Source organism: Plantactinospora sp. B5E13 (genome assembly GCF_039871775.1).
Classification (GTDB): domain Bacteria; phylum Actinomycetota; class Actinomycetes; order Mycobacteriales; family Micromonosporaceae; genus Plantactinospora.
Genome location: NZ_JBDPLT010000016.1, coordinates 1 through 115,343 on the forward strand (window position 1 = coordinate 1; position 115,343 = coordinate 115,343).

At 72.3% G+C, this 115,343-nt stretch carries 102 protein-coding genes, 3 tRNA genes and 3 pseudogenes (1 of these 108 running past the window's edge); 48 read left to right on the top strand and 60 right to left on the bottom strand.

The features are described 5' to 3' along the window. The coding region (locus ABGB05_RS16595; RefSeq protein ID WP_347654306.1) for a hypothetical protein at positions 1-195 on the bottom strand (195 nt) is incomplete at its 3' end. Between the two features lie 335 nt (positions 196-530). Between ABGB05_RS16595 and ABGB05_RS16600 the strand changes: the two genes are divergently transcribed. The 3 genes from ABGB05_RS16600 (at position 531) to ABGB05_RS16610 (ending at position 2,490) form a co-directional block, all read left to right on the top strand. After that, positions 531-1,307: an SDR family oxidoreductase gene (locus ABGB05_RS16600; RefSeq protein WP_347654454.1), complete on the top strand. Its 777-nt coding sequence runs from the start codon at positions 531-533 to the stop codon at positions 1,305-1,307. Between the two features lie 209 nt (positions 1,308-1,516). After that, the gene (gene pyrE / locus ABGB05_RS16605) at positions 1,517-2,056 is read left to right on the top strand and encodes an orotate phosphoribosyltransferase (RefSeq protein ID WP_347654307.1); all 540 of its coding nucleotides are present in this window, start codon (positions 1,517-1,519) and stop codon (positions 2,054-2,056) included. Positions 2,057-2,112: 56 nt separating this feature from the next. Next, positions 2,113-2,490 (top strand): metalloregulator ArsR/SmtB family transcription factor, encoded by a 378-nt coding sequence (locus ABGB05_RS16610; protein ID WP_007073957.1) that lies wholly within the window; start codon positions 2,113-2,115, stop codon positions 2,488-2,490. Positions 2,491-2,919: 429 nt separating this feature from the next. Here the strand turns inward: ABGB05_RS16610 and ABGB05_RS16615 are convergent, their stop codons facing one another. From ABGB05_RS16615 to ABGB05_RS16630, 4 genes are all read right to left on the bottom strand, one after another. Beyond that, positions 2,920-3,639 carry a VTT domain-containing protein gene (locus ABGB05_RS16615; RefSeq protein ID WP_347654308.1) on the bottom strand — a complete coding sequence of 240 codons (720 nt, stop codon included), beginning with the start codon at positions 3,637-3,639 and terminating at the stop codon, positions 2,920-2,922. Between the two features lie 200 nt (positions 3,640-3,839). Then, positions 3,840-6,434, bottom strand: a complete 2,595-nt coding sequence (locus ABGB05_RS16620) for a polynucleotide kinase-phosphatase (protein WP_347654309.1) — start codon at positions 6,432-6,434, stop codon at positions 3,840-3,842. Beyond that, entirely contained in the window at positions 6,431-7,927 is a 1,497-nt protein-coding gene (locus tag ABGB05_RS16625; RefSeq protein WP_347654310.1) for a 3' terminal RNA ribose 2'-O-methyltransferase Hen1, read from the bottom strand. Before ABGB05_RS16625 ends, ABGB05_RS16620 begins: the two co-directional genes overlap by 4 nt. Positions 7,928-8,085: 158 nt before the next feature. Continuing rightward, positions 8,086-9,612 (bottom strand): LPXTG cell wall anchor domain-containing protein, encoded by a 1,527-nt coding sequence (locus ABGB05_RS16630; protein WP_347654311.1) that lies wholly within the window; start codon positions 9,610-9,612, stop codon positions 8,086-8,088. A 197-nt stretch (positions 9,613-9,809) separates the two neighbouring features. Between ABGB05_RS16630 and ABGB05_RS16635 the strand changes: the two genes are divergently transcribed. Continuing rightward, positions 9,810-10,289: a SigE family RNA polymerase sigma factor gene (locus ABGB05_RS16635; RefSeq protein ID WP_347654312.1), complete on the top strand. Its 480-nt coding sequence runs from the start codon at positions 9,810-9,812 to the stop codon at positions 10,287-10,289. A gap of 2 nt (positions 10,290-10,291) precedes the next feature. Further along, positions 10,292-11,383, top strand: a complete 1,092-nt coding sequence (locus ABGB05_RS16640; RefSeq protein WP_347654313.1) for an LCP family protein — start codon at positions 10,292-10,294, stop codon at positions 11,381-11,383. Between the two features lie 57 nt (positions 11,384-11,440). Here ABGB05_RS16640 and ABGB05_RS16645 read toward each other — a convergent pair whose 3' ends face one another. Continuing rightward, positions 11,441-11,656, bottom strand: a complete 216-nt coding sequence (locus ABGB05_RS16645) for a hypothetical protein (protein ID WP_347654455.1) — start codon at positions 11,654-11,656, stop codon at positions 11,441-11,443. 216 nt (positions 11,657-11,872) lie between these two features. On the opposite strand from ABGB05_RS16645, the gene ABGB05_RS16650 reads away from it, so the two are divergent. Both ABGB05_RS16650 and fbaA read left to right on the top strand, forming a co-directional pair. After that, entirely contained in the window at positions 11,873-12,253 is a 381-nt protein-coding gene (locus tag ABGB05_RS16650; RefSeq protein ID WP_347654314.1) for a phage holin family protein, read from the top strand. Positions 12,254-12,475: 222 nt separating this feature from the next. Next, a complete protein-coding gene (gene fbaA / locus ABGB05_RS16655) occupies positions 12,476-13,504 on the top strand; it encodes a class II fructose-bisphosphate aldolase (RefSeq protein WP_347654315.1) in 1,029 nt (342 codons plus the stop codon). A gap of 75 nt (positions 13,505-13,579) precedes the next feature. On the opposite strand, the gene ABGB05_RS16660 is transcribed toward fbaA, so the two are convergent. Next, positions 13,580-14,845: a hypothetical protein gene (locus ABGB05_RS16660; RefSeq protein ID WP_347654316.1), complete on the bottom strand. Its 1,266-nt coding sequence runs from the start codon at positions 14,843-14,845 to the stop codon at positions 13,580-13,582. A gap of 235 nt (positions 14,846-15,080) precedes the next feature. On the opposite strand from ABGB05_RS16660, the gene ABGB05_RS16665 reads away from it, so the two are divergent. Then, the gene (locus ABGB05_RS16665) at positions 15,081-15,509 is read left to right on the top strand and encodes a DUF3151 domain-containing protein (RefSeq protein WP_347654317.1); all 429 of its coding nucleotides are present in this window, start codon (positions 15,081-15,083) and stop codon (positions 15,507-15,509) included. A gap of 151 nt (positions 15,510-15,660) precedes the next feature. Here the strand turns inward: ABGB05_RS16665 and ABGB05_RS16670 are convergent, their stop codons facing one another. Next, the gene (locus tag ABGB05_RS16670; RefSeq protein WP_347654318.1) at positions 15,661-17,958 is read right to left on the bottom strand and encodes a chromosome partitioning protein; all 2,298 of its coding nucleotides are present in this window, start codon (positions 17,956-17,958) and stop codon (positions 15,661-15,663) included. 103 nt (positions 17,959-18,061) lie between these two features. Here ABGB05_RS16670 and ABGB05_RS16675 point away from each other — a divergent pair, with 103 nt between their 5' ends. Beyond that, positions 18,062-18,562, top strand: a complete 501-nt coding sequence (locus ABGB05_RS16675; RefSeq protein WP_347654319.1) for a hypothetical protein — start codon at positions 18,062-18,064, stop codon at positions 18,560-18,562. A 242-nt stretch (positions 18,563-18,804) separates the two neighbouring features. Here ABGB05_RS16675 and ABGB05_RS16680 read toward each other — a convergent pair whose 3' ends face one another. Next, positions 18,805-19,809: a hypothetical protein gene (locus tag ABGB05_RS16680; RefSeq protein WP_347654320.1), complete on the bottom strand. Its 1,005-nt coding sequence runs from the start codon at positions 19,807-19,809 to the stop codon at positions 18,805-18,807. 128 nt (positions 19,810-19,937) lie between these two features. On the opposite strand from ABGB05_RS16680, the gene ABGB05_RS16685 reads away from it, so the two are divergent. The 3 genes from ABGB05_RS16685 to ABGB05_RS16695 all read left to right on the top strand — a co-directional run bounded on the left by ABGB05_RS16685 (position 19,938) and on the right by ABGB05_RS16695 (position 23,343). After that, entirely contained in the window at positions 19,938-21,233 is a 1,296-nt protein-coding gene (locus ABGB05_RS16685; RefSeq protein WP_347654321.1) for an adenylosuccinate synthase, read from the top strand. 28 nt (positions 21,234-21,261) lie between these two features. Next, complete coding sequence (gene purD, locus ABGB05_RS16690; RefSeq protein WP_347654322.1) at positions 21,262-22,530, top strand: phosphoribosylamine--glycine ligase; 1,269 nt, start codon at positions 21,262-21,264, stop codon at positions 22,528-22,530. Positions 22,531-22,707: 177 nt separating this feature from the next. Beyond that, a complete protein-coding gene (locus ABGB05_RS16695) occupies positions 22,708-23,343 on the top strand; it encodes a hypothetical protein (RefSeq protein ID WP_347654323.1) in 636 nt (211 codons plus the stop codon). A 55-nt stretch (positions 23,344-23,398) separates the two neighbouring features. Here the strand turns inward: ABGB05_RS16695 and ABGB05_RS16700 are convergent, their stop codons facing one another. Continuing rightward, entirely contained in the window at positions 23,399-24,613 is a 1,215-nt protein-coding gene (locus ABGB05_RS16700) for an acyl-CoA dehydrogenase family protein (protein WP_347654324.1), read from the bottom strand. A gap of 28 nt (positions 24,614-24,641) precedes the next feature. Then, positions 24,642-25,094, bottom strand: coding sequence for an SCP2 sterol-binding domain-containing protein (locus ABGB05_RS16705; protein ID WP_347654325.1), 453 nt, complete (start codon positions 25,092-25,094; stop codon positions 24,642-24,644). Positions 25,095-25,168: 74 nt separating this feature from the next. Here ABGB05_RS16705 and ABGB05_RS16710 point away from each other — a divergent pair, with 74 nt between their 5' ends. From ABGB05_RS16710 to ABGB05_RS16725, 4 genes are all read left to right on the top strand, one after another. Further along, a complete protein-coding gene (locus ABGB05_RS16710; RefSeq protein WP_347654326.1) occupies positions 25,169-25,840 on the top strand; it encodes a TetR/AcrR family transcriptional regulator in 672 nt (223 codons plus the stop codon). Between the two features lie 244 nt (positions 25,841-26,084). After that, positions 26,085-26,420, top strand: a complete 336-nt coding sequence (locus tag ABGB05_RS16715; protein ID WP_347654327.1) for a winged helix-turn-helix domain-containing protein — start codon at positions 26,085-26,087, stop codon at positions 26,418-26,420. Next, positions 26,421-26,777, top strand: coding sequence for a hypothetical protein (locus tag ABGB05_RS16720; protein ID WP_347654328.1), 357 nt, complete (start codon positions 26,421-26,423; stop codon positions 26,775-26,777). Between the two features lie 118 nt (positions 26,778-26,895). After that, positions 26,896-28,476: a serine hydrolase domain-containing protein gene (locus ABGB05_RS16725; protein ID WP_347654329.1), complete on the top strand. Its 1,581-nt coding sequence runs from the start codon at positions 26,896-26,898 to the stop codon at positions 28,474-28,476. Between the two features lie 52 nt (positions 28,477-28,528). Here the strand turns inward: ABGB05_RS16725 and ABGB05_RS16730 are convergent, their stop codons facing one another. Next, positions 28,529-29,512, bottom strand: a complete 984-nt coding sequence (locus tag ABGB05_RS16730) for a pectate lyase (RefSeq protein WP_347654330.1) — start codon at positions 29,510-29,512, stop codon at positions 28,529-28,531. A gap of 474 nt (positions 29,513-29,986) precedes the next feature. Between ABGB05_RS16730 and ABGB05_RS16735 the strand changes: the two genes are divergently transcribed. Next, the gene (locus ABGB05_RS16735; RefSeq protein WP_347654331.1) at positions 29,987-31,627 is read left to right on the top strand and encodes a glycoside hydrolase family 43 protein; all 1,641 of its coding nucleotides are present in this window, start codon (positions 29,987-29,989) and stop codon (positions 31,625-31,627) included. Positions 31,628-31,659: 32 nt separating this feature from the next. Here the strand turns inward: ABGB05_RS16735 and ABGB05_RS16740 are convergent, their stop codons facing one another. Then, positions 31,660-32,544: a MaoC/PaaZ C-terminal domain-containing protein gene (locus ABGB05_RS16740; protein WP_347654332.1), complete on the bottom strand. Its 885-nt coding sequence runs from the start codon at positions 32,542-32,544 to the stop codon at positions 31,660-31,662. Beyond that, a complete protein-coding gene (locus ABGB05_RS16745) occupies positions 32,544-33,902 on the bottom strand; it encodes a 3-oxoacyl-ACP reductase (RefSeq protein ID WP_347654333.1) in 1,359 nt (452 codons plus the stop codon). The genes ABGB05_RS16740 and ABGB05_RS16745 overlap by 1 nt, the downstream gene beginning before the upstream one ends. A 58-nt stretch (positions 33,903-33,960) precedes the next feature. On the opposite strand from ABGB05_RS16745, the gene ABGB05_RS16750 reads away from it, so the two are divergent. Beyond that, the gene (locus ABGB05_RS16750; protein ID WP_347654334.1) at positions 33,961-35,253 is read left to right on the top strand and encodes an acetyl-CoA C-acetyltransferase; all 1,293 of its coding nucleotides are present in this window, start codon (positions 33,961-33,963) and stop codon (positions 35,251-35,253) included. Between the two features lie 35 nt (positions 35,254-35,288). Here the strand turns inward: ABGB05_RS16750 and ABGB05_RS16755 are convergent, their stop codons facing one another. Then, entirely contained in the window at positions 35,289-35,999 is a 711-nt protein-coding gene (locus ABGB05_RS16755) for a hypothetical protein (RefSeq protein ID WP_347654335.1), read from the bottom strand. 119 nt (positions 36,000-36,118) lie between these two features. Between ABGB05_RS16755 and ABGB05_RS16760 the strand changes: the two genes are divergently transcribed. The 3 genes from ABGB05_RS16760 to ABGB05_RS16770 all read left to right on the top strand — a co-directional run bounded on the left by ABGB05_RS16760 (position 36,119) and on the right by ABGB05_RS16770 (position 40,084). Continuing rightward, positions 36,119-36,688, top strand: coding sequence for a helix-turn-helix domain-containing protein (locus tag ABGB05_RS16760; RefSeq protein ID WP_347654336.1), 570 nt, complete (start codon positions 36,119-36,121; stop codon positions 36,686-36,688). 2 nt (positions 36,689-36,690) lie between these two features. Further along, entirely contained in the window at positions 36,691-38,016 is a 1,326-nt protein-coding gene (locus ABGB05_RS16765; protein ID WP_347654337.1) for an MFS transporter, read from the top strand. 292 nt (positions 38,017-38,308) lie between these two features. After that, entirely contained in the window at positions 38,309-40,084 is a 1,776-nt protein-coding gene (locus ABGB05_RS16770) for a sugar ABC transporter permease (protein WP_347654338.1), read from the top strand. A 47-nt stretch (positions 40,085-40,131) separates the two neighbouring features. Here the strand turns inward: ABGB05_RS16770 and ABGB05_RS16775 are convergent, their stop codons facing one another. Continuing rightward, positions 40,132-42,714, bottom strand: coding sequence for a sigma-70 family RNA polymerase sigma factor (locus tag ABGB05_RS16775; RefSeq protein ID WP_347654339.1), 2,583 nt, complete (start codon positions 42,712-42,714; stop codon positions 40,132-40,134). 212 nt (positions 42,715-42,926) lie between these two features. Here ABGB05_RS16775 and ABGB05_RS16780 point away from each other — a divergent pair, with 212 nt between their 5' ends. The 3 genes from ABGB05_RS16780 (at position 42,927) to ABGB05_RS16790 (ending at position 46,428) form a co-directional block, all read left to right on the top strand. Next, on the top strand, positions 42,927-43,703 hold the full coding sequence (locus ABGB05_RS16780) for a hypothetical protein (protein ID WP_347654340.1): 777 nt from the start codon (positions 42,927-42,929) through the stop codon (positions 43,701-43,703). 102 nt (positions 43,704-43,805) lie between these two features. Beyond that, positions 43,806-45,230, top strand: a complete 1,425-nt coding sequence (gene purB, locus ABGB05_RS16785; RefSeq protein ID WP_347654341.1) for an adenylosuccinate lyase — start codon at positions 43,806-43,808, stop codon at positions 45,228-45,230. 289 nt (positions 45,231-45,519) lie between these two features. Continuing rightward, entirely contained in the window at positions 45,520-46,428 is a 909-nt protein-coding gene (locus ABGB05_RS16790) for a MerR family transcriptional regulator (protein ID WP_347654342.1), read from the top strand. 22 nt (positions 46,429-46,450) lie between these two features. On the opposite strand, the gene ABGB05_RS16795 is transcribed toward ABGB05_RS16790, so the two are convergent. Continuing rightward, positions 46,451-46,909, bottom strand: coding sequence for a heavy metal-binding domain-containing protein (locus ABGB05_RS16795; RefSeq protein ID WP_347654343.1), 459 nt, complete (start codon positions 46,907-46,909; stop codon positions 46,451-46,453). A gap of 366 nt (positions 46,910-47,275) precedes the next feature. Beyond that, positions 47,276-47,968, bottom strand: a complete 693-nt coding sequence (locus ABGB05_RS16800; protein ID WP_347654344.1) for a DUF1986 domain-containing protein — start codon at positions 47,966-47,968, stop codon at positions 47,276-47,278. A 380-nt stretch (positions 47,969-48,348) separates the two neighbouring features. Here ABGB05_RS16800 and purS point away from each other — a divergent pair, with 380 nt between their 5' ends. The 4 genes and pseudogenes from purS (at position 48,349) to ABGB05_RS16820 (ending at position 52,752) form a co-directional block, all read left to right on the top strand. Next, entirely contained in the window at positions 48,349-48,603 is a 255-nt protein-coding gene (gene purS / locus ABGB05_RS16805; RefSeq protein WP_347654345.1) for a phosphoribosylformylglycinamidine synthase subunit PurS, read from the top strand. Further along, on the top strand, positions 48,600-49,283 hold the full coding sequence (purQ, locus tag ABGB05_RS16810; protein WP_347654346.1) for a phosphoribosylformylglycinamidine synthase subunit PurQ: 684 nt from the start codon (positions 48,600-48,602) through the stop codon (positions 49,281-49,283). Before purS ends, purQ begins: the two co-directional genes overlap by 4 nt. Positions 49,284-49,357: 74 nt before the next feature. Then, positions 49,358-51,979: pseudogene (gene purL, locus ABGB05_RS16815) on the top strand (phosphoribosylformylglycinamidine synthase subunit PurL); the annotation flags it as partial. After that, positions 51,979-52,752 (top strand): 2-phosphosulfolactate phosphatase, encoded by a 774-nt coding sequence (locus ABGB05_RS16820; RefSeq protein WP_347654347.1) that lies wholly within the window; start codon positions 51,979-51,981, stop codon positions 52,750-52,752. The pseudogene purL and the gene ABGB05_RS16820, both read left to right, overlap by 1 nt. A gap of 83 nt (positions 52,753-52,835) precedes the next feature. On the opposite strand, the gene ABGB05_RS16825 is transcribed toward ABGB05_RS16820, so the two are convergent. Beyond that, positions 52,836-54,878: a carboxypeptidase regulatory-like domain-containing protein gene (locus ABGB05_RS16825; RefSeq protein WP_347654348.1), complete on the bottom strand. Its 2,043-nt coding sequence runs from the start codon at positions 54,876-54,878 to the stop codon at positions 52,836-52,838. A 151-nt stretch (positions 54,879-55,029) separates the two neighbouring features. On the opposite strand from ABGB05_RS16825, the gene ABGB05_RS16830 reads away from it, so the two are divergent. The 5 genes from ABGB05_RS16830 (at position 55,030) to amcA (ending at position 59,951) form a co-directional block, all read left to right on the top strand. Next, complete coding sequence (locus ABGB05_RS16830; protein WP_347654349.1) at positions 55,030-55,383, top strand: sterol carrier family protein; 354 nt, start codon at positions 55,030-55,032, stop codon at positions 55,381-55,383. A gap of 150 nt (positions 55,384-55,533) precedes the next feature. After that, positions 55,534-57,108, top strand: a complete 1,575-nt coding sequence (purF, locus tag ABGB05_RS16835; protein WP_347654350.1) for an amidophosphoribosyltransferase — start codon at positions 55,534-55,536, stop codon at positions 57,106-57,108. A gap of 144 nt (positions 57,109-57,252) precedes the next feature. Next, entirely contained in the window at positions 57,253-58,398 is a 1,146-nt protein-coding gene (purM, locus tag ABGB05_RS16840) for a phosphoribosylformylglycinamidine cyclo-ligase (protein ID WP_347654351.1), read from the top strand. Between the two features lie 238 nt (positions 58,399-58,636). Further along, positions 58,637-59,740 (top strand): cyclophane-forming radical SAM peptide maturase AmcB, encoded by a 1,104-nt coding sequence (amcB, locus tag ABGB05_RS16845; protein WP_347654456.1) that lies wholly within the window; start codon positions 58,637-58,639, stop codon positions 59,738-59,740. Further along, the gene (gene amcA / locus ABGB05_RS16850; RefSeq protein ID WP_347654352.1) at positions 59,709-59,951 is read left to right on the top strand and encodes a multiple cyclophane-containing RiPP AmcA; all 243 of its coding nucleotides are present in this window, start codon (positions 59,709-59,711) and stop codon (positions 59,949-59,951) included. The genes amcB and amcA overlap by 32 nt, the downstream gene beginning before the upstream one ends. 228 nt (positions 59,952-60,179) lie before the next feature. Here the strand turns inward: amcA and ABGB05_RS16855 are convergent, their stop codons facing one another. Then, complete coding sequence (locus tag ABGB05_RS16855; RefSeq protein WP_347654353.1) at positions 60,180-60,395, bottom strand: DUF3073 domain-containing protein; 216 nt, start codon at positions 60,393-60,395, stop codon at positions 60,180-60,182. A gap of 352 nt (positions 60,396-60,747) precedes the next feature. After that, the gene (locus tag ABGB05_RS16860; protein ID WP_347654354.1) at positions 60,748-61,830 is read right to left on the bottom strand and encodes a Glu/Leu/Phe/Val dehydrogenase dimerization domain-containing protein; all 1,083 of its coding nucleotides are present in this window, start codon (positions 61,828-61,830) and stop codon (positions 60,748-60,750) included. A 250-nt stretch (positions 61,831-62,080) separates the two neighbouring features. Here ABGB05_RS16860 and ABGB05_RS16865 point away from each other — a divergent pair, with 250 nt between their 5' ends. Further along, positions 62,081-62,920 (top strand): hypothetical protein, encoded by an 840-nt coding sequence (locus ABGB05_RS16865; protein ID WP_347654355.1) that lies wholly within the window; start codon positions 62,081-62,083, stop codon positions 62,918-62,920. Between the two features lie 265 nt (positions 62,921-63,185). Then, positions 63,186-63,395, top strand: a complete 210-nt coding sequence (locus tag ABGB05_RS16870; RefSeq protein WP_007073996.1) for a BldC family transcriptional regulator — start codon at positions 63,186-63,188, stop codon at positions 63,393-63,395. Positions 63,396-63,588: 193 nt separating this feature from the next. Here ABGB05_RS16870 and ABGB05_RS16875 read toward each other — a convergent pair whose 3' ends face one another. From ABGB05_RS16875 to ABGB05_RS16905, 7 genes are all read right to left on the bottom strand, one after another. Then, positions 63,589-64,305 carry an ABC transporter ATP-binding protein gene (locus tag ABGB05_RS16875; protein ID WP_347654457.1) on the bottom strand — a complete coding sequence of 239 codons (717 nt, stop codon included), beginning with the start codon at positions 64,303-64,305 and terminating at the stop codon, positions 63,589-63,591. 53 nt (positions 64,306-64,358) lie between these two features. After that, the gene (locus tag ABGB05_RS16880; RefSeq protein WP_347654356.1) at positions 64,359-65,396 is read right to left on the bottom strand and encodes an ABC transporter ATP-binding protein; all 1,038 of its coding nucleotides are present in this window, start codon (positions 65,394-65,396) and stop codon (positions 64,359-64,361) included. Further along, positions 65,396-68,155 (bottom strand): FtsX-like permease family protein, encoded by a 2,760-nt coding sequence (locus tag ABGB05_RS16885; RefSeq protein WP_347654357.1) that lies wholly within the window; start codon positions 68,153-68,155, stop codon positions 65,396-65,398. Before ABGB05_RS16885 ends, ABGB05_RS16880 begins: the two co-directional genes overlap by 1 nt. A gap of 50 nt (positions 68,156-68,205) precedes the next feature. Further along, a complete protein-coding gene (locus ABGB05_RS16890) occupies positions 68,206-71,481 on the bottom strand; it encodes an FtsX-like permease family protein (RefSeq protein WP_347654358.1) in 3,276 nt (1,091 codons plus the stop codon). Between the two features lie 228 nt (positions 71,482-71,709). Further along, positions 71,710-71,958 (bottom strand): hypothetical protein, encoded by a 249-nt coding sequence (locus ABGB05_RS16895; RefSeq protein WP_347654359.1) that lies wholly within the window; start codon positions 71,956-71,958, stop codon positions 71,710-71,712. A 183-nt stretch (positions 71,959-72,141) separates the two neighbouring features. Further along, on the bottom strand, positions 72,142-72,825 hold the full coding sequence (locus ABGB05_RS16900) for a hypothetical protein (protein WP_347654360.1): 684 nt from the start codon (positions 72,823-72,825) through the stop codon (positions 72,142-72,144). A 145-nt stretch (positions 72,826-72,970) separates the two neighbouring features. Then, on the bottom strand, positions 72,971-74,332 hold the full coding sequence (locus tag ABGB05_RS16905; protein WP_347654361.1) for an ABC transporter substrate-binding protein: 1,362 nt from the start codon (positions 74,330-74,332) through the stop codon (positions 72,971-72,973). A 169-nt stretch (positions 74,333-74,501) separates the two neighbouring features. Here ABGB05_RS16905 and ABGB05_RS16910 point away from each other — a divergent pair, with 169 nt between their 5' ends. The 3 genes from ABGB05_RS16910 (at position 74,502) to ABGB05_RS16920 (ending at position 78,115) form a co-directional block, all read left to right on the top strand. Beyond that, positions 74,502-74,891, top strand: a complete 390-nt coding sequence (locus tag ABGB05_RS16910) for a hypothetical protein (RefSeq protein WP_347654362.1) — start codon at positions 74,502-74,504, stop codon at positions 74,889-74,891. 163 nt (positions 74,892-75,054) lie between these two features. Further along, positions 75,055-75,801: a DUF2786 domain-containing protein gene (locus tag ABGB05_RS16915; protein ID WP_347654363.1), complete on the top strand. Its 747-nt coding sequence runs from the start codon at positions 75,055-75,057 to the stop codon at positions 75,799-75,801. Positions 75,802-75,907: 106 nt separating this feature from the next. After that, positions 75,908-78,115, top strand: a complete 2,208-nt coding sequence (locus ABGB05_RS16920) for an FUSC family protein (protein WP_347654364.1) — start codon at positions 75,908-75,910, stop codon at positions 78,113-78,115. Positions 78,116-78,124: 9 nt separating this feature from the next. Here ABGB05_RS16920 and ABGB05_RS16925 read toward each other — a convergent pair whose 3' ends face one another. The 4 genes and pseudogenes from ABGB05_RS16925 to ABGB05_RS16940 all read right to left on the bottom strand — a co-directional run bounded on the left by ABGB05_RS16925 (position 78,125) and on the right by ABGB05_RS16940 (position 80,555). Then, complete coding sequence (locus tag ABGB05_RS16925) at positions 78,125-78,643, bottom strand: SRPBCC family protein (RefSeq protein WP_347654365.1); 519 nt, start codon at positions 78,641-78,643, stop codon at positions 78,125-78,127. 121 nt (positions 78,644-78,764) lie between these two features. Next, positions 78,765-79,622 (bottom strand): SPFH domain-containing protein, encoded by an 858-nt coding sequence (locus ABGB05_RS16930; protein ID WP_347654366.1) that lies wholly within the window; start codon positions 79,620-79,622, stop codon positions 78,765-78,767. A 241-nt stretch (positions 79,623-79,863) separates the two neighbouring features. Then, positions 79,864-80,052: pseudogene (locus tag ABGB05_RS16935) on the bottom strand (hypothetical protein); the annotation flags it as partial. Positions 80,053-80,081: 29 nt separating this feature from the next. After that, on the bottom strand, positions 80,082-80,555 hold the full coding sequence (locus ABGB05_RS16940; protein WP_347654367.1) for a MarR family winged helix-turn-helix transcriptional regulator: 474 nt from the start codon (positions 80,553-80,555) through the stop codon (positions 80,082-80,084). Positions 80,556-80,623: 68 nt separating this feature from the next. Between ABGB05_RS16940 and ABGB05_RS16945 the strand changes: the two genes are divergently transcribed. Continuing rightward, positions 80,624-81,010 (top strand): hypothetical protein, encoded by a 387-nt coding sequence (locus tag ABGB05_RS16945; RefSeq protein ID WP_347654368.1) that lies wholly within the window; start codon positions 80,624-80,626, stop codon positions 81,008-81,010. A 289-nt stretch (positions 81,011-81,299) separates the two neighbouring features. Here ABGB05_RS16945 and ABGB05_RS16950 read toward each other — a convergent pair. From ABGB05_RS16950 to crtI, 6 genes are all read right to left on the bottom strand, one after another. Continuing rightward, a tRNA-Phe gene (locus ABGB05_RS16950) sits at positions 81,300-81,373 on the bottom strand. Positions 81,374-81,476: 103 nt separating this feature from the next. Next, positions 81,477-81,553 (bottom strand) — tRNA-Asp (locus ABGB05_RS16955). Positions 81,554-81,592: 39 nt separating this feature from the next. Next, positions 81,593-81,665 (bottom strand) — tRNA-Glu (locus ABGB05_RS16960). 172 nt (positions 81,666-81,837) lie between these two features. Beyond that, positions 81,838-82,878 (bottom strand): MerR family transcriptional regulator, encoded by a 1,041-nt coding sequence (locus ABGB05_RS16965; protein ID WP_347654458.1) that lies wholly within the window; start codon positions 82,876-82,878, stop codon positions 81,838-81,840. Then, positions 82,844-83,497 (bottom strand): isopentenyl-diphosphate Delta-isomerase, encoded by a 654-nt coding sequence (idi, locus tag ABGB05_RS16970; RefSeq protein ID WP_347654369.1) that lies wholly within the window; start codon positions 83,495-83,497, stop codon positions 82,844-82,846. Before idi ends, ABGB05_RS16965 begins: the two co-directional genes overlap by 35 nt. Beyond that, the gene (crtI, locus tag ABGB05_RS16975; protein ID WP_347654370.1) at positions 83,494-84,987 is read right to left on the bottom strand and encodes a phytoene desaturase family protein; all 1,494 of its coding nucleotides are present in this window, start codon (positions 84,985-84,987) and stop codon (positions 83,494-83,496) included. Before crtI ends, idi begins: the two co-directional genes overlap by 4 nt. 129 nt (positions 84,988-85,116) lie before the next feature. On the opposite strand from crtI, the gene ABGB05_RS16980 reads away from it, so the two are divergent. Next, complete coding sequence (locus ABGB05_RS16980; protein ID WP_347654371.1) at positions 85,117-86,088, top strand: phytoene/squalene synthase family protein; 972 nt, start codon at positions 85,117-85,119, stop codon at positions 86,086-86,088. Positions 86,089-86,100: 12 nt separating this feature from the next. Here ABGB05_RS16980 and ABGB05_RS16985 read toward each other — a convergent pair whose 3' ends face one another. From ABGB05_RS16985 to ABGB05_RS16995, 3 genes are all read right to left on the bottom strand, one after another. Further along, positions 86,101-86,988, bottom strand: a complete 888-nt coding sequence (locus tag ABGB05_RS16985) for a carbohydrate ABC transporter permease (protein WP_347654372.1) — start codon at positions 86,986-86,988, stop codon at positions 86,101-86,103. Between the two features lie 12 nt (positions 86,989-87,000). Then, positions 87,001-87,957, bottom strand: a complete 957-nt coding sequence (locus tag ABGB05_RS16990) for a sugar ABC transporter permease (RefSeq protein ID WP_347654373.1) — start codon at positions 87,955-87,957, stop codon at positions 87,001-87,003. 86 nt (positions 87,958-88,043) lie between these two features. Next, positions 88,044-89,423, bottom strand: a complete 1,380-nt coding sequence (locus ABGB05_RS16995; protein ID WP_347654374.1) for an extracellular solute-binding protein — start codon at positions 89,421-89,423, stop codon at positions 88,044-88,046. Between the two features lie 439 nt (positions 89,424-89,862). Between ABGB05_RS16995 and ABGB05_RS17000 the strand changes: the two genes are divergently transcribed. From ABGB05_RS17000 to ABGB05_RS17015, 4 genes are all read left to right on the top strand, one after another. After that, positions 89,863-91,284 (top strand): NAD(P)/FAD-dependent oxidoreductase, encoded by a 1,422-nt coding sequence (locus ABGB05_RS17000; RefSeq protein ID WP_347654375.1) that lies wholly within the window; start codon positions 89,863-89,865, stop codon positions 91,282-91,284. A gap of 52 nt (positions 91,285-91,336) precedes the next feature. Beyond that, positions 91,337-92,338, top strand: a complete 1,002-nt coding sequence (locus tag ABGB05_RS17005) for a LacI family DNA-binding transcriptional regulator (RefSeq protein ID WP_347654376.1) — start codon at positions 91,337-91,339, stop codon at positions 92,336-92,338. A gap of 435 nt (positions 92,339-92,773) precedes the next feature. Beyond that, a complete protein-coding gene (locus tag ABGB05_RS17010) occupies positions 92,774-94,396 on the top strand; it encodes a glycoside hydrolase family 13 protein (RefSeq protein ID WP_347654377.1) in 1,623 nt (540 codons plus the stop codon). A 138-nt stretch (positions 94,397-94,534) separates the two neighbouring features. Beyond that, on the top strand, positions 94,535-95,125 hold the full coding sequence (locus tag ABGB05_RS17015) for a pyridoxamine 5'-phosphate oxidase family protein (protein ID WP_347654378.1): 591 nt from the start codon (positions 94,535-94,537) through the stop codon (positions 95,123-95,125). 217 nt (positions 95,126-95,342) lie between these two features. On the opposite strand, the pseudogene ABGB05_RS17020 reads toward ABGB05_RS17015, so the two are convergent. From ABGB05_RS17020 to ABGB05_RS17035, 4 genes and pseudogenes are all read right to left on the bottom strand, one after another. After that, positions 95,343-96,092, bottom strand: a pseudogene (locus tag ABGB05_RS17020) (crotonase/enoyl-CoA hydratase family protein); the annotation flags it as partial. 176 nt (positions 96,093-96,268) lie between these two features. Further along, positions 96,269-96,784 carry a DUF402 domain-containing protein gene (locus ABGB05_RS17025; protein WP_347654379.1) on the bottom strand — a complete coding sequence of 172 codons (516 nt, stop codon included), beginning with the start codon at positions 96,782-96,784 and terminating at the stop codon, positions 96,269-96,271. 76 nt (positions 96,785-96,860) lie between these two features. Further along, on the bottom strand, positions 96,861-97,310 hold the full coding sequence (locus tag ABGB05_RS17030; protein WP_347654380.1) for a nuclear transport factor 2 family protein: 450 nt from the start codon (positions 97,308-97,310) through the stop codon (positions 96,861-96,863). A 7-nt stretch (positions 97,311-97,317) separates the two neighbouring features. Then, positions 97,318-98,343: an NAD-dependent epimerase/dehydratase family protein gene (locus tag ABGB05_RS17035; RefSeq protein ID WP_347654381.1), complete on the bottom strand. Its 1,026-nt coding sequence runs from the start codon at positions 98,341-98,343 to the stop codon at positions 97,318-97,320. 124 nt (positions 98,344-98,467) lie between these two features. On the opposite strand from ABGB05_RS17035, the gene ABGB05_RS17040 reads away from it, so the two are divergent. Beyond that, a complete protein-coding gene (locus ABGB05_RS17040; protein WP_347654382.1) occupies positions 98,468-99,319 on the top strand; it encodes a Rieske (2Fe-2S) protein in 852 nt (283 codons plus the stop codon). Positions 99,320-99,380: 61 nt separating this feature from the next. Here ABGB05_RS17040 and ABGB05_RS17045 read toward each other — a convergent pair whose 3' ends face one another. The 12 genes from ABGB05_RS17045 to ABGB05_RS17100 all read right to left on the bottom strand — a co-directional run bounded on the left by ABGB05_RS17045 (position 99,381) and on the right by ABGB05_RS17100 (position 108,827). Beyond that, positions 99,381-100,625 carry a LysM domain-containing protein gene (locus tag ABGB05_RS17045; RefSeq protein ID WP_347654383.1) on the bottom strand — a complete coding sequence of 415 codons (1,245 nt, stop codon included), beginning with the start codon at positions 100,623-100,625 and terminating at the stop codon, positions 99,381-99,383. 15 nt (positions 100,626-100,640) lie between these two features. After that, entirely contained in the window at positions 100,641-101,087 is a 447-nt protein-coding gene (locus ABGB05_RS17050; protein ID WP_347654384.1) for a hypothetical protein, read from the bottom strand. Continuing rightward, entirely contained in the window at positions 101,084-101,551 is a 468-nt protein-coding gene (locus ABGB05_RS17055) for a TadE/TadG family type IV pilus assembly protein (RefSeq protein WP_347654385.1), read from the bottom strand. The genes ABGB05_RS17050 and ABGB05_RS17055 overlap by 4 nt, the downstream gene beginning before the upstream one ends. 149 nt (positions 101,552-101,700) lie before the next feature. Further along, entirely contained in the window at positions 101,701-102,111 is a 411-nt protein-coding gene (locus ABGB05_RS17060; protein ID WP_347654386.1) for a TadE family protein, read from the bottom strand. Beyond that, entirely contained in the window at positions 102,098-102,334 is a 237-nt protein-coding gene (locus tag ABGB05_RS17065) for a hypothetical protein (RefSeq protein WP_347654387.1), read from the bottom strand. Before ABGB05_RS17065 ends, ABGB05_RS17060 begins: the two co-directional genes overlap by 14 nt. A 36-nt stretch (positions 102,335-102,370) precedes the next feature. Continuing rightward, complete coding sequence (locus ABGB05_RS17070; RefSeq protein ID WP_347654388.1) at positions 102,371-103,243, bottom strand: type II secretion system F family protein; 873 nt, start codon at positions 103,241-103,243, stop codon at positions 102,371-102,373. Further along, a complete protein-coding gene (locus ABGB05_RS17075; protein ID WP_347654389.1) occupies positions 103,243-104,145 on the bottom strand; it encodes a type II secretion system F family protein in 903 nt (300 codons plus the stop codon). The genes ABGB05_RS17070 and ABGB05_RS17075 overlap by 1 nt, the downstream gene beginning before the upstream one ends. 196 nt (positions 104,146-104,341) lie before the next feature. Next, positions 104,342-105,913 (bottom strand): ATPase, T2SS/T4P/T4SS family, encoded by a 1,572-nt coding sequence (locus tag ABGB05_RS17080; RefSeq protein ID WP_347654390.1) that lies wholly within the window; start codon positions 105,911-105,913, stop codon positions 104,342-104,344. Further along, positions 105,903-106,703: a ParA family protein gene (locus ABGB05_RS17085; RefSeq protein ID WP_347654391.1), complete on the bottom strand. Its 801-nt coding sequence runs from the start codon at positions 106,701-106,703 to the stop codon at positions 105,903-105,905. The genes ABGB05_RS17080 and ABGB05_RS17085 overlap by 11 nt, the downstream gene beginning before the upstream one ends. Before the next feature lie 2 nt (positions 106,704-106,705). Continuing rightward, positions 106,706-107,365 carry an SAF domain-containing protein gene (locus tag ABGB05_RS17090; RefSeq protein WP_347654392.1) on the bottom strand — a complete coding sequence of 220 codons (660 nt, stop codon included), beginning with the start codon at positions 107,363-107,365 and terminating at the stop codon, positions 106,706-106,708. Further along, positions 107,362-108,276, bottom strand: a complete 915-nt coding sequence (locus ABGB05_RS17095) for a hypothetical protein (protein ID WP_347654393.1) — start codon at positions 108,274-108,276, stop codon at positions 107,362-107,364. Before ABGB05_RS17095 ends, ABGB05_RS17090 begins: the two co-directional genes overlap by 4 nt. Then, entirely contained in the window at positions 108,270-108,827 is a 558-nt protein-coding gene (locus ABGB05_RS17100) for a hypothetical protein (RefSeq protein ID WP_347654394.1), read from the bottom strand. The genes ABGB05_RS17095 and ABGB05_RS17100 overlap by 7 nt, the downstream gene beginning before the upstream one ends. Before the next feature lie 664 nt (positions 108,828-109,491). On the opposite strand from ABGB05_RS17100, the gene ABGB05_RS17105 reads away from it, so the two are divergent. Next, positions 109,492-110,202, top strand: coding sequence for an A24 family peptidase (locus ABGB05_RS17105; protein WP_347654395.1), 711 nt, complete (start codon positions 109,492-109,494; stop codon positions 110,200-110,202). Positions 110,203-110,498: 296 nt separating this feature from the next. Continuing rightward, entirely contained in the window at positions 110,499-111,698 is a 1,200-nt protein-coding gene (locus ABGB05_RS17110) for an LPXTG cell wall anchor domain-containing protein (protein ID WP_347654396.1), read from the top strand. 21 nt (positions 111,699-111,719) lie between these two features. Here ABGB05_RS17110 and ABGB05_RS17115 read toward each other — a convergent pair whose 3' ends face one another. Together ABGB05_RS17115 and ABGB05_RS17120 are read right to left on the bottom strand one after the other, a co-directional pair. Beyond that, a complete protein-coding gene (locus tag ABGB05_RS17115; protein WP_347654397.1) occupies positions 111,720-112,274 on the bottom strand; it encodes a CGNR zinc finger domain-containing protein in 555 nt (184 codons plus the stop codon). Between the two features lie 114 nt (positions 112,275-112,388). After that, positions 112,389-114,617 (bottom strand): ATP-dependent RecD-like DNA helicase, encoded by a 2,229-nt coding sequence (locus tag ABGB05_RS17120; protein WP_347654459.1) that lies wholly within the window; start codon positions 114,615-114,617, stop codon positions 112,389-112,391. A gap of 130 nt (positions 114,618-114,747) precedes the next feature. On the opposite strand from ABGB05_RS17120, the gene ABGB05_RS17125 reads away from it, so the two are divergent. Further along, positions 114,748-115,059 (top strand): hypothetical protein, encoded by a 312-nt coding sequence (locus ABGB05_RS17125; protein WP_347654398.1) that lies wholly within the window; start codon positions 114,748-114,750, stop codon positions 115,057-115,059. Here ABGB05_RS17125 and ABGB05_RS17130 read toward each other — a convergent pair. Continuing rightward, positions 115,056-115,343, bottom strand: partial view of a hypothetical protein gene (locus tag ABGB05_RS17130; protein WP_347654399.1) — the 3' portion only. It continues 39 nt past the right edge of the window; 288 of the gene's 327 nt are visible here — the last part of the coding sequence; the start codon falls outside the window, past its right edge; its stop codon occupies positions 115,056-115,058. The genes ABGB05_RS17125 and ABGB05_RS17130 overlap by 4 nt on opposite strands.

The window sequence follows — 115,343 nt, forward strand, 5'->3', positions numbered from 1 at the left end:
CCGGGCCAGCCGTATCCGGGTCAGCCGTACCCGGGCCAGCAGCAGCCGCAGCCGGGCCAGCCGTATCCGGGTCAGCCGTACCCGGGCCAGCAGCAGCCGCAGCCGGGCCAGCCGTATCCGGGTCAGCAGCAGCCGCAGTCGGGTGGTCAGCAGCCGGGGCAGTCCGAGCCGCCGGTCAGCTGACCGGCGGTGCAACGGCCTCCGGGGAACGACCCGTTCCCCGGAGGCCGTTTCGGGTCTTCCGGCCCCTGCGCCGGCCCGGCCGGCTCGCTGTCGGGCTTCCGCTGGCCGGGCCGGTCGGTTACCTTGGCTCGGCGGTGCCCACGGCGGGACGCGCGGAACCGGTGTCGTGCCGGACGAACCGGTCCGCGCCGAGCCCGCCGCTGCGGCTGCGCTCCTGTCGTACGTCAGAGCAGCCGTCGAGAGGGACCTCAGTGGTGTCAGCCTTCACCCGACGTGGGCGGGTCCCGCGTACCGTCACGGCCCCGGACGCGCCGGAGGCGGCCGCTCAGGCCGGCCGACCCCGCGCCCTGGTCACCGGGGCAACCGCCGGCATCGGTGCCGCCTTCGCCCGGCGACTCGCCGCCGACGGTCACGATCTTGTCCTGGTCGCCCGGGACGGCCGGCGACTCGCGGATCTCGCCGCCGAGCTGACCGACCGGCACGGTGTCGCGGTCCGGGTGCTGGCCGCCGATCTCTCCACTGACGAGGGTTGTGATGCGGTCGAGGTGCGGTTGCGCGACCCGGCCGAGCCGGTCGACCTGCTGGTCAACAACGCCGGGTTCAGCCTCAACCGGCCGTTCCTGTTGTCGACCGCCGACGACGAGGTACGCCTGCTCCGGGTGAACGTGCACGCGGTACTGCGGTTGACCCTCGCCGCCCTGCCGGGAATGGCCGAACGTGGACACGGGGCAGTGATAAATGTCTCTTCGGTTGCCGGATTCGGCCCGGTGATGCCCGGGTCGACGTACTCGGCGAGCAAGGCGTGGGTGACGAACTTCAGTGAGTCGATCGCCCAGTCGGTGCACCCGTACGGCGTACGGGTGATGGCGCTCTGTCCCGGCTACACCCGTACCGAGTTCCACGACCGGGCCGGGATCGACATGTCGAAGACTCCGGAGTGGATGTGGCTGCGCGCCGACGACGTGGTCCGGCACGCCCTTCGTGACCTGCGGCGGAACCGGATGGTGAGTGTGCCGGACTGGCGTTACCGGGCGGTGGTCTTCGGACTGCGGCACGCGCCGGGCCGGCTGTGGCGGGCGGTGGCCCGGGACACCCGGGGGCGGATCGGTCGCGAGGAGAGCTGATCCGGCGCGGGTCGACCGGGGCGTCGGCCGGGCTCGGTGGGTCGACCGGAACGTGGTCGCTCCGACCGGATGTGACCCGAAAGCAGGCAGGATTCAGTGCGGAGAGTAGCCGATTTTGTGGCTGCTCGGCCACCGTGGAAGCCGTACCCACGGCCGCCGTGCCGGGTCGGCCGTTCGGCTTTCATCTCGGCGCAGTACCCTTACCGGCCATGGGGGACCACGACGACCTGCGTAAATTCATCACTGACCTCGCCGTAGTCCATGGACGGGTAGTCCTGTCCTCCGGGCGTGAGGCGGACTGGTACGTCGACTTGCGGCGCGTGACCCTGCATCACGCGGCGGCACCGTTGGTCGGCCGGACCATGCTCGATCTCACGGCCGACTGGGACTTCGACGCGGTCGGCGGTCTGACGTTGGGTGCGGACCCGATCGCCCTCTCGATGCTGCACGCCGCCTCGGCGCGGCAGCGTCGGTTGGACGCTTTTGTGGTTCGCAAGACTGGGAAGACGCATGGTCTGCAGCGCCGGATCGAAGGTCCGGACGTGCGTGGTCGCCAGGTAGTGGCCGTAGAGGACACCTCCACGACGGGCAGCAGTGTGCTGACCGCAGTGGAGGCGTTGCGGGAGGCCGGGGCCGTGGTCGTGGGCGTGGCGGTTATTGTTGATCGAGGTGCGGGCGACGCCGTGCGAGCCGCCGGACTGCCATACCGGGCAGCCTATACGTTGGCTGACCTCGGCCTAGTGGCCTAAAAGTTTGCCGATTCGGTCTGCTGATATGCAGGCGGGTCGATGCTGCTGGTGGAAGGATGGAATACGTGGGAACTGCGTTGGCCGAAATGACTATGCCTCAGATCTCGCCGCTTGCCGGCGAGCCGATCGAGCGCGCCGATGCTGAGCGGCTTGCGGGGGTCCTCAAGGCCCTTGCTGACCCCGCCCGGCTGCGGCTGCTCAGCCTCATCCAGTCGGCGCCGGAGGGCGAAGCGTGCGTGTGTGACCTCACCGCGCCGCTCGGCCTCTCGCAGCCGACGGTGAGTCACCACCTCCGGATCCTCACCGAAGCCGGCTTGCTGGAGCGGGAGAAGCGGGGCGTGTGGGCTTACTACCGCCTGGTGCCGACGGCGATCGCGACGATCGCTGATCTGCTGACCCCGCCGCGGAAGCGGGCCACCAAGAAGGCTCGCTGAATCAGTGACGGTCCGTCTGGTGTCCGCCCTACCCGGGACGGCGCCAGACGGCCCGACCGCTGACGACGCGGTGGGTTCGCCCCGACCGACAACGTGAACCGTCCCGAGGAGTGGCTGCGGGACCGGTCCAGGTACGTCGGGCGATGAGTGGTGGGCTCATCCGGTGGGCCGGGGTCGCCGGCACGGCGCCGGGCAGGCTGGGCGGGGATGATGTGTCGCCCCCGCCCGATTTTCTGCTGCCCACGCCAGGGTGCTCCACGCCAGGGTGCCCATGCCACGGGTCGTGCCGCCCCGTGGCATGGCCGGGCGCCCGCCGACCACGGCGACCACGGTGAGAACCGCGACTGTGGCGAACCCGCAGGACTACGGCGGAGGCCAGCCTGGACGCGGGCCGGGGCGCCGCCCCGCGTCACGCGGTGACCGGTCCGCTCAGTAGCGGTGGTGCTGCCGGCGCTGCTGGGCCTCCTGGGCGGCGTGCTCCAGCTCGGCGGCCTCCGCCGGGGTGGTGCCCCGCTTCGCGGCGAGCCGGGCCCGGAGCAGTTCCACGGCGATCGGAATCACCGAGATGACCACGATCGCGATCAGGATCAGCTCGATGTTGGTCTTGACGAACGGGATCTGACCGAGGAAGTAACCGAGGACGGTGACCCCGGTTCCCCAGAGGATGCCGCCGACCACGTTGTAGACGACAAAGGTGCGGTACCGCATTCCGCTGACCCCGGCAACGATCGGCGTGAAGGTCCGGACGATCGGTACGAACCGGGCCAGGACCACCGAGCGTGGGCCGTACTTGTCGAAGAACTCGTTCGCCTTGATCAGGTTTTCCTGCTTGAACAGCTTGGAGTTCGGCCGCCGGAACAGGGCCGGGCCGACCTTCTTGCCGAACGCGTACCCGACCTGGTCACCGGCGATCGCCGCGATGGTGATGAGCAGGCAGACCAGCCAGAGCGGGTAGGTGATGTACTCGCCGTTCGCGGTGAGCAGGCCGGCGGTGAAGAGCAGCGAGTCGCCCGGCAGGAAGAACCCGATCAGCAGGCCCGACTCGGCGAAGACGATGGCCAGAATGCCGAGCAGCCCAAAGGCGGAGATCAACCGCTCCGGGTCCAGGAAATCCGGCCCCAGGGCCAGCGTGGTGGTGGGCGTCGGCACGAGTGGACCTCCGGAACGGGGCGGCGGGCGTGACGAGGGGACCGCCGGATCGGTGGCGGCCACCACAGCAGTCTAGGCGGCGTCCACGTCCCGCCGCCGTCGCGGTTTCGGATGGGAGCCGGGTGACCCGCTCCGGGCGGTCGGATCTGAACCCCCCGTCGGGCACCCGGCCCCCACCGCTGCGCTGTGCACCGGACCGGTCACAGCCGCGGGTCGACCGGCTCCGACTCGCTGGCCAGGATGGCGAAGACCAGTTCGTGCCGCCGCCACAGCGGAGCCCGCTCGGCCAGCAGGTCGAGCGCGGCCAGGCCGAGCCCGTGTTCCCGCAGCGCCAGCCCGCGCTTGCGCCCCAGTGACCGGTGCCGGAGCGCGGCGAGCTGCTCCGGCCCGGCGTACTCCGGGCCGTAGATGATCCGCAGGTACTCCCGGCCGCGGCACTTGATGCCCGGCTGCAGCAGCCGTCCCCGGTCGTCCCGGGCGGCCGGCCCGGCGTACGGCTTGACCACCATGCCCTCACCACCGGCGGCGGTCAGCTCCAGCCACCAGTCGGTCGCCTCCGCGACCGACGCCTCGTCACCGAGATCCACGACCAGTCGCCGGGTCGGGGTGAAGAACCCGGGATCGGCGGCGTGCAGCCGGTCGGCCAGGGCCAGATGCCAACCGTGGTCCCGGCCGGCGTGCGACGCGCCCTCGCTGGCGAGCACCGCGAACGGGGCCAGGGTCACCCCGTCGAGACCGTCGGTCGGGCGTACGTAGGCCCGGTAGGCGTCGGCGTACCGGGCCAGGTCGGCCGCCCGGCGGCTCATCCGGTCCCGGAGCTCGGCCACCGGCAGACCCCGGGCACCCGCCCGGTCCAGCGTCTCCAACACGGCAGGCAGGGCAGCCCGGCCGGCGGCGCCCACGGCCGCGTACTGCTCCCGGATCAGGCCGCCGGCCTTCGCCGACCAGGGCAGCAGTTCGCAGTCGAGCAGCAACCAGTCGGTCTCCAGTTCGGCCCAGAGTCCGGCCGAGGTGGCGGCGGCGCGTACCCGGTCCAGCAGGGCCCGGTCCAGCGGGTCGCCGAAGAACGGCCGACCGGTCCGGGTGTAGACCACTCCGTCACCCGGGCCGAACCGGGTCGTGCCGTCGGCACCCCGGTCGGCGGTGTCACCCCGGTGGACCAGCACCACGGCCCGGGAGCCCATGTGCTTCTCCTCGCAGACGACCCGGTCCACCCCGGCGGACCGGTAGTCGGCGAACGCCTGCGTCGGATGCTCCAGAAAGCCCTCTCGCGTCGAGGTCGAGCAGGGCGCCATCGTCGGCGGCAGCCAGGGCAGCCAGCGCGGGTCGACGGAGAACCGGCTGATCACCTCCAGCGCCGCCGCCGCGTTCTCGGCCGGCACGGTCACCGTGCCGTAGCCGTAGTCGACGTGTCGCCGGCCGGTGACGTCCCGCAGGTCGAGGCCATGGTCGTCGGCGGCCGCCCGGTCGCTCGCCCCGGCGCCGTCGCCGGCGCCGCCCGACCCGTCGGGTACGGCGTGCAGTGGCCGGGCCGGTGCGTAGTACTCCTTCGCCGCCGGCACCGAGACCAGCTCCCGGCTCGGGTAACGCAGGGCGGTCAAGGCCCCGCCGAAGACGCAGCCGGTGTCGATGCAGATGGTGTTGTTGACCCAGTCGGGGGTCGGCGTCGGGGTGTGCCCGTAGACGACCATCGCCGAACCCCGGTAGTCGCGGGCCCACGGGTAGCGCACCGGCAGGCCGTACTCGTCGGTTTCGCCGGTGGTCTCGCCGAACAGCGCGAAGGCGCGGACCCGGCCCGAGGCGCGGCCCTGGTACTCCTCCTTCAACCCGGCGTGCGCGACCACCAGTCGGCCGTCGTCCAGCACGTAGTGGCTGACCAGGCCGTCGATGAACGCCGACACCTCGCCGACGAAGGCCGGGTCCTCGGCCTCCAGTTGCGTCAGGGTCTCGGCCAGGCCGTGCGAGACGGTCACGTTGCGGCCCCGCAGCTTCCGGAGCAGCTTCTGCTCGTGGTTGCCCGGCACGCAGAGCGCGGTGCCGGCGGCGACCATCCCCATCACCAGCCGGAGTACGCCGGGCGAGTCCGGCCCCCGGTCGACCAGGTCACCGACGAAGATCGCGGTACGGCCCTCCGGATGCTCGGCGCCGATCGGCCGCCCGTCTGCGTCCCGGTGCAGGGTCCAGCCGAGCCGCTCCAGCAGCAGCTCCAGCTCGGCCCGGCAGCCGTGTACGTCGCCGACGATGTCGAACGGCCCGGTCAGCTCCTTCCGGTTGTTGAACAGCTTCTCGTAGCGGATCCCGGCGGCCTCGATCTCCTCGACGCCGCGCAGTACGTGCACCTTGCGGAAGCCCTCGCGCTCCAGCCGCCCGATGCTGCGCCGCAGGTCACGCTGCATCCGGGTGATGACCTGTCGGCCGAAGGTCCGGTCGGGCCGGGCCTGGGTCCGCTCCCAGCAGACTGCCTCGGGCACGTCCAGCACGATCGCCACCGGCAGTACGTCGTGCTCCCGGGCCACCGTCACCAGCCCGGCCCGGGCGTGCTGCTGCAGGTTGGTGGCGTCGACCACGGTCAGCCGTCCCGCCCGCAGCCGCTTGCCGGCCACGTAGTGCAGCGCGTCGAAGGCGTCGGAGGAGGCGGACTGGTCGTTCTCGTCGTCGGCGACCAGGGCCCGGAACGCGTCGGAGGAGAGGACCTGCGTCGGCGCGAAGTGTCGCCGGGCGAAGGTCGACTTGCCGGACCCGGAGACGCCGACCAGGGCCACCAGGGCCAGTTCGGGAATGTCCAGGGTGGTCACGCGGTCTCCTCGGGCTGTTCGGGGGCGGACGGGGTGGCGCTGCTGAAGACGGCGAGCTGGGTCGGGGCGCCGACCTCGGGGTCCTCGTCCCCGACCCCGCTGATCGCGACCGTGTAGCCGTACGTCGTGCCGACCCGCCCGGCCCACGCGGCGAACTCCGCCCGGCTCCACTCGAACCGGTGGTCGGCGTGCCGCAGGGTGCCGGCGGCCAGCCCCGGGTAGCGCACGTTGTACTCGACGTTCGGGGTGGTGACCACCACCGTCCCGGGGCGGGCGTGACCGAACACCGTCGCCTCCAGCGCCGGCAGTCGCGGCGGATCGAGGTGCTCGACGACCTCCATCAGTACGGCCGCGTCGAAGCCGCGCAGCCGGTCGTCCCGGTAGGTCAGCGCCGACTGCCACAGCTTGATCCGCTGCTGCTGCCGGGCCGGTAGCCGATCCAGGCGCAGCCGGCGTTCCGCCATCGCCAGCGCCCGGGACGAGACGTCGGTTCCGACGATCTCCGTGTAGCGGCGGTTGCGGACCAGGTCGGTGAGGAGCGCGCCACCGCCGCAGCCGAGGTCCAGCACCCGGGTCGCGCCGGACGCCTCCAGCGCCGCCAGGACCGCCGCCCGACGTCGGGCGGCGAGCGGCTGCCGGTCGACCGTGGCCGGCAGCCCGGCCTCCTCGTCGGCGCCGGTGTCGACGGCCTCCACCACGCTGTCCTGGTCGGCGGGGTCGTCGGCGAGCCGGAGTTCCGCCAGTCGGGCCAGGGCGGTGCCGGCCAGCGCCCGCCGGTGCGCCAGGTAGCGCCGGGTGATCAGACCCCGCTCCGGATGGTCGGCCAGCCAGCCGGCACCGGCCCGGAGCAGCTTGTCGATCTCGTCCGGTGCCACCCAGTAGTGCTTGGCGTCGTCCAGCACCGGCAGCAGGACATAGAGGTGGTTGAGTGCGTCGGCGAGCCGGAGTGTCCCGGTGAGGGTGAGGTCGACGTACCGGCTGTCACCCCAGTCGGGAAACCGTGGGTCGAGTGGCACCGGCACCGCCGCCACCGTCCAGCCGAGCGGGGCGAAGAGCCGCTCGGCCAGGTCGGCACCGCCCCGGCAGCGCAGCGCCGGCACCCGCAACTCCAGCGGAATCGGCGTCGCGGCCAGTTCGGGGCGGTCCTTCGAGTCGCCGCGCAGCGCCGAGCGGAACACCGTGGAGAGCGCGGAGGAGAGCAGGCTGGAAGCCGCGTACGGCCGGTCGTTGACGTACTGGCCGAGGGTGAAGCCCTCCGGTGTGCCGGTCGTACCCCGGCCCGACCGACCGCCCCGGTTCCGGGTCCCGGTCAGGGCCGCCGGATCCGTGTCGAGCAGCAGCGCGGCGGTGCACCGCTCCACCGTGGCCTCCGGGAACAGCACGTGTGCCGTACCGGTGGGGACGGAGAACGAGTGCGCCCGGTCCGGATGCTTGACCAGCAGGTAGCCCAGGTCGGTGGCGGGCCGGTGGGTGGTGGTCACGGTGATCAGCACGGTGACCATGCTGACAGGCGGCCGCGTCGTCGTCGCCCTGATTATCGGCGGGAACGGCGGCACCCCGTCGCCCCGGAAGCGGGGCGACGGGGTGCCGTCAGCCGTGGTGCGGGTGGTGCGGGACCGGCCGGGTCCAGGCCACCGGACGCTGGCCCGGGTCAGGCCACGAAGCGGGTCCGACGGCGCCGGGCGAGCACGAAGCCGACCACGCCGGCCGCGAGCAGCACCGCACCGGCACCGGCGATCAGCCCGGTCGCGGTTCCGGTGACCGGCAGGCCACCGCCGGCACCGCCGCCACCCTCGGCCGCGTTCACCAGGATCTTCGCGGTGTCGTTGGACTTGTCGGCGTCGCTCTGCCGACCCGAGCAGTTGCACGGGAAGTTGATCTCGACCTTGCCGGCGGCGTTCGGGATCACCGTGTCGATCCGCAGGGTGAACTCGACCGTCTGCCGGTCGCCGGGCGCCATCAGCAGCGGGGTGTCGCATTCGTAGACCGTGCCGAACGGCTTACCGCTCTGGCCCCAGTCGTTGCCCTTCCGCCCCACGCAGTCCTGCGGGACGCCCACCGCGCTGGTCCCGCTCGGCAGCGTGACCCGCAGGTTGGTGACCCCGTCGCCGGTGCGGATGGCGTCGGCGGTGGCCGACCCCGGGTTGTCCAGGCCGACCGTCACGGTGACCTCGTCACCCTGCTCGCCGGCGGCGCTGTCACCGATCGCGGCCAGGTCGACCGGGTTGTTGCCGGTGACCGTCACCTCGACCCCCGCGTAGTTGTTGTACGGGTCGGGGTCGGTCTGGGCGCTCCGGGCACTCACCCGGGAGACCTCGCGCAGGGCCAGCTTGGCGCCGGTACCGGCAGTCCGCTTCGCCCGGGTCTCGTTCATCAGATCGGCGAAGTCGTCCTTCGTGTACCAGGTCATGTTGCTGTGCTCCCGCCCCGGCGCCTCGGCGGCGGGGCTGAGGGTGTAGGCGAAGTCGACCCCGTACGTCGCGCCCGCTTCCAGCGCCTCGTCAAAAACGCAGGCCTGCAGGGCGTCGCCGTCGTAGAAGCAGTTCGAGTACCGCTCCCGCGGAAGGATCCCGTGGTCGTTGTCGAACAGCAGGGCAGCACCGTTGAGCACCGTGGTGCTGGCGTTCGTGACCCCCGCCGTCGCGGTGAAGTCGTCCCCGGGGCGGGCGGTGACCCCTGCGCCCTCGAGGGCGACGAGGTCGACACCCTCGCCGACCCGGATGGTCGCCTCGTGGCTGACGGCCGCGCTCCCCTCCGCCTCGAAGGTGACCTTCAGCGTGCCCTCGTCGCCGAGGGTGGCACCGTCAGCCACCTCGAAGAGCAACTTGTGGTCGTAGTAGCTGCCCCACGGGTCCACCATGATCGAGCCCTGCGGGGTGCAGACCAGCTTCGTCCCCGCCGCCTCGCACCAGTCGGCGGAACCGGTTTCGGTGACGGTCACCTTGCCGGCCAGGTCGGCGAGGTCGTACGTGAGCTTGGCCTCGTACACCGAGTCCTCTTCGGAGCCGTACAGGATCGGCGCCGCGACCGTGCCGGGCTGGCCGAGTACGACGGTGGTGTCCGGAAAGTAGACACCGAGCTCGATGGCGGCGGCCTGGGCCGGCGTCGGGGCCACGGCGACAAGCGCGCCGGCCACACCGAGCCCGGCCAGCGCACGCCGGGTGTTTGTGATTCGCATCGAGGGGGTTCCTCCCGTGAAGATCAGATGCGGCCCCCGGAGCGTACAAACCGGAATCCGGTCCTGCTGTCCCGAAAACCAAGCAGGTCCGTTCGGTGGATGGGCGCCTGTCGTTCAGCCCGAATGTCTTTCCGGTATCCCGCAATCATTCGGTCCGTCCGATCCGTCGAGATAGCAGAAGACGCCCGGAGGTGTGCGTGACGTACGAGGAGTTCGCCGACTCCCGGCTCACCGCGTTGCTGCGCTACGCGGTGATGCTGACCGGCGACCCCCATCTCGCCCAGGATCTTGTGCAGGAGACGATGGTGCGGGTCCAGCTCAACTGGCGACGGGTGGTCCGGGCCGACGTGCCCGAACGGTACGTGCGCCGAATGCTGACCAACCAGTACCTCGACTGGCAGCGCGGGTCCTGGATGCGGCGGGTGTGGCTGCGCGCGGAACCCGACGAGGGGCTGCCCGCGCCGGTGGACCACGCCGAGGCGACCGCCGACCGGGACCAGATCTGGAGCTGGCTGGCCCGGCTGCCCCGCCGCCAGCGCGCCGCGCTGGTGCTGCGCTACTACGAGGATCTGCCCGACGCGGAGATCGCCGAGGTGCTCGGCTGCGCGGTCGGGACGGTGCGCTCGGCCATCTCCCGGGCCCTCGCCACCATCCGTGCCGAGTTCGTGGAGGCCTGACGATGAGCGACGACATGCGGCCGGTCGAGGACGAGTTGCGGGCGGCGTTCGCCCGGTACGAGGGGTTGACCCCGGAGGTCGGCCCGGTGCGTGAGGCGATCGCGGTGACGGTGACCCGGCGTCGACGCCGCCGCCGGGCGGTACGGGCCACCGGGGCGGCGTTCGCCCTGGTCGCCGTACTCGCGGTGCCGTTCCTGGGCCGGGCCGGTGACCTGCCGGGCGTTCCGGAGGTCGCCGCGCCGCCGTTCGTACTGGCCCCGACCGGTCCGGCGGAGCCGCTGGACTTCCTGTTCCTCGGGCTCGACGGCGGTGACGGGCGGAGCAACGGGCACCGGGCGGACACCGTGCTGATGGTGCACGTACCGGCCGACCGGAGCCGGCTCTACCTGATCTCGATCCCCCGGGATCTCGGCGTCGAGATCCCGGGCCACGGCTTCGCCAAGCTCGGTTCGGCCTTCTACCTCGGCAGCCACCGGCCCGGAGCCCGGCCGGACCTGGCGGCCGGGGCGGAACTGACCGAGCGGACGGTCAGCGAGCTGACCGGGGTACGGTTCGAGGCCACCGCCACCCTCACCTACCGGGGGCTGCGGCAGGTGACCGACGCGGTCGGCGGGGTGCGGGTCTGCCTGCCGGCCGACGTGGCGTCCCAGCACACCGACCGGACCTTCCGGGCCGGTTGTCAGCAGCTGGACGGTGCCGCCGCGCTGGACCTGCTCCGGCAGCGGTTCACGATGCGCGAGGGGGCGCACGACCGGGACCGTAACGGGCAACGGTTCGCCGAGGCGCTGCTGCACAAGGTGACCGACCCGGCTACCGCCCTCAACCCGGTCCGGGCCGCGCAGATCGTCGACGCGGTCGGCGGTGACCTCGTACTGGATCTCGGCGGGGTGACCGTGCCGGAACTGTTCGGCGCCCTGCGTGGGGTGGCGGCGGCGGACGCGGTGGGCATCGGTTGGACGATCCGCCCCCGGCAGAGCGCGGACGGCCTGGTCGAGACGATCGACGCGGCGGAGAGCCGGAGTCTGTTCGACGCGTTGCGCCGGGACACGGTGGCCGAGTGGGTGGCGGGGCACCCGCAGCGGATCACCCGCTGAGGCACTCCCACCGATCTGGAGGCTGACCCGGGTGGTGCCGGGTCGGGGTCCGCCCGGTCAGCGGTAGTCGTCGTCGTGCGGGGCGACGACCCGGGACTGTTCGATGGCGTCGTACTCGTCGACCTCCAGGCCCCGCTGGACGGACGGCTGGTCCTCGGTCGACGGATCAGCGACGGTGGCCTGCTCGACCGCGTCGGCGGCCGGCGCCTCCGGATCCCGTTCGTCGGGGGTGAGGTGGTCGCCGGGGGCGAAGTCCTCGTCGGGCTGGGCCATGTCGCTCTCCTGCGGATCGGTCACTTTCCTCACCGTACGGGGTGTTCCGTCGCGAGTCTGCCAAGCACCGTGCCCGGTGCGGCGGCCGGGTAAACCGGCAGTGCCCGGCGGGTACCCCGACCAGTCGCCCGGTCCGGTCGCTGACCTGCTGCCCGGTCCGGCGTCCGGTCGCCGGAATCGCCGCCCGGCTCCGGATCGGCGTGCCAGGATGGGGCCGTGGGCTTCCTGATCAGGCTGGTGATCAGCGCCGTGGCGCTGTGGATCACCAGCCTGGTGGTGCCCGGCATCGAACTGACCGGGCGGTCCGGCTGGGAGAACGCGCTGACGGTGCTGGTCGTCGCGTTCATCTTCGGCATCGTCAACGCGGTGCTGAAGCCGATCATCCACGTGGTCGGTTGCGTCTTCTACCTGCTGACCCTGGGACTGTTCGCACTTGTGGTGAACGCGCTGCTCTTCCTGCTCACCGACTGGATCGCGAATCTGTTCGACCTGCCGTTCTCCATCGACGGCTTCTGGCCGGCGTTCTACGGGGCGATCGTGATGGCCGTGGTGGGCTGGCTGCTCGGTGTGGTGGTGCCGGACCGGTCCGAACGCTGAGGTGCGGAAGGGTGGGTTGCGGCGGCGGAAACGGCCTGCGGGATACTTCCGGCGGAGGACAGCGCGGTCCGGCGCACCCAATGAACCTTTTTCAACCTCCCGTAGCGGTCCGTCGTGGCCCAGGTGGAAGTCGGGGCGCGTGCGCCGCGCGGTTCAGGTTGAAAAAGGTTCAATCAGACAGCGGCCGACGAGGCCGGGAACGTTTTCAAAGGAGCGTTTGACATGCCCATCGCTTCCCCCGAGGTCTACGCCGAGATGCTCGACCGCGCCAAGGCGGGCCGGTTCGCGTACCCCGCGATCAACGTCACGTCCTCGCAGACCCTGAACGCGGCGCTGCGCGGTTTCGCCGACGCGGAGAGCGACGGAATCATCCAGGTCTCCACCGGTGGCGCCGAGTACCTCTCCGGCCCGACCGTGAAGGACATGGTGACCGGCGCGGTCGCCTTCGCCGCGTACGCCCGCGAGGTGGCCAAGAACTACCCGGTCAACATCGCCCTGCACACCGACCACTGCCCCAAGGACAAGCTCGACAAGTTCGTCCGCCCGCTGATGGCCGTCTCCAAGGAGCGGGTCGCCCGGGGCGAGGAGCCGCTCTACCAGTCCCACATGTGGGACGGTTCGGCGGTCCCGGTGGCGGAGAACCTGCAGATCGCCTCCCAGCTGCTCGACGAGGCCGCGGCCGGGCACATCGTGCTCGAGATCGAGGTCGGCGTGGTCGGCGGCGAGGAGGACGGTGTCGAGAACGCGATCAACGACAAGCTCTACACCACCGTCGAGGACGGCATCGCCATGGTCGAGGCGCTCGGCCTCGGTGAGAAGGGCCGCTACATGGCGGCGTTGACCTTCGGCAACGTGCACGGCGTCTACAAGCCGGGCAACGTCAAGCTCCGCCCGGAGATCCTCAACGAGATCCAGCAGGCCGTCGGCGCCAAGTTCGGCAAGGGCGACAAGCCGCTCAGCCTGGTCTTCCACGGCGGCTCCGGCTCGCTGCTCTCGGAGATCCGGGAGGCGCTCGACTACGGCGTGGTGAAGATGAACATCGACACCGACACCCAGTACGCCTTCACCCGCCCGGTCGCCGACCACATGTTCCGCAACTACGACGGGGTGCTGAAGGTCGACGGCGAGGTCGGCAACAAGAAGATGTACGACCCGCGGGTCTGGGGCAAGCAGGCCGAGGCGGGGCTGGCGCAGCGGGTCGTCGAGGCCTGCGAGCACCTCCGCTCCACCGGCACCACGCTCGCCAAGTAACCGAGACAACGGTCGCGCCGCGGCCGGTGTCCCGGACATGGAATGTCGGGACACCGGCCGCCGGTCTGTCCGGGCTCAGCCGGTGGTGGTGAGCAGCCGTACCGCCTCGTGCACGTCGTCGGTGACGTGGATCAGCGCAGACAGGTCCCCGGCCGGTGAGAGGGTCAGCAACGGGCGCAGCAGCGCCTCCACCGGCAGGGTCCGGGTCCAGAACGCGCGGTCCAGGAAGACGTACGGGCCGCTCGCCCCGTCGGTGCCGTAGAACGTCTTCGTCGCCGCCTGGAACACCTCCTGGACCGTGCCGGCCCGGCCGGCGGCGAAGACGATCCCGCCCCGGGCCAGCCGCAGGATGGTGTCCTCCCGGATGGCGTTCGAGAAGTACTTGGCGATCCGGCCGGCGAACAGGTTCGCCGGCTCGTGCCCGTACAGCCAGGTCGGGATCGCCAGGCCACCCCGGCGGGCCCAGCCGTCCGGGTCGTCGACCCGGTCCGCACCACCACCACCACCACCACCACCACCGTCGCCGCCGACGCGGGGACCGGGCAGTGTCGTACCGAACCGGGCCCGGACCTGCAACGCGACGGCTGTGTAGGGCCCGTGGTCGGCGAAGTCCGGCGCGGTGGCCAGCATGTCGATCGCCGCGGTCAGTTGCTCCGCCGAGTGGTCGGCGAGGTAGGCGCCGAGGTTCGCCGCCTCCATCACCCCGGGCCCGCCGCCGGTCACCACCAGCCGGCCGGCCCGGGCCAGCTCCCAGCCCAGCGTGGCGGCCAGCCGGTACGCCGAGGTGCCCCGGGGCACCGCGTGCCCGCCCATCACCCCGACCACCGAGCCGGGTCCGTGGGTGGCCAGCCAGGACCGGGTGGCGTCGGCCAGCGCGTTGTCGACGGCGTGGTCGTGCAGCCGCTGGGTCAGCGCCTCCCGTACCTCCGGCAGCGCACCCCCGTGGGCCCGGAAGTGCTGGTAGACCAGGGTGTCGTACATGCCGGCGAAGCCGTGGCTGTCGAAGCCGGCGGCCAGGTCGTCCGGCGTGTAGAGCCGCGGCGGGTGGATCGGGTACGGCAGCGTCGGAAAGGCCGGCACGACGTACGCGCCCCGGCGTACCACCTCGGCCTCGACCTCTCGGGAGGCGAACCGGCAGCCGACGAAGAGGGTGTCGGTCAGGTCGACGGCGGTCAGGTCCGGCACCGGTTCGAGGTCGAGCCGCAGCCCCTGGACGGTCAGCCCGGCGAGGCTGCCGCCGCGCAGGTGGGGTTCGAGTTCGGCACGGGATTCGATCTCGTCGGCGGTGTGGTCGTGGGGTTCGAGCACGTCGGCGGGGGGTGGAGTGGGCACCCTGACCATCCTGCCCCGGGCCGGCAATCGTCCGCCGCAGGGGCCGGTATGGCGAGAGCCCGGCGACACCAGGGTCACCGGGCTCTCTGTTACCGGGTCCTGGGGAGGCTCCGGACCTCCATTTGTAGTCCACTCCGTCGCCGGGCGCACCGTCCGCACGCGTGACGGCTCCCTCAGCCGTTCAGCCAGCCTCCGTGCCAGGGGTCCCTGGTCGGCGCCGAACGCCGCCGGGTTGAATGGTCCGATGCAGAACCTCTTGCCCGAACCGCCGGCCACCCTGCTGCCCGGCGACGACGAGGCCGAGGCGGCGCTCGCCGCCGCGCGGCAGGCGGACACCGACGACGCGTACGCGTCGGCGGCCGCCCACCATCCGACGTTCAGCGCGGCCTGGGCGACGTTGGCGGCACGTGCTTTCGACGCCGACCAGGTGGTCGCCGCGTACGCGTACGCCCGGACCGGCTACCACCGGGGTCTGGACCAGCTCCGCCGTAACGGCTGGAAGGGGCACGGGCCGGTGCCCTGGGCCCACGAGCCGAACCGGGGCTTCCTGCGCTGCCTGTATGTGCTCTCCCGGGCGGCCGACGAGATCGGCGAGGCGGACGAGGCGGCCCGGTGCGCCCAGTTCCTCCGGGACTGCGACCCGGCGGCCGGGGACGCCCTGGCCGGCAGCTGATCCGACCCGGCGCCCCGCCTCGGGACGGGGAGCGTCGGAGCTCTGCCTCGGACGGGAAGCGTCGGCACCGGCCTTGGAACCGGTGTGTCGTCCGTCCCCGCCCCGGGTGGTCGGACCGGGACGGACGAAGGGTCCAACGGCGATGCCGGAGTCAGAGCCCTTCGGCGACGGCAGCGGCGATCTTCAACCAGGCGTCCCGGGTCGCGGACGACAGTTGGGCGTACCGGATCGGTTCGCCGGTGTCGATCAACCGCTCGTACGGGGCGGTCAGCACCACCCGGGTGCGGGCCGCGAAGTGCCGTTGGATCGGCGGCAGGTCGATCTCCTTCCGGGACGGCGGCATGGAGACCACCGTCACCGCCTGCCGGACGAGCCGCTGCCGACCGCTCTGCTCCAGGTGGTCGAGCATCCGGGCAGCCGTCTCCGCCGAGTCGTTACGGGCGGACATCGTCACCACCAGTTGGTCGGTGGCGTCGATCGCCGCCTGCCAGTTCTGGGCCCGGACGTTGTTACCGGTGTCCACGAAGATCAGCTTGTAGAAGCGGCTGACCACCTCGCGGAGTTCGGCGAAGGCGGCGGCGGTGAGCATCTCGCCACCGGTCGCCGACTCGTCCGAGGCGAGGACGTCGAACATGCCCTCGCTCTGCGAACGGACGTACTGGGACAGGTCACCGACCCGGCCGTGCGCCCCCTTGAACTGATACAGGTCACGCAGCAGGTCCCGGACCGTACGGGAGTGGAAGTCCTGCTGGGCCCGCATGCCGAGGGTGCCCTGGGTCTCGTTGTTGTCCCAGGCCAGCACGTAACCGCCGCGCTTCTGACCGAACGTCATCGCGAGCAGCAGGATCGCCACCGTCTTGCCGGCGCCGCCCTTCGGGTTGACCACGGTCACCTGACGCAGTCCGCCGAAGTTGCGGCGGATCATCTCGATGTCCTGCTTGATCTCCTGCTCGTGCCGGCCGGGAGCGAGCTTGACCAGCCCCAGCGTCGACTTGTTCACCACGGCCCGGACGCCGGTCTGGGCGACCGGGTCGGCCGGCCGGACGGCCCGACGCTGGGCGAACTCCTCGGCGGTCGGGGTCCCGCCGTCCGGTGTCCAGAGCGGGTCCGGGTAGCTCGGCGTCGGTGGGGCGGGGTAGCCCGGTACCGGAGGAGCGGGGTAGCCCGGCACCGGCGGAGCGGGCACGTGCGGCTGCGGCGGCACCTCGGTGGCGCCCGGGTGGTGTGGCGGAACGGGACCCGGTCCGGGCACCTGCGGCGGGACCGGCGCCCAGGGGGACTGGGCGGCGGCATCCGGCGGGCCGGGCACCGGCGGTGCCGGCGGATAACTCGGATAGCCCGGTGGGGTCGGGTACGTCGGGGCGGGCGGGTACGTCGGACCCGGCGGTGGCGGGTACGCCGGCTGGTGCGGCACCGGCGGCGGTGGGACCTGCGGCGGCACCGGTGGCGGGTACGCCGACGCCGGACGCGCGGTCGCCGAGTAGTACCCGCCGGTCATGGTCGGCGGATACGGCCCGATCGGTGGTGTCGGTACCGGCGCGGCCTCGGCCCCGCCGGTCTGCTGCGGCGTCCCGGCCGCCGGCTGTCCGGCCGGTGCGTGTCCGGCCGCCGGCTGTCCGGTCCCGGTCGGCGGCTGGCCTGCTCCCGGCTGGGCGGACGGGTCGGCGGGTGGTGCCGTGGTCGGCCGTTGGGGCGGTTGGGCCCATGGCGACTCCGTCGGCCGGGGGATCGCGCCCGCCTCCGGCGCGGTGGCCCGGCCGGCACCCGGCAGGGTGGCCCGACCACGGATCGGGGCTACCGGCCGGGCGGCGTCGGGTGGTGCGGCGGCACCCTCCGGCCGGTCGGCCGGCGGTGCGCCCGCTTCGGCGCCGCTGCCACTCCCGGCGGCGCTGGCCAGGCCGCTGTCACTCCCGGCGGTGCCGCCCGGACCGCTGCCACCTCCGGCGGTTCCGCCCGGTGGCCCGGGCTCGCCCGACTGCTCGCGGGCGGGGTCGGCGACCGTCGGCGTGACCGGTGCCGGACCCGGGGCGACCGGGTCGGTGCCCGTGCCGACCTTGGGCGAGCCGGTGCCGGGGCTCACGCTGGCCTTGCCGGCGTTCGGGTTCACGCTGGCCTTGCCAGCGTTCGGACTGACCGTGGCCTTGCCTGCCGTGGGGCTGATGCCGATCGAGCCGGTGGTGCCCGAGCCGGTGCTGATCGAGCCGGTGTTCGGGTTGACACTGGCCTTGCCGGCGACGGGGCTGGTACCGGCGGCCCGGTGACCGGCCGCGTCCTCACCCGGTCGGTCCGGTGACTCCGGACGGGCCGAGCCGGTGGCCGCCGACGCCCCGGACTGTGCCGGCGAGACCGGCGAGACCGGCGTCTCCGGCTGACGGATGTCGCCGGTGTTGACGGTGGCGCGGCCCTGGCTCGGGCGCACGGTCGGCCAGACCCGGGTCGGCGAGTTCACCGACGCGGCGTTGGCCGGGTCGGCGGGCGCGGGCTGAGGCGAGGCGACCGGGGCGACCGGCGCTGGGGCGACCGGCGCTGGTGGGGCGACCGGCGGCGGTGGGGTGACCGGGGCCGCCGGTACCGCCGCCCGGGCCGCGGTGGCCCGCACCGGGGCGGGCGGCACCGGGGTCGACTGGACCGGCGTCGAATGGACCGGCGTCGAATGGACCGGGGTCGACTGGACGGGCGTGGCCCGCACCGGGGTCGCCGGCACCGGCGGGGGCGGCACCGGCACCGCCTGTACCGGCGGGGTCGGTACCGGCTGCGGAATGCCGGCGATCGGCGTCACGCCCGGCACGCTGGACGACGCCGGCGGCACGGCCGGTGTCGGTGGCATCGGACCCGGCGGCACGGCCGGCGGGAACGGCTGGTTCGACACCGGCTGGGGAACACCGGCCAGCGGATTCGGTGAGCTGCTGTCCGGCAGCGGCGGCGGTACCCAACTCGAGATCGGGTTGGCGTCGTCGCGCGGCTCGGCGACGATCTCGTCCGGCGGCCACAGCGGTTCGTCCGCCCGCGGTGCCACCGGCACCTGGCCGGGCGAGTATCCCCGGTCCGCGTGATTGTCGACCACGGCCTACCTACCTCCCCCCTGCCGAGAGCATGTCCAGCTGCCCGAGGGTGTACGCGCCTGCCCGAGGGGTCCTCCGCCCGGGCGTGTGCCCGAGGGTATGCGCCCGAGGGTACGTCTGCCCGATCGCGCAGACCGGATGCCTGATCACCCGAACCGGATGCCTGATCATGCAGACCGGACAGTCGCACCCGACCGGATACGAAGGTCCCACCTACAGCCTTCCACAGGGGCTCAGTTGTCGTACACCGCCCATGCCCCGGGTTCGATCCACCATGACCTCTTGCGGGTCAGGGTCGCGGTCACCCCGTCGTCCAGGAACGGGATCTCCGGGTCCCGCGGATTGACCGCCGCGGCCCGTCCCCGGGCCCGGCGTACCTCCAGGCGTACCGTCCGGCGTCCCCAACGGGACCGGGTGACCACCGGTACCGCGACCGCGACCTCGACCCGGCCGTCGGCCGGGTCCGGGGCGGACAGCAGCTGTACGCCGGCCAGTTCGGCGTAGCCGCCGGCGTTGCCGACGGCACAGGCGAAGATCGGCTCGTCGCCGGTGGAAAGCACGGTGTCATCGACTTCCACCCGACCCCGCCAGGCCAGCGGCTGGCCGGCCTCGTTGGCGGCTCCGAGCAGGGCGCCGTCCAGGGTGACCGAGCCGCCGTCGTTGCGCAGCAGGTCGAGCCGACGTACCCGGCCGTCGAGCACCGCGGCGGCGACCGCCTCCGGCCGGCGGGGCAGGCCGAGCTGCCCGGCCAGGTCGTGCGGACGCTCCGCCGACGTCGGACGGGCCGGTTCGAGCGGAAGTACGCCGATCGGGGGCAGGTCCGGCAGGGTCCGGTCGCCGGCCAGGTCGGCCGGGCGACGGCTGGGCGGCGGCGAGTACCGGCGGACCAGACGACGTACCACTGCGCGCAACTGGCCGTCACTCGCCGTAGCGACGATGAGTCGGGTCTTGCTGTCCGGGTCCGGCCAGGGCAGGCCGTCCGGCCGGGCCGGCCCGTCGAGCCGGGACAGCACCTGGTCGATCTCCGCGTCCGACCGGGCGGTCACCGTCTCGACCCGGGCGCCGCCCGCGGTCAGGGCGTCCGCGCAGTTCAACACCGGTACGCGTGGGGTGTCGGCACAGTCCGCCGGGCCCGGTGCGGCGTCCGTCGTACCGGCCGAGCAGCAGGCACCGCCCGCGCCACAGCCGGCCGTGCCGTCCTCACCCGAGGCGAGGGTGAGTAGTACCACGTCGTACACCGGAGGTCGCCTCCTGCCGTCAGCCCCGGCCTCTGCTGGCCGGGTGGTCACTTTTTGTTAGCCTGACACCTCGGGCTCGCCACGCGGTCGCCACCTGGCACCCGAGCCCCCTGGAGGCGGGTTTAGAGATGCCGGCGATCGTGCTCATCGGGGCGCAGTGGGGCGACGAGGGCAAGGGCAAGGTTACCGACCTGCTGGGTGACCGGGTCGACTACGTCGTCCGCTACTCCGGCGGTAACAACGCCGGGCACACCGTGGTCACCCCGGACGGGCAGAAGTACGCGCTGCACCTGATGCCGTCCGGCGCGCTCTCCCCGAACGCGGTGATCGTGATCGGCAACGGCGTGGTGGTCGACCCGAAGGTGCTGCTGACCGAGATCGACGGGCTCGCCGAGCGCGGTGTCGACGTCTCCCGGCTGCGGATCTCCGGCGACGCCCACCTGATCATGCCGCACCACCGGGCACTGGACCGGGTGGTCGAGCGGTACCTCGGCTCCGCCCGGATCGGCACCACCGGACGCGGCATCGGCCCGACCTACGGCGACAAGGTCGCCCGGACCGGGATCCGGGTGCAGGACCTGCTCGACCCGGGCATCCTGCGCAAGAAGCTGGAGCTGGTGCTCCGGGAGAAGAACCAGATCCTGGTCAAGGTCTACAACCGCAAGGCGCTCGACGTCGACGCGGTCCACGAGGAGTACCTGGCGTACGCGGAGCGGCTGCGGCCGTACATCGCGGAGACCCGGGCGATCCTCTGGAACGCCCTGGACCGGGGTGACACCGTCCTGCTGGAGGGTGCCCAGGCGACCATGCTGGACATGGACCACGGCACGTACCCGTTCGTCACCTCGTCGAACCCGACGGTCGGCGGTGCCTGTGTCGGCTCCGGCATCCCGCCGACCGCGATCAGCCAGGTGATCGGGGTGACCAAGGCGTACACCACCCGGGTCGGCTCCGGTCCGTTCCCGACCGAACTCTTCGACGACAACGGCGCCCACCTGCGCAAGATCGGCGCCGAGTACGGCACCACCACCGGCCGGGAACGCCGGTGCGGTTGGTTCGACGCGGTCGTCGCCCGGTACGCGGTCCGGCTCAACGGCATCACCGACCTGGTGGTGACCAAGCTCGACGTGCTCTCCGGGATGGAGAAGGTACGGATCTGCGTCGGCTACGAGATCGACGGCGAGCGGCACGACGACATGCCGATGACCCAGACCGCGATCCACCACGCGAAGCCGATCTACGAGGAGCTCGACGGCTGGTGGGAGGACATCTCCAAGGCGCGTTCCGAGGCGGAACTGCCGGAGAACGCCCGCCGCTACCTCGCCCGGCTGGAGGAACTCTGCCGCGCCAAGGTCAGCGTGGTCGGCGTCGGTCCGGGCCGGGAGGAGAACATCGTCCGGCACGAACTCCTGCCGGCCCGCTGATCCGGACCGCCACGTAGGATCGCTCGTCGTGCGCGTACTTCTCATCGGTGGCGGCGGGCGGGAGCATGCTCTCGCGCTCGGCCTGGCCGCCGACCCCGCCGTCGACCACCTGATCGCCGCACCGGGCAACCCCGGCATCGCCGCCGTCGCCGAACTGCGTCCGGTGGAGGTCACCGACCCGGCGGCGGTCGCCGCGCTCGCCGTGGAGACCGGTGCGGACCTGGTGGTGGTCGGCCCGGAGGCGCCGCTGGTCGCCGGGGTCGCCGACGCGGTACGCGCCAAGGGCATCGCCTGTTTCGGGCCGTCCGGCGCGGCGGCGGTGCTGGAGGGGTCGAAGGCGTTCGCCAAGGACGTGATGGACGCCGCCGGGGTGCCGACCGCCCGCTCCCGGACCATCGAGCAGGCCGGGACCCCGGTCGGCACCGCCCTGGCCGCCCAGGCGCTCGACGAGTTCGGTGCGCCGTACGTGGTGAAGAACGACGGGCTGGCCGCCGGCAAGGGTGTGGTGGTCACCGACGACCGGGACGCCGCGCTGACCCACGCGACCGCCTGCGGCCGGGTGGTCGTCGAGGAGTACCTCGCCGGCCCGGAGGTCTCGCTGTTCGTCGTCACCGACGGCGAGACCGCGCTGCCGCTGCTGCCGGCCCAGGACTTCAAGCGGGTCGGCGACGGGGACGCCGGACCGAACACCGGCGGCATGGGGGCGTACGCGCCGCTGCCGTGGCTGCCGGAGGGGACCGTCGACGAGGTGATGAGCACCGTCGTCGCGCCGACCCTGGCGGAGCTGCGCAGGCGCGGCACCCCGTTCAGTGGCCTGCTCTACGTCGGGCTCGCCATCACCGCACAGGGTCCCCGGGTGATCGAGTTCAACGTCCGGTTCGGCGATCCGGAGACCCAGGTCGTACTCGCGCTGCTGGAGACGCCGCTCGCCGGTCTGCTGCACGCGGCCGCGACCGGGACGCTGGCCGGGCACCCGCCGCTGCGCTGGCGGCCGGGCGCGGCGGTCACCGTGGTCGTCGCCGCCGCCGGCTACCCGGGTACGGTGCGCGGCGGTGACGTGATCACCGGAGCCGAGCGCCCCGGGGTGGTCCACGCCGGCACCGCCCGTCGGGCCGCCGACGACGCGTTGGTCTCGGCCGGTGGCCGGGTGCTGTCGGCCACCGGGCTCGGTGCCGATCTCGGTGCGGCCCGCGAGGCGGCGTACGCCCTGGTCGACGGGATCGGTCTGGCCGGCTCCCACCATCGGCGGGACATCGCCGAGGCGGCCGCCGCCGGGCACATCTCGCCGCCCCGCTGACCCGACCGGGCGGCTCCCACCGGTCGGCCCGGCTGACCGGGCGCACCGAGCTCGGCCCGGCCGGTGGCACCTGCGGTGGCTGGCACGAAACCGTGATTCGCGACCGTGTGCGCGTTCCTACCGTGAGTATCCAGTCCCGGCGGTCGGCCGGGCGATCCCAGCGGTGGAGGAACGACCATGCACAGGTACCTGACCCGCGCCGCCCTGGTCGTACTCGGCGGTGCGGTGGCGTTGGCCACGAGCGGTTGCGCGCCGACCGGCGGGCCCGGTGCCGGCCGGGTCACGTCCGCGCCGGTCACCGGTGAGGACGGTCTCGGCAGCGCCCCGGAGTCCGGCGTTTCGGACGCTCCGGTGACCGATCCGGGCCCGACCACGGGAGACGGCGTCCAGGACGGTGGTCCGACCGGTGGCGGCTCGACCGGCGGTGGTCAGCAGGGCGGCCACGGCCAGCAGACGAAGCCGCCCGGCGACACGCCGAAGAAGTCGGCGCCGGCAGGCCCGACCATCCTCGTCTTCACGATCACCCAGAAGCCACAGTGCCCGCAGGGCACCAGCGTGAACCCGATTCCCGGTGTCCCGGTCGCGCTGTCCTGGAAGGTCTCCGGCACCGACACGGTGACCCTCTCCGTCGACGGCGGCGGGATCTACGACAGTTACCCGGCCGAGGGCGGTACGACCATCAACTTCCCCTGTTCCGGAGCGCCCGGGGAGAAGGTGACGCACACCTACCAGCTCCGTACCGTCGGCGGCGGCGAGGTGCGGTCGAAGACGCTGACCGCCTCCGCGACCGTCCACGACATCCCCCAGGTGTGAGAGGGGCCCGTCCGGGGAGGAGGGGCCCTTCCCCGGACGTCTCGGGTCGGGCGGTTCAGCGGAGCTGTCGGCCGGAGATGGCGCGGGCGATGACCAGCCGTTGGATCTCGGAGGTGCCCTCGAAGATGGTGTAGATCTTGGCGTCCCGGTACCACCGTTCCACCGGATGGTCCCGCAGGTAGCCGGCACCGCCGAGGATCTGCACCGCCTTCTCGGTCACCGACACCGCCACCTCGCCGGCCTTGAGTTTGGACATCGACCCCTCGCCCGCCGCGAACGGCCGGTTGTTCCGGCCCATCCAGGCGGCCCGCCAGACCAGCAGCCGGGCGGCGTCGATCTCGGTGCGCATGTCGGCGAGGGCGAAGGCGATTCCCTGGTTCTCGATGATCGGGCGGCCGAACTGGACCCGTTCCTGGGCGTACGCGAGGGCGTACTCGTACGCCGCCCGGGCCACCCCGATCGCCTGGGCGCCGACGGTCGGCCGGGACAGTTCGAAGGTACGCATCGCCGCCTGGCTCTTGCCACGCTGACCCGACCGCGCCCGGTCGAGCCGTTCGCGCAGCGCCTCCCGCCCGCCGAGCAGGCAGCGGCCCGGTACGCGTACCTCGTCGAGGAAGACGTCGGCGGTGTGCGAGGCGCGTAGCCCCAGCTTGCGCAGCTTCTTCGTCGCGGTCAGTCCCGGGGTGCCCGGCGGCACCACGAACACGGCCTGCCCCCGGGAGCCGAGCGCCGGGTCGACCGAGGCGGTCACCACGTGGACGGCGGCGATCCCGCCGTTGGTGGCGTACGCCTTCTGTCCGGTGAGGACCCATTCGTCGGTCGCCTCGTCGTAACGGGCCCGGGTACGCATCGCGGCGACGTCGGAGCCGGCCTCCGGTTCGGTGCTGCAGAACGCCCCGACCGCCGGTTCGTCGACGGTGCCGAAGCACTGCGGCACCCACTCGACGAGCTGCTCGGGGGTACCGGATCCGTAGATCGCGGCGACCGCCAGCGAGGTGCCGAAGATGGCCAGCCCGATGCCGGCGTCACCCCAGAAGAGTTCCTCGCTGGCGATGGGCAGGGAGAGGCCGGTCGGGTCGGCCCAGCAGTTGGCGAGGAACTCGAAGCCGTACAGCCCGATCTTCGCCGCCTCCTGGACGACCGGCCAGGGGGTCTCCTCCCGGGCGTCCCACTCGGCCGCGGCCGGGCGTACGACGCCGCTGGCGAAGCCGTGCACCCAGTCGCGCAGGTCCCGTTGGTCCTCGTTCAGGTCGAGCGAGAATTCGACCATCGCCAGCTCCTCGGAACTCGGTCCCGGCTCAGGCCTTGGGAATGTCGAAGAGGTTGGCGATGTTGGCCGCCAGCGGCAGGTCGCCCTTGGCCTTGAGCTTGCCGGTCATGAACATCGTCACCGGGTTGGCGCCGCCCGACACGATCTTGAGGAATTCGACCGGTCCCATGGTGAGCGACAGCCTCGGGTCCCGGCTCGGGGTCCCGGTGACCTGGCAGGTCCCGTCCTCGATGACCACCTCGTAGGTGTTCGAGTTGCCGTCCGGCCCGCCGGTGATGGTCCAGTGGATGACCGCGTTGGTGGAGCCGGCCCGGTCGGCCCGGAACAGGGCCGGCATCCGGGAGAAGACCGCGTCGAGGATGGTGCCGCGCAGGTCGCCCTGCATCACCTCGGCGAGTTTGGCGTCCGGGGTGGACTTGACGAGCTTGGCGAACTGCTGGGGCTCGACCGAGGCGAAGGTCGCCGGATCGAAGTCGCTCATGGGGGTTGACCTTCCGGGCAGGATCATTGGTTACTGTTGCGTAACCTTACGCATGGGTAGGTAAGCTCGCAAGGGTGTCGTCCACACCCGCCTTCAAGCGGCTGCCCCGGGCCGTACGCGAGCAGCAGATGCTCGACGCGGCGGTCCGGGTCTTCTCCCGGCGCGGCTTCCACGCGGCGAGCATGGACGAGATCGCCGACGAGGCCGGGATCTCCAAACCCATGGTGTACGCCTACCTGGGTCCCAAGGAGGAACTGTTCACGGCGTGCCTGCACCGGGAGGGGACCCGGCTGATGGAGGCGATCATCGCCGCCGTCGGATCGGCCCCGGACGCTGCCGGCGCCGGTGCTGCCGACCGTACCTTCGACCAGCGGCTGTGGTGCGGGCTCCGGGCCTTCTTCCGGTTCGTCGGGGCCAACCGGGACGCCTGGTCCGTGCTCTACCGACAGGCCCGGGGTGAGCGGCCGTTCGCCGGAGTACTGGCGACGATGCGGGCCCGGATCATCGAGGTCGTCGCCGGCATGCTCGACCGGGGCCTGGCCGCGGACGACCGCCGGGTCGACGCGTCCGAACTGGACATCATGGCGTACGCGCTGGTCGGGGCGAGCGAGTCGGTGGCGGACTGGCTGGCCGACCACCCGGATGCCGACCCGGACGTGATGGCGACCCGGATGATGAACGTCGCCTGGACCGGTGGTGGTGGCCTGCTGGCCGGCGACCGCTGGCGCCCGCCCCGGACGGGGTGACCCGGCCCGCGCGGGTCAGGCGAGAAAGTATCCGGCCGGGCGGCGACGAAGGCCATCGTTCCGGGCGGCGACGACCACCGTGGTGGGTGAAGTGGTCCCGCGTGTCTCCGGACGAGGGGGCCGTTGTTGTCGGCGCGAATCCGTTCTGGTCCACCCTGGCCGGTTGACGAGTCGACGTCAGGGTGTCAGTCTTATCTGACAGGGGGGTGTCAGTTGAGACTGACACCCGGAAGGAGTTGGTGGCATGGCAGAGGTGCTCTCCTCCGGCGAGGAACTGCTGCGGGTGCTCACCGCACTGGCGAGCCCGCACCGGCTGCGGATCATCGCCGCCCTCAGCGAGGGGCGCACGTACGTCAGCCAGCTGGCCCGCCAGCTTCGGATGAACCGGCCGTTGCTCTACATGCACCTGCAGCGGCTGGAGGCCGCAGGCCTGGTGGTCGGCACGCTGGAGACCGCCCAGGACGGCAGTTCGGTGAAGTACTTCGAGGTCGTTCCGTTCGCGCTCGGGCTCACCCCGGAGGCGATCCGGACGGCGGCCCGAACCCTGGACCTGGACGGCACGGGAAAGGACGAGAGCTAAGTGAGCAGAACATCCGGCACCGCCATCAACGTCGGGCAGAGCATGCCGTTGGCACAGTCCGACATCGCCCAGACCTCGACCATCGCCTCGACGGTGCTGGTGGTCGCACTGGTCGCCATCGTCGCGGTCGTTGTCCTCGGCTTCTACCGGGCCCGACGCGCCTCGGACGGCAACGAGCGCTACCAGGCGCTGGTCGAGCGGACCACGGAAACCGAGGCCCGGCTCGCCGACGTCGCCGAGGCGACCCTGACCGAAGTGAAGGGGCTGCGTACCGACCTGCGGGCGGCCCGGGAGGAACTGGCAGAGGTCAAGCAGCGCCTCGCCAGCCTGGAGCAGCTGCTGAGCCAGATCGGCTGACGGACCGAACCAGGTCCGGCTGACGGACCGAAGAACCAGATCAGCTGAGGACCGAGCCCGGTCAGCACGGGCGCGGCCGGGCTGACGCGACCGAGGGGGAATCGTGCGGGGCTTACACATGTCACGGAGGACACCGGGGCCATCCGGGATCTGGGGAACGGGCGTCCGACCCGCCCTGGCGGTCCTGATCCTGGTGTTGCTGGTGGGCGTACCGGCCGCCGGGCCGGCGTCTGCCAACCCGGCCGCCGCCGGGCCGGCGGCCGGCGAACCGGGTGCGGGCGCGCCGTACCGGGGTGACCCCGACGCCGGCCGGATCGCCGAGGCGACGGCATACCTGCGCCGGCACATGGCGGACACCCGTACGCCGGGACTGGCGTACGCGATCGTGCATCGTGACCGGGTTGTCGCGCAGGGCGCCTGGGGCGTCGACGGGGCGGGGCATCCGGTCACCGTCGACACGCCGTTCCTGCTCGGCTCGCTGAGCAAGTCGTTCACCGCGCTGGCGGTGATGCAGCTCGTCGAGGCCGGTCGGGTCGACCTCGACAGCCCGGCCCGCCGGTACGTCCCCTGGCTCCGGCTGGCCGACGAGGGCGTCGCGGCCCGGATCACCGTACGGCAGCTCCTGACCCACACCACCGGCCTGCCGCAGATCATGGGCGGCGGACTCGCCGACCGGTACGACAACGCCCCCGGCGGGCTGACCCGGCTGGTCCGTGATCTCGCGTCGCTCCGGTCGACCATGCCGCCCGGTGGGAGGTACCAGTACAGCAACGCCAACTACGCGATCGCCGGGGTGCTCGTCGAGGAGGTGACCGGGCAGCCGTACGGCAGCTATCTGCGCCAGCACGTGCTCGACCCGCTCGGCATGACCCGGTCCGCCGCCACCGCGGCGGAGGCGAGGGCGGTCGACCTACCGGCCGGGCACCGCTACCACTTCGGCCATCCGCGACGCGTCGGATCGTCGTACGACACCTCCGGTGTGCCGTACGGCTACCTGGCGGTGAGCCTCACCGATGTGACGCACTACGCGATCGCCCAACTGAACGACGGCCGGTACGGCGAGCACCGTGTCCTCTCCGCCCAGGGGGTCGCCCAGCTGCACACCGGGCGAGTCGGCACCGGCGGCGACGGGAAGTACGGGTTGGGTTGGCGGGAGCACACCTTCGACGATGCCGGTGGCCGGATCGTCTGGCACGCCGGCGCGACTCCGGAGTTCTTCTCCCACCTGGTGCTCGTACCGGGATCGGAGCTGGCGGTGATGGTGCTGTCCAACACCTACAGCCTGGGCATGGACGGACCACTGGCCTCGGCGGCGTTCAACGTCGCGCGGATCCTGCACGGGAATGCGCCGGTGACGACGCCGGCGGACCCGCTCCTCGGCGGAACGCTCGTCGGGTTGCTCGTGGTTGTCGGACTGTTGCTGGGGTTGCTGGTCTGGTCGATGGTCCGGCTGGTCCGGCGCCGTGGCGGGACGTGGTCCACCCGTCGGGTCGTTGTCGTCACCACGGGCTGGGTCGTCGGTTGTGTAGCACTGGGGGTCGGCGCGCTCTGGGGGCTGCCGGCGGCGTTCGACGGTGCCACCCTGGCCGTGGCCCTGCGGTACACGATGGACATCGGTCACCTGGTGATCGCGGTCGCGGTGCTGGCTGGCCTGCTCGCACTGGCCCGGATCGGGCTCGGGTTGCGGATGCGTGGTTAGGAAGGGGCCCTTCCTGTACCGGAAACGACAGGAAGGGCCTTCCTCGCAGCTGTCAGATGCGGCCGGTGCCCGCGCCGCCGGTGACGATCGACTTCACGTTGGCGGCCGGGTCCAGGCTGTAGCCGTACGGGATGCTGGCGACGCTGCCGCCGGTCTGGCCGCTGCCCGAGTTGACGAAGTGGTTGTTCCGGGCGACCAGTCCGCCGACCGGCGAGCTGCCCTCACCCCGGTGGTACGGGTCCTCGACGTTCTCGAAGTAGTTCCCCTCCACCAGGACGCCCGCGTTGCAGGTCGAGGCGACACCGTAGCCGCCGACGTTGCTGTAGTAGTTGTTGTAGACGTGCACCGGGTTGCCGAACCGGACCCGGGGGTGGCGCTGGTTGGAGCCGTCGAACCAGTTGTGGTGGTACGTCACCCGGAGCCGTCCGACGTCCTCGCTCGAGTTGCTGTCCGAGTGGCCGAGCAGGAACGACTTGTCGTGGCCGAAGACCCGGTTCCAGGAGACGGTGGCGCAGTCCGAGCTGCGCTTGATGTCCACCGCCCCGTCGTTGCCGTTGGTGAAGCTGTTGTGGTCGATCCAGACCCGGGTCGAGTACTGCACGTTGATCGCGTCGTCGTTCCAGTTCCGGAAGTTGATGTTCCGGATGATCACGTTGTTCACGCTGGCGACGTTGAGCCCGCCGCCGGTGATGGTGGCGTTGCCGCCGACGCCGATGATCGTCTTGTTCGCGGCGACCTTCTGCATGCCGCTGATCGAGATGGTGCCGGAGACCCGGATCACCCGGGCGCCACTGGCCTGCATGTTGCTGATCAGGCCGGCGGAGTCGGTGACGGTGACCGCCGAGGCGCTGCCACCGCCGGTGGTGCCGCCGCACTGGGTCGCCCATCCCTGCATGGTGAACGAGGCGGCGGAGGCGGCGGGTACGCCGGCGAGCGAGGTCGCCGCGAGGACGACGGCGGTGGTCGCGGCGAGCAGCGGTACCCGGATGAGCGGCCGGGTGCGGGGTGTCGCGGTGGTGGTGTCGGTGCTGGACACGGGGGAACCTCCGAGTGGAAGTGGTCCACCTCGGCGGCCGGGTCGCGGGTGGGACGCGGTCGCCGCCAGCGGTGGGCGGGCGAGGGTGGCCGGACGGTCCGGACCACACCGGGACGGGATGTCGGAAAGCGCTTTCCCAATACTTCGGAGAGTATCGACGCACTTCGACCCTGTCAACGATGAACCTCGATGTTCGTTGACTTCGCCGCAGTGGTCCGCGCCCGGGCGATCTTCGGCGACTGTTTCCAGCAAAACGAACTTTGCCAGTTGTCTGGGCGGAGCCTGCTGACTAAGGTGATCGGCATACACAGGTTTCACTGCGATCAGGTGGCTGCGGGTAGCCGGCGGACGGAGCGTGGGCGGGTGGCCGGGCCGCCCGTGCCCCTGGCTCGGCGCCGGGCCATGGCCTCGCCGAAGCCGGTGGCCACCGGAAGGGTTGACATGACATCCACGGCAGGCAACGGGGGGCACGCCGTGCCCGAGAACCCACTCATCCGCAACCCGGTGTTACCGGGCTTCCATCCGGATCCCTGCGTCCTGCGGGTGGGCGCCGACTACTACCTCGCCACCTCGACCTTCGAGTGGTGTCCCGGGGTGCGGCTGCACCACTCCACGGACCTGGTGCACTGGCGCCCGCTCGGGGGCGTTCTCGCCGAGCGCCGGTTGCTCGACCTCACCGGCGCCGCCGACTCGGCCGGCGTCTGGGCCCCCGACCTGTCCTACGTGGACGGCCTGTTCCACGTGGTGTACACCGACGTGTCCAGCTTCGCCGGCGGCTACTGGGACTCGCAGAACTACCTCACCACCGCTGCCGACCTGGCCGGCCCGTGGTCCGACCCGGTGCCGTTGCACGCCCGTGGCTTCGACCCGTCACTCTTCCACGACGAGGACGGCACGAGCTGGCTGCTGACCATGAACACCGACTGGCGGACCGGCCGGAACCGGTTCGCCGGCATCCAGATCCAGCAGTACGACCGGGCGGCCGGCAAGCTGGTCGGCGAGGAGCGACTGATCTTCGAGGGGACCTCGGTCGGCATGACCGAGGCGCCCCGCCTCTACCGCCGGGACGGCTGGTACTACCTGCTCACCGCCGAGGGCGGCACCAGTTGGACCCACCAGGTCACCGTCGCCCGGTCACGGGAGCTGTTCGGCCCCTACGAGGTGGCGCCGGACGGGCCCATGCTCAGCTCCGCCGGCCGGCCGGACCTGGCGCTGCAGAAGGCCGGCCACGGCAGCCTCGTCGACACACCGGACGGGCAGTGGTACCTGGCCCACCTGACGGCGCGGCCGTACTCCCCGCTCGGCCCGTGTGTGCTCGGCCGGGAGACGGCGATCCAGCGGGTGACCTGGAACGACGCCGGATGGCCGCAGGTCGAGGGTGGCGTGCCGGCCGAGGACGTACCCGCGCCCGGGGCGCCGGCGGCGGTGGACCGGTCCGACAGCCGCGTCGACCACGACGACTTCGACGGGGGCCGGCTCGGCCCCGAGTGGTCGACCCTGCGTCGCCCGCCCACACCCGACTGGGTGGATCTTTCCAGCAGGCCGTCCCACCTGCGCATCCACGGTGGCCAGTCGCCGGTCGGACGGCAGCGTCCCAGCCTGGTGGCGCGTCGGGTGACCGCCCGGCACTGCCGGCTGGAGACGACGATGGAGTTCCACCCGCGTACGTTCCGGCAGCTCGCCGGCGTCACCGCGTACTACAACACCCGCAACTGGCACTACGCCTACCTCACCCGGGACGACGACGGCCGGCGGGTGCTCGAACTGATGTCGTTCGACCAGGGCCGGCGGGTCCAGCACGCCGGGTGCCAGGTCGACGTCACCAGGGCGGAGGCGGTGCGGCTGCGGGTCCGGTTCGACGGGCCGGTCGTACGGTTCGGCTACTCGTTGCGCCGGCCGGCCGGGGACGCGCGGGACGGCGACGGTTGGTGCGAGTTTCCCGTCGAACTGGACGCGACGATCCTCTCCGACGAACACGCCGCGGAGGCGGAGGCCGGTGAGCCGACCGCGTGGGGCTTCACCGGGGCCTTCGTCGGCCTGTGGGTGCAGGATCTGGGCGCCGACGGCGGATTCGCCGACTTCGACTCGGCGACCTACGTCGTGGACGAGCCGTGACCCGGCCGGCCGAACGGTCCCCCGGTCCGGGATCACCCCCGGATCGGGGTCACCTCCCCGACCAGGTACGGGGGCCCGCGCCGGGCGTCGTACAGTCCGAAGCCCCAGGCCGGTGTCGCGGTGAACGAGACCGTCCCGGGCAGGGGTAACGGCAGGGTGAAGTCCACGTCCACGACGTACGCGTCAGGGAGCCGGTTCGCCAGCGCGGCCAGGCAGCGGGCCTTGCTCCACATGCCGTGTGCGATGGGGCGGGGGAACCCGAACAACCGGGCCGCCAGCCGCGAGGTGTGGATCGGGTTGTGGTCGCCCGACACCCGCGCGTAGTCGCGGCCGATCCCGGCCCCGACCCGCCACACCGCGGTCGGGGCCGGCGGCGTCGGGCGATCGGCCGGGTCGCGCCGGGCCCGCTCCGCCGCCACCCGCTCCCGGCGCAGGTACGTCGAAACGCCCCGCCAGACCACCTCGGCGCCGACCGACGCGGTGCAGAGTACGTCGAACTGCCGGCCCCGGGAATGCGGTCGCAGGTCGACGGCCCGGACCGACAGGTCGAGTGGCTCGGCGGCGTCGACCGGACGGTGCGTGGTGATCCGGTTCGCCACGTGCACCAAGCCGACCAGCGGAAACGGAAACTCCGGCGCGGTCATCAGTCGCAGCGCCAACGGGAACGCCAGCACGTGCGGATAGGTCGGCGGCAGTACGTCGGCCAGTCGGAACCCGCAGACCCGGTCGTACCCGGCGAGGTGGTCCCGGTCGACGGTGACGCCCCGGACGACCAGTTCGACGTCCGGGAGCCGGTCGGCGCGGCGGGCCGCGCCGAGCCCCGGGGTGAGCCCGATCGCGGCCCGCCGGTACAGCGGTCCGGTGGCCGGCAGCCTCGGGAGTTCCGCCTCGGTACGTTCGTCCGGCTTTCCGGTCATCACGCCCCCAGCAGGCTCTGCCCGCAGACCCGTACGACGTTGCCGGTGACCCCCGCCGAGCCGGGCGAGGCGAACCAGGCGATGGTGTGCGCCACGTCGACCGGGAGCCCGCCCTGCGCCATGCTGTTCATCCGGCGACCGGCCTCCCGCAGCATCATCGGCATCTTCGCGGTCATCCGGGTCTCGATGAAACCGGGCGCGACGGCGTTGACCGTGATGCCGCGGGCGGCGAGCGGACCCGCCATCGAGTGCACCAGTCCGATCACCCCGGCCTTCGAGGTGGCGTAGTTGGTCTGGCCCCGGTTGCCGGCGATCCCGGCGATCGAGGAGACCCCGACCAGCCGGCCACCGGCCGGCAGCAGGTCACGGTCCAGCAGTACGTCGTTGATCCGCTCCTGACCGGAGAGGTTGACCTCCAGTACGGCGTCCCACCACTCGGAGGTCATCCGCCCGAGGGTCCGGTCCCGGGTGATCCCGGCGTTGTGCACCACGACGTCGACCCGGCCGTGCCGGGTCGCCAGGTGGTCGGCGAGCCGGTGCGCCGCCGCCGGGGCGGTCAGGTCGAGCTGCACCGCCGTACCGCCGATCGTGTTGGCGACCTCGGCGAGCGCGTCCCCGGCGGCCGGCACGTCAAGCGCCACCACGTGGGCGCCGTCGCCGGCCAGCACCTGCGCGACCTTCGCGCCGATGCCCCGGGCGGCGCCGGTGACCAGGGCGATCCGGCCGGTCAGCGGCCGTTCCCAGTCGACCTCGGGAATCTCCGCCGGGGTGATCCGGACGACCTGCCCGGAGACGTACGCCGACCGGCCGGAGAGCAGGAACCGCAGGGTCGACCCGACGGCCGGCTCGGCACCGGGGGCGACGTACACCAGTTGGGCGGTGCTGCCCCGGCCGAACTCCTTGCCGATGCTGCGGGTCAGCCCCTCCAGGGCACGCTGTGCGGTCGCCTCCCGAGGGCTGGCGCAGAGTTCCGGCTGGGTACCGAGGACGATCACCCGCCCGGACGGGCGGAGCGACCGGGCCAGCGGATGGAAGAAGTCGAAGAGGGCGCGCAGCCCGGTGGAGTCGGTGATGCCGGTGGCGTCGTAGACCAGGGCGCCGTAGCCCCCCGACGGGGCGGCCGGACCCGCCGGGTCGGGGTCCACCGGGTCGGCGACCTCGACGTCGGCGGCGGTGAGCAGCGCGCCGACCGGGCCGACGAGGCGACCGCCCGGGGCGGCGTCGAGTCGTACCGGGCCGTGGATCAACGGATCTCCGGGTCGGTACCGGCGCAGTCGGGGCGGATCAGGCAGGCCGAGGCGCCTGACCAGCGCCCGGCCGGGTCCGCTGTGGGCGAAGCTCGCGTACCTGTCACTCATGGCCGTAGCCTACTCACGGGTAAGGTTGTGGCAACCCTACGTACCTGGAGGCGAGGCCGTGCAGACCGTCCGTCGTGTCGCGATCCTCGGCGGCAACCGGATCCCGTTCGCCCGATCAAACGGCCGGTACGCGAGGGCGTCCAACCAGGACATGCTCGCCGCCGCACTGAACGGGCTGGTCGCCCGGTTCGGACTCGCCGGCGAACGGCTCGGTGAGGTGGTCGCCGGCGCGGTGCTGAAACACTCCCGGGACTTCAACCTGACCCGGGAGGTGGTGCTCGGTTCCCGCCTCGACCCGCGTACCCCGGCGTACGACCTGCAGCAGGCCTGCGGGACCGGTCTGGAGGCGGCGATCCTGGTCGCCAACAAGATCGCCCTTGGACAGCTCGACGTCGGCGTCGCCGGCGGTGTCGACACCACCTCCGACGCCCCGCTGGCGGTCAACGACGAGCTGCGGCGCGCCCTGCTGGAGATGAATGCCGCCCGCAGCCTCGGCGGGCGGTTGCGTGCCGCCGCCCGGCTGCGGCCGGGCCAGCCGTTCCGGCCGGAGATCCCGCGCAACGCCGAGCCGCGTACCGGGCTCTCGATGGGGGAGCACGCCGCGATCACCGCCCGCCGGTGGAACATCGACCGGCAGGCCCAGGACGAACTGGCGGTCCGCTCCCACCACCGGCTCGCCGCCGCGTACCAGCGCGGCTTCTTCGACGACCTGCTCACGCCGTACCTGGGACTGACCCGGGACCAGAACCTGCGGCCGGACACCGACGTGGAGCAGTTGGCGAGGTTGAAGCCGGTCTTCGGAACCCGCGGGCCGGAGGCGGAGCAGGCGACGATGACCGCCGGCAACTCCTCCCCGCTGACCGACGGGGCGTCCACCGTGCTGCTCGCCTCCGAGGAGTGGGCCGCCGCGCACAACCTGCCGGTGCTCGCCTGGTTCGACGCCTCCGGGAGCGCCGCCGTCGACTTCGTGCACGGTGACGAGGGGCTGCTGATGGCTCCCGCGTACGCCGTACCGCGACTGCTCGCCCGGACCGGCCTGACCTTCGCCGACTTCGACTTCTTCGAGATCCACGAGGCGTTCGCCTCGCAGGTGCTGGCCACCCTCGCCGCCTGGGAGTCGCCGGAGTTCTGCCGGGACCGGCTCGGCCTGGACGCCCCGCTCGGCCCGGTCGACCCGGCGAAACTGAACGTCAACGGTTCGTCGCTGGCCGCCGGGCACCCGTTCGCGGCGACCGGCGGTCGGATCGTGGCGACACTGGCGAAACTGCTCGCCGAACGGGGTTCGGGACGCGGTCTGATCTCGATCTGCGCCGCCGGCGGCCAGGGCGTGGTGGCGATCCTGGAACGCTGACCGGCGGCAGTTCCCGGCCGCCCCCGGACGGCGGCTCAGGCGGTCAGCCGGGCGGCCAAGTCCCGAAGGTACGCGTCCGCCTGGTCGCGGTCGTAACCGCGAAGGGCCACCGGGATTTCGGGCAGTGCTTCGGTGATCTCGGCGGCGACCTGCCGGCGGCGGGACTCGTCCCCGCCGGCCAGCGCGGCGTGTCCGCGCTGGATCAGCGTGTCGACGCGTTCGAGGTCGTAGCCGCGCAACGCGACGGTGAAGCTCGGTGCGGCGGACGTCTGCTGCCGCAGGTCGGTGAAGCGGCTCCCGGCGGTTCGGGTCAGTGCCGCCGCCACCTGGTCGGCCGACTGCCGGACTGCGGCGAGGTCGAGCAGGACCAGACAGGGACGGTCCGCGACCGGGTCGTGCTCGGTCGACGGCAACTCGAAGCCGGTCGGGTCGGCCGGCACCAGGAGCAGGCGGGCCCTGCCGGCAGTCGCGGCGGACGTGGCCGGATCGAGGATGACCGCCGCCACCTCGTCCCAGGCGACGAGCCGGTTGATGCCCCTGAGCCGCAGGGCCAGCCCGTCGTCGCCGATCCAGATTTCGAACGTCCGGTGTGTACCGACCAGGAGGCCGCCGAGCAGCAGCCCGAGTACGGCGGTGACGAGCAGGCCGTTTGCTCCGTTCGCCAGTGCGACGACCAGGCCCGGCACGCTCGCCGCGAGGACGAGCAGGCCGAGTACGAGCGACGAGCGCCTCGGGGTCAGGGACATGTGGAAGCTCCTCACGTCGGGATGCCCCATCCTGCACAAGGCGCACAACCGGATGGTGCCCACGACCAACTCCCAACAGATGTTTGGTAGTGAGGCACCCGTCCCGTAAACTCCCCAACATGTCTTTGGGAGTTGGTGGCGGAGCCACCCCCGACACCGGGCCCGACCCGACCGCCCGGTTACGTGCGCTGGCCCACCCGGTACGGATGCGGATGCTCTCGCTGCTCACCGCCTCCGCACTGACCGCCGCCGAACTGGCCCGCGAGCTCGACCTCACCCACGCCAACGCCAGCTACCACCTTCGGCACCTGCTCGCCGCCGGGGTGATCGAGGTCGTCGGCGAGGAACGCATCCGGGGCGGAGTCGCCAAGCGCTACCGGTACGACGCGGACGCCGACCACGACCGGCAGCCGCCGACCGTGCCGGAGGGCGCCGAGCCCACCCCGGAACACCGGCTCGTCTACGCCGCCCTCGCCGCCGAACTGCGCCGCCGTTCCGCCGAACTGCGTCGCGGCCCCGACAACTTCCTCACCGACGCCGAGTTCTGGGTCGACCCCGAGACCTGGCAGGAGATCCGGGGCCTGATCGCCGAGGCGTCCGCCCGGCTGCACCGGGCCGCCAAACCGGTGCGTACCCCGGGAACCGTCCGGGTCAGCGCCACCGTCGCCCTGTTCCGGATGGAGGACTGACCATGCTCACCGCCGCCCTGGCGCCGCTGCGGCACCGACCCTTCCGGCACCTGGCAGTCGGCCGGGCCGCCACCATGCTCGGCAACGCGGTCGCGCCGATCGCCCTCGGCTTCGCCGTACTCGATCTGACCGGATCGGTCCGCGACCTCGGCCTGGTGGTCGGCGCGCGGTCGCTGACCAACGTGTTGTTCCTGCTCTTCGGCGGGGTGTTGGCCGACCGGCTGCCCCGGCAGGCGGTGATGGTGGCCTCCCTCTCGGCCGCCGCGCTGACCCAGGGGGCGGTCGCCGCCCTGGTCCTGACCGACACCGCGACGATTTCGCTGCTGGTCGTGCTGGGCGCGGTCAACGGGGTGCTGAGCGGTCTGGCCTGGCCGGCCGCTGCCGCGCTGGTGCCGCAGACCGTGCCGGCGGAGCTGCTGCAGTCGGCGAACGCGGTCAACCGCCTCGGCATCAACGCGGCGATGATCGGTGGGGCCTCCCTCGGTGGCCTACTGGTGGCCGGCGCCGGCCCCGGCTGGGGACTGCTGGTCGACGCGCTGACGTTCGCGCTGGCCGCGGTCGCCTTCTCCCGGATCCGGGTGGCCGCGGTCGCCCGACCCGCGACGAACCGGCCGCATCCCCTCCGCGACCTGCGCGAGGGCTGGGGCGAGTTCGTCGCCCGGTCCTGGGTCTGGGTGGTGGTGCTCGGCTTTCTGCTGATCAACTTCGCCTACGCCAGCTCGGTCAACGTGCTCGGCCCGAGGATCGCGGACGAGACCATCGGCCGGTTCGCCTGGGGACTGGTGCTCGCCGCGCAGACCGCCGGCATGGTGGCCGGCGCCGCGCTCGCGCTCCGGATCCGGGTACGCCGATTCCTCCTGCTCGGCGTGCTCTGCATGGGCGTGGACGCGGTGCTGCTGGTGACACTCGCCTGGACCTCGTCGGTCTGGCTGCTGATCGGCACCGCGTTTGTCGCCGGCGTGGCGGTGGAGCAGTTCAGCATCGCCTGGGAGACCTCGATGCAGCGGCACATCCCCGCCGACCGGCTCGCCCGGGTCTACTCGTACGACGCGCTCGGCTCGTTCCTGGCCATCCCACTCGGGCAGATCGCGATCGGCCCGGTGGCCGAGGTGCTCGGTTACCAGCGGACCCTGCTGCTCGCCGCCGGGATCGTCCTGGTCGCGGTGCTCGGCATGCTGGCCGATCCCGGCGTACGCCGGCTCGACTCCAGCTCGTCCGCCGCAGTGTCAGACGAACAGCCCGAACGACCATCCACCGCCGTGCCGGACGGGCCACCGGACCCGGCCACGTCGGTCTTGTCGTCGGTGGACACCGCACCTGCCCGTTAGGCGGGCGTCGATCCGACGTCGCCCGACCGGGGTACTGGATCGTGCGCACCACGATGGACCGTGGCGACGGGCGCTGACCAGCCGGCCCGTCGGTTGACATCTGCCGGTAGGGTCGCGCTGATCATCGGACCGAGCATCGGGGACGTGCGCGATGAGCTACTCAGGCCAGCCCACCTCCGGGTCGCCCTTCCCTCCACCGGCCGTACCGCCGGCACCGGCACCGGCCACGTGGCCTCGACCGCCGACGACGCTGCCGTCGGCCCAGCCGTCAGCGGCTGGCTCGGTGGGGCGGGTGCTGCTCGGGTTGGCGCTGGTGGTCCCGGCTCTGCTCGGCCTGGTCTGGTCCTACCTCGTCCCCACGGTCTCCACGGTGCTGGCCAGCTTCCGGCACGAGGACCTGGGCAAGCCGCCGACCTCGGCCGGCACCGAGAACTACCAGACGATCGTCGCCGACGGGGTGTGGGGGCAGCTCGGTTCCGTGCTCCTGCTCGGCCTGCTGCCGTTGGCGTACGCCCTGGTCGTCGCGCCGCTGCTGGCGGTCGTCGCGGACCGGGCCGGTCGGGCGGCCCGACTGGTGACCCGGATCGTGCTCGCCCTGCCGATCGCCGGGTACGCCCCGGCCGCGCTCGCCCTCGGCTGGCGGCTGCACCGGGTCGAGCCGGGTGACCGGCTGGGCCTGGGCGACGTGCTCTGGGCGCTCGCGGCAACCTCGTTCGGCCTGGTCGTCGCGCTCGCCGCGACGGCGTTCCTGAGCGCATTACGCAAACGGTCCTCCGACCGTCGGTCACCGGCCGCCCTGCTGACCGTGGGCGGGGTGGTCGGCCTGGGCGTGCTCGCCCTGACCCTGCAGACGTACACGATGCCGGCGTTGCTCGCCGGGGTGAAGGCGGACGGATCCGCCCTGAGCCCGGTGCTGGAGGTGCTGCAGTCCAGTTTCGTCCGCTTCCAGGTCGGGCCGGGCGCCGCTGTGGCGACACTGCTCCTCGTTCTGCTCGGCCTGCTCGGGCTCCTCGCCACCGGGCTGCTGCTGGCCACCCGTACCCGGATCGAACTCGACGGTTGGCGGGACCGGCGCGATCCGCAGCCCGCCGCCCGGCCGGCAGTGCCGGGCCTGACCGGCGCGCCGACCGCGACCGGCGCTCCGGCCCCGACGGCGGTGCCGGTGGCGCCGACCGGCGGCCGGGGACGCGCGGTGTATCTCGCGTTCCTGGTGGTCGGACTGGTCGCCCTGGTCGGGGTGGTCGGCTGGGCATCCGCGCCCTGGCTGCGGCACCTCGTCGACGACCCTGCCCTGGACACTCTCGGCGGCGGCCGATCGGAGTCGGGGCTCAGCCTGGCACGGATCCTCGCCAACACCTGGCTACCGCCGCTGATCTCGGCGGTCGTCTCGGTCGGGCTCGGGGCGGTCGGCGGCTTCGGCATCGGCGCGCTGCGGCCACTCGGCCGCTGGAGCGAACTGCTGCTGGTCCCGTTCGCCCCGTGGCTCTTTGTCGGTGTCGGCCCGCTCTCCGTCGCCACCGCGAACCGGGCCGCCGACGCGGAGCAGGTCAACACGTTCCTCGGGCTGATCCCGCCGGTCTGGCTCTCCATACCGGCGTTGTTCGTCTTCACGCTGCTGTTCCGGGGCCAGCACGCCCGGTGGCGGGCCGGCGGGGGATTCATCCGCACGCTGCTGCTCCCGGCACTGCCGATGCTGCCCGTGGTCCTGCTGCTGACCTGGCTGTTCAACGCGCAGCAGCCGTTCTGGGCGCGACTGATGGCGGTCGACCCGGAGCTGATGTCGGCGCCGGTTGTCGCCGAGCTGGTGATGTGGCAGCGCAGCGGCCCGAACGGCGGCATCCTGAGTCTGGTCCTGCCGCTGCCGATACTGCTGATCTTCCTTCTGGCGTTCGTCGCGCTCCAGGTCGGTTACCTGGACCGGCTCGCCATCCGGGTGGGCCGGACGACACCCAACCCGGCAGCCGGCCCGGCCGGGGCGCCGACCGTACCGGCCGCACCGGTGGCGCCGTACCCGCCGTCAGCGCCGCCGCAGGCGTACCAGCCCCCGGTCCCACCGCAGCGCGGCTAGGGCGCGCGGTACACCGGCCCGGGTCGGGACGGCGTGCCGTCGACCGGTCACGGCTGTTCGGCGCTGATCGCCAGGGTGCCGAGCAGCCAGGCGTCCCGCCCGGTCCGGGCGGTGAGCTGGACCGGCCCGTCGTCGGGCAGCCGGGTACGGAGGACCCGGGCATCCGTACCGAAGGTGTTCCAGCCGGCGGTCGTGCCGTCGGTACGGCTGGCGGCGGCGTTGCTCGGGTTGCCCCGGTCGACCGGGGAACCGGCCAGGTCGAGGCGGTCACCGGTGGTCGCCCGGTCGGTCTCCCAGCCGACGAACCCGATCTGGGCCGCCGCGCCCGCCGCCCCGGGCAGCGGGGTGGAGACCGAGGCGCCGGGACGGAGGGCGAGCGCGCCGTCGAGCACCGCGACACTGCGCGGCGGACCGCCGTCGGTGACGACGGCGAGCAGGCTCCAGCCGCCGAACGCGCCGACCCCGGCGCTGAACGCGCGCCGGTCGACTCCCACCCACCAGGTGCCGGAGCGGGCGAGCCGGGTGACGTCGACGTACGCCTGGTAGCCGTGCCGCCCCTCCAGCCGGGCCGGGAAGGTGTCGACCCGGTCGGCGCGCAGCGGGGTGTACCGGCCACTGCCGGGCGCGCGGAGGTACGCGGTCGGGGTACGCGGCGGACGGCCGGTACCGGCCCAGTAGAGGCCGGCCCAGAGCACCCGCCCGGTGAGGCGTACCGAGGCGCCGCTGACCATGCCGCCGCGCGGTGCGCCGGCCGGGGCGTCGGGTGCCGCGTACCGGGCCATCAGGTAGTCGCCGTTGTCCACCCGGCCGAGGGCGGGGCGGCCGGCCCGCGCCGCACGACAGGTGAGGTCGAGGTCGAGGCAGGAGAGCAGGGCGTTGCCGGCGGCGGTGAGCCGGGCCGGCACCGTGCCGGCGTACACCGTCGCGAGGCCGGTGTCGGCGACGTCGAGCCGGAGGGTGGCGGTGCGGCGGGGCGTACCGGGGGTGTCGAGGCTGAGCCGCACGGTGCCGCCCCGGGCGGTTCCGGCGACGGTGACCGGCAGGTACGCGGTACTCGTCGAGGCCGCCGCCAACGGTCCCCGCCGGCAGGTACCGGGGCTGCCGGCGGCGCAGGTCCAGCCGTCGCCGGCCGACCCGGTCCGGAGTCGGATGCCGTTCGGCAGGGTGATCCGGGCGGACAGCGGACCGGTCCGGTCGGCCGGGCCGGCCCGGTACGTGCCGGGCAGCCGCCCTCCGCCGGCGCCAGCGGAGGACCGGACCGGGTTGGTCACCGTCATCAGCAGCACCGTGGAGCGGCCCCGGACCAGCGTGCCGACCGGCGCGAGTGTCACGGACAGCGGGCCGGCGGAGCCCGGCGCGGTGGTGCCCGGTCCGGTCGCGCCGGGTGATTCGGCGGTACCGGGCCGGTCGGCCGCGCCGGACGGTTGACCGGCGGTCGGGCCGGGGTCGTCGGGCGTCCCGGCGGCCGGGTCGGGGGTGGGGGTACCGCCCCGGTCCGGGTCGGGGGTCGGCGTGGGTGACTCCTTCGGTGTTGCCGGACCCGCCGGGGGCGGCGCCGCCCGTCCCGGACCGGCGGTTGGTTCCGACCCGCCGCCGAGCGCGAGCGCGACCGTCACCAGCAGGACCAGTACGGCGCCGGCGGCGGCGAGCCGGGTGGCCGGGTTGCGGAGGTGTCGCCGGAGCCGGGCCCGGCCACGCCCCGGCGTGCCGCGGTCGGCCGGGTTCCCACCGTCCCCGCCGACAGCGTCCCGGCCTCCACCACTGCCCCCGGTGCTGTTCCCGCCTGCGCCGCTGCCTGTTCCGCCGTCCGCACCCGTGCCGCCGCTTCCGGTGGTGGCACCGGCGGTGGCGTAGCCGACCGCTGCGGCACCGACCAGGGCCGGGACCAGGATGGCGCCGAGACCGGAGTTGACGTCGCCGAGTTCGACGAAGAGCAGTCGACAGGACCGGCAGCCGGAGAGGTGGTCCTCGACCTCGGTGCGGTCCCGGGCGGCCAACCTGTCCCGGACGTACGCGCCGAGCCGGTCGGCGGTCCACCGGCACGCCGCCTCGGTCCGGGTGGCGGCGTGCTCCCGCAGGTAGTTCTGGCGAAGACGCTCCCGGGCGCGGTAGGCGAGTGCGGAGACCGTGTTGGGGCGTACCCCGAGCAGGCGGGCGACCGTGGCCGGGGTGTCCCCCTCCACCTCGGTGTGCCACAGCACCAGGCGCCACCGCTCGGGGAGCGCGGCGAAGGCCCGGGCGACCATGCCGTGCTCCAGGCCGCGTACCGCGGGATCGACGAACGGCTCGCCCGGGTCGTGGTGGGAGAGGTCGTCGACGAGGTCGAGCCGGCGGGACCGCCGGGTCTCGTCGTGGAAGACGTTGCGCAGGGTGGTGAGGAGGTAGGTGCGGAAGGCCGCCCTCGGTCCGGCGCCGGCGCGGAGCGCGGCGAGGACCCGGGCGAACGCCTCCGCCACCAGCTCGTCCACGTCGGACGGACGGGGGTCCAGGGTGCGGGCCAGCCGCCGGGCCGCCGTCGCGTGCCGCTGGTAGAGCACGGCGTACGCGGTGGTGTCGCCGTCGCGTACGGCGCGCAGCAGCTGCAGGTCGCTCCGGTCGTCGGAAGTCGGGGTGCCGGTGGTGTCCGCCATGTCCTGCCAGGTCGGTGGAGTGGACGGTCCGGTGTGGACCGGATCAGGCGCTCGCGGTGCGGCCGCCGTACGGCGGCCGAGAGACAAACTACCAAGGGCAACCCGTTGGCGGCAGAAGGTGAGGTGAATTCCCCGCATCCCTCGTCATGATCGGCCTCCGGCGCCGTCTAGCCGAGAGTGAACCGCTGTGACGGATGGAGCAGTGACGCCGGATGAACGACGAACGTCCACTCAGCCCGGCGGCCGCGGAGCGCCGAGCCCGTGCCGCCCGCCGTTTCCGGACCGAGGCCGTGGCGCTGCGCGAGGCGTGGCGCGAGTCGGTGCTACGCCGGCGGCCGGCCTGGAGCGGAGGCTGGTGGACGCCGGCGGTCGAGAGCCTGACCAGGGCGATCGTCGAGACGCGCGACCCGCAACCCGCCTGTGCCCGGCTGGGCCGGGCCAGGGCCGCCGCCGGGGTGGGCATCGACGACACGGTGGCCGACCTCAGCACCCTGTACCGCAAACTGCCGGAGGGCGAACCACCCGACCACCTGCTGGAGGTGCTGGTCGAGGCGTGGACCGAGGTGACCCTGGTTCCGGAACACACCGCGCGCTGCGTCGGGTCGCTGCACCGGCTCCGGGACGTGGACGAACTCCGGGCGGTGCTCACGGAGATCGGTCGACACGCCCGACGGGTCGACATCCCGCTCGGCAACCGGCACGTGCTGCTGGTCGCCGACCTCACCACTGTGCTCGGGCAGCCGGTGCTCGGCGTGGAGCTGGCGACCCGGTTCCGGGCGGCCTTCCCCGGCGGCGAGCCGATCATCCGGCTCTGGCCCGGCGGTTATGTGGTCCTCACCGACACCTCGGTGGCGCCGGCCCGGCGTACCGCGTCGCTGCGGCGGGGGCTGGCCGAGATCGGGCTCGCCAGCGCGCCGCTCTGGTACGAGGACTTTCCCGACGACGTGCCGGCCGCCCAGGCCCTCTACCAACAGCTCACCCGACCCTGAACCACCCGTACGGGACGGTTCCGGGCGCGTTCGCCCGGCGGTGTTGCGGACCCCTGCCCGGCCGGTGCGGCCGCCCCGGGCGGGATGGTCGAGAATGGCGAGGTGAGCAGCATTCCCAACGTCCTCGCCAACCGGTACGCCTCGGCCGAACTGGTCGCCCTCTGGTCACCGGAGGAGAAGATCCGGCTCGAACGGCGGCTCTGGCTCGCCGTACTCCGGGCCCAGCGTGATCTCGGCGTGCCGGTGCCGGACGACGTGGTCGAGGCGTACGAGCGGGTGCTGGACCAGGTCGACCTGGCCTCGATCGCGGCCCGGGAGCGGGTCACCCGGCACGACGTGAAGGCCCGGATCGAGGAGTTCGGCGCGCTCGCCGGGCACGAACACGTGCACAAGGGCATGACCTCCCGGGACCTGACCGAGAACGTCGAGCAGTTGCAGGTCCGGCGCTCGCTGGAGCTGGTCCGGGACCGGGTGGTCGCCACCCTGGCCCGGCTGGCCCGGCTGGCCGTCGAGCACTCCGAGCTGGTTTTGACCGGACGCTCGCACAACGTCGCGGCCCAGGCCACCACGCTCGGCAAGCGGTTCGCCAGCGCCGCCGAGGAACTGCTGATCGGGTACGAGCGGCTGACCGACCTGATCGGGCGGTATCCGCTGCGCGGCATCAAGGGGCCGGTCGGCACCGCCGCCGACCAGCTCGACCTCTTCGACGGGGACGCGGAGAAGGTCGCCGAACTGGAGCGGCGGGTCGCCGCGCACCTCGGCTTCGCCCGGGTGCTGGACAGCGTCGGCCAGGTCTACCCGCGCTCGATCGACTTCGACGTGGTCTCCGCGCTGGCCCAGACCGCGGCGGCACCGAGCAGCCTGGCCACCACGATCCGGCTGATGGTCGGCCAGGAACTGGCCACCGAGGGCTTCAAGCCCGGCCAGGTCGGCTCCAGCGCGATGCCGCACAAGATGAACACCCGGTCCAGCGAGCGGGTCAACGGCTTCGCGGTGATCATCCGCGGTTACCTGTCGATGGTCGGCGAGCTGGCCGGCGACCAGTGGAACGAGGGTGACGTCTCCTGCTCGGTGGTCCGCCGGGTGGCGCTGCCGGACGCCTTCTTCGCCGCCGACGGGCTGTTCCAGACCTTCCTCACCGTGCTGGACGAGTTCGGCGCGTACCCGGCGGTGATCAACCGGGAACTGGACCGCTACCTGCCGTTCCTCGCCACCACCAAGATCCTGGTGGCGGCGGTGCGCCGGGGCGTCGGCCGGGAGACCGCGCACGAGGTGATCAAGGAGCACGCGGTCGCCGTGGCGCTGGCGATGCGAGAGAAGGGGATCGCCGAGAACGACCTCTTCGACCGGCTCGCCGCCGACGGCCGGCTCGGGCTGACCCGGGCCGAGATCGACGAGCTGGTCGCCGACCGGGCCAATTTCACCGGCGCCGCCACCGCCCAGGTCCGGGCGGTCGCCGACCGGGTCGCGGCGGTGGTCGCCGCCCACCCCGAGGCCGCCGCGTACAGCCCCGCGCCGATCCTCTGACCCGCCTCGACGCCCGGCGGCGACGCCGCTGTCGGGCGTCGACGCGTCCCGGCGGGGGCCAGCGAATCAGGCGGGTTCGCGGAAGTGTCCATGACACCGATGCTCGAAGCCTGCCGTCAACGGCAGGGTCAAGCCGTACGGCGACTCCTCGCCATGATCCGCGCCACACCTCACCAGCGGATGACGGCCCCTCGGGGCGGGTGACGACGCCGGGTCGACGCCGACGGGCGAGCCGGCGACCCGGAAACAGCGTTGACCTTCCAGTAGGTGGAAGGTGCAGGTTGACCGGATGGAAGACGACACGGAACACCTGACGGTCGGGCAACTGGCCGTCCGGACCGGTGTACCGGCCCGGACCATCCGCTTCTGGTCCGACGCCGGCGTTCTCCCACCCGCCGGTCGGTCACCCGCCGGACACCGCCGTTACGCCCCGAGCGCGGTCGACGCCCTCGACCTGGTTCGGACCCTGCGTGAGCTGGGGATCGGTCTGACCGCCGTGCGGCGGGTCCTGTCCGGGCAGGCAGCCCTGGCAGAGGTCGCGAACCAGCAGGTCGCGGTCATGGATGCCCAACTCCGCATCCTCCGGATGCGCCGGACCGTTCTGCGCGCCGTCGGCCGGCGCGGCCCCACCGAGCTGGAGATCTCACTGATGCACCGACTTGCCCAGCTGTCCGCGCCGGAACGGCAACAGATGATCGACACGTTCGTCGACCGGGCCTTCACCGGCGTCGACGACCAGGACGCCGAGGTTGTCGCGGGCTGGATGCGGGAACTGCCACCGACCTTGCCCGACGAGCCGACACCGGAGCAGGTCGACGCCTGGATGGAACTCGCCGAACTGGTCGCGGACGAGGAGTTCCAGGCGACCGTACGGCGGTTGGTGCTCGCCGGCGGCGTCGACAACCGGTTCGACTACGGTCTGCACGTCCGCGCCGCCGTGCTGCGGTACGCGCGGCCGGCGGTCGACGAGGGCATCCCGCCGGAGTCTGCGGAGGCGGAGGCGGTACTGGCCCGAATCGTCCCCACCGACCTCAGCGGGGTGGAGGTGGCCGACCTGCTCGCCTGGCTGGACACGGTCACCCAGCCCGGGGTCGAGCGGTACTGGCAGTTGCTGGACCTCGTCGAGGGTCGGACACCGCCACCGCCCGCCGTCCCCGCCTTCGCCTGGCTGGCCGATGCGCTGCGCGCACACCGCTGATCGGTCGCGTCATGTCGGGGTGTCAGTTGCGGGGGGTCGGGGTGCCGGCGGCGCTGCCGAGGTCCGGTGCGCTCGGCGGTTCGGCGATGGAACCGGAACTGCGCGGTTCGGCCGGGTGCGCGGTCTCCGCGGCGACCCTCGGCTGGTCGGTCGGGGCGGGTTCGACCGGCTGCCGGACGGCGACCACCGCCGTCCCGTACGCGCAGAGTTCCATCCACAGTTCGCCGACGTCGCGGTGGTCGAAGCGCATCCCGAGCACCGCGTTGGCGCCGAGCCGGGTCGCCTCCTCACCCAGCTTCTGCACCGCGTCGGTACGCCAGCGGGTGAGGTTCTCGGGCGCGCTGGGGTCGTACGCGCCACCCCGGAGACTCTTCACCCCCTCCCGGTACGGGTTCCGGGTCCGGGCCTGGGAGGAGACGACTTCGCCGAGAATCGCGCGGATCTCGTACCCCGGGAGGTGATCCGTCGTCACGATCAGCACACGTTGATGCTGGCAGAGAGCGGCCCGACCACTTCGCGGCCCGTGGTCACATCGTCGCCCTCAGCAAAACGAGGCGGCGACCCCGAACGGGTGGCCCCGCCCCGAACAGGCGCCGGGAGCCTGAACAGGTGCCCGGACCCCGAACGGGTGGCGGCAACCCGAAACGGTGGCCAGTACGCCGAACCGGGTGCGCCGGCCCCGAACGGGTGGCGAATGGCGCCGAAGGGCCGGCGACGGCCCGAAGGGTGTAGCGGGGACGGAGGGCTGAAACGGCGCGGCGGGGACGGAGGGCTGAAACGGCGCGGCGCGGACGTCCCGGGCGAGCCGGGAACGTCCGCGCCGTACCCCTGAGGAGGGTTCGAGGGCCTAGACCCCGGCCACGGAGGTGATCCAGGACCGGTTGTAGGCGACGCTGCCGTAGTTCTGGATGCTCACCCCGTCGGCCGTGGAGGCGACCCCGACCTGGGCCCCGTTGTAGAACTGCGGGCCGCCGGAGTCACCCCGCCAGGCGTTGCCGTTGATCCGCGTGCTGCGGATCGCCCGCCCACCGTACGCGTCGGTGACGTTGGTGCTGGTCACCTGGACGCTGGCGGTCTTCAGGGTGGTGGAGGCGGAGCAGTTGCTGTAACAGGTCATGCCCCAGCCGTAGATCGAGTTGGTCGAGCCGACCGGCGGGTAGGCGCTGGACAGCGTGACGTACGAGGTGTTGATCGCGGTGGAGAGGTTCAGCAGGGCCAGGTCGTACCGACCGTAGGCGGCCGTCACGCCACTGGTGACACCACCCGAGGACCGGTTGACGCTGCCCACCCGCACCGACATCGTGCCGCTGACGCAGTGCCGGGCGGTGAGCACCCAGCGCGCCGCGATGATGGTGCCGGAGCAGGTGAACGAGCCGTTGCTGAAGACCGCCGCCGCCCAGGGCGCGGACGAGACGGTACTACCGCCGATGATGTGCGACGGATCGCCCGGCGAGGGCGGGGCGGCCGGGGCCGCGGCCGGCGCGACGAGCACACCGGCGAGGGCGGTGGCGAGCATCACCAACGTGTGGCGAAGACGCATGGAGGGGCTCCTTCCGGGGGGTCACCCGGGATCACCGGGTCGGTTCGAGCCGCCGTAGGCGGGGGGATGTCCGCCGTACGGATCTGGACGGGTCAACGTTCGGCGGCTGAGACCGGACGTTTGACGCCACACGCTAAGCCGTTCGTCACCTATCCACAAGAGTCAACCTGTCCGGGAGGTTTCGGAGCCGCGTCGGCGGATGACCGGATCGACCGGAGACCCGACGGCCGCCGACCGGGCCGCCGGGAGCGGGCCGTCGGTCGCCGTCGGCGGGCCCACCGGCCGGCCCGTGCGCCAACTGCCTGGTCTGCCGGGTAGGCTGGCTCCGCTCGCCCCATCGTGGGCCGGCACCCAACTGCGTACACAGTCAGGAGTGCCCAGTGCCTCGCGTCGTCGTCGACGTCATGCTCAAGCCGGAGATTCTCGATCCTCAGGGCCAGGCCGTCGCGAATGCGCTGCCGAGGCTCGGAGTCACGGACGTGTCCTCCGTGCGCATCGGCCGGCGGATCGAAATCGAGTTCTCCGGCCAGCCGGACCTGGACCGGGCTCGGGAGATCGCGGACAAACTACTGGCCAACCCGGTGATCGAGGACTATTCGATCCGCCTGGCGGAGCCGGAGGAGACCGCACCATGACCGCCCGGATCGGTGTGGTGACGTTCCCCGGCTCACTGGACGACCGGGACGCCGCCCGCGCGGTACGGCTCGCCGGCGCCGAGGCGGTGTCGCTCTGGCACGACGATCCGGACCTGCACGGCGTCGACGCCGTGGTGCTGCCCGGCGGCTTCTCCTACGGCGACTACCTGCGCTGCGGCGCCATCGCCCGGTTCGCCCCGGTGATGGAGACGATCGCGGCCGGCGCCCGGGCCGGCCTGCCGGTGCTCGGCATCTGCAACGGGTTCCAGATCCTCTGCGAGGCCCACCTGCTGCCCGGCGCGCTGACCCGTAACCAGCACCTGCACTTCCGCAACCGCGACCAGTGGCTGCGGATCGAGTCGGCCGGCACCGGCTGGACCAACACGTTCCAGCCGGGGCAGGAGATCCTCATCCCGGTGAAGAACGGCGAGGGCTGCTACGTCGCCGACGAGCGCACCCTGGACGAGTTGGAGGCCACCGGCCGGGTCGTCGCCCGCTACGTGCACGGCAACCCCAACGGGTCGCTGCGGGACATCGCCGGCATCACCAACGAGGCCGGCAACGTGGTCGGCCTGATGCCGCACCCCGAGCACGCCGTGGAGGCACTGACCGGCCCGTCCCTCGACGGCCTCGGTTTCTTCACCTCGATCCTCAAGCACCTGGCGGGAGCGCCGGCATGATCGAACAGAGTGAGGTCATGGGCCAGCCCGAGCCCACCCTCGCCGACCACCCCTCGGCACCGGTCGACCCGGCCGGCCTGGACACCGTCGCACAGGCCACGGCGACCCCGGGTGACCTCCAGCCCTACACGGAGCTGGGGCTGCGGGACGACGAGTACGACCGGATCCGCCAGATCCTGGGCCGCCGGCCGACCCAGTCCGAGCTGGCCATGTACTCGATCATGTGGAGCGAGCACTGCTCCTACAAGTCGAGCAAGGTCCACCTGCGACAGTTCAGCGAGAAGGCGCCGCCGAGCGACCGGATGCTCGCCGGCATCGGCGAGAACGCCGGCGTGATCCAGGTCTCCGACAAGCTCGCGGTGACCTTCAAGGTCGAGTCGCACAACCACCCGAGCTTCGTCGAACCGCACCAGGGCGCGGCGACCGGCGTCGGCGGCATCGTCCGGGACATCCTGGCGATGGGCGCCCGGCCGATCGCGGTGATGGACCCGCTGCGGTTCGGTGCCGCCGACCACCCCGACACCGCCCGGGTACTGCCCGGCGTCGTCGCCGGCGTCGGCACCTACGGCAACTCGCTGGGTCTGCCCAACATCGGCGGCGAGGTGGTCTTCGACCCCTGCTACCAGGGCAACCCACTGGTCAACGCGCTCTCTCTCGGCGTACTTCCGGTGGACCGGCTGCAGAACAAGGCCGCGGCCGGCCCGGGCAACGTCGTCGTGCTGCTCGGCGCGAAGACCGGACGGGACGGCATCGGCGGAGTCTCCGTGCTCGCCAGCGCCACCTTCGACGACGCCAGCGAGCAGCGCCGCCCGTCGGTGCAGGTCGGCGACCCGTTCATGGAGAAGCTGCTGATCGAGGCCTGCCTGGAGCTGTACGACGCCCAGCTGGTCGTCGGCATCCAGGACCTCGGCGGCGCCGGACTCACCTGCGCGCTGACCGAGACCGCCGCCGCGGCCGGCACCGGCATGCGGGTCTGGCTGGAGCGGGTGCCGCTGCGTGAGGCCTCGATGGAGCCGCACGAGATTCTGGCCAGCGAGTCGCAGGAGCGGATGCTGCTGATCGTCGCCCCGGACAGGCTCGAGGCGGTGCTGAAGACCGCCGAGAAGTGGGGCGTACCGGCGAGCGCGATCGGCGAGGTCACCGGCGCCGAGGCGGGTGTCGAGCCGGGCCGGCTGCTGATCACCTGGCACGGCCACACCGTGGTCGACGTACCGCCGGGGTCGCTTGTGGACGACGGCCCGGTGTACGCCCGCCCGATGCGCGAGCCGGCCGACCTGATCCTGCTGCAGGCCGACCGGGCCGAGACGCTGGCCCGGCCCTCCACGCCGGAGGCGCTGCGGGAGACCCTGCTGCGGATGATCGCCTCGCCGAACCTCTGCGACAAGACCTGGGTCACCGAGCAGTACGACCGCTACGTGCTCGGCAACACCGTGCTCGCCCAGCCCGAGGACTCCGGGGTCATCCGGATCGACGAGGAGACCGGGCTCGGGGTGGCGATCTCGGTGGACGGCAACGGCCGGTACGCCCGGCTCGACCCGTACCACGGGGCCAAGCTGGCGCTCGCCGAGGCGTACCGGAACGTGGCGGTGACCGGCGCCAAGCCGGTCGCGGTCACCGACTGCCTCAACTTCGGCTCGCCGGAGGACCCGGCAGTGATGTGGCAGTTCGCCGAGGCCGTACGCGGCCTCGCCGACGGCTGTGCCGAATTGGGCATCCCGGTCACCGGTGGCAACGTCAGCTTCTACAACCAGACGGGCGCGGCGGCGATCCACCCCACGCCGGTGGTCGGTGTGCTCGGGGTGCTCGACGACGTCAACCAGCGGGTGCCGATGGGCTTCGCCCGGACCACCGGCGCGGACCACGACCTGATCTTCCTGCTCGGCGAGACCCGGCTGGAACTCTCCGGCTCCGAGTGGGCCTGGGTGACCCACGAGCACCTGGGCGGCGTGCCGCCGAAGGTCGACCTGGCGGCCGAGCGTACGCTCGCCGACCTGATCGCCGAGGCGGCCCGGGTCGGGCACCTGCGGTCGGCGCACGACCTCTCCGACGGCGGCCTGGCGCAGGCGCTGGTCGAGTCGAGCCTGCGCTACAACGTCGGGGCCCGGATCGCGCTGCCGGAGGGCTTCACCGCCGGTTCGATGCCGTTCGTCTTCCTGTTCAGCGAGTCCGCCGGCCGGGCGATGGTGGCGGTGCCGCGTGGCCACGAGAAGGCGTTCACCGCGCTCTGCGTCGAGCGGGGCGTGCCGTGGACCCTGATCGGGGTGACCGACGCCGCCGGTGGCGAGCTGGAGGTACGCGACCAGTTCACGATCGGGTTGGACGAGCTGCGTACCGCGTTCACCGGCACGCTGCCGCGGCTCTTCGGCGGTGCGGCGACCACCGTGCCGTCGCCGCAGGCGACCGGGGCGGAAGCCACGGAGACCGGCACCGACGCGACCGGACCGGCCGCTACCGGGCTGGCCGGGCCCGACGCGGCGGAGACCCAGTTGGCCGGCGCGGAGCCCACGGCCGACGTCGCCGACCCGGAGCCGGCGGCGACCACCGCAGACCCGGAGCCGGAGGCGACGGCTGCCGTCGCCGACCCGGAGCCGGCGGAGACCACCACCGACCCGGTCGTGGCACCCGTTGTTCCGGAACAGCCGGCCGCTCCCGCCGGGGAGCGTACGACTCCGGCGGGCGGCCCGCCGAACTCCTGATGGGACAGGCCGGGCGGTTCGCCGGATCGGTCTACGCCCAGCCGGGCAGTGGAGCCCGCTTCGACTGGGGGCTGGCCGGCGCGGCCGAGCTGAGCAAGGTCTGCGCCGCCCTGGTCGTCGTCGACGTGCTCTCCTTCACCACCTCGGTGGAGGTGGCGGTCGCCCGGGGGATGCGGGTCCACCCGTTCCCCTGGGGGGCCCAGGCCGGCACGTACGCGGCCCGGGTCGGTGGGGTGGCGGCGGTCGGTCGAGGCGCGGTCACCCCGGAACACCCCTGGTCACTCTCCCCGGCGGCGCTGAGCACCGCGCCCGTCGTACCGGACCTCGTGCTGCCCTCACCGAACGGCTCGGCGATAAGCGCGGCGGCGAGCGCGACCGGCGTGCCGGTGCTGGCGGCCTGTCTGCGTAACGCCGCCGCCGTCGGGCGCTGGCTCGTCAACCAGGGGTACGGCACAACCGAAGCGCCGGTCGGGGTGATCGCGGCGGGCGAGCGGTGGCCGGACGAGACCATCCGCCCCGGGGTGGAGGACCTGCTCGGGGCCGCCGCCGTGCTGGACGTGCTCGCCACTGTCCCCGGTGGCCTCTCCGTCGAGGCGGCGCTGGCGTTGGCCACCCTGGCCAGCGTGCCGGACCTGCCGGCCGCGGTCCGCGGCTGCGTCTCCGGGCGGGAACTGGCGGTCCGGGGCTTCGGCAACGACGTGGAGATCGCCGTCCAGGTCGGCGCCTCCGACGTCGTACCGGTGCTCCGCAACGGCGCCTTCACCGCCGCCTGACCGATCTCCGCCAGCCGGCGGAAAGCCGAAGGGCCGGGTCCGTGATCGGACCCGGCCCTGTCAAGCGTCGTACGTGTTGTCTGTCAGTCGTCCAGCCAGTCCAGTGAGCGACGCTCCCCACGGCCACCCTGCTGGGGTGCAGCGGAGCGGCTGTGCCCGCCACCGCCGGCCCGGGGCGCGTCGTCGTAGTAGCCGCCGCCCTGCTGCTGGTCGTAACCGGCCCGGTCGTCGTAGCCGCTCTGGTCGTCGTACCCGCCGCGACCGCGCTGGTCGTAGCCGCCACCGGTGCTCGGCTGGTCGTACCCGTCGTCCTGGCCGTAGCGCTGGGTCGCGTCGTAACCGCCGGCCTGGTCCTGGTAGCCGTTGCCGTAGCCGTTGTCGTCGTCGGCCCGGTTGTATCCACCGCCGGCGCTCGGCTGGTCGTAGCCGCCCCGGGCGGCACCGTACGCCCCGCCGTCGGCGTAGCCGTCGTCCTGGCCGTAGCGCTGGGTCGCGTCGTAGCCGCCGCCGGCACCGGAGGAGGGTCCGTAGCCGGCGTTCGGGTCGTACGGGTCGCTCGGCTGTCCGTAGTCGTCGTCCCGACCGGTGTACCGGCCGGTCGGCTCGTCGAACCGGTCGCCGTAGCCGCCGGCGGCGGCTCCGTTGGGGTAGCCCGCGCCGGAGACCGGGGCACCGTAGCCGCCGGCACCGGACGCCGGGGCGTTGCCGTAACCGGCCCCCGAGGCGGGGGCGTTGCCGTAGCCGGGGCCGGAGGCGGGGGCGTTGCCGTAGCCGGGGCCGGAGGCGGGAGCGGCACCGTAGCCGCCCGCGCCGGATCCCGGGGCGTTACCGTAGCCACCAGCGCCAGGCCCGGCACCGTAGCCGCCCTCGTCGCCCCAGCCCTGCTGGGCCGGACCGGCGCCATAGCCGCCGCCGGGCGGGCCCGACTGCGGGTTCGGCAGCGGTGCGCCGTACGGGTCGGGGAACTCGTCGACCAGCGGGGCGTTGTGCATCATGGTCGGCGCGTCGGCCAGGGACGGCCGGGTGACCATGGTCGCGTCGGAGGCGGATCCGGCCCGGTTGGCGACCCGGGTCGGCTCGTCGCCGCCCCGGTAGCCGCGACCGCCACCCGCCGGGGTACGCGGGCCGTCCTCGTCGTCGTCATCCTCGTCGTCGTCGCCGTTGTCCCGGCGCCGCATCAGCAGCAGCACGATGGCGCCGACGCCGAGCGCGACCAGCAGACCACCGGCGAGGATCAGCAGCATGCCGCTGCCGCCGCCGGAGTCCTCGTTGCTGGCGTTGTTCGTGTCGTCGCCCTCGGCGGCCGCGTCGGTCGGCTCGTCGGTGGCCTCGTCGTCCTCGAGGGCCGGGTCCTCCTCGGCCTCCTCGGTCGGCGTGGCCGAGGGGGTCGGCTCGTTGGCGGCGAGGGCGAGCGCGATGCCCCGACCGGTGACCCGCTGGCCGTTGGCGGCGTTCACCGACACGGACTCGCTCACGCCGTCCTTGGTCGCCTGCAGCTGGATCGACCCGGGAGCGATCGGACGGTCCTGCGTTCCGGTGAACTGGAAGGCGCCACTACCGTTCGTGCTGGTGTTGTAGGAGTGCCCCTCGGAGTCGCGCAGCGTCACCCGGGCGTTCGCGACCGCGTCACCGCTTGCCTGGTTGGTGACCTTCCCCGAGACCACGGCAACCGTCGGCGTCTGCTGTACCTCCGGACCCCTGACCCGGATGTTCCGGGAAGCGCTGGCGCTGTCGTCACCCACCTCGGCGGTGATCTGGACGGCGCCGGACCGTTCCTGTCCCGGCGCGACGTTTCCGGCCTTCAGCGTGGCGCTGAAGGACTTCGTCTCGCCCGGTCCGATGGTGTCGGTGAAGTCGCAGTTGTTGACGCACTGCAACTCGCCGAACGTGGAACCGACGGTGATGTCGAACGACGTCCCGGGCAGGATCGGGCCGTTGTTGTTATTCCGGACGGTGAAGTTCAGCGTTGTGGTCGCACCGGCGTTGAGGCTGGCGTTGACGCCGGTGATCGTCACCGTCGGATCGGCTGCGAGGGCTGGTGTGGCGGGGAGAGCGAAGAGAGCGCCGGCTATCAGCGCCATCACCACACCGGCCCGTGGGATCCAGGCTCGTCGGTGTGTTGTCACGTCCACCGCCTTCCGGTTCACCCGCCGGCCTCTCGCCGGCTGAGGATCAACCCATACGACTACACCGTCGGCAACTATGCCTTGTCTGACGGGACGAGCGCGACCCAGGGGCGCCGAGAAATGCGACAAACGCGAGTCGTATCGTCCCGTTATGTCCTCGGAACACGATATGTCACCGGCGGTTACGGCGGCCCTGGCGGCCCTTGACGCGGGCCGTACTCCGGAGCGCACCACGCTCCGTGACGCTGTTCGTGCGCTGCTGTCCGCTCTGGCCGGGCGTGCTCCGGGTCGGGCGGTCGAGGTACGGGTGCCACCCTATGGCGCGGTCCAGTGCTGCCCCGGCCCCCGACACACCAGGGGTACGCCACCGAACGTGGTGGAGATGGAGCCGGTCACCTGGGTACTGCTGGCCACCGGTCGGCTGCCCTGGGCGGATGCGGTCGAGGACGGTCGGGTACGGACCAGTGGCATTCGCGCGGATATCTCCCCCTACCTGCCTATTTGACATTATTCACTCATTACTAACCGTTACTGAAAGCAGCCAATGCGTGGCTCTCTGTATCAACTGCGGGTCGCGTACACTGTTGAGTCGACGGAACTCCGTATCACCCGGGCGACAGGCGAGTCCGAGCGAACTCAGCAAAGGGAGCGGCAGGTGCCCCGAGGCGACGGCCGGTTGAGCCATGACCTCGACCCCCAACGACCCGGCCCCCAGGACGCGTGCGGCGTCTTCGGTGTCTGGGCGCCGGGGGAAGAGGTGGCGAAACTCACCTACTTCGGTCTCTACGCACTCCAGCACCGTGGCCAGGAGGCGGCCGGCATCGCGGTCAGCGACGGCTCGGGCGTGGTGGTCTACAAGGACCTCGGGCTGGTCGCCCAGGTCTTCGACGAGCCGACCCTGGCGAGCCTGCGCGGCCACCTGGCGATCGGGCACGCGAGGTACTCCACCACCGGCGGTTCGACCTGGGAGAACGCCCAGCCGACGATCCGGGCCACCAGCGCGGGCACCACGATCGCCCTGGCCCACAACGGCAACCTGGTCAACACCGCCGAACTGGCCCGGCAGGCGACCGAGCGCGGCATGGACCCGGACGGGTCGACCAACGACACCTCGCTGGTGACCAGCCTGCTGGCCAGCCGGCCGGACCTCTCGGTCGAGGCGGCGGCGCTGGAGGTGCTGCCCACCCTGCGCGGTGCGTTCAGCTTCGTCTTCATGGACGAGACCACGCTCTACGCCGCCCGCGACGCGTACGGCGTACGGCCGCTGGTCCTGGGCCGGCTGGAGCGCGGCTGGGTGGTGGCGAGCGAGACCTCGGCGCTGGACATCGTCGGTGCGAGCGTGGTCCGGGAGATCGAGCCCGGCGAGCTGATCGCCATCGACGAGCACGGCCTCCGCTCGGCCCGGTTCGCCGCGCCGGAGCCGAAGGGCTGCCTCTTCGAGTACGTCTACATCGCCCGGCCGGACACCACGATCGCCGGTCGCAACATCCACGCCGCCCGGGTCGCCATCGGCCGGCAGTTGGCCCGGGAGCACCCGGTCGAGGCCGACCTGGTCATCCCGGTCCCGGAGTCCGGCACGCCGGCCGCGATCGGCTACGCGGCCGAGTCCGGCATCACCTACGGCGCCGGCCTGATGAAGAACCCGTACGTCGGGCGTACCTTCATCCAGCCGTCGCAGACCCTGCGTCAGCTCGGCATCCGGCTCAAGCTCAACCCGCTGCGGGAGAACGTCCGGGGCAAGCGGCTGGTGGTGGTCGACGACTCCATCGTGCGCGGCAACACCCAGCGGGCGATCGTCCGGATGCTGCGCGAGGCCGGCGCGCTGGAGGTGCACGTACGCATCTCCTCGCCGCCGGTGAACTGGCCGTGCTTCTACGGCATCGACTTCGCCACCCGGGCCGAGCTGCTCGCCAGCGGGCTGGACAACGACGGCATCCGGCGCTCGATCGGGGCGGACACCCTCGGGTACGTCTCCCTGGACGGCCTGGTCGCCGCCACCGAGCAGCCGAAGACCCGGCTCTGCCGCGCCTGTTTCGACGGTGAGTACCCGATCGAGCTCCCGGCACGGAACCTGATCGGCAAGCACGTACTCGAAGGAGTTGACCGACGGGTCGCGGGGGGCGTCCCGGAGGAGACGGGCGACCGTCCGGTCGGGGCCGCCACCCGCGGCGCCACCGGTCAGCCGTTCGTGAACAGTTCCAGTGGCGGCGAGCTGCCGTCACACGCGTGAGTACCACGTCGGTCGCGACTGACGAGTTCCGGCCGGCGATCAGGACCGGCCCGTCCGGAGCGCACCGGCCGGGCAGCAGGACAGTCGAGCGATCCTCGACCGCGACCGACGCGGCCAGCCGCGAGAACCACTAAGGGGAGAACCGTGACGCACGTGACCGAGCGCAGTGGTGCAGGAAGCGGGCCGGCTGGCACCCATCAGCCCTGGACTGCGGCGGCGGGACGCGCCGGCCGCAAACGCACCACGTCGTACGCGGACGCCGGCGTCTCGATCGAGGCCGGTGACCGCGCGGTCGAGCTGCTGCGCCCGAAGGTCAAGAGCACCCGCCGCCCCGAGGTGATGGGCGACATCGGCGGCTTCGCCGGCCTGTTCCGCCTCGACACCCAGAAGTACCGCAACCCGATCCTGGCCTCCTCCACCGACGGGGTCGGTACCAAGCTGGTCATCGCGCAGCAGATGGACATCCACGACACGGTCGGCATCGACCTCGTCGCGATGGTCGTCGACGACCTGGTCGCCTGCGGCGCCGAGCCGCTCTTCCTGCTCGACTACATCGCCACCGGCGAGGTCGTCCCGGACAAGGTCGCCGAGATCGGCGCCGGCATCGCCGACGGTTGCCGGTACGCCGGTTGCGCGCTGCTCGGCGGCGAGACCGCCGAGCACCCGGGGGTGCTCCGCCCCGACGAGTACGACATCTCCGCCACCGGTGTCGGGGTGGTCGAGGAAAGCGAGATCCTCCGCCCGGAGCGGGTCGAGGTCGGTGACGTGGTCATCGCGATGGGGTCGTCCGGGCTGCACTCGAACGGCTACTCCCTGGTCCGGCACGTGCTGCTCGGCGCCGGCCGGATGCGGCTGGACACCGTGATCGAGGACTTCGGCCGGCAGCGCACCCTCGGCGAGGAGCTGCTGACCCCGACCAAGATCTACGCCCAGGACTGCCTCAAGCTGATCGCCGAGGCCGAGGTACGCGCGCTGGCGCACATCACCGGCGGCGGCATCCCCGGCAACCTGGTGCGGGTGCTGCCCGACCACGTCGACGCGATCGTCAACCGGGCCACCTGGCGGCCGCAGCCGATCTTCGACCTGGTGCAGTCCAAGGGCCGGATCGAGGACCCGGACATGGAGGCCACCTTCAACATGGGCGTGGGCATGTTCGCCATCGTCTCGGCCGAGGACGCCGACCGGGCCCTGGCCACGCTCACCGGGCGGGGTGTCGAGGCCTGGCAGGCGGGCGAGATCATCGAGGGCACCGGCGAGGTGCACATGATCGGCCAGCACACCCGGGGCTGACCCCACCACGTGACCACCACCCGGCCGGCCCGACGGGCCGTTCCGGGTGGTCGGCGTACCTACGGGTGTTTCCGCGAAAGGCGCTAAAACCCGCAACCCAGAAGGTTGCCTCGAATCCACGTGATCCTCGGCATACCCGCCCAGGACTTCACCGGAGTGGCCGACGCCACCTAGCCTGAGGGCACCTCGGGCGCGGGGAGGAGGGGGTATGGCTGTCCGACGACAGGAGTTCTCCGGCATGCGGGGGATCGCCCCGGTCCCCAGCTACGTGGTGATGCAGCCGACCACTCTCTGCAACCTCGACTGCGCGTACTGCTATCTCCCGCTGCGGTCCGCGGACCGGCGGATGCCGGTCCCGGTGGCGGAGGCGGTCGCCGCGCCGGTCAACCGCTGGGCCGACCAGGGCCGCTTCTCCGTGGTGTGGCACGGCGGTGAACCGCTCGCCGCCGGCCGGGAGCACCTTGGGGCGCTGCTGGCCCCCTTCCAGCCTGCGGTCGAGCACCACGTGCAGACCAACGCGACCCTGATCGACGACGCGTGGTGCGAGTTCCTCGTCGAGCACCGGATCCGGGTCAGTGTCAGCGTCGACGGCCCGCGCGACCGGAACGCCGAACGGGTGACCCGAGGTGGACGGCCGTCGTACGACCGGATCATGGCCGGGGTGGAGGCGCTGCGCCGCAACGGCATCACCTTCTCCGCGCTCTGCGTGGTGAGCCGGCCGGAGGCCGGGCTCGCCACCGAGCTGTACGACTACTTCCTCGACCTCGGCTGTGACGTGCTGGGCATCAACATCGAGGAGACGGAGGGGGTCAACACCCGGCGCAACACCCACCGGGCCGACCGGGTCAGCGGCTTCTGGGCGGAACTTGTCGCGGCCTGGCGCCGCGACCCCCGGATCCACCTCCGGGAGGTCGAGTGGTCGCTGCGGTACGCGGCGGCGGTGCTCGACGGCACCGACGACCAGGTGCTGCCCCGCCAGCTCGACCCGATCCCGACCATCGGCCACGACGGCTCCGTGGTGCTGCTCTCACCCGAGCTGGCCGGCTTCTCCCACCCGGACTATGGCGACTTCAGCAGCGGAAACGTCCTGCGGACGGCGCTACCGGACATTCTCGCCGCCGCCACCGGCACCCCCTGGGTGGCCGAGTTCCTGTCCGGGGTCGAGTCCTGCCGCGCACACTGCCCGTACTTCGGGTTCTGCGGGGGCGGCCATGCCGCCAACCGTTACTTCGAGCACGGGCGTTTCGATGGTACGGAGACCGACCACTGTCGCAACAGCAAGATCCGTCTATTGGAGGGAGTGTTGGACCATGCCCGACACCACCAGCCGGCGCCAGCCTGAACAGACCGGGGCGGAGGCCGGCGACCCGGTGGCCCTGCGGGTCCGGGACGTCCGGGCGGGCCTGACCACCCTGCTCCAGGAGGCGGCGGAGGCACGACGGCTCCGGGCCGAGGTGACCGCGAGGAACGCCGACGGCGCCAGCGCGGTCTGCGCCTGGAACCACTTCGAGAACATCCCGACGTTCTACAACTGGAACAACCGACCCCGCTGAGCCCGTTGCCCGGTTCCGGCCGCCGCTGCGGACGCGGCGGGCGGTCCGGTACAGCCGCCCAGGTGATCGGGCGCACCCACACCGGTAAGGACCTGTCGCGGGTACGCCGGACATGATCCGACGCGGCAGGTCCTTACCGGTGGTGTTCCGATCCGCGGATGCGCCGCAATGCACTCGGACACGCGTGAGCACGCGGTGTCACCGCGTGCTCAGATGTGACCGGAGAGGTCAGCGGGTTGGCGCCCAGGTGTCCGGGTCGTCCTCCGCGTCGTGATCCTCGTCATCGTCGTCGACGTACTCTTTGTAGTCGTCGTCGAAGTCGTGGTCCGACTTACGGCTGCCGCCGAGTTCTCGCTGCAAGGCGGCGAGGTCGGTGTTCGGGGAGTGGTACTTCAGCTCCCGGGCCACCTTTGTCTGCTTGGCCTTAGCACGGCCGCGCCCCATGGCTCGACCCCCTCGCACAGAATTCGGGGCAGCCCGAAGGCGGGCCCCGATGACGTCAGGCATCTCTCGTGGCTCTTACGGTACATGGGGATGCCCAGGTTCGGCACCTCGGGTTGCCACCGTCCGTGCCCGCGCGTCGCAGCGGCATCGACCGGGCGCCCGATACCGGCGGGTAAGGGCCGCCTGTCGCACCGGTCGTGACCTTTCCGCCGGCTCCGGGGACCCGTTGTTACCCACAGCCTAATTTCGCCCCGTCAGCCCGGCAAACGTACGGATGTGCGAGGACCACCCGTCGGGGCGTGGAACGGGCCCCTGCCCCGTTTCCGGTGGCGGCAGGGGCCCGTTTGGTCGCTCAGCGGAGGTGGATGGTGCGGAGGCGGCCGACCTCGGCCATCCGGCGCTCGGCGAGCCGGTCGGCGGCGACCGCCGGCGGCACGCCCTCGGCGTCGGCGAGCCGGAGGATGTCCCGGGTGGTGTCGTAGATCTTCGTCGCCCGCAGCTTGGCCCGCTCGAAGTTGAAGCCCTCGATCTCGTCGGCGACCTGGATCACACCACCGGCGTTGACCACGTAGTCGGGCGCGTAGAGGATGCCCCGGTCGGCCAGCAGCTTCTCGATGCCGGGGTGGGCGAGCTGGTTGTTCGCCGCGCCGACCACGGCCCGGGCCCGCAGCGCCGGCACCGTGACGTCGTCGAGCGCGCCGCCGAGCGCGCACGGCGCGTAGACGTCGAGGTCGGAGGTGACCAGGGCGGTGGCGTCGGAGACCAGGTCGACCTGCGGGTAGGTCTGCCGGACCCAGGCCAGGGCCCGCTCGTCGACGTCGGTGGCCACCACCGAGGCGCCGTCGTCGATCAGGTGGGCGGTGAGGTGCCGACCGACCTTGCCGAGCCCGGCCACCCCGACCCGCCGGCCGGCCAGCGTCGGGGAGCCCCAGACGTGCTCGGCGGCGGCGCGCATGCCCTGGAAGACACCCCAGGCGGTCAGCACGGACGAGTCGCCGGCGCCGCCGTGCTCGACGCTGCGTCCGGTGACGAACCGGGTCTCCCGGGCCACCACGTCCATGTCCGCGACGTACGTGCCGACGTCACAGGCGGTGTAGTAGCGGCCGCCCAGCGACTCGACGAAACGGCCGTACGCGCGCAGCAGGGGTTCGGTCTTGATCCGGTCCGGGTCGCCCCAGATGACCGCCTTGCCGCCGCCCAGGTCGAGACCGGCGAGAGCGTTCTTGTACGCCATGCCACGGGACAGTTCGAGGACGTCGTGCAACGCCTCGGCCTCGGTGGCGTACGGGTAGAACCGCGTGCCACCGAGCGCGGGGCCGAGCGCGGTCGAGTAGATGGCGATGATCGCCTTGAGGCCGCTCTGCTTGTCCTGGCAGAACACGACCTGCTCGTGGCCGTCGGATTCCTGACCGTCGGTGCTGGCGAATACGTCCATGGCTCGCTCCTGGTGAGGCTGGACACCCTTGTGGGATGTGTGTGGGCCGGGGGTCGCCCGGGTGCCGGCGGGGGGATGGCGCCGACTCCTGCGAGCGTAATCGTGGTTCCGAACCCTGGTGGAGTGCCTCCGGCCCGTCCGAATGGTGGTCACCGGCGTTCGCCGGGCCGACCGGGTACCGCCGGACCCGGCGGGGATTGATCCGAGGTGCTGACGACAGCCGGCTCTCGTTTCGTGGGAGGATCGCGCCGTGCCGTCGCTCTTCGCTTCCTACCTGCGGGTGTACGAGCCGTTGACCGCCTTCGACCGGGATCGGCAGCTCTTCTGGCGCCGGTACGTCAAGGAGGGCAGAGCGGTCGCCCCGTCGGAGGGGCCGGTACGGCAGCGTACCGCCGTGATCGAGGCGTTGGGCGCGGGGTGGACCCGGCTGCCGGACCTGCCCGAGGAGGCGTACGTCCTGGAGGCCGACGACACGTTGCTGGTCTGTCCCTGGAACCTGCGGATCCGGATCGCCGAGGCGGCGCTCAGCGCCCGGGACGGCGTACCTCCGGTGTTGGCGGACGCGTTCGTGCCGCCGGTGCTGGCCGGGCAGGCGAAGGCGGTGGTGGACGACTGGCGCAGCGGGGCGCGGGTGCTGGAGCACGGGGTGCCCCGGCTGCACGAGCAGATCTCCACCTGGGGCGTGCCGCTGCGCTGGTTCGTCTTCGTGGACCCGGAGGAGCGCGAGTTGACGACCCGGCCGGACCGGCGGGTGCTGCGCTACCGCACGGAGATCTCCAAGGCCCGTCGGCGGGCCTCCCGGGCACTGTCGGTGCTGCGGAAGTCGGTGGGGGACGCGCCGATCACCGAGGCGGTCGAGGAGGGCGCCCGGTGGCTGGAGGAGTTCCACCCGCGCTCGGTGGTGGAACTCGACTACGGCGGTCTGGTGGACCTGCTGTCGGACGAGGCGCTGGACGGGGACGACTCGCCGGCGTTGGTCGCGGCCGGGCTCGCCGGGCTCTCCCGGGGCGACGCGGAGGCGGCCACCGAGGCGTACGAGACGCTCGTCGCGCGCTGGCGGGCGATCCAGCTACTGGAACGTTGCAACTAGTGAACGATGCCGCTCAGAGCGGGTTGGGAGCGCACACACGCGAGTGCCGCTCGTAATATTGGTGTCACGAGGGGCAATCGGCCGTCCGGTTAAGTCTTTTTCTGGCATAAAAAATAACCATATTTCGGTCATTGTTCATCCGTCCATCCAGGGACGTTCGGCCGTTCGGCCCATGTCGGACATCGGGGACTAGCCGGACCATGGGAGACGCGTCGGCCGGCGGGACCCCGGCCGATGTCTATAGGCACCTGTGGAGGAGTGACCGATGGCATCGCGTACGCATGAACCTGAGCCGCTACTCACACCGGCAGAGGTCGCGTCGATGTTCCGTGTCGACCCGAAGACCGTGACCCGGTGGGCGAAGGCGGGAAAGCTCAGCGCGATTCGAACGCTGGGTGGACACCGTCGCTACCGCGAGTCGGAGGTTCGCGCCCTGCTGCAGGGACAGATTCCCCAGCAGCGCCAGGGCGACTGAGGCGCGGCTCGCAGATCGACGTCTGGCTCAGGGGTGGCACCGGGTGACCGGGACCACCCCTGAGTCCTGTCCGGGACCGGTCCGGCTTCCGGACGACTGAGTTCCCGGACGACTGATCCCCCGGACATCCGACAGCCCCGCCGATCCGGCAGGGACCGACGGGGCTGTGGCGTCAGGCGGTGGTACGGGAGGATCAGCCGGCGGCGGCCAACCCGGCCGCAACCACCTCCTCCTCGGACAACAGCCGACCGTCGCGCAGGGTCAGCACCCGGTCCGCCAGCTCCATCAGACTCGGATCGTGGGTCGCGACCAGCGCGGTCATCCCCCGGCTCCGGACCAGTGCCCGGAGCAGCTCCATGATCTCCCGGCCGGTCTCCGAGTCCAGCTGTCCGGTCGGCTCGTCGGCGATCAGCAGCGGCGGATCGTTCGCCAACGCCCGGGCCAGCGCCACCCGCTGCTGCTGGCCGCCGGAGAGCTCGTACGGGCGCTGGGCCGCCTGGCCGCCCAGTCCGACCAGCTCCAGCAGCATCGCCACCCGCTCGTCCCGCTCGGCCCGCGGCCGTTTCACCAGCCGCATCGGCACGCCGACGTTCTCGGCGGCGGAGAGGATCGGGATCAGGCCGAAGGACTGGAAGACAAAACCGATCTTCGAGCGGCGCAGTTCGGCCAGCTCCCGGGCGCCGGCACTTGTCATGTCCAGCCCGGCCACCCGGATCTGCCCGCTGGTCGGCCGGTCCAGTCCGCCGACGAGGTTCAGCAGGGTGGTCTTGCCCGCGCCGGACCGACCCCGGACAGCCACCAACTCGCCCCGCCCGGCCGAGAAGGAGACGTCCCGGAGCGCGTGCACCACCCGCTCACCGCTGCGGTAGTCGCGGCCCAACGCCTCGACCCGGACCAGTTCCTCACCCACCGGGCCGTCCCCCTGTCCGGCCCCGGCGCCGTGCCGTCCGCCGTTGATGCCGCTCACGATGCCTCCCCGCCACCGGCACCGCCGCCGGCCCCGTTGCTGCTGTTGTGGTCGTCGGTGGTGCTGTCGCCGGGGCGTACCTCGACGTGGTCCGGCTCCAGGTTGAGCTTCACCCGGTCCCGCAGGCTCAACGCGGACACGAACGCGGCCGGCAACTGCATCCGGCCCGAACGGTCCAGCACCGCGTACTCCTCGGAGACCACCTCCTCCACCCCGTCCGCGCCGACCCGGGCGGAACGACGTACCTCGGAGGCGGTCCGGCCGTCGCGGATCGCGACCGTCCGGCGGACCTGGCCGGCCACCGCGTGGTCGTGGGTGACCACCACGATGGTCACCCCCAGCTCGGCGTTGATGGTGCGCAGCGCCGCGAAGACGTCGGCGCCGGTCGCCTCGTCCAACTCGCCGGTCGGCTCGTCCGCGAAGAGCACCTCCGGATCGTTGGCCACCGCGACCGCCAACGCGCAGCGCTGCTGCTCGCCGCCGCTCATCTGGCCCGGTCGACGGTCGGCGCAGTAGCCGACCCCGACCATCTCCAGCAGCTCCGTCGCCCGCCGCCGGGCCGCCCCGCCGCGCAGGCCGTGCGCCAGCCGCATCGGCAGCTCGACGTTCTCCCGGGCGGTCAGGTACGGCAGCAGGTTGCGGGCGGTCTGCTGCCAGACGAAACCGACCATCTTGCGGCGGTACCGCAGCCGGCTCTTCGCCGACATGTTCAGCAGGTCGAAGTCGCCGACCCGGGCGATCCCGGCGGTCGGCACGTCCAACCCGGAGAGGATGTTCAACACCGTGGACTTGCCGGACCCGGAGGCGCCGACGATGGCGAGCAGTTCGCCCCGGTCGACCACCAGGTCCAGCCCCTGCAGGGCCACCACCTCGACACCCTCGGTCTTGAAGATCCGGACCAGGCCGTCGCAGACGATGTGACCACGCAACCGGTCCGCCCCGCCGGCCCGGGCCGCCGCCCGTTCCGAGGCCCGCCGCTGCAGCACGGCGAGATCGGGGGTGCCCGGTGCGGCGGTGCTCGTCGGACTCGCCATCAGTTCTCCTCTCCGAGACGGAGCACCTTGCCGAGACGCATCCGCCGATTGACCAGACTCTCGATTCCCAGCGCGGTGACCAACGCGACCACCACGAGCAGCAGCACCCCGACCACCAGCAGCGGGTCGACGTGGACCCGCGCCGGCAGGCCGCCGGTGAAACCGGACAGCCCGAGCGCCGGTCCGAGCAGCCGGGGCAGCAGCACCCCGACCAGCCCGCCGGCCAGCACCGCCACCCCGACCAGCGGCACCAGTTCGTAGACCAGCAGGCCCCGCCCCTGCCGCCCGGACAGGCCCATGGTGCGCAGCCGGGACAGCACCCGCCCCCGCGCCGGAGCCTCGGCGAGTACGGCGAAACCGACCGCCAGCAGCGCCAGCGCGAGCGCCCCGGCGACCCCGGCGGTGAAGGTGAAGCTCAGCAGGCGGTTCACCCCACTGCCTTCCAGCGTCCGACGGTGCTCCTGCCAGGTCGTGACGGTGACCGGCAGGGTACGGACCTCGTCGGCCGGCTCGCCGAGCAGCCGGGACAGGTACTCCCGCTGTCCGGCCTCGACCGCCTCGCGCAGCGCGGTGGTCGACACACCCGTCCCGGCGACCAGGAACTCACTCGGCCGGATCGGCTGGAAGTCCGGCACCGGCAGGGCCTGCCAGGGCAGGACGACAAACCGTCGGGCGTCGACCGGCAACCCGGGGAAGGTCGACCGCACGGCGTCGACCGTGAAGCCGTACCGGCGGCCCTGGACGTCGGTGACCCCGGTGGTGACCTCCTCACGGCGGAAGTCCTCGGCGATGTCCGGGGAGACCACCGCCGGCACCGGACCGTCGATCCGGCCCGGCCGGGTGAACGCGGCCGGCAGCTCGGCGTCGATCCCACTATGCCCCAGCACCCGGGCCAGCGCCGGTCCGTCCACCACCAGGATCTGCGCCTGACCGAGCGGACGACCGCCCGTACCGTCCGGGTTGCGGACCCGCAGCGGCTGCCCCGACTCGGTGCCGACCGCACTGACCGCGGTGACCCCGGGCAGCGCGGCGAGCCGCTCGGCCGTCTGCTCGGCGGTGAAGGCGTTGCTGACGATCCGGGCGTCGCCGCCCACCTCCTGGTTGCTGACCTGGTCCCGGGCCTCGCCGATGGTGCTGGTCACCACGCTTGTGAAAACGCCGATGGCGATCGCCACCACCAGGATCGCCGCCGGGAAGACGGTGACCGGGGCGGCCCGGCCGGCCCGGGCCAACCCGACGAACGGCACCACGGTCCGGGCCCGGGCGGCGAGCCTACCCAGCAGCCGCAGCGGCCCCGGTACGAGCCGCAGGGCGACCAGCGCGGCGGCGACCGCGAGCAGCACCGGCACCGACGCCAGGTACGGGTCGACCCCGCTGGACTGGCTCAGCCCGCGTCGGCGCAGCAGCACCACACCCAGGACCGCGAGCAGCAGCACCAGCGCCTCGGCGGTGAGTCGCCGTACGGTCGGCCGGTGCCGGACCAGATCCCGCCGCTGCCCGAGGAAACGCATCCCGCGCTGGCTGGACATCGCCAGCAGCGGAACGGCGAGGGTGGTGCCGACCAGCAGCGCCACCAGCAGTGGCAGTTCCAGCCCACTCGGCCGGCCCGGCAGCAGACCGCCGACCGCCCAGCCCACCAGCACGGCGACCGGCATGACCAGCACCGCCTCGGCCAGGGTCCGCCCGCCGATCGTCCAGATCGCGCCGCCCCGGGCCCGGAGCAGGGTCAGCTCCTCCCGGCGGCGTTCCACCGCGAGGCGGGCGGCGAGGACAACCAGGCCGAGCACGGTGGTGAGGATGCCGGCCTGCACCACAGCCAGCAGCGCCTGCACCGAGCGGAGCTGGCCGTCGAAGGTCGACAGCGCGGTGTCCAACCCGGTTGCCAGCCGTGGCGCGTCGTCGGCGGTCGGCCGCCGGGCCTGCCCGATCGCGGCCATCAGGTCCGGGATCCCGGCCGTGGTCAGCCGCCGCTCGTCGACCCGGTAGCGCCACGTGTAGTCGGCCGGCAGGTCCAGGGTCGCGGTGGTGAGTCCCGGCAGGTCGGTCAGCAGGGGGGCCTGCCAGGTCCCTCCGGCGGTCGGATCCGGACACGGGATCGGCACCAGTCCCGCGCCGTCCCAGTCCGGCGCCGCCGGGTCGGCCGCCTGGTAGATCCCGACCACCCGGACCGGCACGGAGCCCCTGGAGAACCCCTGGCCGACCAGCGAGAACTGGTCGCCGACCCGGAGGTCGGTCGCGTCCGCGGCCGCCCGGGAGACGGCCACCTCCACGGTCGTCGCCCCCCGGTTCGCCGGCCAGTGTCCCTCCACCACGGTCGACACCCGCTCCAGCCCCGGCTGGTAACGCAACGGCAGGTTCGGCCGACAGGAACCGGACATCGTCTGCTTGTCGCCGGAGACCGCCACGTCCTTCGGGCCGATCTGGCCGACGAACCACTGACGGTTGACCAGATCGGGCAGCGGCGCCTGCAGCCTCTGCCGGATCGGGTCGAGCGTCGCCTCCGCCACCGCGGGGTCGAGCGGCGGTTTGCCGCGAGTCAGGCCGCCGCCGAACAGCAGGTCCCGGACCTGGTACGGCAGCGCGCCGACGTCCTGGCCGAGCCCCTGGTCGGCGTACCGGTTCGCCAGTCGGGGCGCACCGGTGACCAGCAGCGCGGCGACCAGGCCGAGCACGGCCAACAGGCCCAGTTGACCGGCGAAGGTCCGTAGCCGGCGCAGCGGTCCGGGCAGCCGGCGCCGGGCACCGGCGGATCCGTTCACGGGGGTTGTCCTTCCGTTGTCGACGAGCGCGCCGCCCCTGGTCCGGTCGCTCACCGGTCATCTCCGATCCGCAGCTGGGCGGCCGCCAGGCGGTTCCGCGTCGTGACGGCGGTCAGCCCGCTCAACAGCATCGCGAGCAGCAGCAGGACGAGCGCCGTACCGCCGGAGGGCAGCCAGGCGATCTCCAGCAGTGGGACCGGCACCGGCCGCTCGGCCGCCGGGGTCAGAATGATCAGCGGGGCCATCGTGGCCGCCACACCGATCCCGACCGCCAGCCCGACCAGTACGCCGAGACCGGCGAGAAAGCCCTGCTCGACGAGGAGGGACCGGGTCAACGTCCGGGACCGGGTGCCCAGGGTCCGGAGCACCGCCAGTTCGGTCAACCGGCGTCGGGCCGTCGCCCGGATGTCGACCCCGACCCCGACCGCGGCGAGCAGGATCGCGCCGAGTGCCGCCGCGAACAGGGCGACCCGGGCGCCGACCCCGTACGGGTCACTGCTCGCCTGGTCGGCGACCTCCCGCCGGTCGACGATCCGCAGTCCGTCGAACGCCGCGGCCGCCCCGACCACCGACCCGGTCTGTCCGGCCCGGGTCCCCACCCACCACTCCTGGGCCTCCCTGAGCACGTTGGTGTCGTGGAAGAGCCGGGCGTTCAACGACGGCAGGTCGGCCAGCAGCGCCGCGCCCTCCGGAACCCCGGGTACGGCCGCCACGGTGCCGACGACCTTGACGGTCATGGATATGCCGGAGATGGTCAGCTGAGTGCTGGTGCCGACATTCATCCGTAGCGCGGCCAACGCCTCGGTGGTGGCCACCACCGGCACCGGCTCCTTGCTCGCCGCCGGGGTTATCGCGACCGACCACGGCTGCCGGGCGCCGGTCCAGTTGTCGAACGTCGGCGTCATCAGGTAACCGGCGCTCAGCGTGCCCTCGCCTGCCGCCGTCTCGACCTGCGCGCCGCGGAAGTTCGGATCGGCGATGAGGACACCCTGCCGGTTCACCAGCCGCCACTGCGGGTTCTCCCCGAGCGACAGCGGGGTGCCGGCCTGGTCGCCCGTACCGGCGCGCAGGTCGGTCAGGTGCCAGTCGAGGCGGTAGCCCCAGGTGCCGAAACCGTCGACCGCAAAACCGGCCAGCCGTACCGTCCCCGGCGCCAGCTCGATGCTGAACCGCAGCGGCTTTCCGCTCTGGCTCTGGCCGAGCGGAATCCGGTGGTACGCCCCGGTCGTGTCGACCAGGACGACCGCGCTGTTGATCGGGGCCTCGGGAGCGTCGGCCGCCCGCGGCCGGTCCTCGGGTGGGGTGTCACCGAAGTCGTAGCCGGTGGCGGTGGTGATCTGCCCGGTCAGCCGGCGGGTACCGGCCGGCAGTTCGGCCGTCGGCGCGGTGACCGGGCTCGCCGCCAGCGCGTCGAAGACCCGGTCGGGGTCGCCGCCCGCCAGGTCGGCCCGGTACCGGACGACCGGACCGGCCATGGCCGACGGCAGGGCGAGCAACTCGGCCGGCACCCCCTCGGTGCCGAGCCGTAGCTCGTCCCGCCAGGCGGGCAGGACACCGGTGGCGCCGGACAACTCCGCGAGCTGCCCGGCCCGCTCCGGCGGCGCCTCGCCGGACGCCTCCACCAACCGCAGGTCGGCACCGACCTGGTGGTCGGCCTGGTCGGTCAACGACCGGTCCGAGGTGGCGGCCAGGCACCAGGCGAGGGTGCTGACCGCCACCGCCAGTGAGAGCAGCAGCACCGGGCCGGCGTGCGGGCGGCGGCCCGCCTGCCACATCCCGAACGTCATCGCGGTCCAGGAACGCCGGTCGACGGTCCGCTCGACCAGCCGGGCCAGCGGCGGCAGCGCGCGCAGCGCGAGGACCGCGCCGGCCAGCACCCCGATCGTCGGGGTGGCGGCCAGCAGGGGGTCGATCCCGAGCGCGGCCCGGCCACCGGCCCCGACCAGCGGCGACGAGTACTGGCGGAGCTGGAACCAGCCGAGCACCGCCAGCGCGATCAGCGCCACGTCGAGGCCGGCCCGCTGGACGGCCGTACGCCGGCTCGGCCGGGACCGGGCGGCCAGGTCGCCGACGTACGTGCCGCCGCGGCGCAGCGCCGGACCGGTCATCGCCAGCAGGCAACCGACCACGGCCAGCCCGGCCACCAGCCAGGTCAGCGAGTCGGGACGGGGACTCAGCCGGATCGCGGCGTCGGTCAGCAGCGGCGTACGGTCGGCGACCCCGATCAGGGCGACCGAGAGGACCGGGCCGAGTACGACGGCCGGCAGCACCACCAGCAGCGCCTCCCGGATCGCGAGTCCGACGAGTTGACCCCGTCCGGCGCCCCGGGCCCGGAGCAGTGACGTCTCGTCCCGCCGCTGTTCGGTGAGGAGCAGGGCCACCAGCAGCAACGCGTACCCGCCGAGGACCACGACCAGCAGCATCGGGGTGACCAGGGCCGACCGGCCCACCAGTTCGGCCCGGCCGAGCCGGTCGGCCAACTGGTCGACCTGGGTGGTGACCAGGCCGGAGCTGCCGAGCCCCACCTCGGACGGCAGGGTCGTCCCGACCTCCTTGGCGGCCTGGCCGAGCCGGTGCAGGGTGCCGACCGTGATCCGGTCGAGGTTCGGCTCGACCAGCCAGGCCACCGAGGCGTTGGCCAGGAACTGGTCCAGGAAGTCGGTCCGGTCCACCACCAGCGGGCCGTAGGTCGCCGACCCCGGCGCCGCCCCGGTCATCACGTCCGGCGCCAACCGCCAGTACGGGTCGTGTCCGTCGCGCGGCTTCCACACCCCGACGACCCGTACCGGGGTGACCTTCCGGGTCACCCGGTCGGTGACCGGGATCTGGTCGCCGACCTTGACCCCGAGGATGGTCGCTACCGGTTCGGCGAGTGTCGTCTGCACCGGCTGGGCGCCTGGGCTGGGCCAGGCGCCGGAGACAAGGTCGGCGTGGGCGGCGAGGTCGTCGAGAAAGAGGACCGAGGCGAAGACGACACCGTCGTCGTCCGGGACCGCCGTACCGGTCGGGCCGGCGAGCTGCCGGCCGGCGGCCACCCCGGCACCGGAGACGGTGGTCGGGACCCCGCTGAACCCGCCCGCGAACCGCTCCCGTAGCGCCGCGTCCCGTTTTTCCAGTTCAGCCTGGTTACCCCCGGCCGAGCCGCGAACCAGGATCGAGCGCTCCTCCGGACTCGCCGACGAGATCGCGACATCCGCCCCCGAATCGACCACGGCCCGGCTGTACCCGGCGAGGCCGGTGAGCAGGGCGGTGGCGATCAGGGTCGCCCCGGTCGCCGCGAGGAGCAGACTCTTCGCCCCCCGGGCGCGCCGCAACACCAGCCTCATCGTGTGGGTCTCCCCGTGTGCCGAACGGGGGCGACGTCGGATCGTCGCCCCTCACGGCTGCTGAGGCGCCCAAGGCCGGGAGAAAGGTTGCCAGGTGGGAACGTGATTTCTCAGACGTACCGGGGTTGTGACCCGGGGCTGGCCCAATCGAGATCATTTTGTTGCGTACCGGGACGTGACTGCCGCCCCGCCGGCCGGCGCCGGCGGGGCGGCGTCCGCGCGGGACGGTCAGACGACCGGCGGATGCCCCCCGTCGCCGTCCACGACCTCGTCCGGCTGGCCGTCCTCGTCGACGTCGACCATGGTGATGTCCACCTGACCGTCGCCGTCGGTGTCGAACTGGAACAGGTCGGGCTTGCCGTCGCCGTCGGTGTCCACCACCCACACGTCGGTCTGGCCGTCCTGGTTGGCGTCCGCCGTGAGCAGTTCGATCCGCTCGTCACCACGGGTGTCGACGGTCTCCTGCGTCTCACTCATCTGTTGCCCTTCCGTCGGGGTTGGCGTCCGGACCGGGGCCGGACGGTTCCGCTCCGCGCCGCCCGGGTGCCACCCCCGCGGAGCTTTCGGACCTGGATACCCGACTGTGCCACTCCGCACTCCCCGGCGTGGCCCCGCCCGCCGGTCGACCGGGACGCGGCGGCGTGCCGGGCGGACCCCGGGTCAGTTGCTGACGTACGGGTTCGCGTCGCCGTCGAGGTAGCTGGCCCGGTCGACGGTGCCGTCGCGGTCGAGGTCCACCAGGAGCTGGTCGGCTCGGCCGTCCTCGTCGAGGTCGGTGACGACCACGTCCGGGCGCCCGTCCCGGTTGTGGTCCGTGAGCCAGGTGTCCGGCCGGCCGTCGAGGTCGGTGTCGGTGACGCTCCGGTCCACCAGACCGTCGTGGTCCCGGTCGAGCAGGACGGAGTCGACCCGGCCGTCCGAGTTGGTGTCGGTCAGCACCTGGTCGGTCCGGCCGTCGAGGTTGGTGTCCCGCTCGACCAGGTCGATCCGGCCGTCCCAGTCGGTGTCCTGGTAGCTCAGGTCCATCACCCGGTCGCCGTTGACGTCGACCTGCACCAGGTCGACGTAACCGTCGCCGTCGAGGTCGGTGGCGAACCGGCTGGAGCCGTCCGCGTAGCTGGTGAGGACGGAGCTGACCGGTGGCGGGCCGGCCAGGTCGGCCTCCTCCACCAGCGGGGTCGCCAGCGGGTCCGGCAGGCCGTCCGCCGCGGTGCCGAAACCCTCCTGCCCACCGGCGTCGGGCAACTCGTGCTCCGTACACCCCTCGCCCAGCACGCTGGGGTCACCGTCGTAGCTCATTCGTACCTCCCCGGTCGGCGGTGCCCGGCCGTCCCGCCCGGGCATGCCCGCCACGCTAGGTGGGCCGCGCCGCCGCCGACTCCCCGATGTGTGCCAGTACGCCGATCCGCCCGTACGATCCCGGCGCCCCCTGCCGACACGGATCCGCCGGCGACCCGTGGCTACGGGGCGCCGGCGGAGGGCGGTGTCGCTACCGGTTCAGGTTCAACCCGGCGGCGGCGAGCGCCTGGATCACCTTCGCCGACTCGCCGAAGCCGATGACCAGGACGGCGTCCGCGCCGAACTGCTTGATCTCCTGCGCACCCTCGGTGAAGTCGGGTGGTGGCGCGTTCGGGTCCTCCGACGCCGGGTAGCTGTAGAGCTTCACCTGGTCCGAGCCGTGTCCGGCACGTTCCAGTTCGGCCCGGACGTTACCCTGCAGACCCTCGCCGTAGGAGTCCTGCCGGGCCACCAGGGCGATCTTTCGGGCACCGTCCCGGAGGATCATGTCGGCGAGTGCCCGACCCTGCAGGACGTCCGACGGGGCGGTACGGAAGTACAGGCCGCTGTCCTCGACGGTGCTGAGCCCGGCGTCGGTGTTGCTCGGGGAGAAGAGCACCAGGCCGGCCTTGACCACGTCGGGCAGCACGGCACGGGAGATGCCGGAGGCACCCGCGCCGATGATGACCTGCACGCCCTCCGTGATGTGCGTGTCCACGGTCGCCTTGGCGACGGTCGGGCTGGTCCCGTCGTCACCGTCGATCCAGACCACGTCCTCGCCGAACACGCCGCCGGCGTCGTTGATCTCCTTCAGTGCCAGCGCCCCGCCCGCCGCCATCGGCGGGTACGCCAGCGCCAGGTCACCGGTCTTCGACAGCAGACCGCCGAGCTTGAGCGGCGCCCCGCTCGCCCGGATGACGCTCGGCGTCTCCTTGACCGGTGCCGGCGGCTCCTTGCCGCTGGCGGTGGTCTCGTCGCCGGCACCGAGGAACTCGGTCTTGCCGTCGTCGAGCTGGCTGTCGCTGCCGAAGTGCAGCGTGCCGTAACTGGCGGTGGACGGCTCGCCGGCGTCGGTGAAGCCGCCCCGGGTCAGCGAGACGCCCCGGTAGGCGAGGTCGACGCCGTCGCGGGCCAACTCCAGGCAGGTGGCGATGGTGTCGCAACGTTCGCCGCCGTTGGTGACACCGACGATCTGCTCGGCGATCTTCGCCGGTTCGGTGCTGCCGGCGAGCTGCGCGGCGATCGCGCTGATCGCCACCGCGTCGTACGTCTCACCGGCGTAGAGGAAGTCGGAGAGTTTCGGGTCGATGCTGCGCAACCGTGCCTTGAAGTCGTCGGAGAGCGGCGTGAGGGGCGTGGTGCCCTTCATCCCCTTGAGCAGGCCGCTCTGGTCCCCGAACTCCTCGGCGAACGAGTTCTGCATGTTGCCGTCGGTGCCGTACAACCGGACCTGGGCCGGCGCGGTCTGGTCGACCGGACCGTCGTCGTCCGAACCACCACAGCCGGCCAGCAGGAGTGTGGCGCAGGCGGCGACGGTCAGCGCGGCGCGGTGTGGGCCGCGTGATACCAGCATCGGGTCATCCTTCCTCCCCGGAGATCCGTTGGCACATTAGCGCGCTCCGCCGTCGAACGTAGGTGGTGGTCGAACGGTTGACGCCTACTGCCAGGGAATATCATCCGGAACAGTCGGTGGTAGGTGTTCTTCCGGGCGCGCCTTGACCTGGCGGCATACTCTTCCGCACGTGACGGACGTTCCGCGCCAGACGCTCGACGACGCCGCGGCGGTGCTGAGCTCGGCGTTGGCAGGTGACAGCGACGCCGTGGTCGGGACGTTCGACGCGGTGGTCGACCGGGCCGGGGTCGCCGGGGCGTACGAGGTGGCCTGGTGCCTCGCCGCGACGATGATCGGGGACGGTGTGCCACACGGCGCCTGGACCCTCGACTTTCCCGGCATCGACGAGGCGGGCTACGACGCCCGCTGGGTGGCCCGGTTCGTCAGTGCGTACGCGAACTCCGACATCGACACCGGGGAGGCGCTCTTCGGTGCGGCGATCGCCGACGGGCAGCTGCCGGAGTGCCTGCTGACCCTTGCCGGCTCGGCCGTCGCGACGCTGCGCCACCGCGCCGGCTGACCGCCCCGCCACCGCGCCGGCTGACCGCTGGGGCCGGTGGACGTGGGGCCGTCCGGCCCGTTGTCCGGACCACGCCAGGATGTTCAGTCATCGATCCACATCTTTGCATATCGCACATGCGTCCTGTCCAGGGCGGTCCGCCCGACTGTGGTAGTCCTGTGGGGTGTCCGAGGCCATGTTGAGCAAGGTCCGCAAGCTGCTGGCCAAGGCGGAGGATCCGGCCTGCACAGCGGCGGAGGCGGAGGCGTTCACCGCCAAGGCGGCGGAGCTGATCGCCCGGTACGGGGTGGACCGGGCCCTGCTCGCCGCCCGTGACCCGGACACCGACCCGGTGGGCGACCGGGTGGTCGACGTGCCGGCGCCGTACGCCCTGGACAAGGCGGGACTGCTGGCCGGGATCGCCGACGCGCTGCGCTGCCGGGCGGTACGCCGACGGCAGGGCAACGGCTTCGCCATGCACCTGTTCGGGTTCGGCAGCGACCTGGAGCGGGTGGACCTGCTCTTCACCTCGCTGCTGGTGCAGGCCGCGCACGGGCTCGCCGCCGCGGTCGTACCGCCGGACGAGCATCCGGCCGCGTTCCGCCGGTCCTGGCTGGCCGGGTTCAGCCTGGCGGTGGCCGACCGACTCCGGTGGGCGGAACAGGCGGCCGCCGCCTCGGCGCCGCAGCCCGCCGCGTCGACCTCGGTGGCGTTGGTGCTCGCCGACCGTACCGACCGGGTGGAGCGACGGCTGGCCGAGGCGTACCCGCGACTGCGTAGCGCCGCGCCGCGTCGACTGCGCGGCGGTGGGCTGGATCAGGGCGTTGCCGCGGGTCGGCGCGCGGATCTCGGCGGGACGGGGCTGCGTTCCGGTCATCGGAGCGCGCGGCCGTCGCTCGACAGTGACGCCGGCCCGGTGGGCGGGAGGTGACGCCGGGCGCTGTCCACCGTTGGAGGAAAGCGCCGCCGCGCGACGGGTCGGGGTGGGAAGGTGGTTTTCCCGGGAGGCTGAAAACGGCGGGAGCGGCAGAGGAGCCATGACCAGGATCGGGGTCCTGCGCTGGCTGCGTCGGCGAGATCCGGGCTACCAGGTTCTACGGCGCGGGGTCCGACTGTCCCTGGTCGCCGCGGCCGGCCTCTTCGGCGGCACCTACGGCCTCGGTGATCCGGTGCTGGGTCTCTACACGGTCTTCAGCGCGATCGCCACCGGCTTCATCTCGCAGCTGCCCGGCAGCCCGGCGCAGCGGATCCGGTCGCTGCTCATCGTGCTCCCGGTGGCGTTGGTCCTGGTCACCGTCGGGAGTCTGCTCTCCGTGAGCACCTGGGCGGCGGTGGCCGGCATGCTTGTCGTCGGCTTCACCGTCGCGTTCGCCACGGCCGGCGGACCACGGATCCTCGGCGTCGCCACCGGACTACAGCTGTTCTACATCGCGTCGTCCTTTCCCCCGTACCAGCCGGCGAGCCTGCCCTCCCGGCTCGGTGGGGTCGCGCTCGGCATCGGGCTGCTCATCCTCGCCGAGCGGCTGCTCTGGCCGGAACGGCCATCCCCGGGGTACCGGGACCGCCTGGCCGAGGCCGGCCACACCGTGGCGCGGTACATCGAACTGGTCGCCGAACGGCCGTCGGGGGAGCCGGTCGACGGTGCCGAACTGGATCGCCGCCAGGCGGCGGCGCGCCAGGCGATGGCCGGGATGTCACTGGCCGGGTATCCGCCGATTCAGCGTCCGGCATCGGCCGGTTTCCGGGACCGGGCGATCCGGCACAGCACGAGCCTGCTGTCGCAGATCCTGGTCCAGGCGGACCGGCTCCGGGCGAGGGGCACCGACATCCGCGACGAGGATCTGACCCGACTGCTCCGGCGGGCGGCCGAGGTCATCCACGCCGCCGCCGACACCCTCGCCGACCGGACGGCACCGGTCGCGGAACACGAACTGGCCGAGCTCGACACCCAGATCCGGCACGGCTACCGCCATCCGGTGATCGAACGCGACGATCCGGCTCGGACGGTCACGCTGCTGCAGTTCGCCGCGATCACGTTGCGGCTCGCCAGCAATGCCCGGACCCTCGGCCTGACCACCCGGATCGCCTCCGGGCTCCGGCTGCCCCCGCGCCCCCGGCCGGCGCCCGGGCCGGACGACGTCTTCTACGCCCGGCGCTCCTCGATCTTCCTCTACTGGCAGCAGTTCCGCCTGCACCTGACCACCCGTTCGGTGTACCTGCAGGGGGCGTTGCGGGTCGCCGTGGCGTTGACCATCGCCCGGGGGGTCGCCGGATCCCTGCACCTGACCCACGGGTTCTGGGTGCTGCTCGCGATCCTGACCCTGATGCGGGCCTCCGCTGTCGAGACCGGAAAGGCGTTGAGTCCGGTCCTGTTCGGCACGCTGCTCGGTGCCGGGGTCGGCACCCTGCTGCTGACCGCGGCACACGTATCGGAACTCATCCTGGTGGTACTTCCGGTGGTGATGCTGCTGACCTTCACGTTCAGCCCGCTGCTGCGGCCCCTCTGGGCCCAGGCGATGTTCACCGTGCTGTTCGTTCTGGTCTTCACCGAGGTGGGGCCGGTGGACCTGAAGATTGCCGGCGCCCGCCTGCTGGACGTCACGGTCGGTGCCGTGGTCGGCATCCTCGTCGGGGTGCTGCTCTGGCCGAAGGGCGGCAGCGGCGAGGTGCGCCGCTCGGTCGCCGCGTATCTGGAGCAGAGTGCGGCGACGGCCGAGGGAGTGGTACGGAAGCTGGCGGGGCGGCCACTGGACATGGGCATACTCGACAGTTCGCGGCGCGGGCTGGTCCTCGCCGAAGCCTCGTTCCTGCAGTACCAGGCGGAGCGACACGACCGGTGGCTGCCACCGATCGACTGGATGGCCGCCATCGTCGCCGGAAACTACCTGCACCTCGGCGCGATCTTCCGGCTCAGACGTGGAGCCGACGCCCGCCTGCCCAGGGTGGCCGGCGCGGCCGACCGGCTCGAGGAGTACGCCGGGCAGATCCGGCGCAGCTACCACGAACTCGCCCGGCAGTTGGAGGAGGGCCGGTTGCGGCAGCGGGTCTCCGCCCCGGCGCCGGACGGCTTCGCCGAGGAGGTGCGGGCGGTGCTGGACGCGGGCGAGCCGCCGTCCGCCGCGTTGAACCTGATCGAGGTGGAGGTGTGGCTGAGCGGCGCGGCCGACAACCTGGACCGGATCCAACCGCCTTCGGCGGACCTGCCGGCCGCCGGACCCGGTGAAGGCCGGCGGCGGACCGACTGACCTGTGCGGTCAGTTCCTGGGAGAGTTGCGGACGGTCGTCGCGTACCGGGAGAGCAGTTCGTGCCAACCGGCGGTGAGCGCCGTGCGGTAGCCCTCGGCGGCCTCACCGTGCCGGTCGAAGTCGCGGTGCTCCACCTCGACGAGGGTGGTGCCGTCCGCCTTCGGATCGAACCGGACCTCCACCACGCTGCACTTCGACGGGTCCGGCACCGGAGCCCGGTCCGGCCCGATCTGCCAGGTGAAGACGAGGCGCCGGGGCGGTTGCCATTCCACCACCCGACCCCAGTCGGCGCGGAACCCGTGCGGACCGATCTCGTACGCCATCCCGCCGACGCCGGACTCGATGCCGATTCTCGCCAGCAGGTCCGGACCGGACCAGGTGTACTCCTTTACCCACCAGTCCGCCAGCCGATCGGTGAACACCCTGAAGGCCCGATCGGCCGGGCCCGGGACACGCAGGCTGCTGCGCACGGAGTACGCGGTCGACTCCTGCCGAATCGCGGCGGCGTTCGTGGTCTCCTGTCCCATAGGCCCGGACGATACCGGCTGCCTCCTAGCTGTGCACCTTTGGCGCGGCGGGCGGTCGATCCGTGCGCCGAACGGTAGATCGATTCACGTACCGTCCGGCTTCACGAGGATCGGTGACGAATCACTTGCCGCCCATCACGATTCCCGGGTTGAGGCAGAGGCCCGGGTTGCTGCCGGTCCGCTCGGCAATTTCGAGGCAGCGGGTGATCTTGTCGACCTCGGCGTTCTTCTCGGTGACGGCCTTCTGCTTTTCCGCGTTGATGAGGTCTTGGTCGAGGTTCCGGCCCTGCGCCAGCTTGTCCTGGAAGACCTTGATGTTGGCCTCGGTCTTCTCGTCGTGGTTGACCCGGATGATCGTGACGCTGAGGATTTCGATGTCGTCGCCGAGACGTTCCTGCGCGGAGGTCTTCACCTTGTCGGCGAAGGGCTTCAGGTCGACATTGAGGTTCCCGGTCTTCGCGTCGATGTTCGCCAGCGGGTTGTAGGTGGCGAAGGCGTCGTTCACCGCGCCGTCGAGCTGGACGCCGACGCGCTGACCTCGGAACGCTTCGAAGTCCCCCTTGTAGTCCATGAACTGCCGGGGCGCGTTCTCGGCACGGACCTGCCACTCGACCAGCAGCTCGACTCCGGCGACAGCGAGCGTTCCGGTCCGGACCGGGACCGCGTTGTCGGCCCCGATGTGGTCGTACTTCTGCCGGCTGGCGTCCCACTCGCCGATCTTGTTCCATGGCGCGACCCAGTTCAGTCCGCTGCCGGTGGTCTCACCGGTGGGCTTGTTGAACGAGGTCACGATGCCGACGTTCCGGACCGGCACCGAATTCGCCGAGGAGGCGATGGTGAGTGTGACGCCGAGCAGGAGTGCGGCGAACGCACCGCCCAGGGCCGCGGCCCGGGTGCCCCTCGGCGCGAACGCCGCGTAGAGCGCGCCGACCACCGCGGCGGCGAAGACGATCAGTGCACAGACGAACAGCGCTGGCATTGCCGCATCTCCTCTGCTGGGCCCGACCGATTCCCGTGATCTTGATCGGTATCCGAAGTGTAGCGAGGGCGGACAACCTCGACTTCCGTTGATGCCCGGACATTCAACGGCATCTCGTCCGCCGACAGGCCTTATGGAATATCGGCGTTCGGATCTCAGGCGTACGCGGTGCGGCCCACGCCCGTCACACGGCCTCGGTGCCGCAGCAGCCGGCACCGCAGGCGTCGGGTGCCGCACCGGCGGGTGCGCAGTCGGCGCAGTGTTCGCCGCGCCACGCCCCGACGCCCTCCTTGACGGCCACCCCGGCGATGACGAGCGCGGCGGCCGGGTCCGCCCACGACCAGCCGGCGGCGGCGTTGAGGACCAGGCCGACGAGGAGTACCGCGGACAGGTACGTGCACAGCATGGTCTGGGTGGAGTCGGCCAGGACCTTCAACGGGTCCGTGTGCGGTGTTGCTGCTAACCGCTGGCTGGTGCCGTTTCCGTCGGGCTCGAGACGGCCGCCTCGTACCTGAGCAGGGTGTCGACGAATGTGCGCTGTTGTGCCGGGCTCAGCGGTGCGAGGGCCTGCCGCCACGCATGGGCGCCCGGAGACAGCCATTGGGTGATGGCCGGACGGCTCTCAGGACTGATGTCGACGATGCGGCGGCGGCGGTCGGCGTCGTCCTCGCGCCGTACCAGGACTCCTCTGCGGCTCAGATCGCCCACGATCAGGCTCACCGTGGTCGGTGCCACACCCAGCATCCCGGCCAGTTGGGAGACGGTCAGCGGACCGTCGAGTAGGAGCAGGGACAGCATCGACAGGTGTCTCGGCGCCAGCTCAAGTGACCGTAGCTGTTCCGGCAGTGGCAGACGCTTGATCCTACCGACCAACCTTGGCATCACCAGGAGCAACGTCCTGACCGTGTCGTCCGTGGTGTCAGGCGTTGACATCCGCCCACCTCCCGAATACCTTTGTAACCAAAGCTAATTTGTGGTCAAACCCGTTCACGGAGGATGGTATGCCCCACCTCAGCGTGCATGTGCTGGAGAGCGACCTGGCCGGTCAGGAGACCGCATTGATTCGAAACCTGACCGACGCGGTCGTCGCCGTCTACGGGGAGTGGGCCCGAAGCATCGCGGTCGTGCAGTTGATCGGCCTACCGTCCGGCCGTTGGGGTATCGGCGGCAACCCAGCAGAAGCAGCCTCTCCCAGCGTCACGTTCGGCATCAGGGAGGCGGCGTTCAGTCGACCCGACGCCGACGAGATCGTCGCCCGCCTCGTCTCCGGAGTCACGGACGCCATCGTCGACGTCCTCGGGGAGCGCGTCCGTGCCGGCCTCACGGTCGAGCTTGTAGGCACCCCGGCCGGGCGCACAGGAATCGGCGGAGTTGTCGTCACGGCATAGGGATCAATGAAGTGTCGGAGCCGGTTACGAGCACCAAACAACACTCCATCGGCGCGCTCGACTGTAGCCGTGATCCGTGCGCATCATTCTGTGGGCCTCTATGCCGACAACTGTGACCGGCAAGCCCAGGAGGTCAGCCAGGCCGTACCGGGCAGGGTGTAGAGCGGAGGTACCGCAACGGCCGCCGTCGGGCCTGATCCACAGTTCGTCACCAGGAGCCTGGCGAAAAGCAAGATCCCCACCCGCGTTTCCGCTGGTGGGGACCTCTGTAGCCCGGCGAAAGGCTATGTGGCCAGGGGCGGGGTCGAACCGCCGACCTTCCGATTTTCAGTCGGACGCTCGTACCAACTGAGCTACCTGGCCGGGTTGCTCGGCTCATGATACCTGTACGACGGCGCTACCGCCGCCCTGGGAACCTGGGCCGAAACGCAGAACGCCGCGCGTACAGACGCGCGGCGAGCGGCGCTGGCGGTCCTGACGGGACTTGAACCCGCGACCTCCGCCTTGACAGGGCGGCGAGCACTCCAACTGCTCCACAGGACCTAGCTCGTACTGCTATGCCTCCGGCCGAGACCGGAGCCGTGCCCCCAACGGGATTCGAACCCGTGCTACCGCCTTGAAAGGGCGGCGTCCTGGGCCGCTAGACGATGAGGGCGGCCCCGCCATCATTGCACATGACAACTTTGACGGCTGTGCTCCCATCCGGCCCCGCCGGAGGCTTGGAAAGCATACGTGATCCCGTGCCGCCCAGCAAAACCGGTATCCCGGCTACCACAATACCTCCCAAATCACCCGTTCCGCGCCCGACAGATGCCGGGATCCGGCGATCAACCCACCGGTACGGCGCGGAGCAGCGCGACCGCCTCGGCCAGGCTCGCCGGGGTGACCACCCCGGCCGGCAGCGCACCGGCCGGCCAGCCCGGGCCGCAGGCCAGCAGCAGCACCGGGCGCCGGGGCGTCGCGAGCACCGCCCGGAGCTGCTCCGGGTCACCGGTGTCCGGGAGATGCGACCAGACGGCCACGGCGTCCGGTGCGGTGCGGCGTACCGCCGCGACCAGCGCGGTCGTCGGCACCCGGGCGCCGAGCAGGCGGCACGGCACGCCCAGTTCGGCCAGCGCGGCGTCCAGCGCCTCCAACGGCAGGCTGTGCTGCTCCTCGTCGGCGCAGGCGAGCAGGATCCGAGGCGGGGACGGGGTGGCGGCCGGCCGGTCCACCGCTGCCAGGGCCTCCGACACACAGCGGGAGAGCAGGTGTTCCACCTCGACCAGACCGGCGGTGGCGGCGTGCCGGTCGCCGACTCCGGCCAGCACCGGCCGGAGCAGCCGCTCCCAGGTGGCGACCACGCCGTCGGTGTCGAGCGCCGTGCTGATCCGGGACCGCATCGCCGCGGCGTCGAGTCGCAGGGCGGCCCGGGACAGCCCCCGGGCGGCCGGCCCGGCCCGCCGTACCGGGATGACCGGTCCGCCGCCGGTCCGACCCGGCGCTCGCCCCGGGCCCTCCGGTACAGCGGCGACGGCAGGGGCGCCGATGGCGTCCGAGGCGGGGGTGGCGTCCGAGGCGGGGGTGGCGTCCGGGGCGGCGGGGATGGCCGGGGCGGCGGGACCACTCGCCGCAACGGGAGCCCGTCGGGCCCAGTACGCGGCCTCGGCCGGGTTCACCCCCTCGACGGTGAGCCGGTGCATCAACTCCAGCCGGACGAGATCGTCCGGGGCGTACCGTCGATGTTGACCCGGCACGTGCCGGCTCGGGCCCAGCCCGTACCGCCGGTGCCAGCTGCGCAGGGTGGTGACCGCCACCCCGAGCCGGCGCGCGACGTCGCCGGCGCTCAGTCCGTCATCGGCCACCCTGCCGCTCCGTCGCCGGGTGATCGGCTCCGAGGGGTCCGGTCCGGGCTCCGGCGGCCCGGCCACCCGGGTCGGGGAGATCCACACCGACGGCGCCGGCCGCCGGGCCCGAACCGGTGAACCGGCCCAGCACCCCACCGAGCCAGGGGGCGTACGACCCGGGGTCGGCCGTGATCCGGTCGCGCAGTTCCGCCGGGTGCACCCAGTGCAGGTCGGCGACCTCGTCCGGGTCGGGCAGCACCACGGCGTCCGGGTCGAACTCGCCGCGCAGTACGTGGTCGTACTCGTACTCGACCCGACCGGTGCCGGGGTCCTCGGCGCGGTAGAGGTAGACCCCGACCTCGGTCAGCGGTACGGGGTTGATGCCGAGTTCCTCGCGCAGGCGGACCCGGGCGGCGCGCTCCGGTGACTGGCCGGGGGCCGGATGTCCGCAGCAGCTGTTCGCCCAGCGCAGCGGGAACCGGGTCTTGACGGCGGCCCGCCGCTGGAGCAGCACCCGCCCGTCCGGGGCGACCAGCAGTACGGAGAAGGCCCGGTGGAGCAGGCCCGGTGACCGGTGCGCCTCGTCGACGGTACGGGTGCCGAGCGCCGTCCCGGCCTCGTCGACCAGTTCCACCAGGTGCGCCTCGCGACCTGATGTCATCCGTTACCTCCCGTCACCCGGGCAGCGGCGAGCTTCCCGGAGATCAGCACCATCGGCACGCCGACGCCCGGCTGGGTGCCGGAGCCGACGAAAACCACATTGGACAATGTTCGGTGCAGATTACCCGGACGGAACGGGCCGGTCTGCCACAAACTGTGCGCGGCGGCGAACGGCGTGCCGGCGGCCATCCCGGCGGCGGCCCAGTCGGCCGGGGTGACGATCCGGCTCACCTCGACGCTGTCGGTCAGCCCGCGGTAGCCGCGTCGTTCCAGGGTGGCGAGCAGTTCGTCGGCGTACCGTCGGGGCAGGTCGCCCTGCCAGTCGAGCCCGGCACCGACCTCGAGGTTGGGCACCGGGGCGAGCACGTAGTAGCTGTGCCGGTCCGGTGGCGCGGCCGACGGGTCGGTCCGGCTGGGGTTGGTGACCAGCAGCGACGGGTCGGACATCAGTTCGCCCCGACGGATGACCTGGTCGAAGGTGCCCCGCCAGGCCCGGCCGAAGTGGATGTTGTGGTGGGCGATCCGCCGGTAGCCCTGCCGGGCGCCGACGTGCAGCACCACGCAGGACGGCGAGTAGCGCAGTCGGCGTGGGCCGGGTCCGGCCGCCGTGGGCAGCAGGTCGCGGTACGCGACCGGCAGGTCGGGGTTGAGCACCACCACGTCGGCCGGGATCCGTTCGCCGTCGGCGGTGACCACGCCGGTGGCCCGGCCCGTCGAGGACTCCACCCGGGTGACCGTGGTGCCGTACCGGATCCGTACGCCGTGTTTCTCGGCGGCGTCGGCGAGTGCCCGGGAGACGGCGTGGATGCCGCCGCGCGGGAACCAGACCCCGGCGACCGAGTCGAGGTACGCGATGACGGTGTAGATGGCGAGCGCGTCGTGCGGGGCGAGGCCGGCGTACATGGCCTGGAAGGAGAAGATCCGTCGGGTCCGGGGGTCGGCGAAGAACTGGTTGATCTTGGTTTGGAGTCGCCGGAAGGCGCCGGCGCCGAGCAGGCGGAGCAGGTTGGCGGTGAGCAGATCGGTCGGGCTGTCCAGGTTGCGGTCGATGAAGTCGGCGCGTTCGAGCTGCCAGAGGCGCCGGGCGTAGTCGACGAACCGCAGGTAGCCGTCGGCCTCCCGGGGGCCGCAGACCCGGGAGATCTCGGCGGCCATCCGGGACGTGTCGGTGATCACGTCCAGTGTGGAGCCGTCCGGGTAGTGGGCCCGGTACGCCGGGTCGAGCCGGACCAGGTCCAGCCAGTCGGTCAACTCCTCGCCGACCGCGCCGAACGCCTCGGCGAGCAGGTCCGGCATGGTCAGCACGGTCGGGCCGGTGTCGAACTCATAGCCGTCCAGGGTCAACCGCCCGGCCCGGCCGCCGGGGAGCGGCTCGCGTTCCAGCACGGTCACCTGGCGGCCGCTGCCGGCCAGGTGCAGGGCGCAGGCCAGGCCACCGAGTCCGGCGCCGACGACCACCACTCGGTCGGTCCGTCCTGTCACGGTTCGCACCCGTCCACCTCCGCCACGCCGTCACCAGCAGCTCCGTCGACGGGGCGAACCCCGGCGTCCGTCCGCCGCTGAGCGTACCCTGAGCTGACGAGTTGCATCGATTTATGCGTCGATTCCCCGGGAGGGTCGGTGTACACCAGTCTCGACGGGTCCTACCAGCGCTGTCGCGAGCTGCACCGACAGCACGGCCGGACCTACTATCTCGCGACCCGGCTGCTGCCGGCGTGGAAACGACGACATGTGCACGCCCTCTACGGCTTCACCCGCTATGCGGACGAGATCGTCGACCGCACCGAGGACCTGCCGGCCGAGGCCCGGGCCGCGCGACTCGCCGACTGGTCGGAGCGGTTCCTGGCCGGACTGGCCGGGGAACCGGTCGACGACCCGCTGCTGCCGGCGGTCCTGCACACCATCGCGGTCTTCGACCTCGACCGGGCGGACTTCGCCGTCTTCCTGCGCAGCATGGCGATGGACCTCACGGTCACCGACTACCCCCGCTACGCCGACCTGCTCGACTACATGGCGGGCTCGGCGGCGGCGATCGGCACGATGATGCTGCCGATCCTGGGCAGCGCCGACCCGGCCGCCGCCCGGGAACCGGCCCGGCAACTCGGCCTCGCCTTCCAGATGACCAACTTCATCCGGGACGTCGCCGAGGACCTGGCCCGGGACCGGGTCTACCTGCCCGGCGAGGACCTGGCGGCGTTCGGGGTGACCCGCGCCGACCTGGTCGAGGCCGCGCGGCGACGGGCCAGCCCACCCCGGGTCCGGCACCTGATCAGGTACGAGGTGGAGCGCGCCCGGGCGCACTACGCGGCGGCGGCGCCCGGGGTGACCCTGCTCGCCCCCGCGTCGCAGTCCTGCATCCGGACCGCGTACCTGCTGTACGGCGGCATCCTCGACGAGGTCGTCGCCGCCGACTACGAGGTCTTCGCCCGCCGGGCCGTGGTGCCGAAAGGCCGTCGCGCCGCCGTGGTCACCCGGGCACTGCTGACCCCGACCGGCGCCCCGGTGCCGGTACCCGGAACCCCGTCCGCCCCGACCCGGGACGAGCGGGCCGCCGGCGGTCAGCCGCTGAAACCGCCGGCGGTCAGCCGCTGAAACCGCCGGTGGTCAGCCCTTGATGCTGCCGGTGGTCAGGCCAGACATGATGTTCCGCTGGAAGATCAGGAAGATGATCACCGTCGGGATCGCGGCGATGACCGAGGCGGCGACCACCACGTTCATCGGCGTACCACCGGAGAAGGCGTAGATGCCGACGCTGACCGTCCGGGTCTCCGGCGACGGCATGACCAGCTTCGGCCAGAGGAAGTCCTTCCAGACCGCGGTGACCGCCAGGATCGAGACCACGCCGAGGATGGGGCGCGACATCGGCAGGATGATCGACCACAGGGTGCGCAGCGGTGACGCCCCGTCCATCACCGCCGCCGACATCAGCTCCTCCGGGATCGAGTCGAAGAAGCGCTTCAGCAGGAAGATGTTGAACGCGTTCGCGACCAGCGGCAGCCAGATCGCGAACGGCGAGTCGAGCAGGTTGATGTGCAGGATCGGCAGGTCGATCACGGTCACGTACTGCGGGACGATGAGCACCATCGCCGGGATCATCAGGGTGGCCAGCATCAGGCCGAGGATCACGTTGCCGAGGACCGGCCGCAGCTTCGACAACGAGTACGCCGCCGCGGCGTCGAAGACGAGTTGGAACAGCACCGCGCCGGTCGCGTAGTAGAACGTGTTGAAGAGCAGCTTGGCGAGGTCGAGGTTCTGCCACGCGTCGACGTAGTTCTGCGGCTGGGGATCCTCGGGGAACAGGGTCGGCGGGACCTGCGCGATCTCCTGGCCGGACTTCAACGCGCCGGTGACCATCCAGTAGAGCGGCCCGAGGAAGACCAGGGTGAACACCACCACGACGACGGTGAGCAGCGTCCAGTAGACGACCCTGCCGCGCCCCCGCCTCAGCTGGGCGTGGGAGATGAGCGTCCGGGTGCCGGAGTCCTGTGCCATGTCTCGCCCGTCCTAGTCCTGCTTCGAGGTCATCCGCGCGTAGACGGCGCTGAAGCCGGCGAGCACCACCAGCATGATCACGCCGAGCGCCGCGGCGCCGTTGAGGTCGTTCTGGAAGAACCCGTGCTGGTAGATGAGGTACGCCACCGAGGTCGCGGAGTCCTCCGCGCCCGCACCGTTGGCGAGGATCAGCGGTTCGATGAAGAGCTGCATGGTGGCGACGATCTGCAGCATCGCCAGGAGCAGGAGGATCAGCCGGGTCTGCGGGATCGTCACGTTGACGATCCGTCGCCAGGTCCCGGCGCCGTCCAGCTCGGCCGCCTCGTACAGCTCGCCGGGGATGTTCTGCAGCGCCGCCAGGTAGATGAGCACCGCGCCGCCCATGTTCATCCAGGTCGACGCGAACACCATCGCCGGCATCGTCATGTCGGGGGACTGCATCCACTGCGACGTCGGCAGGTGCAGCGCCTTGAGTACCGCGTTGAAGAGGCCCGCCTCGCTCGGGTCGTACGCGTAGTACTTGAAGAGGAAGAGCGCCGAGGCCGGCGGCAGCATCACCGGCAGGTAGACCAGGATCCGCAGATAGCCCTTGAAGTGCCGGAACTCGTTGAGCAGGATCGCCACGAAGAACGGCACCGCGTACCCGAGGATCAGTGCGAGCGCGGTGAAGTAGAGGGTGTTCTTCCAGGCGGTCCAGAAGCTCGGGTCGTCGATGATGCGCAGGTAGTTGTCCCAGCCCACCCAGGTGGTCTCGCCCCGTCGGGTGCGCTGGAAGCTCATCACGATGCCGCGGATCATCGGGTACCAGGAGAAGACCGCGAAGCAGAGCACCGCGCCGATCAGGAACGCGTGCCCGGTGAGGTTGTCCCGTACCTTGCGGCCGAGGCCGGTACGCCGCGGACCGGCCGTCTTCGGCGGTGGCGCGGCGCGACCCGGCCTGGTGGTCCCCGGGACGGTGGTGATCGCCAAGGCAACTCCTGCGGAAATCGGTGGCCGGACTCGGGCGGCGCGGACGCCGATGGGGGGCCGGTGTCCGCCGGCCCCCCGGGGGTACGTCAGCTCTCGGCGGCGAGCAGCTGGTTGACCTTCTCCTCGGCCGTCTTGAGCAGTGCGTCGATGTTCGAGTTCGGGTTGGTCAGCACCCCGGACATCGCGGCGTCGAGGACCGCGTAGATCGCCTGCGCGTTGCGCGGTTCACCCTTGATCGGGACCGGGGTCGCCTCGAAGAGCGCGAAGTTCGCCGTGTCGACGTTGGCGTTCGCCTTGCGCAGTTCGAGTTCCTGCTTCTGCGCCTCGGTGCCGTTGGCGAACAGCAGCGGCTGGGGCAGCCCGACCGGGTAGTTCTGCGGCTTGGACCGTACGTAGTCGAACTGGCCCTTGCCCGGGGTCAGCTTCTGGTACGCGATCCACTTCAGACCGGCCTTGACCTGCTCGGGGGTGAGGCCCTTCTTGAAGAAGTAGCCCTCGCCGCCGCCGAGGGTCGCGCTGGCCGGACCGGCCTGGCCGGGCAGCGGCGCCATCGCCCAGTCCTGGAACTTGCCCTGGAACTGGCTGACGATCGCCTGGGTGGCGTCCGGCGCGCCGACGAACATGCCGACCTTGCCGCCGGCGGCGTTGGTCAGCAGGTCGCCCCACTGCAGCAGCTGGCGGCTGCCCATGCTGTTGTCGCCGTACCGCATGTCCTTGAGGTTCTGCAGGACCTGCTTGCCCATCGGGTTGTTGAAGTCGGCCTTCGTGCCGTCCGGGGTCAGCACCTGGCCGCCCTGGGAGTAGAGCAGGGCGGTGAAGTGCCAGCCGCCGGTGTTGCCGGCGCTGTACTCGGAGTAGCCGGCGATGCCGTTACCGAGCGCGGAGATCTTCTTGGCCGCCTCCCGGACCTCGGGCCAGGTCTTCGGCGGGTTGTTCACGTCGAGCCCCGCCTGCTGGAACAGGACCTTGTTGTAGATCAGACCCATCGAGTAGTTCTTCACCGGCAGGGCGTAGAGCTTGCCGCCGTCGCTGAAGACCTCCTTGAGCGCCGGGTCGATGCTGTCCCAGGTCGGCACCGTCTCCCTGGTGGCGAACCCGGTGATGTCCATCGCCTGGCCGGAGTCCAGCACCTGCTGGAGGTCGGTCATGTATCCGTAGAACACGTCGGTCACGGTGCCGCCGGCGAGCCGGGCGGTGAAGTCCGGCGGGTTGTTGCACTGCTCGCCGACGCTCACGCTCTTGACGACGATGTCCGGGTTCAGCCGCTGGAACTCGGCGACATCGTCGTTCCAGTTCTGCAGCAGCTCCTTCTGGGAGCCGACCGGCTGGCAGTCGACCGTGATGGTGACCTTGCCGCCGGCGTTCGAGTCGCCGTCGTCGCTCTTCGTGGAACATGCCGTGAGGCTGAGCCCCAGGCCGGCCGCGAGCGCCAGGGCCGCGGCCTTCCGGTACTGCGGTACGGACATCTGTCCATCCCTTCGGGAACGGGAGTCTCCAGGACCTCTGCTGATCCGCGGGATCGTCACCGTGGCTGCCCTGCTGTCGACCGCTATCCGCCCGGTGACCAGGCCCTGGAGCTGCGTGGCGTCAGTGTGTGAGTGGGGTCACTGTAGCGAGGCGAACTCATCTTCGCAAGATATCGATTGTGCTGTGAAAAGACACGACTCCATCACGACAGATGATGACAGGAGTAATGCTTGATGCCCGGAATCCACTGGTTTGGTGGAGCCAGCCGAGGCGCGGTTGCCCTCTCGCCCGTCGCCGGAGGCTTCTGAGGTTTGTCGGATGCGCCCCAAATCCGAGTCGGGAACCCGGCACGGAGTTGCCGTCCGACGTGCCCGGGGCGGGGAGCCCGATGCGCCGATCCGGTTGGTCGGCCAGCCACGGATGCGGAAAGCTGGCCTCATGGCTGAACCGGAACAGAGGCACGCGGACGGCGACGTCACCGCCGAGGTGGACGTCGTGGTGATCGGGCTGGGGGTGGGCGGCGAGGAGACGGCGAACCGACTCGCCTCCGCCGGCCTCACGGTCGTCGGCGTCGAGCACAACCTGGTCGGCGGCGAGTGCCCGTTCTGGGGATGCGTACCGAGCAAGATGATGATCAGGGCGGCCAACGTGCTCGCCGAGGCGCGTCGGGTCGACCACCTGGCCGGTCGGGCCCGGGTCGAGCCGGACTGGAACACGGTGGCCCGGCGGATCCGGGACGACGCCACCGCCGGCTGGACCGACAACCGCGCCGCCGAGCGGTTCACCGCCAACGGCGGCCGTCTGGTCCGGGGCACCGGCCGGCTGGTCGGCCCCGGCCTGGTCCAGGTCGCCGACGAGCTCTACCGGGCCCGGATCGGGGTCGTGCTGGGCACCGGAACCACCCCGGTCATCCCGCCGGTGCCGGGGCTGGCCGGTACGCCGTACTGGACCAACCGGGAGGCGATCGAACTGGCCGAACTGCCCGGATCCCTGGTGATCCTCGGCGGCGGGGCGATCGGGGTGGAACTCGCGCAGGTCTTCGCCCGGTTCGGCGTACGGGTCGAGATCATCGAGGCCGGCGGACGGATCCTCGCCCTGGAGGAACCGGAGTCGTCGGAACAGGTCACCGCGGCACTGCGCGCCGACGGGGTGACGGTGCACACCGGCGCCGCCGCCGAGCGGGTGGCGTACGACGGCACCGGCTTCACCGTGCACCTGGCGAACGGCGACGACGTACGCGGGGAACGGCTGCTGGTGGCGACCGGCCGGCGGGCCGTACTCGACCGGCTCGGCCTGGACACGGTCGGGCTGGACCCGACGGCGCGGTTCGTGACGACCGACGACCGGATGCGTGCGGCGGACGGCATCTGGGCGGTCGGCGACCTGACCGGACACGGCGCCTTCACCCACGTGGCGATGTACCAGGCCGGGGTCGCGATCGACGACATCCTCGAACGGGCCGGGACCGCCTCCCGGCAGGGTGGCGCCCGGCGGGCCGACTACCGGGCGGTGCCCCGGGTCACCTTCACCGACCCGGAGGTGGGCGCGGTCGGGCTGACCGAGCGGCAGGCCCGGGACCGGGGGCTGACCGTCCGGGTCGGCAACACCGCGCTCTCCGACTCCACCCGGGGATGGATCCACGACGTCGGTGGCGAGGGCTTTATCAAGCTGGTCGCCGACGCCGACCGTGGGATCCTGGTCGGCGCGACCTCGGTCGGGCCGGTCGGCGGCGAGGTGTTGAGCGCGCTGGCGGTGGCGGTGCACGCCGAGGTCCCGGTGCAGACGCTGGCCGGCATGATCTACGCCTATCCGACCTTCCACCGGGCGATCGAGACAGCGGTACGAGGTTTGTTGCAGTAGCGCGGCGAACTTTGGTTCGGTTTTTGCAAGTTCCTGTCGTACGATCGCGGCCGTGACGAGAAGACTCACCGAGGTGGCCCGGAAGGCCGGGGTCAGCGAGGCCACGGTGAGCCGGGTGCTCAACGGTCGGGGCGGCGTCTCCGAGAGCACCCGGGTCGCCGTGCTGACCGCCCTGGACGTGCTCGGCTACGAACGGCCCAGCAAACTGCGGGGAGAACGGGCCCGGTTGGTCGGACTCGTCCTGCCGGAACTGCAGAACCCGATCTTCCCCGCGCTGGCCGAGGTGGTCACCGGGTCACTCGCCCAGCGTGGTCTGACCCCGGCGCTCTGCGCCCGGACCATCGGCGGCATCTCCGAAGTGGACTACGTGGAGATGCTGCTCGACCACCAGGTCTCCGGCGTCATCTTCGCCGGTGGCTCGTACGCGCTGGCCGACGCCCAGCACGACCACTACCGCCGGCTGACCGACCGGGGCCTGCCCGTCGTCCTGGTCAACGCGGGTGTGGACGAGCTGGGCTTCCCGTGCGTGTCGACCGACGACGCGGTGGCGGTCGAGCAGGCGTACGGGCACCTGCGGTCGCTCGGACACGAGCGGATCGGTCTCGTGCTGGGGCCGGCCGACCACGTACCGTCCCGCCGGAAGCTGGCCGCGATGGCGAACATCGCCGGCTGGTCCGAGGGCGAGGAGTGCGTGGAACGCTCCAGCTTCTCGATGGAGGGTGCCCGGGTCGCGGCGAGCAAGCTGATCGAGCGCGGGGTGACCGGGGTGATCTGCGCCAGCGACGTGATGGCGCTCGGCACGATCCGGGCCGCCCGTCGGTTGGGTCGCGCGGTGCCGGCGGACATCTCGGTGGTCGGCTTCGACGACTCGGCGCTGATGACCTGCACCGACCCGCCGCTGACCACGGTCCGGCAACCGATCGAGATGATGGGCCAGGCCGCAGTGGACCTGCTGGTCAACCAGATCGAGGGGGTCGGGGTGCTCACCGACGAGCTGCTCTTCGAACCCGAACTCGTGGTACGCGGCTCGACCGCGCCGGCACCCGGCCACTGAGCCGGCACCCGCTGCCGCCGCTCGTCGCAGGTCGCCCGCTCCGAGATCGTCGCCGTCCCACTGTCGCTGTTGCCGGCCGCCGGCCGGAACGACCATGTTGCCGGCCGCCTGCCACGGCCACCCCCGGGTGGGGCCGTCCCGCTCTGGTGCGTTGCCGTCCCCGGGCTGACCCGGCCCGGCTCGTGTCTCGTCCGGGAACATCCGGAAGCCCGGCCGGCCCTGCGCCGTGCAGATCGCCACTCACCCGCAACCCGGACAGCCTCGGTCGTCATCTTTCAGACTTCTGTCGGCTTATTGCGAAGCTCGCGCAGGGTTTGTATGGTCATCGACACCAAACAAGGCGTAGCAGAGGTCCGTGTCACCCCCGCACGCCCGGACCCGGGTGGCCAGCTGCCGACGGCGACGACCCCGGACCGATCCAGAGAGCAGGTACTCGTGTCCACATCAGACAGCCGCCGGTGGTGGCGAGACGCGGTGATCTACCAGGTCTACCCGCGCAGCTTCGCCGACGCGAACGGCGACGGCATCGGCGACGTCGCCGGCATCCGGAAGCGGCTGGGCTACCTGGCCGACCTCGGTGTCGACGCCATCTGGTTCGGGCCGTGGTACCCGTCCCCGATGGCCGACGCCGGCTACGACGTCTCCGACTTTCGGGCCATCGAACCGGTCTTCGGCACCCTCGACGAGGTCACCGAGCTGGTCACCGAGGCGCACCAGCTCGGCCTGCGGATCATCATCGACCTGGTCCCCAACCACTGCTCGGACCAGCACCCCTGGTTCCAGGCGGCGCTGGCCGGCGGGCCGGGCGCGCCGGAGCGGGACCTCTTCTGGTTCCGTCCCGGACGCGGGGAGCACGGCGATCTACCGCCGACCGACTGGATCGGCGAGTTCGGCGGCGGCACCTGGACCCGGACCACCAACCCGGACGGCAGCCCGGGTGAGTGGTACCTGCACCTGTTCGCCGCGGAGCAGCCGGACTTCAACTGGGACCACCCCCGGGTACGGGCCGAGTTCGAGGAGATCCTGCGGTTCTGGCTCGACCGGGGCATCGACGGCATCCGGATCGACTCGGCCGCTCTGCTGCTCAAGGACCACACCCTGCCCGAGGTGGTGGAGGGCTCGCCGCACCCGTTCCACGACCTGGACGGCGTACACGAGATCTACCGGAGCTGGCGGCGGATCGCCGACTCGTACCCGGAGCCACGGGCGCTGATCGGCGAGGTGTGGCTGCCGGACCGGCAGCGGTTCGCCAACTACCTGCGGCCGGACGAACTGCACACCGCGTTCAACTTCGACTTCCTCAGCTGCGCCTGGGACGCCGCCAAGCTGCGCGACAGCATCGACGGCACCCTCGCCGAACACGCCCCGATCGGCGCACCGGCGACCTGGGTCCTCTCCAACCACGACGTCACCCGGGTGGTCACCCGGTACGGCCGCGAGGACACCACCTTCGCCTTCGCGAAGAAGCGCGAGGGCATCCCGACCGACCTGGAGCTCGGCACCGTACGGGCCCGGGCGGCCGCGCTGCTCTCCCTGGCGCTGCCCGGCGCCGCGTACGTCTACCAGGGCGAGGAACTGGGCCTGTGGGAGGTCGAGGACATCCCGCCGGCACTGCGGCAGGACCCGATGTACCCGCGCTCCGGCTATGTCGACCCGGGCCGGGACGGCTGCCGGGTGCCGCTGCCCTGGGAGGGGGACGCCGCGCCGTTCGGCTTCAGCCCGGACGGGGCCACCACCGCGCCATGGCTGCCGCAGCCGGCGACCTGGAAGGACCGGACCGTACAGGCGCAGACCGGCGACCCGCACTCGATGTTGGAGCTCTACCGTACGGCGATCCGGCTCCGCCGCGCGCTGCCGGCCCTCGGCGACGGCGCCCTGCGCTGGCTCGACGCCCCGGACGGAGTGCTCGCCCTCGCCCGCGACCCCGGGTTCATCTGCCTGGTGAACCTATCCGCCGAGCCGGTGCCGCTGCCGGCACACCGTACCCGGCTGCTGACCAGCCGCCCCGTCGACGGTGACGTTCTGCCGCCGGACACCGCCATCTGGCTCGAGGTCTAGGTACGGATGTCAGGGAGGGGGCCTCCGGTCGTCTCCGGTCGTCTCCGGTATCGGAGAGGGCCCCTCCCCTGACAGCTGGGCCCGCCCACCTGCTGGACGATGTTTGTCCTGTTCAGTACGGCGGAGCAGGATGGGAACGTGGGCAAAGTTCATGATCGGATCGACGGTCGACTGCGCGCCTTCATCGAGGCACAGCCGGTCTTCTTCGTGGCGACCGCGCCACTGGCCGCCGACGGGCACGTCAACCTTTCGCCGAAGGGCCTCACCGGCTCGCTGGCGGTGCTCGACGAGCGGACGGTGGCGTACCTCGACTTCGGGGGCAGCGGCGCGGAAACCGTGGCCCACCTGCGGGAGAACGCCCGGATCACCCTGATGTGGTGTGCCTTCGACGGCCCGCCGAACATCGTCCGGGTGCACGGCCGGGGCGAGGTGGTCTTCCGGGACGAGCCGCGCTGGGGCGACCTGATCGGGCGGTTCAGCCGCGCCGACGATCCGGGCCTGCGGGCGATCATCCTGGTCACCGCCCACCGGATCAGCGACAGCTGTGGTTACGCCGTACCACTGATGGACCTGCGGGCGGAGCGGACGCTGCACACGGAGTTCTTCGGCCGCAAGACCGACGAGGAGTTCTCCGCCTACTGCGAGAAGAAGGAGTACGTCGCCAGCAGCCTCGACGGCCTGCCCGCGATCCCACTCCCGCTGCCGCCGCTACCCGACCGGCCTGACTGACCGTCGTCGGCCCGCCCGGCCCGGCTGACTGACCGGCCTGACCGACCGTCGTCGGCCCACCCGATGCGGCTGACCGCCCCGGCTACGGTCTCGCCGCCGGCTTCGGGGACGGCCAGGCGCCGGTCCGCGCCGGCTACCCGGTTCCGGCGGCGTCGCCGTCCCCGCCGACAACCCGGGCCGCCGGCCCCCGTCGGGGCCGGGGCGTCGGATCGTACGTCCCGTGCCGGCCCTCGCCGGCCACGAACCGGGCCACCCCCTCCGGCGCGTCGACGGCGAGCGAGTCCATCCCGTACGCCAGCTCGGTGCGCAGCGCCTCCGCGTCCGGCCGACCGGCGCCGGCCAGGACGGCCAGCCGGTCGTTGCGCAGGCAGCGCTGCGGAAACGAGGCGATCTCGGCGGCCAGCCGCTCCGCCGCCGCCCGCGCCTCACCCGGCGGCACCAGCCGGTTCACCAACCCCATCTCGTACGCCTCGGTGGCCGGAACCGGCCGGCCGGTGAGGATCAGGTCCATCGCCCGGCTCTCGCCGACCAACCGGGCCAGCCGACTCGTCCCACCGTCGATCAGCGGTACGCCCCAGCGGCGGCTGAACACCCCGAACACGGCGTCGGTCTCGGCGACCCGCAGATCGCACCAGAGTGCCAGCTCCAGCCCGCCGGCGACGGCGTATCCGGCGATCGCGGCGATCACCGGCTTGGTCAACACCATCCGGGTCGGTCCCATCGGACCGTCCCCCTCCGGTTCGACCCGGTTGCCGCTGGACGTGGTGATCGCCTTCAGGTCGGCTCCGGAGCAGAACGTGCCACCCTCCCCCCAGAGCACCGCCACCGACGCCTCGTCGTCGCTGTCGAAGATCCGGAACGCGTCCGCCAGTGACCGGGCGGTCGGCCCGTCCACCGCGTTCCGGCTCTCCGGCCGGGACAGCACCACCGTCCGAACCGGACCGTTATCCTCCACCCGTACGCCCATCGGACCAGGATGCCTGCCGGACGTGGGTCTGCCCATCCCCCGGGTACGCGGTCCTGCTCCCCAGTTCCGGGCGGGCCGGCCGGACGAGGCGACGGCCGGCTACCGGGCGACGGCCGGCTACCAGGCGACGGCCGGCTACCGGGCGGGCCGACGCTCCGCCACCGGGCGACAGTCGGCTACCGGGCGAGGGTCGTGCTGAAGCCGTCGGCGGCGAGGTCGACCAGTTCGGCCAGGGCCCGGCGGGCCTGGTCCGCCGCGACCGGGTCACGCTCGACCAGGCCGCTGGCCAGGAACTCGTCCTCGTCCAGCCGTTCCACCCGGCTCAGGTCGGCCGAGACCCACAGGTCGAGGTCGAGATCCGCCACCTCCAGCGCGCCGCCCCGGACCACGGTCGGCCGGGTCACGTCGCAGTACCAGCCCTTGAGCCCGCCGGCCGCGTCCCGTACCTCCTTGACCGCGTACCACCGGTCCCGCCAGTAGTGCTCGACGAAGACGTCGCCCGGTGCGAACTGGACAAAACCCAGATCCCGCACCTGCGGGTCAGCCCAGGGGGCGTAAACCGTCACGTGGACGCCGTCGTCGGCGACCACCGTCGCCGGGTACGACTTGTCCGGCCGGGGCGCCTTGACCAGCCGTACCGTCACCGGGCTGCCCGCCGACAGCCGCTCGTCGGTCAGGTTCCGCTCCGCCATGTCGTACGCCTCGTCTTGTCGGATCCTCAGGTCGAGGGCCGAGATTAGCCTGGAGGGGTGGTCCACGCCACCGGTTTCAGCCGGGTGGGGCGAACGGCCACTCCTCGAAGGACCGGCACCGGTTGTCCCCGGCAAACCGCATGATCCAGAGGTCGCGGTACTCGTCTCCGCTCGGCGGGCCGTACCGTACCTCGACCCGGGCCACCGCGACATCGCCGTCCACCGCGACGATCTCGTGCCGCATCGTGAAGACCTCGTCCGGGCCTTCCCGCTCCGCCTGCCACATCCGGGCGATCGCCGGCAGGCCGACCACCGGTTCCCGGTACGGTCCCTGCAGGTAGCGGGCGTCGTCGGTGAAGAGTTCGGCCAGCGGGGCGGTGCCGACAGCGCGCCACGCCCGCTCGTACCCGGCGATCCAGTCCGCCACCCCGGTCCGGTCCACGCCCTCCAGCCTGCCGCACCCGGGTGTCAGGAACGGGCCCTTCGCCACAACCGGCCGCCGCCCGGCGACAAGAAGGGATTCCACCTGCCGATCAGGCTGCTTGTTGACGCATCGGTGGAGTCGGGGCGCCGGCATGCTCGGCGATCCCGGCGAGCAGTTCCCGCAGCGCGTCGACGGCGTCGTGCCGGGGCCGCCAGCCCAGCTCCCGCTCGGCCCGGGAGCAGTCCATCAGCGGCGCGGCGGCGCTCAGCTCGAACCAGCCCTCGTCGGCGGGGAGCAGCCGGCTCCGCCACGCCGTCCGGGCCAGCAGCCGGAGCAGCGGCAGCGGCAGCGGCGCCGCCAGCCCGCCGACCTCGGCGGCGACCAGCGGCCCGTCGAGCACCGGCTCCGCGGCGAGGTTGAAGGCTCCGGTCAGGCCACCGCGCAACACCTTCAGGTACGCCTCGGCGACGTCGTCGGCGTGCACCACCTGTACCCGTAACAGCCGGTGCCGCGGCACCACCGGGAAGCGCCCGCCACGGAACAACGAGACCGGTACGAGGCGGCCGAGCAGGTGCCGGGTGACCTCGGCGCCCGCCTCACGCTGGACGACCAGGGGTTTGCGCATCCGGACCACCCGCAGCCCCGGGTAGTCGCGTTCGACGCCGTCGAGGTACGCCTCCACGGTCGCCTTGTCGACGCTGTAGCCGGAACGCCGGCCGATGCCGGTTGCCGGCCAGCTCTCGTCGACCAGCCGGTCCTTCGGCCCGGGCGCGTACGTCGCGACCGACGACCCGTACACCAGTTTCGGTACGTCGGCGGCGAGCATCGCGTTCACCACGTGCCGGGTGCCGTTGATGTTGGTCCGCCGCATCCGGGCGCGCTGGTGACCGGGTTGCAGTTGCCAGGCGAGGTGCACCACCGCGTCGACCCCGGCGAGGAGTTCGGCGAGTGGATGCAGGCAGGCCGGGTCCCCGAGGTCGGCGGAGTGCCAGCGCACCGCGTCGTACGGCGGGCCGGAGCCCGGTTCCGGACAGCGCCGGACGATGCCGATCACCTCGATGTCCGGCTCGGCGGCGAGCCGGCGCAGCAGCGCACTGCCGACGTTGCCGGTGGCGCCGGTGATCGCGATCCGCATGCCTGCCGTTCTACCCGGCCCGGGTCCGGGCATGCCGGCGACTCGCCCGGAGTGTGTGCCGGTCCGGTGGACGCTGTCGAACCGGTGGGCGTTTGCCGACCGCGACGGTGGGTAAACCCCGGCGGTGCGTGCCCTTCTGAGCCGACTTGAGCAGACTGCCGTACTGGACCGGGCTGGTGACCGGCTCCAGCGGGGGGTGCTCGCGGTGCTGCGTCCGCAGCGGGTCCGCGACGCCCTGCACGGGGTGTGGCTCGGGCATCCGCTGCATCCGGCGCTGGTGCAACTGCCGGTCGGCGCCTGGACCTGTTCGGCCATCCTCGACCTGTGGCCAGGCCAGCGCCGCGCCGCCACCGCCCTGGTCGCGGTCGGTACCGCCACCGCGTTGCCCGCCGCGCTCGCCGGGGTCAACGACTGGGCGTCGCTGGCCCGGGAGCAGCGTCGGGTCGGTCTGGTGCACGCGATCGCCAACGGCGTCGGTGTCCTGTTGTACGCGGGCTCACTCGCCGCTCGGCTCGGTGGGCTGCACACGGTCGGCCGGGCCCTCGGGTTCGCCGGCCTGTCGGCGGTCAGCGGTGGCGCGTTCCTCGGCGGGCATCTGGCCTACAAGCAGGCGTCGGCGGTCAACCACGGGGCGCCGGAGTTGCGTCAGCTCTCCGACGGCTGGTACGCGATCGCGGACCTGGCCGCCCTGCCGGAACGTGCCCTGCTCACCCGTCGGATCGACGAGGTGTCGGTGCTGGTCTACCGGCAGGGTGACCAGGTGAGTGTGCTGCTGGACCGGTGCGCCCACCAGGGCGGTCCGCTCGGCGAGGGTGAGCTGGTGACGGTGGGCGGTCGGGACTGCGTCCAGTGCCCGTGGCACGGCAGCAGGTTCCAGCTGGACGCCGGTCGGGTGGTGCAGGGTCCGGCCGCCAGTGACCAGCAGGTGCTGCCCACCCGGGTCGTCGGGGGCGTTGTGCAGACCCGCCTTCCCTGAGCAGTCCGCGGCCCGCCCGGCACAGCGGGACAGGTCGAATCCTCGTGCTGAGCGTTGGCTCTCAGTCACCCGCCCCGTCACGGAGCCGGTGCCGGCCGGTGCTCACCGAGGTCCGTCGGGACGGCCGGCCCCGCAGCCCGAACAACGCACCGACCTGCGCGCCGACCATGCCGGCCGCCGCGATCACCGCGGCAACCGCCAGTGGCCGGTCGACCCCGTCCGGCGTGCCGCCGACCGGACCGGTCGCGCCGACCGGGTGTGTCGTCCCGTCGTCACCTCCCCGACCCGACGGGGGCGCGGTCGTACCGGTCCCTTCCGACTGCCGCCCGTCGGGGAACGGCCCGCTCGCCGGCCCACCGCCCGGCTGCTCTGCCGTGCCTGGCTGCGCTGTCCCGCCCGGCTGCTCTGCAATGCCCGGCCGTTCTGTCGCCCGGTCGGGCTGGACCGGCTGGACCGGTCCGGGGCGGTCTGGTTCCGGCCAACCGCCGGGCGGCGGCGGGTTGGCCACCAGGCCGGTGGCGTGGTCGCGTACGCCCCGGTCCTCGGCGGACTCCGGCAGGTGCAGGAACTGGCCGGGGCGGATCCGGTCCGGGTCACCGATCCTGTTCAGCCGGGCCAACTCCGGGTACCGGTCGAAGTCGCCGAGGTACCGGTCGGCGATGTGCCCGAGGTAGTCGCCCTTCTCCACCCGGTACACCGGCTCCGGCTGGTCCGGACCGCCCGGTGCGGCCATCCAGTGCGGCGCCGGTCCGGACGGGGTTTCGGTCATCCAGTGCGGCGCGGGTCCGGACGGGGTTTCGGTCATCCAGTGCGGTGCCGGCCCGGACGGCGGCTCGTCGGCGAGCAGGGCAGCCGAGCCGACCGAGGCCGGCAGCACCGCCGGCGCCGGCAGGGCCGCCAGCCCGCTGCCCGTGGCCGCGGTCGCCGCCACCGGACCGGCGGCGAGGGCCAGGGCGACCGAGCCGACCAGGGCGGCGGCCCAGCGCTGCTGGCGACCGAGCCCGGGCAGCCGGATCGCCGGCCGGCGCAGCATCCGGGCCGGTATCTCCACCAGCACCGAGAGCGCGAACGTCGCCCAGCCGGCCCAGCCCACCAGGGCCAGCGCCCGCAGGAAGAGTTGCCCGTCGTCCCGGCTGGTCAGCACGGTGCCGATCTCGTCGAGGGTGGGTACGTGGTCCGGTAGCGGGTTGCCGGCGAAGGTCAGCAGCGCGATCGGCGCGCCGACCAGCAGTCCGACCAGGACAATCAGCGCGCCGAGTCCGGTGACGACCCGACCGGCCCGGTGGGCCGTCCGCGATGCAGGCATGGCCATGCCCCCTGTTCAGCGGTTGCTCGTGGTGAGGAGTGTCGCGGTGGCGGTGCCCGGCACCGTGACGGTGCCGTCGAAGCTGAAGAGGCCGAGGAAGGCCCGTTCGTAGGTGAGTTCGAGGTCGACGGTCAGCCGTGGGTTACCGTCCTCGACCTGGATGTCCACGTTCCGCAGCGTCACCCCGTCGACGCTGTCCAGGTAGTTGTCGATGGCTGCCCGGGCCGCGTCCCGGTCCAGCACGGTGGTCCCGTCCGCCAACAGCTGTCCGAGGTCGACGGCCTGACCGCCGGCCCGGGCGGCCTCGGCGGCCAGGTTGTCCGCCCGCTGCATGGTGCGGAGCTGCCCGGCGCCGTCGTAGGCGAGTCCGATCAGCGTCAGGATGCCGACCAGCGCGATCGCCAGGAACAGGCTGACCCGACCGGCGTCACCCGGGGGCACGTCCCACTCCGGTCGGCTCACTGGCCACTCCTCGCGCGGTAGCGGTCGAGCGGGGACGCGAAGGTCGCCTCGGCGTACGTGTGCTCCGGCACCCCGGGCACCAGCGGCATCCGGAGATTGCCCACCGGCACCCGGCAGCCGACGGTGACCACCACCGTGGCGTCCTCCCCGAGATCGCTGGCGAAGACCTCGTCGAGGTCGTGTTCCTCGCCGGCCACCGTGCCGGTGAGGTCCAACTCGGGTGCCCCGGCGCAGAACCCCTGCTCGGCCAGGCGTTCCGTGACGGCGGCCTCGGCCGCGTCCCGGGCCTCGTCGGCGGTCCGGGAGATCGAGGCGGCGCGGGCGGCCTCGTGTGCGGCGACCTCGATCGCCTCGTGGGCGACGGCGGTCCGGCCGGCGACCCCGGCCAGCGCGACCAGCGCCAGGAAGGCCGGGGCGAGAATCGCCACCTCCACCGAGACGGAACCCCGGTCGCCACCGGTCATGGCCTCTCCTCGCTCCGCTCGTCGACGCCATGACCTGCGTGACTGTCCCTGCTGATGACCTCGCTCCGCTCGGTCATGGCCTCTCCTCGCTCCGCTCGTCGACGCCATGACCTGCGTGACTGTGCCCCTCATGACCTCGCTCCGCTCGGTCATGGCAGCCCCGGCTCGGTGAAGCGCTCGACCGGCCCGGAGGCGGTCTCGCGGATGGCGGGCAGCGAGATCAGCGGTACGACCCGCAGTGGTGTGCCGGTGACGGTGGCGCTGACCCGGGTGCCGTCCGGGTCCGGGACGCTGACCGTGACCTCCCAGCCGACCAGCCAGTCGCCGGCCCGGTCGAGGAAGTCCAGTGCGCGTTCCTCGCCGACGCCCGGTTCGGCCTGGTACACCCGCTGTGCGCTGACCGCCTCCTGGGCGGCGTTCAACGCGGTCGAGCGGGCGAGGAACCAGGCCGCCGCCTGGATCGAGGAGAGCAGCAGGACGAGGATGGCCGGCATCAGCACGGCCAGCTCTACCGGCGTCGCTCCCCGCTCCCGGTCGGATCCGGTGTCAGCTGTCGCCACCGGTGTCCCCGCCGTCCCCGCCGTCACCGGGCTGGGGCAGGTCCTGCAGCCAGTCGCTGACGCTGTCCGAGACGGCGACGGTCACCGCGAGCGCGGCGGCCGCCAGCCCGATGATGATCACGGCGGTGGGTACCGGGCTGTCGCCCCGGTCGCGTTCGGCACCTCGGCGCAGTTCGTTCAGGCGTATCACCAGCGCGGTGTGCAGATAGGAGATGACGGACATCGGGACTCCCTCCTCACGGGATCAGGTGCGTCGCGGTCAGATCCGGGCCACGAACGGATAGAGCACGAACCCGACCAGCACGAAGACCAGCAGCGCCCCCGGTACGTCGAGCCGGCTGGTGATCGTCTCGGCCCGGGCCAGGTTGTCGGTGCGGATCTGGTCGCGTAACGAGTCGGCGCGGCTGCGCAGCGAGTCGTGCACCTGCGCACCCTCGGTGCCGGAGGACTGCATGATCGCGCCGACGTCGCCCAGCTCCGGGATCCCGATCTTCTCCGCCAGGTCGCGCAGTTCGGCCCAGGGCGAGTGCATCTGCAGTTGGGCGATCCGCAGCGCCTCGCGGATCCGTTCGAAGACCCAACCGTCACAGACCCCGGCGGCCCGTTCCAACGCCTGCACCGGGCCGTGCGCGGCGGCCAGCTGCAGCGCCACCAGGTCCAGGTACGCGCAGACGGCCTGGCTGAACTCCCGTCGGGCCCGTTCCGCCCGGACCAGGACGTTCCGGTGTGCCAGCAGCACCGCGAGCAGCGCGAAACCCAGCGAGCCGACGGTCGGTACGACAACCGGTGGCCGTACCCCACCGAGGAAGAGGATCGCGCTCGACACGGCGGGGGTGGCCAGCCCGACGAGCCCGGACAGTACGAGCGAGAGGGTGTACTGCTCCGGGGTGCGGCCGAGCAGTGCGAGTTGCCGGTGCGGTGGGCGTACCCAGCGGGTGAGGCCGGTGAGCCAGTCCAGGTCGCGGACGCCGGCCCTGGTCCGGGGCCGGGTGAGCCCGGGGGGCTGGTGCAGCCGGCGCAGGGCCGGCCCGAGCGCCGGGGTGGCCGGCATCGCCTCCCGGACCAGCAGGAACAGCCCCAGCCCGACGGCCGCGCCGCCGAGCACACTGATCGCGAGGTGCCAGTTCAGCATCACTGGAGCACCTCCTCGGCGGCCGGCGGGGCGAGGAACCGGGCGGGCCGGGGCGGCAGGCTCATCGACCGCACCCAGGCCAGCAGGGTGACGAAGGCGGTGCCGAGCAGCACCATCACGAGCTGGCCGGTCGGTGTCCCGTACGGGCGCATGTAGTCGGGGTTGACCAGCCCGTACGCCAGCACCAGCAGGGTCATCCCGGTCAGGAAGCGCACCGCGAACCGGGGCTGGGCCCGCTTCGCCTCCACCTCGCGTCGGGTGACCACCTCGGCCGCCGCCGCGCCCGCAATCGCCCCGAGTACGTCGCCGAGCCGCTCGCCGCGGTCGCTCAGGTGCAGGATCAGCGCCGCGACCACCTGGTCGCAGACCGGGTCACCGATCTCGTCGGCGAAGGCCAGCAGGGCGGTACGGCCGTGCCAGCCCGCCTGCAGCCGGGCGGCGAGCAGGCGTACCTCCTCCTCGATCTGCTCCGGTGCGGTGGCGACCGTACCGACGATCGCCTGCTGCAGACCCTGTCCGGTGCCGGAGACGTCCTTGAGCCGGCGGGCCCACTCGCCGATCGCCTCGATCCGGTTGATCGCCCGGCGTTCGGCCCGGCCGGCGGTGAGCAGCCATGGCGTACCCGGGACCGCGACCGCGACCAGGAGGCCGACCACCGGCAGCCCGGTGAGCAGGAACGCCACCGCCCCGGCGACGACCGCGCCGACCAGCAGCGTCTGGTGGGCCCGCCGTTCCCGGGGTGTGCTGCCGTTGCCCTGCCAGAGCCGGCGCAACCCGGGGCCGGAGTTCGGTCGGGCCGGCCGGGTGGTGCCGACGATCGCGACCACAGCCAGGATCAGCCCGGCGACGCAGGCCGCGCCGGAGAGCACCGCGATCAGCTCGATGTTCGACGGCAGGTTCACCTGACCACCACCTGACCGGGACCCGGCGCCGCCCGGACGGCGGCCGACCAGCACGGAGCCGGGCCGACCGTGCCCGGCGCAGGGATCAAGCCTGACCGCCCGGCTCTATCCACCAGGCCCGCTCTATCCACCAGGCCCGCTCTATCCACCAGGCCCGCTCTATCCACCAGGCCCGTGCCATCAACCCGCCCCCCGCTCACGCCCGCCGCCCCAGCTGGCTGTGCCGGGGCCGTCGCCACGCCCCGGCGCCGGCCTCGATGTACCGGGTCAGCAGCCGGGCGTCGTAGCCGACCCGCAGCAGCTGGTCACGGATGCGTTCCGGCAGGTGGCGGGGGATGGCCCGACCGTCGGGGCCGGGGCCGAAGACGGTGGTGGTGGTGATCCGGTTCCCCTCGCCGACGCCGATCACCTCCTCGACGTGCGAGACGAACCGGTGCTTGCGGCCCCCGATGGCGGTCTCGTCCTCGATGGTGACGTAGACGATCAGGTCGAGCGCGTTGCCGGCCATCCGCCGGGCCTGTTCGACGGTCATCTCCCGGCCGTGCGACAGGGCCAGCTCGATGATCCGTTCGCTGACCCCGGCCGGGGTACGGGCGTGGATGGTGCACATCGAGCCCCGGCTGGTGGTCATCGCCTGGAGCATCGGCACGATCTCCCGGGACCGCACCTCGCCGACGATGATCCGCAGTACGCCCATCCGCAGCGCGACCGGGATCAGGTCGGCGATGGTCACCTCGCCGGCCGGGCGGCCGTCCGGTCCCCGGTCGCCGTGTCCCTCCCGGGACTCGAAGCTCATCACCGCCCGGTGTCGTATCCGACGTCGGGCGGGCAGCAGTTCCCGGCTCTCCTCCAGCAGCACGTACGGCTCGTCGACCGGGATCTCGTCCATCAGGGCCCGGACCACGGTCGTCTTGCCCGCGCCGGCGAGCCCGGCGACCATGATGTTCAGTCCGGCCCGCATCGCGGCGCGCAGAAAGTCCCGGATCAGCACGTCGATCATCTCGTCCAGGTCGCCCCGGCCGCCGGCGATGTCGTCCAGGGTCACCTCGACGGTGTTGTGCTTGCGGATCACCGCGTACGGGCGCTGGCTGACCAGGAAGACGGCGGCGAGTCGGCTGCCGTCCGGCAGTTGCAGGTCGAGGGTGGGCTTGGAGGTGGAGAGCGACCGTTCGGTGGCGCCGGCGCGGCGGGCCGCCGCCTGGAGGATCTCCACCATCTCCTCGTCGGTGTCGGCGATCGGGTCGCCCCAGTCGACTGTGCCGCCCCGGCGGGTGATCCGGACCAGGTCGCAGCCGAGAATGTGCACCTCTTCGATCGAGGTGTCGACGAGCAGGCTCTGCAGCCGGCCGAGCCCGACGAGTTCGGCGTTGACCTGGTCGAGCAGCAGCCGTTCCTCGAGCGCCGACATGGGGGTGCCGGCCCGGCGGACCGTGTCGGCGTACTCGGTGACGACGGTGGCGGCGAGCCGGCTGCGTTCGGCGTCCTCCTCGGCGGTGGTGAACTCGCGGCCCCGCTGCCAGGCGGTGAGCCGTTCGCTGAGTTCCCGGCGCAGTTCGCGGACCACGGCGAAGTCGACCCGCCGGGGCGGTGGCGGCGGGGGTGCGGTGACCGGCTGCGGCACCGGCAGGTGTGGCACGGCGACGTGCGGCGGGGTGCCGTTGCTGACCGTGCCCGGGTGTGGGTGCCCGTTGTGCGGCACTGTCTGCCAGGTGGGCCCGTCGGCCGGGTCGCGGCGTCGTGGGTCGTGGAAGACCGGCTCAAACCGCATCCGGCACCTCCTCGGTGGTCGGCCAGCGCAGTCGTGCCCGGCGGCGGTCGAGCAGTGCCCGGATCGGCACCTCCAGGGCGCCGGCCGCGCGGATCAGCGGCCGTCCGCTGCGGACGGTGCCGCCGTGGCTGAGCACCTCGGCGGTACGCGGGTCGTGTGGCAGCTGTTCGATGACCGGCAGCCGGAGTGCTTTGCTGACCTCGCCGCGGCCGTGTCCGGCACCGACCAGCAGCAGTCGCAGTGAGCCGGCCGGTACCCGGTGGTCGGCGAGGTCGCGTTCGATCGCCTTGACCGTGGCCTGGGTGCTGGACAGGTCGGGGAGTCGGGCGGCGGTGACGACCAGGACGATGTCGGCGGCGCGCAGGATCGGCCAGGGCGGGCCGACGACGTGCAGCCGTCCACAGTCGACGATGACGTCGTACGCCGGGTCGCCCTTGCCGAGCGCGGTGAAGAAGTCGGCGAACCGCTGCCAGAGCGGGATGACGCTGCCGGCCTGCGCCGGGTCGACCACGCCGGGCAGCAGCAGCCGTTCCCGTTTCGGGGCGTCGAGGTCGACGAGCTGGGACCAGAACGCCTCCTCCAGGTTGCCGTCCCGCAGCTCGCCGACGGCGAGTTCGCCGATGCCGCGCGGCCCGGGCAGCGCACCGCCGAGGTATCCGGCCAGCACCGAGCCGCCGGCCGGGTCGCATTCGGCGAGGATGATCCGGTGGTGCCAGCTGAGGGCGCAGGCGAGGGCGGTCGTGGTGACGCCCGGGGACCCCTTGGCGGAGACGAGGGCGATGACGGCCATGGTCAGGCTGCCGCGTTCAGGACGACGGCGATCCGCCCGTCGCTGGCCAACGCCACCACCGGCGGTACGTCCTTGGTGGCGAGTGCGAGGTAGAGGACGACGGTGTTGCTGGCCGGGGTGGCCATGTCGATGACGGTGGCCTGGAACCGGGTCGGCGGGGCGTTGCCCGGATCGTCCCGGCCGGGAGTGGAGAGCAGCAGCACCTTGTCGCCGGGGCGGAGCCGTTTCGCCGGCACCTCGGCGGGCTTGAGCCCGAGGGAGATCTGCTGCTGTCCGGGGCCGAGCAGCGGCTTGTCGGTGAGTTGGGCCATGGTGAGCAGGGTGCCGGGGGTGAGGGTCACGGTGGCCCGTTTGCCGAGCACCTCGCCGATCCGGTCGGCCGGCACCGGGTCGAGCCCCTGACCGCCGGCGACCTGCACGGTCAGCACGTCGTCGGCGCTGAGCGTGGCACCGACCGGCACGGTACGGGCGACCGCCAGGTAGCTGCCAGTGGCCCGGACCGAGGTGACCGCGAACGCGGAGCCGAGCCCGCCGAGTGCGATCAGCAGGACCGCGAGCCCGAGCAGACCGGGCCGCATCCGGCGTTGTCGGACGATCCGGGGCGGGGTGACCGGCGCGTCGACCGGTCCGCCGCCGGTGGTGGTTGTCGTCGCCACGGTCACCGGGTCACCACCTGGAGTTCGTCGATCTGGATCGTGGTCGTGGCCTGCGGCGAGCTGACGCCCTCGAACGGTTCACCCTCGCCGGCGACGTTGCTGCCCCAGCGCACCGTGTAGTAGCGGGTGGCGGTGATCCGGTACTTCCCGCCGTCGACGTCGTCGCTCGGCTGGGCGTACCGGTGGGTGCAGGCGTTGCCGGGTGGCCGGCGGGGGTCGTGGACCCCGGACCGGAACGCGACTCCGGCGCTGCGGCATGTCTTCCGTTCCCCGTCGCCCATCTCCCAGACGATCCGGGTCGGGGTGGCCTCGATCCAGACGGTGACCCCACCCTCGCCGGCGCTGTCCTCGACCGGGGCCCAGCTTCCGGCGTCGTACAGCCAGACCGGTACGCCGACCAGCCCGGGCGCCTCGTCCGGGGCGGTACGGATCTGCGGCGGGGTACGCAGCACCCGGCCGAGCAGGTCGCGGGCGAGTTCCTCGGGGTCGGGCGGGTCGAAGCCGGGCGGCGGGTCGTCGAGGAAGACGGTCTCGGCGTTGACCGCCCCACCGCTGCCGCAGCTCTTCAGGTAGCTGGTCTGACCCGGCGGGGTCTGCGGCGACTGCGGCTCCTGCACCTTGTAGTAGCAGTCGTCCGCGCTGTTGAACCAGCCGCGGATGCTGTCGTAGCAGGGCACGGTCTCGCCGTTGTCCTTCGTGCAGACCCGGGGTCCGCCACCGCCGCCACTGCCGTTGCCGGAGCCGTTGCCCGAGCCGCCGCCGGTGTTGCCGTTCTCGTTGTCGAAGACGTCGCAGTTGTCCTGCCCGGGTGGGCAGTTGGCGCCGGGGTCGGCGAGGGCCGGTCCGCCGGGCGCCAGGGCCGCGGCCAGGACCAGCAGCGTCGCGGCGCCGATCGCCAGTGTCCGCCGGGTCAGCACGGCTGCTCCTCGTGTACGGCGCCCTCGCTGATCAGCCAGCGGCCGTCGGCGTACCGGACGGCGGTGGCGGTGGCGACGTGCCGGCCGCCGGCCGAACCGCGGACCACCTTCCGGGTCTCGCGGTTGACCAGCCGGTATCCGGTGGAGTCGAGACAGTCCTGGATCTGGACGGTCGCCGGTACGGTGTCGAGGCTGACCTCGGTCACCGTCGGGTCGGAGACGAGTTTTCCGGTACGCATCGCGCCGTGCTCCTTCGCGTCGCGAATGGCCAGCCTGACCCGGGTGAGCAGGGGGTCGGCCAGGTATTGCGCCAGTCGCGGGTCGTGGGGGTCGCCGTCCGACTCGGCCTTCCGCAGGGCGTCGAGATAACCGGCGTACGCGGCGAGGCCGGCCTGTTCCGCTTCGGCCCGCCGGGTGTCCGGGGTGGCCGGGGCGTCCGACCCGGCCGCGGTGCCGGTGGGGCCGGCGGGGCCACCGCAGCCGGCGGCGAGCACCAGCGTGGCGACCGTGAGCAGGGCGGCCGGGAGGTTGGCCGGTTGCCGGTTCCGCAACGGTGTCTCCCTCCTGCTGCGCTGCCGCAGGATCGGTTCTCTGCGCTCTCGCCGGGTCAGTCCTCGTGCCGGGTCACCGGGCCGCCCGGGGACGCCGGACGGGCCTGCGGTGGGAAGGTGGGCACGGCCGCTCCGCCCCGAAGGCCCGTGGCCGGGCCCGGCGCCGCTGCGTCCACATTCGATCGGGTCGATCTGGAATTCTGGGTTCGGGTGCTGTCGATTGATCGGTGTGGTGTGGATTCGCCGACGGTTGCGCGTCGTCCAAGGGGCGAGCATAGGCTGGCCGGCGACGATACAACAGGGGCTATTCCAGGGAATACGTACGGTTACGATCTCCGTAGTCGATCATTGAGGAGATCATATGACGACAATCGATGTGTCCTGTGTGATCAATAGTTTTCCGATCCGGCGGAGGCGCGGATCCTTCCGGTTCGATTGTGCCGGCGGGCTGGGGTGAATTGCGATGGATGACGGTGATCTGACAGCTTCCGTGCCAGGGTGTTCCGGCCCGCTGGCCGCCGACGTCGACCCGACCGGTCGACGGCCGCCCGCCCTCGACCCGCCTCCCGGCCCTAGCTCCGACGACCAGCGGAGATCAGATCTCGGCGATCATGAGGTCACCCTCCGTGTCCGGGATTCCGGCCGGATCCGGCGGTGGCTGGTGATGATCCTGACCGTGGCGCCGTCGCTGCGCCGCCTGGTGGCGATCGAGGGGGTCGACGCCGGCCGACCCCGGCGCTCCGGATGCGACACCTGCGGCACACCGCTCGCCCCGGCCGGCCCACTGGGCGCCGTCCTGCCGTCGGCCCGGTGCGCGGGCTGCGGCGGGCGGCTCGGCGCCGCACCCTGGGCCGTGGAACTTCTACTGCTGTTCGCGGTGGCGGTGCTGCTGCTGGCTGGCCGGCCCTGGCCGGAGACGCTCGCGATCGCCTGGTTCGCCGGCTGCGCCGTACCACTGGTGCTCGTCGACCTGGCCGTGCACCGCCTGCCGGACCGGCTCACCTGTCCCGCCGCCGTCGGCACCCTGGCCCTGCTCGGCCTCGCGGCGCTGGTCGGCGGCGACGCCGCCGCCGGACGGCGCGCCCTACTCGCCGGGGTCGGGTCGGCCCTGCTGTTCGCCCTCACCACCGTCCTGTTCGGACAGCGCGGATTCGGACTGGGCGACGCCAAGCTGGCGCTGAGCGCGGTGGCGCTGCTCGGCTGGCTCGGCTGGCCGGCGGTGGTCGCCGGGCTTACCCTGGCCTTTGTCGGGTCGGCGCTCTGCGGGCTGGTCCTGCTGCTCGCCCGCCGGATCGGCTGGCGCGACCACCTGCCGTTCGGTCCGTTCCTGGTCCTCGGCACGCTCGGCGTCCTGGCGCTACCCGTCCCCTGGTGACCTGGCCCGCTGCCGGCTCGGAGCGGCGTCCGGGGGCTGTCGGCCATCCACCGGACGGGCGACTCGACGCCCGTCCACCGGTCGGGCTTCCCGGACAATCGACTGGCGGCTATCCCGCCAATTGCCACGCAAATCGGCGCATCCTTCGACCCGCTATCTGAAGAAGCCGTGGTGACGGGGTCGCGAGAGGGTTTTGTCGCCGGTACGGTACGTCGGTCATTCCACTCCGATTTGCAATCACCGGGGGCAATATGATTCCGCGTACCCCTCGTGCCTGGGTCCGTGCCGGTGCCGGCGTGCTGGTGACGTTCTCCGCCGGTGCGATGATCGTGACCGGTGGTGCCGCGTACGCCGCCGAGGGCGTCGACCTGACGGTCAGCGTCTCGGACCGGACGGTGGCCGCCGGCGAGCCGCTCGCCCGGCACCGGGTGACGGTGCGCAACACCGGCACCGTCGAGGTCCCGGCCGGCTGGCGCGTCGAGTACGACCTCGGCGGCCTCGACGAGCGGGTGGTCCGCCGGGACGGTGAGCTGGCCAGGGGCTGTGTCGAGGAGCGCGGAAAGATCGTCTGCACGGTGCCGGAGGGGCTGCCGGTCGGTCGGAGCCTCGACCTGGCCACCCCGTTCACCCTCACCGGGGTCGGCGCCGGGCCCGGACCGGCCGGCGGTTTCACCGTCGCCGCCGTCGCCGAGGAGGACGGCAACCCGGCGGACAACACCGCGACGGTGGACGTCGAGGTGCCGGCGGTCGGGGTCGACCTGGTCAGCTATGCCGAGGACATCCGCCAGGTGACCGCCGACGGCGGCGGCACCGACCGGCCGGTGCCGCCGGGCGGCGAGACCATCCTGTTCGGCGCGGTCGCCAACGTCGGCGACACCGTCGCCGAGGGCGTCCGGGTCCGGGTCACCCTCCCGGAGTACGTCACCTTCGGCGAGGTGGAGCAGGGCTGCGACTACACCCCGGACAACCGGACGGTGACCTGCGACTACCACCAGATCGTCCTGGTGCCGACGGACCGGGACACCGGCGGGGACGACGAACTCGTCTCGGCCGTCGGCCTCTACTTCCCGGTCCGGGTCGACCGGGACGCGCCCGGCCCGCTCGTCGCCGAGGGTGGCGAACTGTACGCCGCGGCGCTCGACACCACGGACGGGACCAGCCCGGCCCGGCGCCGTACCCCGGCCCTGCCGGAGGGGGTGCGGGCGCTCTCCGCCGAGGAGGCCGAGGACCTCGCCGCCAAGGAGGTCGAGGACGCCGAACCGGGCGACAACTCGTACCCGTTCGCCGCACACATCGCCGGCCCGCCGGACGGTTCCGGCTCCGGTTCCGGCTCCGGTTCGGGCGGCGGAGACGGTCTGCCGGTGACCGGGGTCCAGGCGGGCCTGATCGGTGGCGTCGGAGCCGGGGTGCTGCTGGTCGGCGGGGTGCTGATCTTCCTCGCCCGGCGGCGTCGGGTCGTCCTGGTGGCACCCGAGGACGAGAAGCCGAACGCCTGAGCCGTCCGGACCAGCCGTTTCCTACCGGCGTCCGGCGCGGTAGGCGCGCATCTTGGCCCGGCTGCCGCAGACGCTCATCGTGCACCAGCGGCCGCGCCCGGCCGGGCTGTGGTCGTAGTACACCCACTGGCAGCGGTGCGCCGCACAGGCCTTGAGCCGGGGCCAGGTACCGGTGGCGACGGCGTCGAGGATGGCCGCCGCCACGTGGGCGACAAGTGCGGTGGCCCCGTCGAGGCCGGCCGCCGGTACGGCCCGGGCGGCACCGCTGCCGTCGATGGTCAGGATCAGCGGCGCGTGGCCGAAGGCGTGGCGCAGCATGGCGGCGGAGGCGGCCGGGACCGGGGCGCCGGCATGTCCCCGGCAGGTGTCCCGCAGCGCGTCCCGGAACCGGCGTAACTCGGTGACGTCGGAGTCGCCGAAGGTGAGGCCGCCCGGCCCGTACCGGGTGGCGAACATGGTCAGTTCGGCGATGGTGCGCAGCCGGTCCCGGCCGGCGTCGATGTCCACCGTGTTCAGCAGGTTCTGCACCAGCGCGAGCGGTCCGGGTGCTGGTGCGCGGTCACCGGGCTGCTTCATGGCGCCACCGTACGCAGCCGTCGCCAGCCGATGATACTAGTTAACGATATATGACAATACATTGATACCCGGCGGTTCGGGCAGGAGTGGCTGCCGGCCGCGCCCGGCCCGGGCTCAGGGAGTGTCGAGCCGGTGGGTGAGCGCGGTGTGCCGGCGCCCGGTCCCGGCGGTACGGACCGCGATGGCGAGCGCCTTGCGGGAACCGACCAGGACGACCAGCTTCCGGGCCCGGGTCACCCCGGTGTAGAGCAGGTTCCGCTGCAGCATCGTGTACGAGCTGATCGTCACCGGGATGACCACCGCCGGATACTCGCTGCCCTGCGACCGGTGCACCGTGATGGCGTACGCGTGCTGGAGTTCGTCGAGCTCGTCGAAGTCGTACCCGATCTCCTCGTTCTCGTCGGTGCGGACGGTGAGCTGGCGCTGTTCCAGCGAGAGGTCGGTGACCACGCCGACGGTGCCGTTGAAGACCCCGGCGACCCCCTTGTCGTAGTTGTTGCGGATCTGGATGACCTTGTCGCCGACCCGGAAGACCCGGGCGCCGTGCCGACGCTCCGGCCGGCCCTCCCGGTACGGGGCGAGCGCCTGCTGCAGGGCGGTGTTCAGGTTGCCGGCCCCGGCCGGCCCCCGGTGCATCGGGGTGAGGACCTGGATGTCCCGGGGATGCAGGCCGAACTTCCGGGGCACCCGCCGGGCGACGATGTCGACCACCAGGTCGGCGGTCGCCTCCGGCTCGTCGGCGGGGAAGAGGAAGAAGTCCGGGTACTCGCCGAGCAGCGGCGACTGGCCGGCGTTGATCCGGTGGGCGTTCACCACCACCCCGGACTCCTGCGCCTGCCGGAAGATCTTCGTCAGTCGTACCCGGGGAATCGCCTCGGCGGCGAGCACGTCCCGGAGCACCTCGCCGGCCCCGACCGAGGGGAGCTGGTCGACGTCGCCGACCAGCAGCAGGTGGGCGCCGGGCGGCACCGCCTTGATCAGCTTGTTGGCCAGGATCAGGTCCAACATGGACGCCTCGTCGACGACGATCAGGTCGGCGTCGATCGGGTTGTCCCGGTCGTGGGTCGGGTCGCCACCGGGGCGCAGCTGCAGCAGCCGGTGCACGGTGGCGGCCGGGTGGCCGGTCAGCTCGGTCATCCGCTTCGCGGCCCGGCCGGTCGGCGCGGCGAGCACGATCTTCGCCTGCTTCGCGGCGGCGAGCTGGATGATCGACGAGACGGTGAACGACTTGCCGCAGCCGGGTCCGCCGGTCAGCACCGCGACCTTCGAGGTGAGCGCGAGTCGTACCGCGGTCTCCTGCTCCGGCGCCAGGTCCGTCCCGGTCCGGGTCCGCAGCCAGGCCAGCGCCCGGTCCCAGTCGACTCCTGCGAACGCCGGCATCCGGTCGGCCGAGGTACGCAGCAGCCGTAGCAGACTGTTCGCCAGCGCGGACTCGGCCCGGTGGAACGGCACCAGGTAGACGGCGGGGATCGTGCCGCCCTCGACAGTCGGGTTCGGCACCGCCTCCCGGACCACACCCTCGTCGGCGGCGAGTTCGTCGAGACAGCTCCGGACCAGCTCCACCGGTACGCCGAGGATCTCCGCCGCGTCCGCGACCAGGTTCGGCTCCGGCAGGTAGCAGTGGCCGCCGTCGGCCGCCTCGGAGAGCGTGTACTGGAGGCCGGCCTTGACCCGCTGCGGGCTGTCGTGCGGGATGCCGACGCCCTTGGCGATGGTGTCGGCGGTCTTGAAGCCGATGCCCCAGACGTCGGCGGCGAGCCGGTACGGCTCGTTGCGGACGATCGAGATCGAGCCGTCGCCGTACTTCTTGAAGATGCGTACGGCGAGCGAGGTGGAGACGCCGACGCCCTGGAGGAAGACCATCACCTCCTTGATCGACTGCTGTTCGGCCCAGGCTGCGGCGATCATCTTCGTCCGCTTCGGCCCGAGCCCGGGCACCTCGACCAGCCGGCCGGCCTCCTCCTCGATCACCCGCAGCGTGTCGACGCCGAAGTGTCCGACGATCCGTTCCGCCATCTTCGGGCCGATGCCCTTGATCAGCCCGGAGCCGAGGTAGCGCTCGATGCCCTGGATCGTCGCCGGCAGCACGGTGGTGTACGACTCGACCTCGAACTGCCGCCCGTACTTCGGGTGCGAGCCCCAGCGCCCGACCAGCCGTACGCTCTCCCCGGGCTGTACGCCGAGCAGCGAACCGACGACGGTGAGCAGGTCGGCGCCGCTGCGGTCGGTGGCGAACCGGGCGATCGTGTAGCCGGTCTCCTCGTTGGCGTAGGTGATCCGTTCCAGCACCGCCTCCAGCACCACCCCGCCGGGGCGGTGTCCGGTCGCCGGCGCCTGCTGCACGGTCACCCGAGCATCATGCAGCACGCGGGTGACTCCGCTCTCGCCCGCCACCGGCGTATCGTCCGCCCCGGCCGCCGCGACCTGCGGTGATCCGGACCCCGGGTGGGGTGGCCGGATCTAGCGTGGGGCCATGGACGATGCCAGGAACGCCGAGCAGGCCGTGGTGATCGACGGGGAACTGCACGAGCTGCTGGTCATGCTCGCCAGCTACCGCAACCAGACGCCGCTGGAGGCGGTCACCGAGCTGGTCGAGGCAGAGTTCGAGCGGATCGAACCCGGGCTCCTGGACGACCTGCGCCGCCCCGGCGCGGCGATCAAACGCCTGTACGCCGCGACCGGCCGGCCGGTGCCGGCGGTCTTTCAGGAGTCGGTACGCCCCGAGTTCGGTCGGGCGGCCCTGCTCCGAGAACTGGACGAAACCGGCGAACTGCACCGGATCTAGTCACTCGCCGTTCTTGTTGCCTCAGCCTCGTCGTCCTGCTGGCGGGGTCCCGGGTCAGCAGGTTCGGCGAGCAGGATGCCGCGCCAGAGGTCGAACAGGTCGGTACGCGGCACCGGCAGCGCGATTCCGCAGGCTTCGAGCAGGGCTCGCAGACTCGCCCGCCGGTGGGCGCACGGGTGGCGGGCGCCGCAGGCACAGCGGTTGTCGCCGCCGGGCTGGTGGAGTTGGTGCAGGGTGTGGGCGATCCGCCACAGCGTCGGCAGCACACAGTCCGGCGGTGGTTC

Coding starts and splice junctions, on each gene's coding strand:
- pyrE (WP_347654307.1), top strand. CDS start 1,517: ATGGGGGACCACGACGACCTGCGTAAATTCATCACTGACCTCGCCGTA.
- ABGB05_RS16610 (WP_007073957.1), top strand. CDS start 2,113: ATGGAATACGTGGGAACTGCGTTGGCCGAAATGACTATGCCTCAGATC.
- ABGB05_RS16630 (WP_347654311.1), bottom strand. CDS start 9,612: ATGCGAATCACAAACACCCGGCGTGCGCTGGCCGGGCTCGGTGTGGCC.
- ABGB05_RS16640 (WP_347654313.1), top strand. CDS start 10,292: ATGAGCGACGACATGCGGCCGGTCGAGGACGAGTTGCGGGCGGCGTTC.
- ABGB05_RS16645 (WP_347654455.1), bottom strand. CDS start 11,656: ATGGCCCAGCCCGACGAGGACTTCGCCCCCGGCGACCACCTCACCCCC.
- fbaA (WP_347654315.1), top strand. CDS start 12,476: ATGCCCATCGCTTCCCCCGAGGTCTACGCCGAGATGCTCGACCGCGCC.
- ABGB05_RS16660 (WP_347654316.1), bottom strand. CDS start 14,845: ATGGTCAGGGTGCCCACTCCACCCCCCGCCGACGTGCTCGAACCCCAC.
- ABGB05_RS16665 (WP_347654317.1), top strand. CDS start 15,081: ATGCAGAACCTCTTGCCCGAACCGCCGGCCACCCTGCTGCCCGGCGAC.
- ABGB05_RS16685 (WP_347654321.1), top strand. CDS start 19,938: ATGCCGGCGATCGTGCTCATCGGGGCGCAGTGGGGCGACGAGGGCAAG.
- ABGB05_RS16695 (WP_347654323.1), top strand. CDS start 22,708: ATGCACAGGTACCTGACCCGCGCCGCCCTGGTCGTACTCGGCGGTGCG.
- ABGB05_RS16700 (WP_347654324.1), bottom strand. CDS start 24,613: ATGGTCGAATTCTCGCTCGACCTGAACGAGGACCAACGGGACCTGCGC.
- ABGB05_RS16705 (WP_347654325.1), bottom strand. CDS start 25,094: ATGAGCGACTTCGATCCGGCGACCTTCGCCTCGGTCGAGCCCCAGCAG.
- ABGB05_RS16715 (WP_347654327.1), top strand. CDS start 26,085: ATGGCAGAGGTGCTCTCCTCCGGCGAGGAACTGCTGCGGGTGCTCACC.
- ABGB05_RS16725 (WP_347654329.1), top strand. CDS start 26,896: ATGTCACGGAGGACACCGGGGCCATCCGGGATCTGGGGAACGGGCGTC.
- ABGB05_RS16740 (WP_347654332.1), bottom strand. CDS start 32,544: ATGACCGGAAAGCCGGACGAACGTACCGAGGCGGAACTCCCGAGGCTG.
- ABGB05_RS16745 (WP_347654333.1), bottom strand. CDS start 33,902: ATGAGTGACAGGTACGCGAGCTTCGCCCACAGCGGACCCGGCCGGGCG.
- ABGB05_RS16755 (WP_347654335.1), bottom strand. CDS start 35,999: ATGTCCCTGACCCCGAGGCGCTCGTCGCTCGTACTCGGCCTGCTCGTC.
- ABGB05_RS16760 (WP_347654336.1), top strand. CDS start 36,119: ATGTCTTTGGGAGTTGGTGGCGGAGCCACCCCCGACACCGGGCCCGAC.
- ABGB05_RS16765 (WP_347654337.1), top strand. CDS start 36,691: ATGCTCACCGCCGCCCTGGCGCCGCTGCGGCACCGACCCTTCCGGCAC.
- ABGB05_RS16775 (WP_347654339.1), bottom strand. CDS start 42,714: ATGGCGGACACCACCGGCACCCCGACTTCCGACGACCGGAGCGACCTG.
- ABGB05_RS16780 (WP_347654340.1), top strand. CDS start 42,927: ATGAACGACGAACGTCCACTCAGCCCGGCGGCCGCGGAGCGCCGAGCC.
- ABGB05_RS16790 (WP_347654342.1), top strand. CDS start 45,520: ATGGAAGACGACACGGAACACCTGACGGTCGGGCAACTGGCCGTCCGG.
- ABGB05_RS16800 (WP_347654344.1), bottom strand. CDS start 47,968: ATGCGTCTTCGCCACACGTTGGTGATGCTCGCCACCGCCCTCGCCGGT.
- purQ (WP_347654346.1), top strand. CDS start 48,600: ATGACCGCCCGGATCGGTGTGGTGACGTTCCCCGGCTCACTGGACGAC.
- ABGB05_RS16820 (WP_347654347.1), top strand. CDS start 51,979: ATGGGACAGGCCGGGCGGTTCGCCGGATCGGTCTACGCCCAGCCGGGC.
- ABGB05_RS16830 (WP_347654349.1), top strand. CDS start 55,030: ATGTCCTCGGAACACGATATGTCACCGGCGGTTACGGCGGCCCTGGCG.
- amcB (WP_347654456.1), top strand. CDS start 58,637: ATGCGGGGGATCGCCCCGGTCCCCAGCTACGTGGTGATGCAGCCGACC.
- amcA (WP_347654352.1), top strand. CDS start 59,709: ATGCCCGACACCACCAGCCGGCGCCAGCCTGAACAGACCGGGGCGGAG.
- ABGB05_RS16855 (WP_347654353.1), bottom strand. CDS start 60,395: ATGGGGCGCGGCCGTGCTAAGGCCAAGCAGACAAAGGTGGCCCGGGAG.
- ABGB05_RS16860 (WP_347654354.1), bottom strand. CDS start 61,830: ATGGACGTATTCGCCAGCACCGACGGTCAGGAATCCGACGGCCACGAG.
- ABGB05_RS16870 (WP_007073996.1), top strand. CDS start 63,186: ATGGCATCGCGTACGCATGAACCTGAGCCGCTACTCACACCGGCAGAG.
- ABGB05_RS16880 (WP_347654356.1), bottom strand. CDS start 65,396: ATGGCGAGTCCGACGAGCACCGCCGCACCGGGCACCCCCGATCTCGCC.
- ABGB05_RS16890 (WP_347654358.1), bottom strand. CDS start 71,481: ATGAGGCTGGTGTTGCGGCGCGCCCGGGGGGCGAAGAGTCTGCTCCTC.
- ABGB05_RS16895 (WP_347654359.1), bottom strand. CDS start 71,958: ATGAGTGAGACGCAGGAGACCGTCGACACCCGTGGTGACGAGCGGATC.
- ABGB05_RS16900 (WP_347654360.1), bottom strand. CDS start 72,825: ATGCCCGGGCGGGACGGCCGGGCACCGCCGACCGGGGAGGTACGAATG.
- ABGB05_RS16905 (WP_347654361.1), bottom strand. CDS start 74,332: ATGCTGGTATCACGCGGCCCACACCGCGCCGCGCTGACCGTCGCCGCC.
- ABGB05_RS16920 (WP_347654364.1), top strand. CDS start 75,908: ATGACCAGGATCGGGGTCCTGCGCTGGCTGCGTCGGCGAGATCCGGGC.
- ABGB05_RS16925 (WP_347654365.1), bottom strand. CDS start 78,643: ATGGGACAGGAGACCACGAACGCCGCCGCGATTCGGCAGGAGTCGACC.
- ABGB05_RS16930 (WP_347654366.1), bottom strand. CDS start 79,622: ATGCCAGCGCTGTTCGTCTGTGCACTGATCGTCTTCGCCGCCGCGGTG.
- ABGB05_RS16940 (WP_347654367.1), bottom strand. CDS start 80,555: ATGTCAACGCCTGACACCACGGACGACACGGTCAGGACGTTGCTCCTG.
- ABGB05_RS16945 (WP_347654368.1), top strand. CDS start 80,624: ATGCCCCACCTCAGCGTGCATGTGCTGGAGAGCGACCTGGCCGGTCAG.
- idi (WP_347654369.1), bottom strand. CDS start 83,497: ATGACATCAGGTCGCGAGGCGCACCTGGTGGAACTGGTCGACGAGGCC.
- ABGB05_RS16985 (WP_347654372.1), bottom strand. CDS start 86,988: ATGGCACAGGACTCCGGCACCCGGACGCTCATCTCCCACGCCCAGCTG.
- ABGB05_RS16995 (WP_347654374.1), bottom strand. CDS start 89,423: ATGTCCGTACCGCAGTACCGGAAGGCCGCGGCCCTGGCGCTCGCGGCC.
- ABGB05_RS17000 (WP_347654375.1), top strand. CDS start 89,863: ATGGCTGAACCGGAACAGAGGCACGCGGACGGCGACGTCACCGCCGAG.
- ABGB05_RS17025 (WP_347654379.1), bottom strand. CDS start 96,784: ATGGCGGAGCGGAACCTGACCGACGAGCGGCTGTCGGCGGGCAGCCCG.
- ABGB05_RS17035 (WP_347654381.1), bottom strand. CDS start 98,343: ATGCGGATCGCGATCACCGGCGCCACCGGCAACGTCGGCAGTGCGCTG.
- ABGB05_RS17045 (WP_347654383.1), bottom strand. CDS start 100,625: ATGCCTGCATCGCGGACGGCCCACCGGGCCGGTCGGGTCGTCACCGGA.
- ABGB05_RS17055 (WP_347654385.1), bottom strand. CDS start 101,551: ATGACCGGTGGCGACCGGGGTTCCGTCTCGGTGGAGGTGGCGATTCTC.
- ABGB05_RS17065 (WP_347654387.1), bottom strand. CDS start 102,334: ATGTCCGTCATCTCCTATCTGCACACCGCGCTGGTGATACGCCTGAAC.
- ABGB05_RS17070 (WP_347654388.1), bottom strand. CDS start 103,243: ATGCTGAACTGGCACCTCGCGATCAGTGTGCTCGGCGGCGCGGCCGTC.
- ABGB05_RS17080 (WP_347654390.1), bottom strand. CDS start 105,913: ATGCGGTTTGAGCCGGTCTTCCACGACCCACGACGCCGCGACCCGGCC.
- ABGB05_RS17085 (WP_347654391.1), bottom strand. CDS start 106,703: ATGGCCGTCATCGCCCTCGTCTCCGCCAAGGGGTCCCCGGGCGTCACC.
- ABGB05_RS17105 (WP_347654395.1), top strand. CDS start 109,492: ATGATCCTGACCGTGGCGCCGTCGCTGCGCCGCCTGGTGGCGATCGAG.
- ABGB05_RS17115 (WP_347654397.1), bottom strand. CDS start 112,274: ATGAAGCAGCCCGGTGACCGCGCACCAGCACCCGGACCGCTCGCGCTG.
- ABGB05_RS17125 (WP_347654398.1), top strand. CDS start 114,748: ATGGACGATGCCAGGAACGCCGAGCAGGCCGTGGTGATCGACGGGGAA.